Origin of the sequence: Amaricoccus solimangrovi (genome assembly GCF_006385685.1) — a bacterium.
Classification (GTDB): domain Bacteria; phylum Pseudomonadota; class Alphaproteobacteria; order Rhodobacterales; family Rhodobacteraceae; genus Amaricoccus; species Amaricoccus solimangrovi.
This window is the reverse complement of the sequence record NZ_VFRP01000002.1, coordinates 1-110,208: the sequence shown is the minus strand read 5'-3', so window position 1 is coordinate 110,208 and position 110,208 is coordinate 1. Positions and strand designations below refer to the sequence as shown.

General features: G+C 71.2%; 105 protein-coding genes and 2 tRNA genes (1 of these 107 only partly in view). 59 read left to right on the top strand and 48 right to left on the bottom strand.

Annotated features, from left to right (window positions below; genetic code table 11):
• The 3 genes from FJM51_RS02985 to scpA all read right to left on the bottom strand — a co-directional run.
• Positions 1 to 403, bottom strand: partial view of a propionyl-CoA synthetase gene (locus tag FJM51_RS02985; protein ID WP_140452628.1) — the start only. 1,502 nt of this gene lie to the left of the window's left edge; the window shows 403 of its 1,905 coding nt (coding positions 1-403); it begins with the start codon at positions 401 to 403; the stop codon falls past the left edge of the window.
• A 118-nt stretch (positions 404 to 521) separates the two neighbouring features.
• Positions 522 to 2,798 carry an NADP-dependent malic enzyme gene (locus FJM51_RS02980; protein WP_140452627.1) on the bottom strand — a complete coding sequence of 759 codons (2,277 nt, stop codon included), beginning with the start codon at positions 2,796 to 2,798 and terminating at the stop codon, positions 522 to 524.
• Positions 2,799 to 2,866: 68 nt separating this feature from the next.
• Positions 2,867 to 4,999 (bottom strand): methylmalonyl-CoA mutase, encoded by a 2,133-nt coding sequence (gene scpA / locus FJM51_RS02975; RefSeq protein WP_140452626.1) that lies wholly within the window; start codon positions 4,997 to 4,999, stop codon positions 2,867 to 2,869.
• Between the two features lie 90 nt (positions 5,000 to 5,089).
• Between scpA and FJM51_RS02970 the strand changes: the two genes are divergently transcribed.
• Positions 5,090 to 5,500: a DUF4174 domain-containing protein gene (locus FJM51_RS02970; protein WP_140452625.1), complete on the top strand. Its 411-nt coding sequence runs from the start codon at positions 5,090 to 5,092 to the stop codon at positions 5,498 to 5,500.
• Between the two features lie 4 nt (positions 5,501 to 5,504).
• Here the strand turns inward: FJM51_RS02970 and FJM51_RS02965 are convergent, their stop codons facing one another.
• The 6 genes from FJM51_RS02965 to FJM51_RS02945 form a co-directional block, all read right to left on the bottom strand.
• Positions 5,505 to 7,505 (bottom strand): acetyl-CoA carboxylase biotin carboxylase subunit, encoded by a 2,001-nt coding sequence (locus FJM51_RS02965; protein ID WP_140452624.1) that lies wholly within the window; start codon positions 7,503 to 7,505, stop codon positions 5,505 to 5,507.
• A gap of 113 nt (positions 7,506 to 7,618) precedes the next feature.
• The gene (locus tag FJM51_RS02960; protein WP_140452623.1) at positions 7,619 to 7,798 is read right to left on the bottom strand and encodes a hypothetical protein; all 180 of its coding nucleotides are present in this window, start codon (positions 7,796 to 7,798) and stop codon (positions 7,619 to 7,621) included.
• Positions 7,799 to 7,909: 111 nt separating this feature from the next.
• Positions 7,910 to 8,080, bottom strand: a complete 171-nt coding sequence (locus tag FJM51_RS23655; RefSeq protein WP_181164424.1) for a hypothetical protein — start codon at positions 8,078 to 8,080, stop codon at positions 7,910 to 7,912.
• A gap of 69 nt (positions 8,081 to 8,149) precedes the next feature.
• Positions 8,150 to 8,500: a hypothetical protein gene (locus FJM51_RS02955; protein WP_140452622.1), complete on the bottom strand. Its 351-nt coding sequence runs from the start codon at positions 8,498 to 8,500 to the stop codon at positions 8,150 to 8,152.
• 22 nt (positions 8,501 to 8,522) lie between these two features.
• Entirely contained in the window at positions 8,523 to 8,768 is a 246-nt protein-coding gene (locus FJM51_RS02950; RefSeq protein ID WP_140452621.1) for a hypothetical protein, read from the bottom strand.
• 91 nt (positions 8,769 to 8,859) lie between these two features.
• On the bottom strand, positions 8,860 to 10,392 hold the full coding sequence (locus FJM51_RS02945; protein WP_140452620.1) for an acyl-CoA carboxylase subunit beta: 1,533 nt from the start codon (positions 10,390 to 10,392) through the stop codon (positions 8,860 to 8,862).
• A gap of 130 nt (positions 10,393 to 10,522) precedes the next feature.
• On the opposite strand from FJM51_RS02945, the gene FJM51_RS02940 reads away from it, so the two are divergent.
• Positions 10,523 to 11,944 (top strand): helix-turn-helix domain-containing protein, encoded by a 1,422-nt coding sequence (locus FJM51_RS02940; RefSeq protein WP_140452619.1) that lies wholly within the window; start codon positions 10,523 to 10,525, stop codon positions 11,942 to 11,944.
• Between the two features lie 64 nt (positions 11,945 to 12,008).
• On the opposite strand, the gene FJM51_RS02935 is transcribed toward FJM51_RS02940, so the two are convergent.
• Both FJM51_RS02935 and FJM51_RS02930 read right to left on the bottom strand, forming a co-directional pair.
• A complete protein-coding gene (locus FJM51_RS02935) occupies positions 12,009 to 12,647 on the bottom strand; it encodes an outer membrane protein (protein WP_140452618.1) in 639 nt (212 codons plus the stop codon).
• Positions 12,648 to 12,768: 121 nt separating this feature from the next.
• A complete protein-coding gene (locus FJM51_RS02930; protein ID WP_140452617.1) occupies positions 12,769 to 13,149 on the bottom strand; it encodes a RidA family protein in 381 nt (126 codons plus the stop codon).
• Between the two features lie 266 nt (positions 13,150 to 13,415).
• On the opposite strand from FJM51_RS02930, the gene FJM51_RS02925 reads away from it, so the two are divergent.
• The 3 genes from FJM51_RS02925 to FJM51_RS02915 all read left to right on the top strand — a co-directional run bounded on the left by FJM51_RS02925 (position 13,416) and on the right by FJM51_RS02915 (position 15,666).
• A complete protein-coding gene (locus FJM51_RS02925; RefSeq protein WP_140452616.1) occupies positions 13,416 to 13,811 on the top strand; it encodes a c-type cytochrome in 396 nt (131 codons plus the stop codon).
• 95 nt (positions 13,812 to 13,906) lie between these two features.
• Positions 13,907 to 15,301, top strand: a complete 1,395-nt coding sequence (rimO, locus tag FJM51_RS02920) for a 30S ribosomal protein S12 methylthiotransferase RimO (protein WP_140452615.1) — start codon at positions 13,907 to 13,909, stop codon at positions 15,299 to 15,301.
• Between the two features lie 80 nt (positions 15,302 to 15,381).
• Entirely contained in the window at positions 15,382 to 15,666 is a 285-nt protein-coding gene (locus FJM51_RS02915; RefSeq protein WP_140452614.1) for an acylphosphatase, read from the top strand.
• Between the two features lie 39 nt (positions 15,667 to 15,705).
• Here the strand turns inward: FJM51_RS02915 and nagA are convergent, their stop codons facing one another.
• Genes nagA through FJM51_RS02900 form a run of 3 tightly spaced genes read right to left on the bottom strand, consistent with a single transcriptional unit; the run spans position 15,706 to position 18,751 of the window.
• On the bottom strand, positions 15,706 to 16,872 hold the full coding sequence (gene nagA / locus FJM51_RS02910) for an N-acetylglucosamine-6-phosphate deacetylase (protein WP_140452613.1): 1,167 nt from the start codon (positions 16,870 to 16,872) through the stop codon (positions 15,706 to 15,708).
• Positions 16,869 to 17,903 (bottom strand): SIS domain-containing protein, encoded by a 1,035-nt coding sequence (locus FJM51_RS02905; protein ID WP_210240199.1) that lies wholly within the window; start codon positions 17,901 to 17,903, stop codon positions 16,869 to 16,871. The genes nagA and FJM51_RS02905 overlap by 4 nt, the downstream gene beginning before the upstream one ends.
• Positions 17,900 to 18,751 (bottom strand): glucosamine kinase nucleotide-binding domain-containing protein, encoded by an 852-nt coding sequence (locus tag FJM51_RS02900; RefSeq protein WP_140452612.1) that lies wholly within the window; start codon positions 18,749 to 18,751, stop codon positions 17,900 to 17,902. Before FJM51_RS02900 ends, FJM51_RS02905 begins: the two co-directional genes overlap by 4 nt.
• A 228-nt stretch (positions 18,752 to 18,979) precedes the next feature.
• Between FJM51_RS02900 and FJM51_RS02895 the strand changes: the two genes are divergently transcribed.
• From FJM51_RS02895 to FJM51_RS02870, 7 genes are all read left to right on the top strand, one after another.
• Entirely contained in the window at positions 18,980 to 20,269 is a 1,290-nt protein-coding gene (locus tag FJM51_RS02895) for an ABC transporter substrate-binding protein (RefSeq protein ID WP_140452611.1), read from the top strand.
• 61 nt (positions 20,270 to 20,330) lie between these two features.
• The gene (locus FJM51_RS02890) at positions 20,331 to 20,684 is read left to right on the top strand and encodes an antibiotic biosynthesis monooxygenase family protein (RefSeq protein WP_140452610.1); all 354 of its coding nucleotides are present in this window, start codon (positions 20,331 to 20,333) and stop codon (positions 20,682 to 20,684) included.
• Positions 20,685 to 20,690: 6 nt separating this feature from the next.
• Positions 20,691 to 21,335, top strand: coding sequence for a DUF7002 family protein (locus FJM51_RS23650; protein ID WP_181164423.1), 645 nt, complete (start codon positions 20,691 to 20,693; stop codon positions 21,333 to 21,335).
• Entirely contained in the window at positions 21,332 to 22,243 is a 912-nt protein-coding gene (locus FJM51_RS02885; RefSeq protein ID WP_210240198.1) for a carbohydrate ABC transporter permease, read from the top strand. Before FJM51_RS23650 ends, FJM51_RS02885 begins: the two co-directional genes overlap by 4 nt.
• Positions 22,243 to 23,076 carry a carbohydrate ABC transporter permease gene (locus FJM51_RS02880; protein WP_140452609.1) on the top strand — a complete coding sequence of 278 codons (834 nt, stop codon included), beginning with the start codon at positions 22,243 to 22,245 and terminating at the stop codon, positions 23,074 to 23,076. The genes FJM51_RS02885 and FJM51_RS02880 overlap by 1 nt, the downstream gene beginning before the upstream one ends.
• Positions 23,073 to 24,104, top strand: a complete 1,032-nt coding sequence (locus FJM51_RS02875; protein WP_267901356.1) for a Gfo/Idh/MocA family protein — start codon at positions 23,073 to 23,075, stop codon at positions 24,102 to 24,104. The genes FJM51_RS02880 and FJM51_RS02875 overlap by 4 nt, the downstream gene beginning before the upstream one ends.
• A 10-nt stretch (positions 24,105 to 24,114) precedes the next feature.
• A complete protein-coding gene (locus tag FJM51_RS02870; RefSeq protein ID WP_140452608.1) occupies positions 24,115 to 25,113 on the top strand; it encodes an ABC transporter ATP-binding protein in 999 nt (332 codons plus the stop codon).
• A gap of 7 nt (positions 25,114 to 25,120) precedes the next feature.
• Here the strand turns inward: FJM51_RS02870 and FJM51_RS02865 are convergent, their stop codons facing one another.
• Positions 25,121 to 26,611: a carboxypeptidase M32 gene (locus FJM51_RS02865; protein WP_140452607.1), complete on the bottom strand. Its 1,491-nt coding sequence runs from the start codon at positions 26,609 to 26,611 to the stop codon at positions 25,121 to 25,123.
• A 270-nt stretch (positions 26,612 to 26,881) separates the two neighbouring features.
• Here FJM51_RS02865 and FJM51_RS02860 point away from each other — a divergent pair, with 270 nt between their 5' ends.
• The 3 genes from FJM51_RS02860 to FJM51_RS02850 all read left to right on the top strand — a co-directional run bounded on the left by FJM51_RS02860 (position 26,882) and on the right by FJM51_RS02850 (position 29,805).
• Entirely contained in the window at positions 26,882 to 27,958 is a 1,077-nt protein-coding gene (locus FJM51_RS02860; protein WP_140452606.1) for a dipeptidase, read from the top strand.
• A 127-nt stretch (positions 27,959 to 28,085) separates the two neighbouring features.
• Positions 28,086 to 28,286, top strand: coding sequence for a hypothetical protein (locus FJM51_RS02855; RefSeq protein WP_140452605.1), 201 nt, complete (start codon positions 28,086 to 28,088; stop codon positions 28,284 to 28,286).
• Positions 28,276 to 29,805: a GMC oxidoreductase gene (locus FJM51_RS02850; RefSeq protein ID WP_140452604.1), complete on the top strand. Its 1,530-nt coding sequence runs from the start codon at positions 28,276 to 28,278 to the stop codon at positions 29,803 to 29,805. Before FJM51_RS02855 ends, FJM51_RS02850 begins: the two co-directional genes overlap by 11 nt.
• 303 nt (positions 29,806 to 30,108) lie before the next feature.
• Here FJM51_RS02850 and FJM51_RS02845 read toward each other — a convergent pair whose 3' ends face one another.
• The gene (locus FJM51_RS02845; protein WP_140452603.1) at positions 30,109 to 31,317 is read right to left on the bottom strand and encodes a polyhydroxyalkanoate depolymerase; all 1,209 of its coding nucleotides are present in this window, start codon (positions 31,315 to 31,317) and stop codon (positions 30,109 to 30,111) included.
• A gap of 136 nt (positions 31,318 to 31,453) precedes the next feature.
• Here FJM51_RS02845 and FJM51_RS02840 point away from each other — a divergent pair, with 136 nt between their 5' ends.
• The gene (locus FJM51_RS02840) at positions 31,454 to 32,107 is read left to right on the top strand and encodes a glutathione S-transferase (protein WP_140452602.1); all 654 of its coding nucleotides are present in this window, start codon (positions 31,454 to 31,456) and stop codon (positions 32,105 to 32,107) included.
• A gap of 13 nt (positions 32,108 to 32,120) precedes the next feature.
• On the opposite strand, the gene FJM51_RS02835 is transcribed toward FJM51_RS02840, so the two are convergent.
• The 5 genes from FJM51_RS02835 to FJM51_RS02815 form a co-directional block, all read right to left on the bottom strand.
• Complete coding sequence (locus tag FJM51_RS02835) at positions 32,121 to 33,584, bottom strand: exopolysaccharide biosynthesis polyprenyl glycosylphosphotransferase (RefSeq protein ID WP_233712953.1); 1,464 nt, start codon at positions 33,582 to 33,584, stop codon at positions 32,121 to 32,123.
• Between the two features lie 82 nt (positions 33,585 to 33,666).
• A complete protein-coding gene (locus FJM51_RS02830; protein ID WP_140452601.1) occupies positions 33,667 to 33,951 on the bottom strand; it encodes a hypothetical protein in 285 nt (94 codons plus the stop codon).
• Positions 33,952 to 34,119: 168 nt separating this feature from the next.
• Positions 34,120 to 35,181: a potassium channel family protein gene (locus FJM51_RS02825; protein WP_210240197.1), complete on the bottom strand. Its 1,062-nt coding sequence runs from the start codon at positions 35,179 to 35,181 to the stop codon at positions 34,120 to 34,122.
• Between the two features lie 3 nt (positions 35,182 to 35,184).
• Positions 35,185 to 36,237: a YihY/virulence factor BrkB family protein gene (locus FJM51_RS02820; RefSeq protein WP_140452599.1), complete on the bottom strand. Its 1,053-nt coding sequence runs from the start codon at positions 36,235 to 36,237 to the stop codon at positions 35,185 to 35,187.
• A 64-nt stretch (positions 36,238 to 36,301) separates the two neighbouring features.
• A complete protein-coding gene (locus FJM51_RS02815) occupies positions 36,302 to 37,084 on the bottom strand; it encodes a 3-hydroxybutyrate dehydrogenase (protein ID WP_140452598.1) in 783 nt (260 codons plus the stop codon).
• A 181-nt stretch (positions 37,085 to 37,265) separates the two neighbouring features.
• Between FJM51_RS02815 and ligD the strand changes: the two genes are divergently transcribed.
• The 7 genes from ligD to FJM51_RS02780 all read left to right on the top strand — a co-directional run bounded on the left by ligD (position 37,266) and on the right by FJM51_RS02780 (position 45,450).
• Positions 37,266 to 39,791, top strand: a complete 2,526-nt coding sequence (gene ligD, locus FJM51_RS02810; RefSeq protein ID WP_140452597.1) for a DNA ligase D — start codon at positions 37,266 to 37,268, stop codon at positions 39,789 to 39,791.
• A gap of 11 nt (positions 39,792 to 39,802) precedes the next feature.
• Complete coding sequence (gene ku / locus FJM51_RS02805) at positions 39,803 to 40,723, top strand: non-homologous end joining protein Ku (RefSeq protein WP_140452596.1); 921 nt, start codon at positions 39,803 to 39,805, stop codon at positions 40,721 to 40,723.
• Positions 40,720 to 41,808, top strand: coding sequence for a tetratricopeptide repeat protein (locus FJM51_RS02800; protein ID WP_140452595.1), 1,089 nt, complete (start codon positions 40,720 to 40,722; stop codon positions 41,806 to 41,808). The genes ku and FJM51_RS02800 overlap by 4 nt, the downstream gene beginning before the upstream one ends.
• The gene (locus FJM51_RS02795) at positions 41,808 to 42,440 is read left to right on the top strand and encodes an alpha/beta family hydrolase (protein WP_210240196.1); all 633 of its coding nucleotides are present in this window, start codon (positions 41,808 to 41,810) and stop codon (positions 42,438 to 42,440) included. Before FJM51_RS02800 ends, FJM51_RS02795 begins: the two co-directional genes overlap by 1 nt.
• A 327-nt stretch (positions 42,441 to 42,767) precedes the next feature.
• Positions 42,768 to 43,811: a phosphoribosylformylglycinamidine cyclo-ligase gene (gene purM, locus FJM51_RS02790; RefSeq protein WP_140452594.1), complete on the top strand. Its 1,044-nt coding sequence runs from the start codon at positions 42,768 to 42,770 to the stop codon at positions 43,809 to 43,811.
• Between the two features lie 15 nt (positions 43,812 to 43,826).
• Complete coding sequence (purN, locus tag FJM51_RS02785; RefSeq protein WP_140452593.1) at positions 43,827 to 44,450, top strand: phosphoribosylglycinamide formyltransferase; 624 nt, start codon at positions 43,827 to 43,829, stop codon at positions 44,448 to 44,450.
• Positions 44,451 to 44,727: 277 nt separating this feature from the next.
• Positions 44,728 to 45,450 (top strand): copper chaperone PCu(A)C, encoded by a 723-nt coding sequence (locus FJM51_RS02780; RefSeq protein WP_140452592.1) that lies wholly within the window; start codon positions 44,728 to 44,730, stop codon positions 45,448 to 45,450.
• A 70-nt stretch (positions 45,451 to 45,520) separates the two neighbouring features.
• Here the strand turns inward: FJM51_RS02780 and ndk are convergent, their stop codons facing one another.
• On the bottom strand, positions 45,521 to 45,943 hold the full coding sequence (gene ndk, locus FJM51_RS02775; RefSeq protein WP_140452591.1) for a nucleoside-diphosphate kinase: 423 nt from the start codon (positions 45,941 to 45,943) through the stop codon (positions 45,521 to 45,523).
• A 152-nt stretch (positions 45,944 to 46,095) separates the two neighbouring features.
• Between ndk and FJM51_RS02770 the strand changes: the two genes are divergently transcribed.
• The 3 genes from FJM51_RS02770 to FJM51_RS02760 are packed head-to-tail and all read left to right on the top strand — an operon-like array spanning position 46,096 to position 49,204.
• Complete coding sequence (locus tag FJM51_RS02770; RefSeq protein WP_140452590.1) at positions 46,096 to 47,961, top strand: ABC-F family ATP-binding cassette domain-containing protein; 1,866 nt, start codon at positions 46,096 to 46,098, stop codon at positions 47,959 to 47,961.
• The gene (locus FJM51_RS02765) at positions 47,961 to 48,632 is read left to right on the top strand and encodes a MarC family protein (RefSeq protein ID WP_140452589.1); all 672 of its coding nucleotides are present in this window, start codon (positions 47,961 to 47,963) and stop codon (positions 48,630 to 48,632) included. Before FJM51_RS02770 ends, FJM51_RS02765 begins: the two co-directional genes overlap by 1 nt.
• Positions 48,629 to 49,204, top strand: a complete 576-nt coding sequence (locus tag FJM51_RS02760; RefSeq protein WP_140452588.1) for a retropepsin-like aspartic protease family protein — start codon at positions 48,629 to 48,631, stop codon at positions 49,202 to 49,204. The genes FJM51_RS02765 and FJM51_RS02760 overlap by 4 nt, the downstream gene beginning before the upstream one ends.
• A gap of 74 nt (positions 49,205 to 49,278) precedes the next feature.
• On the opposite strand, the gene FJM51_RS02755 is transcribed toward FJM51_RS02760, so the two are convergent.
• Complete coding sequence (locus FJM51_RS02755; protein ID WP_140452587.1) at positions 49,279 to 49,737, bottom strand: DNA polymerase III subunit chi; 459 nt, start codon at positions 49,735 to 49,737, stop codon at positions 49,279 to 49,281.
• Positions 49,738 to 49,740: 3 nt separating this feature from the next.
• The gene (locus FJM51_RS02750) at positions 49,741 to 51,216 is read right to left on the bottom strand and encodes a leucyl aminopeptidase (RefSeq protein WP_140452586.1); all 1,476 of its coding nucleotides are present in this window, start codon (positions 51,214 to 51,216) and stop codon (positions 49,741 to 49,743) included.
• A gap of 95 nt (positions 51,217 to 51,311) precedes the next feature.
• Here FJM51_RS02750 and FJM51_RS02745 point away from each other — a divergent pair, with 95 nt between their 5' ends.
• Genes FJM51_RS02745 through rsmA form a run of 6 tightly spaced genes read left to right on the top strand, consistent with a single transcriptional unit; the run spans position 51,312 to position 58,555 of the window.
• Entirely contained in the window at positions 51,312 to 52,436 is a 1,125-nt protein-coding gene (locus FJM51_RS02745) for an LptF/LptG family permease (RefSeq protein ID WP_181164422.1), read from the top strand.
• Positions 52,433 to 53,530, top strand: a complete 1,098-nt coding sequence (lptG, locus tag FJM51_RS02740) for an LPS export ABC transporter permease LptG (RefSeq protein ID WP_140452584.1) — start codon at positions 52,433 to 52,435, stop codon at positions 53,528 to 53,530. Before FJM51_RS02745 ends, lptG begins: the two co-directional genes overlap by 4 nt.
• A 28-nt stretch (positions 53,531 to 53,558) precedes the next feature.
• Positions 53,559 to 55,760, top strand: coding sequence for an LPS-assembly protein LptD (locus FJM51_RS02735; RefSeq protein WP_181164421.1), 2,202 nt, complete (start codon positions 53,559 to 53,561; stop codon positions 55,758 to 55,760).
• Positions 55,761 to 55,779: 19 nt separating this feature from the next.
• Positions 55,780 to 56,718: a peptidylprolyl isomerase gene (locus tag FJM51_RS02730; RefSeq protein ID WP_140452582.1), complete on the top strand. Its 939-nt coding sequence runs from the start codon at positions 55,780 to 55,782 to the stop codon at positions 56,716 to 56,718.
• On the top strand, positions 56,715 to 57,707 hold the full coding sequence (gene pdxA / locus FJM51_RS02725; protein ID WP_140452581.1) for a 4-hydroxythreonine-4-phosphate dehydrogenase PdxA: 993 nt from the start codon (positions 56,715 to 56,717) through the stop codon (positions 57,705 to 57,707). Before FJM51_RS02730 ends, pdxA begins: the two co-directional genes overlap by 4 nt.
• Entirely contained in the window at positions 57,704 to 58,555 is an 852-nt protein-coding gene (gene rsmA, locus FJM51_RS02720) for a 16S rRNA (adenine(1518)-N(6)/adenine(1519)-N(6))-dimethyltransferase RsmA (protein ID WP_140452580.1), read from the top strand. The genes pdxA and rsmA overlap by 4 nt, the downstream gene beginning before the upstream one ends.
• A 79-nt stretch (positions 58,556 to 58,634) precedes the next feature.
• On the opposite strand, the gene FJM51_RS02715 is transcribed toward rsmA, so the two are convergent.
• The 7 genes from FJM51_RS02715 to FJM51_RS02685 form a co-directional block, all read right to left on the bottom strand.
• Complete coding sequence (locus tag FJM51_RS02715; protein WP_233712952.1) at positions 58,635 to 59,600, bottom strand: DUF4167 domain-containing protein; 966 nt, start codon at positions 59,598 to 59,600, stop codon at positions 58,635 to 58,637.
• 190 nt (positions 59,601 to 59,790) lie between these two features.
• Positions 59,791 to 60,621 carry a peptide chain release factor N(5)-glutamine methyltransferase gene (gene prmC, locus FJM51_RS02710; RefSeq protein WP_140452578.1) on the bottom strand — a complete coding sequence of 277 codons (831 nt, stop codon included), beginning with the start codon at positions 60,619 to 60,621 and terminating at the stop codon, positions 59,791 to 59,793.
• Positions 60,618 to 61,673, bottom strand: coding sequence for a peptide chain release factor 1 (gene prfA / locus FJM51_RS02705; RefSeq protein WP_140452577.1), 1,056 nt, complete (start codon positions 61,671 to 61,673; stop codon positions 60,618 to 60,620). The genes prmC and prfA overlap by 4 nt, the downstream gene beginning before the upstream one ends.
• A 146-nt stretch (positions 61,674 to 61,819) precedes the next feature.
• Positions 61,820 to 62,965 carry a flavodoxin-dependent (E)-4-hydroxy-3-methylbut-2-enyl-diphosphate synthase gene (gene ispG, locus FJM51_RS02700; RefSeq protein WP_140452576.1) on the bottom strand — a complete coding sequence of 382 codons (1,146 nt, stop codon included), beginning with the start codon at positions 62,963 to 62,965 and terminating at the stop codon, positions 61,820 to 61,822.
• Between the two features lie 79 nt (positions 62,966 to 63,044).
• Positions 63,045 to 64,292, bottom strand: coding sequence for a helix-turn-helix domain-containing protein (locus FJM51_RS02695; protein ID WP_140452575.1), 1,248 nt, complete (start codon positions 64,290 to 64,292; stop codon positions 63,045 to 63,047).
• A 219-nt stretch (positions 64,293 to 64,511) separates the two neighbouring features.
• Complete coding sequence (locus tag FJM51_RS02690) at positions 64,512 to 65,027, bottom strand: MarR family winged helix-turn-helix transcriptional regulator (protein ID WP_140452574.1); 516 nt, start codon at positions 65,025 to 65,027, stop codon at positions 64,512 to 64,514.
• A gap of 75 nt (positions 65,028 to 65,102) precedes the next feature.
• The gene (locus FJM51_RS02685) at positions 65,103 to 65,363 is read right to left on the bottom strand and encodes an FAD assembly factor SdhE (protein WP_140452573.1); all 261 of its coding nucleotides are present in this window, start codon (positions 65,361 to 65,363) and stop codon (positions 65,103 to 65,105) included.
• 138 nt (positions 65,364 to 65,501) lie between these two features.
• Here FJM51_RS02685 and FJM51_RS02680 point away from each other — a divergent pair, with 138 nt between their 5' ends.
• Positions 65,502 to 66,704 (top strand): pyridoxal phosphate-dependent aminotransferase, encoded by a 1,203-nt coding sequence (locus tag FJM51_RS02680; RefSeq protein ID WP_140452572.1) that lies wholly within the window; start codon positions 65,502 to 65,504, stop codon positions 66,702 to 66,704.
• A gap of 46 nt (positions 66,705 to 66,750) precedes the next feature.
• Here the strand turns inward: FJM51_RS02680 and FJM51_RS02675 are convergent, their stop codons facing one another.
• Together FJM51_RS02675 and FJM51_RS23645 are read right to left on the bottom strand one after the other, a co-directional pair.
• Entirely contained in the window at positions 66,751 to 67,095 is a 345-nt protein-coding gene (locus tag FJM51_RS02675; RefSeq protein ID WP_140452571.1) for a hypothetical protein, read from the bottom strand.
• On the bottom strand, positions 67,096 to 67,263 hold the full coding sequence (locus FJM51_RS23645) for a hypothetical protein (protein ID WP_181164420.1): 168 nt from the start codon (positions 67,261 to 67,263) through the stop codon (positions 67,096 to 67,098).
• A 153-nt stretch (positions 67,264 to 67,416) separates the two neighbouring features.
• Here FJM51_RS23645 and infC point away from each other — a divergent pair, with 153 nt between their 5' ends.
• From infC to FJM51_RS02660, 3 genes are all read left to right on the top strand, one after another.
• A complete protein-coding gene (gene infC, locus FJM51_RS02670) occupies positions 67,417 to 67,962 on the top strand; it encodes a translation initiation factor IF-3 (protein ID WP_140452570.1) in 546 nt (181 codons plus the stop codon).
• A gap of 139 nt (positions 67,963 to 68,101) precedes the next feature.
• Complete coding sequence (locus FJM51_RS02665; protein ID WP_140452569.1) at positions 68,102 to 69,487, top strand: MATE family efflux transporter; 1,386 nt, start codon at positions 68,102 to 68,104, stop codon at positions 69,485 to 69,487.
• Positions 69,487 to 70,380, top strand: coding sequence for a lysophospholipid acyltransferase family protein (locus FJM51_RS02660; RefSeq protein WP_140452568.1), 894 nt, complete (start codon positions 69,487 to 69,489; stop codon positions 70,378 to 70,380). The genes FJM51_RS02665 and FJM51_RS02660 overlap by 1 nt, the downstream gene beginning before the upstream one ends.
• Here the strand turns inward: FJM51_RS02660 and FJM51_RS02655 are convergent, their stop codons facing one another.
• Both FJM51_RS02655 and FJM51_RS02650 read right to left on the bottom strand, forming a co-directional pair.
• The gene (locus tag FJM51_RS02655) at positions 70,381 to 71,133 is read right to left on the bottom strand and encodes a DUF1223 domain-containing protein (protein ID WP_140452567.1); all 753 of its coding nucleotides are present in this window, start codon (positions 71,131 to 71,133) and stop codon (positions 70,381 to 70,383) included. It lies immediately after the preceding gene.
• Positions 71,134 to 71,290: 157 nt separating this feature from the next.
• The gene (locus FJM51_RS02650) at positions 71,291 to 71,602 is read right to left on the bottom strand and encodes a DUF2934 domain-containing protein (RefSeq protein ID WP_140452566.1); all 312 of its coding nucleotides are present in this window, start codon (positions 71,600 to 71,602) and stop codon (positions 71,291 to 71,293) included.
• Between the two features lie 253 nt (positions 71,603 to 71,855).
• On the opposite strand from FJM51_RS02650, the gene FJM51_RS02645 reads away from it, so the two are divergent.
• The 3 genes from FJM51_RS02645 (at position 71,856) to FJM51_RS02635 (ending at position 77,768) form a co-directional block, all read left to right on the top strand.
• Positions 71,856 to 73,337, top strand: coding sequence for an ATPase domain-containing protein (locus tag FJM51_RS02645; protein WP_140452565.1), 1,482 nt, complete (start codon positions 71,856 to 71,858; stop codon positions 73,335 to 73,337).
• Between the two features lies 1 nt (position 73,338).
• On the top strand, positions 73,339 to 75,429 hold the full coding sequence (locus FJM51_RS02640; protein WP_210240195.1) for a hybrid sensor histidine kinase/response regulator: 2,091 nt from the start codon (positions 73,339 to 73,341) through the stop codon (positions 75,427 to 75,429).
• 101 nt (positions 75,430 to 75,530) lie between these two features.
• Positions 75,531 to 77,768 carry a glycoside hydrolase family 3 N-terminal domain-containing protein gene (locus tag FJM51_RS02635; RefSeq protein WP_210240194.1) on the top strand — a complete coding sequence of 746 codons (2,238 nt, stop codon included), beginning with the start codon at positions 75,531 to 75,533 and terminating at the stop codon, positions 77,766 to 77,768.
• A 13-nt stretch (positions 77,769 to 77,781) separates the two neighbouring features.
• Here FJM51_RS02635 and FJM51_RS23640 read toward each other — a convergent pair whose 3' ends face one another.
• Positions 77,782 to 77,955 carry a hypothetical protein gene (locus FJM51_RS23640; protein ID WP_181164419.1) on the bottom strand — a complete coding sequence of 58 codons (174 nt, stop codon included), beginning with the start codon at positions 77,953 to 77,955 and terminating at the stop codon, positions 77,782 to 77,784.
• 176 nt (positions 77,956 to 78,131) lie between these two features.
• Between FJM51_RS23640 and FJM51_RS02630 the strand changes: the two genes are divergently transcribed.
• Positions 78,132 to 78,512, top strand: a complete 381-nt coding sequence (locus tag FJM51_RS02630; protein ID WP_140452563.1) for a nuclear transport factor 2 family protein — start codon at positions 78,132 to 78,134, stop codon at positions 78,510 to 78,512.
• Between the two features lie 49 nt (positions 78,513 to 78,561).
• Here FJM51_RS02630 and FJM51_RS02625 read toward each other — a convergent pair whose 3' ends face one another.
• The 3 genes from FJM51_RS02625 to FJM51_RS02615 form a co-directional block, all read right to left on the bottom strand.
• Positions 78,562 to 79,308 (bottom strand): TerC family protein, encoded by a 747-nt coding sequence (locus FJM51_RS02625; RefSeq protein ID WP_140452562.1) that lies wholly within the window; start codon positions 79,306 to 79,308, stop codon positions 78,562 to 78,564.
• A 112-nt stretch (positions 79,309 to 79,420) separates the two neighbouring features.
• The gene (locus FJM51_RS02620) at positions 79,421 to 79,765 is read right to left on the bottom strand and encodes a BrnA antitoxin family protein (protein WP_140452561.1); all 345 of its coding nucleotides are present in this window, start codon (positions 79,763 to 79,765) and stop codon (positions 79,421 to 79,423) included.
• Positions 79,766 to 79,833: 68 nt separating this feature from the next.
• Positions 79,834 to 81,159: a glutamate--tRNA ligase gene (locus FJM51_RS02615; protein ID WP_140452560.1), complete on the bottom strand. Its 1,326-nt coding sequence runs from the start codon at positions 81,157 to 81,159 to the stop codon at positions 79,834 to 79,836.
• A gap of 98 nt (positions 81,160 to 81,257) precedes the next feature.
• Between FJM51_RS02615 and FJM51_RS02610 the strand changes: the two genes are divergently transcribed.
• Both FJM51_RS02610 and FJM51_RS02605 read left to right on the top strand, forming a co-directional pair.
• The gene (locus FJM51_RS02610) at positions 81,258 to 81,668 is read left to right on the top strand and encodes a metallopeptidase family protein (RefSeq protein ID WP_140452559.1); all 411 of its coding nucleotides are present in this window, start codon (positions 81,258 to 81,260) and stop codon (positions 81,666 to 81,668) included.
• Positions 81,669 to 81,912: 244 nt separating this feature from the next.
• Complete coding sequence (locus FJM51_RS02605; protein WP_438502746.1) at positions 81,913 to 83,577, top strand: MORN repeat-containing protein; 1,665 nt, start codon at positions 81,913 to 81,915, stop codon at positions 83,575 to 83,577.
• Positions 83,578 to 83,596: 19 nt separating this feature from the next.
• Here FJM51_RS02605 and FJM51_RS02600 read toward each other — a convergent pair whose 3' ends face one another.
• Positions 83,597 to 84,601, bottom strand: coding sequence for an aldo/keto reductase (locus FJM51_RS02600; protein ID WP_140452557.1), 1,005 nt, complete (start codon positions 84,599 to 84,601; stop codon positions 83,597 to 83,599).
• A 188-nt stretch (positions 84,602 to 84,789) separates the two neighbouring features.
• Here FJM51_RS02600 and FJM51_RS02595 point away from each other — a divergent pair, with 188 nt between their 5' ends.
• From FJM51_RS02595 to iolB, 4 genes are all read left to right on the top strand, one after another.
• Positions 84,790 to 85,617, top strand: a complete 828-nt coding sequence (locus FJM51_RS02595; protein WP_140452556.1) for a MurR/RpiR family transcriptional regulator — start codon at positions 84,790 to 84,792, stop codon at positions 85,615 to 85,617.
• Positions 85,618 to 85,726: 109 nt separating this feature from the next.
• Positions 85,727 to 87,658 (top strand): bifunctional 5-dehydro-2-deoxygluconokinase/5-dehydro-2-deoxyphosphogluconate aldolase, encoded by a 1,932-nt coding sequence (locus FJM51_RS02590; RefSeq protein ID WP_140452555.1) that lies wholly within the window; start codon positions 85,727 to 85,729, stop codon positions 87,656 to 87,658.
• Positions 87,655 to 89,484, top strand: coding sequence for a 3D-(3,5/4)-trihydroxycyclohexane-1,2-dione acylhydrolase (decyclizing) (iolD, locus tag FJM51_RS02585; protein WP_140452554.1), 1,830 nt, complete (start codon positions 87,655 to 87,657; stop codon positions 89,482 to 89,484). The genes FJM51_RS02590 and iolD overlap by 4 nt, the downstream gene beginning before the upstream one ends.
• Positions 89,485 to 89,565: 81 nt before the next feature.
• Positions 89,566 to 90,384: a 5-deoxy-glucuronate isomerase gene (gene iolB / locus FJM51_RS02580; RefSeq protein ID WP_140452553.1), complete on the top strand. Its 819-nt coding sequence runs from the start codon at positions 89,566 to 89,568 to the stop codon at positions 90,382 to 90,384.
• Here the strand turns inward: iolB and FJM51_RS02575 are convergent.
• On the bottom strand, positions 90,381 to 91,013 hold the full coding sequence (locus FJM51_RS02575) for a DUF1285 domain-containing protein (protein ID WP_140452552.1): 633 nt from the start codon (positions 91,011 to 91,013) through the stop codon (positions 90,381 to 90,383). The two genes, iolB and FJM51_RS02575, sit on opposite strands and share 4 nt — an antisense overlap.
• Positions 91,014 to 91,172: 159 nt before the next feature.
• Here FJM51_RS02575 and FJM51_RS02570 point away from each other — a divergent pair, with 159 nt between their 5' ends.
• The 4 genes from FJM51_RS02570 to FJM51_RS02555 are packed head-to-tail and all read left to right on the top strand — an operon-like array spanning position 91,173 to position 98,099.
• Entirely contained in the window at positions 91,173 to 92,180 is a 1,008-nt protein-coding gene (locus FJM51_RS02570; protein WP_140452551.1) for an AAA family ATPase, read from the top strand.
• A 23-nt stretch (positions 92,181 to 92,203) separates the two neighbouring features.
• Positions 92,204 to 93,100: a DUF58 domain-containing protein gene (locus FJM51_RS02565; RefSeq protein ID WP_140452914.1), complete on the top strand. Its 897-nt coding sequence runs from the start codon at positions 92,204 to 92,206 to the stop codon at positions 93,098 to 93,100.
• 7 nt (positions 93,101 to 93,107) lie between these two features.
• Positions 93,108 to 96,026, top strand: coding sequence for a DUF4159 domain-containing protein (locus FJM51_RS02560; RefSeq protein WP_140452550.1), 2,919 nt, complete (start codon positions 93,108 to 93,110; stop codon positions 96,024 to 96,026).
• Positions 96,027 to 98,099 carry a hypothetical protein gene (locus tag FJM51_RS02555; protein WP_140452549.1) on the top strand — a complete coding sequence of 691 codons (2,073 nt, stop codon included), beginning with the start codon at positions 96,027 to 96,029 and terminating at the stop codon, positions 98,097 to 98,099.
• A gap of 22 nt (positions 98,100 to 98,121) precedes the next feature.
• On the opposite strand, the gene FJM51_RS02550 is transcribed toward FJM51_RS02555, so the two are convergent.
• Positions 98,122 to 99,102, bottom strand: coding sequence for a quinone oxidoreductase family protein (locus tag FJM51_RS02550; RefSeq protein ID WP_140452548.1), 981 nt, complete (start codon positions 99,100 to 99,102; stop codon positions 98,122 to 98,124).
• 195 nt (positions 99,103 to 99,297) lie between these two features.
• Positions 99,298 to 99,385 (bottom strand) — tRNA-Ser (locus FJM51_RS02545).
• Positions 99,386 to 99,537: 152 nt separating this feature from the next.
• Between FJM51_RS02545 and FJM51_RS23635 the strand changes: the two genes are divergently transcribed.
• The 7 genes from FJM51_RS23635 to FJM51_RS02510 all read left to right on the top strand — a co-directional run bounded on the left by FJM51_RS23635 (position 99,538) and on the right by FJM51_RS02510 (position 105,781).
• A complete protein-coding gene (locus FJM51_RS23635; RefSeq protein WP_181164417.1) occupies positions 99,538 to 100,023 on the top strand; it encodes a hypothetical protein in 486 nt (161 codons plus the stop codon).
• A 266-nt stretch (positions 100,024 to 100,289) separates the two neighbouring features.
• Complete coding sequence (locus FJM51_RS02535) at positions 100,290 to 101,447, top strand: D-alanyl-D-alanine carboxypeptidase family protein (protein ID WP_140452546.1); 1,158 nt, start codon at positions 100,290 to 100,292, stop codon at positions 101,445 to 101,447.
• A gap of 42 nt (positions 101,448 to 101,489) precedes the next feature.
• Positions 101,490 to 102,101, top strand: coding sequence for a dTMP kinase (gene tmk, locus FJM51_RS02530; RefSeq protein WP_140452545.1), 612 nt, complete (start codon positions 101,490 to 101,492; stop codon positions 102,099 to 102,101).
• Entirely contained in the window at positions 102,098 to 103,198 is a 1,101-nt protein-coding gene (locus FJM51_RS02525; RefSeq protein ID WP_140452544.1) for a DNA polymerase III subunit delta', read from the top strand. The genes tmk and FJM51_RS02525 overlap by 4 nt, the downstream gene beginning before the upstream one ends.
• Positions 103,199 to 103,242: 44 nt before the next feature.
• On the top strand, positions 103,243 to 104,034 hold the full coding sequence (locus FJM51_RS02520; RefSeq protein ID WP_140452543.1) for a TatD family hydrolase: 792 nt from the start codon (positions 103,243 to 103,245) through the stop codon (positions 104,032 to 104,034).
• A complete protein-coding gene (locus FJM51_RS02515) occupies positions 104,034 to 104,831 on the top strand; it encodes an MBL fold metallo-hydrolase (RefSeq protein ID WP_140452542.1) in 798 nt (265 codons plus the stop codon). Before FJM51_RS02520 ends, FJM51_RS02515 begins: the two co-directional genes overlap by 1 nt.
• Positions 104,828 to 105,781 (top strand): AEC family transporter, encoded by a 954-nt coding sequence (locus FJM51_RS02510; RefSeq protein WP_306419407.1) that lies wholly within the window; start codon positions 104,828 to 104,830, stop codon positions 105,779 to 105,781. The genes FJM51_RS02515 and FJM51_RS02510 overlap by 4 nt, the downstream gene beginning before the upstream one ends.
• A gap of 21 nt (positions 105,782 to 105,802) precedes the next feature.
• Here FJM51_RS02510 and FJM51_RS02505 read toward each other — a convergent pair whose 3' ends face one another.
• The 3 genes from FJM51_RS02505 to ctaD all read right to left on the bottom strand — a co-directional run bounded on the left by FJM51_RS02505 (position 105,803) and on the right by ctaD (position 108,666).
• A complete protein-coding gene (locus FJM51_RS02505) occupies positions 105,803 to 106,363 on the bottom strand; it encodes a hypothetical protein (RefSeq protein WP_140452541.1) in 561 nt (186 codons plus the stop codon).
• A gap of 82 nt (positions 106,364 to 106,445) precedes the next feature.
• On the bottom strand, positions 106,446 to 106,979 hold the full coding sequence (locus tag FJM51_RS02500) for a DUF2244 domain-containing protein (RefSeq protein ID WP_140452540.1): 534 nt from the start codon (positions 106,977 to 106,979) through the stop codon (positions 106,446 to 106,448).
• Positions 106,980 to 107,025: 46 nt separating this feature from the next.
• Positions 107,026 to 108,666, bottom strand: coding sequence for a cytochrome c oxidase subunit I (gene ctaD / locus FJM51_RS02495; RefSeq protein WP_140452539.1), 1,641 nt, complete (start codon positions 108,664 to 108,666; stop codon positions 107,026 to 107,028).
• 191 nt (positions 108,667 to 108,857) lie between these two features.
• On the opposite strand from ctaD, the gene FJM51_RS02490 reads away from it, so the two are divergent.
• The gene (locus tag FJM51_RS02490) at positions 108,858 to 109,304 is read left to right on the top strand and encodes an MmcB family DNA repair protein (RefSeq protein WP_233712951.1); all 447 of its coding nucleotides are present in this window, start codon (positions 108,858 to 108,860) and stop codon (positions 109,302 to 109,304) included.
• A gap of 3 nt (positions 109,305 to 109,307) precedes the next feature.
• Here the strand turns inward: FJM51_RS02490 and FJM51_RS02485 are convergent, their stop codons facing one another.
• Complete coding sequence (locus FJM51_RS02485; RefSeq protein ID WP_140452538.1) at positions 109,308 to 109,529, bottom strand: DUF6324 family protein; 222 nt, start codon at positions 109,527 to 109,529, stop codon at positions 109,308 to 109,310.
• A gap of 144 nt (positions 109,530 to 109,673) precedes the next feature.
• On the opposite strand from FJM51_RS02485, the gene FJM51_RS02480 reads away from it, so the two are divergent.
• Positions 109,674 to 109,750: transfer RNA gene (locus tag FJM51_RS02480), tRNA-His, on the top strand.
• Between the two features lie 121 nt (positions 109,751 to 109,871).
• On the opposite strand, the gene FJM51_RS24085 is transcribed toward FJM51_RS02480, so the two are convergent.
• The coding region (locus tag FJM51_RS24085; RefSeq protein WP_210240193.1) for a hypothetical protein at positions 109,872 to 110,208 on the bottom strand (337 nt) is incomplete at its 5' end.

The window sequence follows — 110,208 nt, the reverse complement described above, 5'->3', positions numbered from 1 at the left end:
CCGCGCCGATCCGCGCGCAGGCGAGCATCGCGACCAGCGCCTCGGGCACCATCGGCATGTAGATCACGACCCGGTCGCCCTTCGTCACCCCGCGCGCGGCGAGCGCGCCGGCGAGGCGCGAGACCTGGTCGAGCAGTTCGGCGTAGGTGATGCGCGTCTTGGCGCCGGTGACCGGGCTGTCATGGATGATCGCGGCCTGGTCGCCCCGGCCCGCGGCCACGTGCCGGTCGACCGCGTTGTGGCAGACGTTGCAGAGGCCGTCGGCGAACCAGCCGTAGATCGGCGCGCGGCTGTCGTCGAGCGCCCTGGAAGGGGGGCGGATCCAGTCCGCGGCCTCCGCCGCCCTGAGCCAGAATCCCTCCGGATCCGCGCGCCATCCCTCGTAGATCTCCTGGTAGCCCATGGCTTCCCTTCCCTTCCGCTTCTTCTGAGTTGGCTACGATCAACCCTCATCGAAGCTTCCGGCAAAGGAAGACTTACGTCGGGTGGGCGGCCGCCGTCGCGGCCGCCCGCGCCCCGGGTCAGCCGTAGGTATGCACCGGCGCCCCGGCGAGGGCCGCGATGTTCAGGAGGCCCCGCGTCGTGATCGACGGCGTGACGATATGCGCCCGGTTCCCCATTCCCATCAGGATCGGCCCGACCTCGAGCCCGCCGGAGACCATCTTGATGATGTTCCTGACCGCGCTCGCCGCGTCGGTATTGGCGAAGACGAGCACGTTCGCCGCCCCCTCCATCCGCGAATTGGGGAAGATGCGCGCGCGCAGCTCCGGATCGAGCGCGAGATCGGAATGCATCTCGCCCTCGTAGATGAAATCGACCTCGCGCGCGTCGAGGATCTGGAGCGCCTCGCGCATCCGCCGGCCGGAATCGGTGTCGAGATTGCCGAACTGGGAATGCGAGCAGAGCGCGATCTTCGGCTCGACGCCGAAACGGCGGGCGTGGCGGGCGGCCGAGATCACCGTCTCCGCGATCTGCGCCGCGGTCGGCTCCGGATTGACCTGCGTGTCGGCGACGAAGAGCAGCGTCTTCTCCGCGATCATCAGCGACAGCGCCCCCACCGGCGTCAGCGCCGGGGTCGCGAGCACCTGGCGCACGTAGTTGAGGTGCCACAGGAACTGGCCGAAGGTGCCGCAGATCAGGCTGTCCGCCTCGCCGCGCGCCACCATCACCGCGCCGATCGCCGTGGTGTTGGTGCGCATGATCGCGCGGGCGAGATCGGGCGTCACGCCGCGGCGCTGCATGATCTGGTGATAGGTGCGCCAGTATTCGCGATAGCGGGGGTCATCCTCGGGATTGACGAAATCGAAGTCAGTCCCGACCTTGAGCGGCAGCGCCGCGCGTTCGCAGCGCAGCGCCATCACGTCGGGACGGCCGATCAGGATCGGCACGCCGACGCCCTCCTCGCGCATCGCCTGGGCGGCGCGCAGCACGCGCTCGTCCTCGCCCTCGGCGAAGACGATCCGGCGCTCGGCGGTGCGGGCGACCTCGAAGACGCGGCGCATGATGAAGGAGGAGCGGTAGACGGAGGCGTTGAGCCTGGCCTTGTAGGCCTCGATGTCGTCGAGCGGGCGCGTGGCCACGCCGCTCTCCATCGCGGCCTGGGCGACCGCGCCGGCGACGATCGCGAGCAGCCGCGGGTCGAAGGGCTTCGGGATCAGGTAGTCGCGGCCGAAGGAGAGCCGCTCGCCCTGATAGGCCGCCGCCGCCTCGGCGCTCGAGGAGGCGCGGGCGAGCTCGGCGATGCCCTCGACGCAGGCGACCGCCATCGCATCGTTGATCTCGGTCGCGCCGACGTCGAGCGCGCCGCGGAAGATGAACGGGAAGCAGAGGACGTTGTTGACCTGGTTCGGATAGTCCGAGCGCCCGGTCGCCATGATCACGTCCGGATTGGCGGCGCGCGCCTCGGCCGGGTCGATCTCCGGATCGGGGTTGGCGAGCGCGAGCACGATCGGATCCTTCGCCATCGCCCGCACCATGTCGGCCTTCAGCACGCCCTTGCCCGACAGGCCGAGGAAGAGGTCGGCGCCCGGGATCACATCGGCGAGCGTCCGCAGATCCGTCTTCTGCGCGAAGGCCGCCTTCTCGGGGTTCATGTCCACCTCGCGGCCCTCGTGGACGAGGCCGTGGATGTCGCAGAGCCAGACGTTCTCGCGCTTCACGCCGAGCTTCAGCAGCATGTTGAGGCAGGCGATGCCCGCCGCGCCGCCGCCGGTCGAGACGACCTTTACGTCCTCGAAGCGCTTGTTCGCGACCTTGAGCGCGTTCACGGCGGCCGCGCCGACCACGATCGCCGTGCCGTGCTGGTCGTCGTGGAAGACGGGGATGTTCATCTTCTCGCGGCAGAGCCGTTCGACGACGAAGCAGTCCGGCGCCTTGATGTCCTCGAGATTGATCGCGCCGAAGGTCGGCTCCAGCGAGGCGACGATCTCGGCGAGCTTCACCGGGTCGGTCTCGTTCACCTCGATGTCGAAACAGTCGATCGCGGCGAACTTCTTGAAGAGGACCGCCTTGCCCTCCATCACCGGCTTCGCGGCGAGCGCGCCGATGTTGCCGAGCCCGAGCACCGCCGAGCCGTTGGTCACCACCGCGACGAGGTTGCCGCGCGCGGTGTAGCGCACGCTGTCCGCCGGGTTCGCCTTGATCTCGAGACAGGCATCCGCCACGCCGGGGCTGTAGGCGCGGCTCAGATCGCGCTGGTTCGCCATCGGCTTCGTCGCGCGGATCTCGAGCTTACCGGGGGTCGGAAACTCGTGATAATCCAGCGCCGCCGAGCGGCCCTCGCTGCTCCCCTCGCTCATGTGGATGCCTCCCTTCTCCTTGTTGGGCCGGGCCCCCTACGACTTCCGTAGGGGGGCCCTCGCCACGCTCATGCTCTGGCGGCATGGAGAAGGTCAAGGATCTCGCGCGCCGCGCGAGGGATATTCGTCCCGGGCCCGAAAATCGCCGCGACGCCGGCCTGCTTGAGGAAGTCGTAATCCTGCTGCGGAATGACGCCGCCGCAGATCACGAGGATGTCACCGGCGCCCTGTTCGCGCAGCGTCTCGATGAGCTTCGGCGCCAGCGTCTTGTGGCCGGCGGCCTGGGACGAGATGCCGACGATGTGCACGTCGTTGTCGATCGCGTCCCGCGCCGCTTCCTCCGGCGTCTGGAAGAGCGGCCCCACGTCGACGTCGAAGCCGATGTCGGCGAAGGCGGTGGCGATCACCTTCGCACCGCGGTCGTGGCCGTCCTGGCCCATCTTCACGACGAGCATCCGGGGCCGCCGCCCCTCCTCCTCGGCGAATTTCGCGACATCCGCCTGGATCTGCGCGAAACCCTCGTCGCCCTCGTAGGCGGCGCCGTAGACGCCCGCGAGCGTCTTCACCTCGGCGCGGTGGCGCCCGAATACCTTCTCCATCGCGTCCGAGATCTCCCCGACCGTGGCGCGGGTCCGCGCCGCCTCGACCGCGGCGGCGAGCAGGTTGCCCCCCGACCGCGCCGCCTTCTCGAGCGCCGCGAGCGCCGCGTCGCAGGCCGCCTGATCGCGCGTGGCGCGGATCTCGGCGAGCCGGGCGACCTGGGACTCGCGGACCTTGACGTTGTCGACATCGAGGATGTCGATATGGTCGTCCTTCGCCGGCTTGTACTTGTTGACGCCGACGATCACCTCGGCGCCGCGGTCCACCGCCGCCTGCCGCCGCGCCGCCGCCTCCTCGATCCGGAGCTTCGGCATGCCGCTCGCCACCGCCTTCGTCATGCCGCCGAGGCTCTCCACCTCCTCGATCAGTTCCCAGGCCTTCGCCGCGATCTCCGCTGTCAGGCTCTCGACGTAGTAGGAGCCCGCGAGCGGATCGACGACATGGGTGATCCCGGTCTCCTCCTGCAGGATGAGCTGGGTGTTGCGCGCGATCCGGGCCGAGAATTCCGTCGGCAGGGCGATGGCCTCGTCGAGCGCGTTGGTGTGCAGGCTCTGCGTACCCCCGAGCGCCGCCGCCATCGCCTCGTAGGCGGTGCGGATCACGTTGTTGTAGGGATCCTGCTCCTGCAGGCTGACGCCGCTCGTCTGGGAGTGCGTCCGGAGCATCGAGGATGCCGGCTTCTTCGGATCGAACTCCGCCATGATCCTCGCCCAGAGCATCCGGGCGGCGCGCATCTTGGCGATCTCCATGAAGAAGTTCATGCCGATCGCCCAGAAGAACGACAGCCGTCCGGCGAAGACGTCGACGTCCATCCCGCTCGCGATCGCCGCGCGCACGTATTCGCGCCCGTCCGCCAGCGTGAAGGCGAGTTCCTGCACCAGGTTCGCGCCCGCCTCCTGCATGTGATAGCCGGAGATCGAGATCGAGTTGAACTTCGGCATCTCCGCCGCCGTGTAGGCGATGATGTCGGAGACGATCCGCATGCTCGGCTCGGGCGGATAGATATAGGTGTTGCGGACCATGAACTCCTTCAGGATGTCGTTCTGGATGGTCCCCGAGAGTTGCGCCCTCGGCACGCCCTGTTCCTCGCCCGCGACGATGAAGCTCGCGAGGACCGGAATGACCGCGCCGTTCATCGTCATGGAAACGCTGATCTTCCCGAGCGGGATGCCGTCGAAGAGGATCTTCATGTCCTCGACCGAGTCGATCGCCACGCCAGCCTTGCCGACGTCGCCGACGACGCGCGGGTGGTCGCTGTCATAGCCCCGGTGCGTCGCGAGGTCGAAGGCGACCGAGACGCCCTGCTGGCCGGCGGCGAGGTTGCGCCGGTAGAAGGCGTTCGATTCCTCCGCCGTCGAGAAACCCGCGTATTGCCGGATCGTCCAGGGCCGGCCCGCGTACATCGTGGCCCGCGGGCCCCGGGTATAGGGCGCGAGGCCCGGCAGGGTTCCGAGATGGTCGAGCCCGTCGAGATCCTCGGCCGTGTAGAGCGGCTTGACCGCGATCCCCTCGGGCGTCTGCCAGGTCAGGCTCTCGGGCTCCGCGCCCCTGAGTTCGCGCTTCGCGACCTCGCGCCATTCGTCGAGACTTGCCTTGCTCATCACCACGCCCCCGCCGTATCCCTGTTTTCCGCGCGCAAGCTCTCGCATCCCCGCCCGGATCGCCTATCTTGGGTCGAGGAAGACGACAGAATGATACTCCGCCTCCTCCTGATCGCCCTCGTCCTCGCCGCGCCGGCCCCGGCGCAGACCCCCGGCGCGCCCGACGCGCCGGAGCTTTCCGATCTGCTCTGGACCGCGCGCCCGCTCGTCATCTTCGCCGACAGCGACCGCGATCCCCGGTACATCCAGCAGATGCGCGCGATCGAGGGCGGCATGGGCGAACTGACCGAGCGCGAGGTGGTCGTGCTGACCGACACCGAGCCCGAGGCCGAGGGCCCGCTCCGCCGCGACCTCAGGCCGCGCGGCTTCGGCGTCGTGCTGATCGACATCGACGGCAAGGTCGCGCTGCGCCGGCCCGCGCCGATGCAGGTCCGCGAGATCACCGCCCTCATCGACCGCATGCCCTCGCGCCGCGACGAGACCGGCTCGCGCCGGCCGTGAGCCATCACTCGAACTCCATGATGACGTCGTCGACCGCGAGGCTGTCGCCGGGCCGAGCGAGGATCTTCGCGACCTTCGCCTTGCGCTCGGCGCGCAGCACGTTCTCCATCTTCATCGCCTCGACCATCGCGAGCGGCTGGCCGTCGTAGACCTCGTCGCCCTCGGCCACGCTGATCTTCACGACGAGGCCCGGCATCGGGCAGAGCAGCAGTTTCGACGTGTCGGGCGGCGCCTTCTCCGGCATCTGCGCCGCGAGTTCCGCGTGGCGCGGCGACAGGACGGAGACCTTCAGATCCGCGCCCCGGTGCCGGATCCGGAAGCCGCCCGGGATGGTCCGGACCTTGGCGACCAGCGCGTGCCCGCCGACCGTGGCGCGCGCCAGTTGCTCGCCCGGCTGCCAGGTCGAGAAGACCCGGGTGCCCGGCCCGTCGGGGAAGGCCACCAGCGTGTCGAACCCGTCGCGCTCGGTCGAGACCTCGAACCGCTCGCCGCCGAGCTGCACCACCCAGTCGCGCCCGATCCTGCGCCCGTGGTTCTGGATCGCGCCGAGGATCTTCGACGCGCGCTCCTCGTTCAGCACATGCGCGTGCGCGGCGAAGGCGGCGAGCCGGCGCAGCGTCTCGCGGCCGAGCGTCGCCCCCGCGAAACCCTCGGAATATTCCTCGGCGATGAAGGCGGTGGTGAGCGCGCCCGCGACGAAGCGCGGATGGTCCATCACGGCGGAGAGGAACGGCAGGTTGTGCCCGATCCCCTCGACCTCGAACGCGTCGAGCGCGCCGCGCATCGTCTCGATCGCCGCCGCCCGGTCCGGCCCCCAGGAGCAGAGCTTGGCGATCATCGGGTCGTAGTACATCGAGATCTCGCCGCCCTCGAAGACGCCGGTGTCGTTGCGGACCGCGTGGCCCGAGCCCGCCTCCTCGGCCGGCGGGCGGTAGCGGGTGAGCCGGCCGATCGAGGGCAGGAAGTTCCGGTAGGGATCCTCGGCGTAAAGCCGGCTCTCCATCGCCCAGCCGTTCAGCCGCACCTCGTCCTGGCCGAAGGAGAGCGCCTCGCCCGCCGCCACGCGGATCATCTGCTCGACGAGGTCGATGCCGGTGATGAGCTCGGTCACCGGATGCTCGACCTGCAGGCGGGTGTTCATCTCGAGGAAGTAGAAGTTCCGCTCTCCATCGACGATGAACTCCACCGTCCCCGCCGAGCAGTAGTCGACCGCCTTCGCGAGCGCGACCGCCTGCTCGCCCATGGCCTTGCGGGTCGCGGCGTCGAGGAAGGGGCTCGGCGCCTCCTCGATCACCTTCTGGTTCCGCCGCTGGATCGAGCATTCGCGCTCGCCGAGATAGACGCAGTTGCCGTGCCTGTCGCCGAGCACCTGGATCTCGATATGCCGCGGCTGGGTGACGAATTTCTCGATGAAGATCCGGTCGTCGCCGAAGCTCGACGCCGCCTCCGACTTCGAGCGTTCGAACCCCTCGCGCGCCTCCTCGTCGGACCAGGCGATGCGCATGCCCTTGCCGCCGCCGCCGGCGGAGGCCTTGATCATCACCGGATAGCCGATCTCCTTCGCGATCTTCACCGCGTGCTCGGCATCGTCGATCAGGCCCATGTAGCCCGGCACCGTCGAGACCCCGGCCTCGGCGGCGAGCTTCTTCGAGGTGATCTTGTCCCCCATCGCCTCGATCGCGCCGACGGGCGGGCCGATGAAGGCGACGCCGACCCTGGCCAGCGCCTCGGCGAATTCCGCGCGCTCCGACAGGAAGCCGTAGCCCGGATGCACCGCCTGCGCCCCGGTCCGCCGGATCGCGTCGAGGATCTTGTCGATGACGATATAGGACTGGTTCACCGGCGCCGGGCCGATATGCACCGCCTCGTCCGCCATCTCGACATGCAAGGCGCCGGCGTCGGCGTCGGAATAGACCGCGACGGTCTTGATGCCCATCTTGCGCGCGGTCTTGATGACCCGGCAGGCGATCTCGCCCCGGTTCGCGATCAGGATCTTCTCAAACATGGGTCCTCTCAGGGCAGTTGGTCGCGACCGGACGCGCGCGACGCGCCGCCCGGATGGCTCCGGGCGGACGGGTCTCCGCCTCGGCGGTGAAGAAGTTCCGGGACCGCGCGCGGCTAGCGCAGGGCGCCGGCGGCTCCGCCGATCGCCGCGCCGGCCAGCGGCTCGCCCGCGATGACCTGGCCGGCGACGGCGCCGCCGGCCGCGCCGGTGACGGCCCGCTCCGTCCGTGTGGAGCCACAGGCCGCGAGCAGCAGCGTGACCCCGAGAACAGCGACGCATCCCAGACCGCGCATGTCAGTTCCTCCCTGGATTCCCCGGGGACGCCGACGACGCGGCGCGCCCGGCCGTCCGCGCCCGACGCGCGGACCGGGAGAAAACGCGCGGGAAAGCCAAGCGATCCGTGGCTATTCGACCACGTCGCCGGTGCCGTCGTTGATCGCGTTGGAATCCTGAGGATCGTCGCCCGCGGCCTGGGCCGAACTCGCGTCGAGCGGGTCGCCGCCGAGTTCGAATCCGCCGCCGCATCCGGAGAGCACCAGAAGGGCGAAGAGGCCCCCCAAGATCCTGCCAGCCATGTCCCGTCTCCCTGTCCCATGCCCGCGCGCCGGAGCGGGCACCCTGTCTCGGCGCGTCCCGATCCTGACCTATTCATCGTCGAAAATCTCCGGAAACGAGGCGCGCGCGCGCTCGATGTCGACCCGGAGCAGCGCCTCGTAGCTCGCCGGATCGAACGGATCCTCGGCCGGGACCACCTCGCGGCCGAAGAGGAAGTTGATCCGGCCCGCGTCGAGATTGCCGCGCTCGAACGGCTCCTCGCCGAAATGCTCGATCAGCGCGCGCAGGAATTCGCGATCCGCCGCCTTCTCGATCGGCCGGCGGTCGGCGAAACGCTCGCGCGCCTTCAGCGCGGTGGCGCCGTCCTTGCTCGCGCGCCGGATCACGAACTGCAGGTCCGAACTCGGCAGCCGCCCGGGAAAGCCGCGATGCTTCAGCATGGCAGGGCCCCCGGAATGCGCGTCAGTCCTCGCCCAGACCCATCACCGCGATGCCCATCGAGACCGCGCCGAAGGTCATCGCGGTCTGGAAGAACAGAAGGAAGGTCGCGAGCCCGCTCGGATCCCGCGCGACGATCCCGCCCACCCCGGCGAAATCGGTCCAGATCGCGAGAAGCAGCGCCGAGCAGCCGATCACCATCCCGTTCGCGACATGCGTGAGCATGAAGCGGATGAGCCGCGGCAGCGACATCCAGAGCCTGCGTATCATCGCCCCGGCCCCTCCCGGCGGCATGCGGATTCCAACCCATCGCAGTCTACTCCCTAAGGCCGCGGCTTGCGAGCGCCGCGCGCCCTCCGCCTCAGAGCGGAATGTTGTCGTGCTTCTTCCAGGGATTGGCGAGCCGCTTCGTGCGCAGGCTCGCGAAGGCGCGCGCGACGCGGCGGCGCGTCGACTGCGGCATGATCACCTCGTCGATGAAACCCTTCTCCGCCGCGACGAAGGGATTGGCGAAACGCGCCTCGTAATCCTTGGTCCGAGCCGCGATCTTGTCGGGATCGCCGAGTTCCGAGCGGTAGAGGATCTCGACCGCGCCCTTCGCGCCCATCACGGCGATCTCGGCGGTGGGCCAGGCGTAGTTGAAATCGCCGCGCAGATGCTTCGAGCTCATCACGTCGTAGGCGCCGCCATAGGCCTTGCGCGTGATCACCGTCACCTTCGGCACCGTCGCCTCGCCGAAGGCGAAGAGGAGCTTCGCCCCGTGCTTGATGATGCCGCCGTATTCCTGGCCCGTCCCCGGCAGGAAGCCCGGCACGTCGACGAAGGTCAGGATCGGGATCTCGAACGCGTCGCAGAAACGCACGAAGCGCGCGGCCTTGCGCGAGGAATCGATGTCGAGACAGCCCGCGAGCACCATCGGCTGGTTCGCGACCACGCCCACCGTCGAGCCTTCGAGCCGGATGAAGCCGGTCAGGATGTTCTTCGCGAAGTCCGCCTGGATCTCGAAGAAATCGCCCTCGTCGGCCACCTTCGTGATCAGTTCCTTCATGTCGTAGGGCGTGTTCGCATTCGCCGGGACGAGCGTGTCGAGGCTCGTCTCCACCCGGTCGGGCGCGTCGTGGAACGGGCGCACCGGCGGCTTCTCGCGGTTCGAGAGCGGCAGGAAATCGACGAGCCGCCGCACCTCGAGGAGCGCCACGAGGTCGTTCTCGTAGGCGCCGTCCGCGACCGAGGATTTCGACGTATGCGTCTTCGCGCCGCCCAGTTCCTCGGCGGTGACGATCTCGTTCGTGACCGTCTTCACCACGTCCGGCCCGGTCACGAACATGTAGGAGGAGTCGCGCACCATGAAGATGAAGTCGGTCATCGCCGGCGAATACACCGCGCCGCCCGCGCAGGGGCCCATGATGACGGAGATCTGCGGCACCACACCGGAGGCCATGATGTTGCGCTGGAACACGTCGGCGTAGCCCGCGAGCGAGGCGACGCCCTCCTGGATGCGCGCGCCGCCGGAGTCGTTGAGCCCGATCACCGGCGCGCCGTTCTGCATCGCCATGTCCATGATCTTGCAGATCTTCTCGGCATGGGTCTCGGAAAGCGAGCCGCCGAAGACCGTGAAGTCCTGGCTGAAGACATAGACCTGGCGGCCGTTGATCGTGCCCCAGCCGGTGATCACGCCGTCGCCGGGATAGCTCATCTCCGACATGCCGAAATCGACGCAGCGATGCGTCTTGAACATGTCGAACTCCTCGAAGGAGCCCTCGTCGAGCAGCACCTCGACCCGCTCCCGCGCGGTGAGCTTGCCCTTCCCGTGCTGCGACCTGACGCGGTTCTCGCCGCCGCCGAGCCGCGCCTCCGCCCGCCGGACCTCGAGCTCGTCCAGGATATCCTTCATGGCGCCGCCCCCCTAAACTTGGCGTGTTTGGCGGTTTTGTGGCAGATGCGAAGGCACCGGACAAGCGCGCAGCGGCGAATTTGCAAATGAGATTGCAAACCGGCGCCGCGAATTGCAAAGTTGCGAAACCATGGCCCAGCCCCGCAAGCTCTACATCGGCGCGAAGCTGCGCGAGATCCGCGCGCGGCTCGCGCTCACCCAGGCCGAATACGCCGCGAAGCTCGGCGTTTCGGTCTCCTACCTCAACCAGATGGAGAACAACCACCGGCCGGTCTCGGCCCGGGTGGTGCTGTCGCTCGCGCAGGAATTCGGCATCGACGTGACCGAACTCGCGACCGGAACGAGCGAGCGGCTCGTCGCGGACATGCGCGAGGCGCTGGCCGATCCGGTGTTCGGGGACGCGGCGCCGCCGCTCTCCGACCTGCAGCTCGTCGCCGCGAACGCGCCGAACCTCGCCCGCGCCTTCCTCACGCTCCATCGCGCGCACCGCCAGGACCGCGATCGCCTCGCGCGGCTCAACGAGACGCTGGGACGCGAGGACAATCCGCTGACCCCGCTGCCCTGGGAGGAGGTGCGCGACTTCTTCCACTATTGCGACAACTACATCGACGCGATCGACCGCGCCGCCGAGCATTTCGCCGCCCGGCTCGGGGCGGGCGAGCGGCTCGGGGCGGGCGAGCGGCTCGCCGCGATCGAGGGCTGGCTCAGCGCGCGCCACGGCGTGACGCTCGTCCTCGCGGCGGGCGCGCCGCTCCGGCGCTACGACCCGGCGGCGAAGGCGCTGACGCTCGCCGCGCACAGCGGCCGGGCGACGCAGGCCTTCCAGGCGCTGCACCAGATCGCGCTCATCGAGCACAACGACCTGCTGGAGGCGACGCTCGACCTCGCGCGCTTCTCGACCGAGGCGGCGCGGGCGATCTGCAAGACCGGGCTCGCCAACTACTTCGCCGGCGCCGCGCTCCTGCCCTACGGGCGCTTCCTCGCCCGCGCGCAGGAGTTACGCCACGACCTCGAGGCGCTCTCGGGCGAGTTCCAGGCCTCGATCGAACAGGTCGCGCAGCGGCTCTCGACGCTCCAGCGCGTCGGTGCGAAGGGCGTGCCCTTCTATTTCGTCCGCGTCGATCAGGCCGGAACCATCACCAAGCGGCATTCCGCGACGCGGTTGCAGTTCACCCGGTTCGGCGGCGGCTGCCCGCTCTGGAACGTGCACCAGGCCTTCGAGACCCCCGGCCGCTTCCTGCGCCAGCTCGCCGAGACGCCCGACGGCGCGCGCTACGTCTCGCTCGCGCGCGACGTCTCGAAACCGGGCGGCAGCTTCCACGCGCCGGTCCGGCGCTACGCGATCGGCCTCGGCTGCGAGGTGGCGCACGCGGCCTCGCTCGTCTACGCCGACGATCTCGACATCCGCGACGCGGCCGCCTTCCAGCCGATCGGCGTCTCCTGCCGGATCTGCGAGCGCCGCGCCTGCCCGCAGCGCGCCGTCCCGCCGATGGAGCGCGGGGTCGAGGTCGACCCGAACGAGCGCGACCTGCTGCCCTATGTGATCCGATGAAAAAAAGGGCCGGCCCCCGAAGGAGCCGGCCCGGTCTTCCCGTGGGAGGGAAAGCTGGAAACGCTCAGAAGTGGTAGGAGGCGCCGAACAGGACGTCGACCGTGTCGTAACCGCTCTTGAACGAGAAATCCGAATTCTCGACCGTCTGGTCGTTGATCGTGAAATACCGCGTCTCGCCGAAGATCTGGAACTGCGGGGACACGTCGTAGCTGACGCCGCCGATCAGCTGCCAGGCGAAGTCGTAGTCGGCGTCGAGCGTCTGGCCGACGTCCTTCACCTTCTGGTCGGCGATGCCGATGCCCGCGCCGGCGTAGGGGTGGAAGGCGCCGGTCGCGCCGAGGGGCTGGAACTTGTAGAGGGCGTTGACCATCCAGGCGTTGGACTCGGTCGTCCCCTTGTCGTCGCCCGCGACGTCGCGGAACCGGGCGTCGGCGTTGCGATAGACGTATTCGCCCTCGATCGCCAGCGTCGGCGAATATTCGTAGCCGACCGCGGCGCCGAGCGCGTAGCCGGTGTCGAAATCGAACCCGCTCGAGCCGCTGACGTCGTTCGTCTTGTCATTGAGCTGGAAATTGTCGTCCTGCGGGATGGTCCAGCCGCCGAAGCCCTTCAGGTAATATCCCTGGGCGCTCGCCGCGCCGGCCATCAGAGCCACGGCCGCCAGCGCGCCACCCGTCACCACGATCCTGTGCTTGATGCTCATCCGTCGCCTCCGAATCGAACTGTCGTCATCGAGGTATGCACCCCGCGCACCGGCTTGTCAGCGCATGAGATCAATTCACGCGCGAAAACGTGAGAGTCCCGCGGCGCGCGGCCACGGCGCCTCAGTCGCCGCGATAGGCGGTGACCTCGATCTCGACCTTCATCTCGGGCCGGATCAGCGCCGCCACCACGGTGGAATTCGCCGGCCTGACCTCCCCCAGCGCCGCGCGCAGCGCCGGTCCGATCGCGGGATGATCGGCGGGATCGGTGAGGTAGATGACCGTGCGCACCACGTCCTTCATCGCGAAGCCGGCTTCCTCGAGCGCGCCCGCGATCGTGCCGAGCGCGTTCGCCGCCTGCTCGCCCGCGTCCTCGGGCATCGACATCGAGCGGTAGTCGTAGCCCGTGGTCCCGGCGACGAAGCACCAGTCGCCCTGGACCACCGCGCGGCTGTAGGCGAATTCCGCCTCGAAGGGCGATCCGGTCGTGATCAGTCTGCGCATGGCCTTCCTCGCCGCGATGTCCGGGCTCATCCTTCCCGCGCCGCCCGCCGCCGGTCAAGCGCCCGCCGGGCCGGAAAAGCGGCGCATTTCGCGACACCCCGGCCCTTCGGCCCGCGCCTTTCCGGCGGGATGCCGCGCCTCGCGACTTATGGACGGTTGCGGGCCGGGCGCCGCTCCCTATGATCCGGACCGATTCCGCCAGGGCCGACCGATCTCCGGAAGCCGGACGTGGAACGGAACGAAGAACCATCTGGATTGGGTTGGAAATGCGAAACAAGATTCTCGTCGCCCTCACGCTCGCGGCCGGCTGCGTCGCGGTTCCCGCGCTCGCCCAGGACGATCTCGCGGCGCAGGGCGAGAAGGTCTGGAAGCGCTGCGCGGCGTGCCACATGATCGGCGACGGCGCCGAGAATCGCGTCGGGCCCGAGCTCAACGGCCTCATCGGCCGCACCGCCGGCACCGTCGAGGATTTCAAGTATTCCGACGCGATGAAGAAGGCGGGCGAGGACGGGCTCGTCTGGGACAACGACAAGCTCTTCGCCTATCTCGAGAACCCGAAGGCGATGGTGCCGGGCACCAAGATGGCCTTCGCGGGTCTGAAGAAGGAAGAGGACCGCCACGCCGTCGTCGCCTATATCGACACGCACGGCGGCGAGCAGTAACCTCCCCCGCGATCCCCGCGCCGGCTTCCCGCGCCCGGGAGCCGACGCGGGCGGGGTCCGTGCGCGCGGCCTTCAAACCGCGCGCTGAATCGGGTATGGGCGCGGGCATGAGCATCAACCCGCCCGACTTGCGGCCCGACCGGGCGCCGCGTCCCGTCATCACCGAAGCCGCCCGGCCCGGGCAGCCCCGGATCGGCATGGTCAGCCTCGGCTGCCCGAAGGCGCTCGTCGACAGCGAGCGGATCCTGACCCGGCTCCGGGCCGAGGGCTATGCGATCTCGCCCGATTACGAGGGCGCGGACGCGGTGATCGTGAACACCTGCGGCTTCCTCGACTCGGCCAAGGCCGAGAGCCTCGAGGCGATCGGGGAGGCGCTCTCCGAGAACGGCCGGGTCATCGTCACCGGCTGCCTCGGCGCGAACGAGGATTACATCCGGGGGGCGCATCCGACCGTGCTCGCCGTCACCGGGCCGCAGCAGTACGAGCAGGTGCTCGACGCCGTGCACGACGCGGCGCCGCCGGCGCCGAACCCGTTCATCGACCTCCTGCCCGCGACCGGCGTGCACCTGACGCCGCGCCACTACAGTTACCTCAAGATCGCCGAGGGCTGTAACCACAAGTGCAAATTCTGCGTGATTCCCGACATGCGCGGCCGCCTCGTCTCGCGCCCCGCCCACGCGGTGCTGCGCGAGGCGGAGAAACTCGTCGAGGCGGGCGTGCGCGAGCTTCTCGTCATCAGCCAGGACACCTCGGCCTATGGCCTGGACCGCAAGCACGACACGCATCCGTGGAAGGGGGGCGAGGTCCGCTCCCACATCACCGATCTCGCACGCGAACTTGGACGGCTCGGCGCCTGGACGCGGCTCCATTACGTTTATCCCTATCCGCATGTGCGCGACCTCATCCCGCTGATGGCCGAGGGGCTGGTGCTGCCCTATCTCGACATCCCGTTCCAGCACAGCCATCCCGACGTGCTCCGCCGGATGGCGCGGCCGGCGGCGAGCGCGCGGACGCTCGACGAGATCGCGCGCTGGCGCGCCGATTGCCCGGAGATCACGCTGCGCTCGACCTTCATCGTCGGCTATCCCGGCGAGACCGAGGCGGAGTTCCGGCACCTCCTCGACTGGCTCCACGAGGCGCGGCTCGACCGGGTCGGCTGCTTCAAGTACGAGAATGTCGAGGGCGCGCGGGCCAACGCGCTGCCCGATCATGTTCCCGAGGAGGTGAAGCAGGAACGCTGGGAGCGGTTCATGGAAACCGCCCAGGCGATCAGCGCCGGGAAGATGGAGGCGAAGGTCGGCACCCGTGTCGAGGTGATCGTCGACGCGGTCGACGCGGAAGGCGCGACCTGCCGCACCTGGGCGGACGCGCCGGAGATCGACGGCAACCTCTTCATCGACGCGGAATTCGAGGGGCTCGCCCCCGGCGACATCCTGACCGTCGAGGTCGAGGAGGCGGCGGATTACGATCTCTGGGGCCGCCCGGTCTGAGACCGCGGCCCCGCGCCTTTTCCGTTGCCAATTCGCCGCGTCGCGCCACCATTTCCGGCGAGGATCCAAGGGAGATCGAGATGGAGACGAAACCTGTGTCAGTGACCGTGCACGTGATCGGCAAGGTGCAGGGCGTTGGCTTCCGCGCCTGGACCGAGCGGGTGGCGCGCGGGCTGGGGCTGACCGGCTGGGTCGGGAACGACCCCGACGGCTCGGTGCGCGCGGTCTTCACCGGGACGGACGAGGCGGTCAATGCGATGCTGGACCGGCTGAGGGAAGGCCCGCCCGCCGCCCGCGTCGACCGCGTCACGACCGAAGCCGCCGATCCGGCCGATACCGAATACGACTTCCGCGTGATCGCCTGAGCCGGTCACGGGGCGGAGCGCGGGGCCGGCGGAGGCCGGTCAGGGCGAAGCCGCCCCCTCCCGCGGGAGTTCCGCGCCGCCCTGCCAGACCCGGCGCGCGCGGAAATCCGCGTCGAGATGCACCAGATCGGCGGCGCCCCCGGGCGCGAGCCGCCCGCGGCTCCGCGCCCCGATCAGCCCCGCCGGATTGGCCGTCGCCATCGCGAGCGCCCGTTCCGGCGCGACGCCGACGCCGCGGAGGACGCGGAGCGCGCCGGGGATGTCGATATCGGCCCCCGCGAGCGTGCCGTCGGCGAGCGTCAGCCGCCCTTCGCGCCGGAGGATCTTCCGGCCGCGCAGCGTGAATTCGTCGAGACCGGTCCCCGCCACCGCCATCGCGTCGCTGACGAGAAAGACGCGCTCCGTCCCGCCGGCGCGGAGCGCGATCCCGATCACCTCGGGCGCCACGTGGATCCCGTCCGCGATCAGCCCGACCCCGATGCCGGGCGTGCTCAACGCCGCGCCGACCAGCCCGGGCTCGCGATGGCCGAGCGGGCTCATCGCGTTGAAGAGATGCGTGACCGCCCGCGCGCCCGCCGCGAAGGCCGCCCGCGCCGCCGCCGCGCCGGTATCGCTGTGGCCGAGGCTCACCACCGCCCCCGCCCCCGCCAGCGCCGCGATCTGCGTCTCCGTCGCGCTTTCGGGGGCGAGCGTCACCAGAAGCGCGGGAAGGCGCCGCGCCGCCTCGGTGAGCAGCGCGAGATCGGCCTCCTCCATCGGACGGATCAGCGCGGGATCATGCGCGCCGTGCCGCCTCGGGTCGAGATGCGGCCCTTCGAGATGCAGGCCGAGGAAACCCGGCACGCGGCCGGCCGCGGCGATCCCCGCCTCGACCACCGCGCGGGTGATACCGGGGGTATCCGTGATCAGCGTTGGCAGGATCCCGGTCGCGCCGAGCCCCGCGTGGGCGGCGCAGATCGCCGCGATCTCCGCCACGCCGGGATCGGCGCCGAGCATCCGCCCGGCCCCGCCGTTCACCTGAAGATCGACGAAACCCGGCGCGAGGATCCCGCCGCCGAGATCCTCCGCCGCCATCGCGCCAAGGCCCGCCTCCGGGACGAGCGCCGCGATCTCGCCGCCCTCGACGATCAGCGCCATGCCCTCGCAAAAACCGGTCCCGTCGAAGAGACGCGCGCCCCTGAGGGCGAAGGATCCCGCCCCGCTCATAGCGTCGAGGTGACCTTGCGCAGGTTCGGCGGCTCGTCGGGATCGAGCCCCCGCCGCCGGGCCAGCGCCTCGACGAAGACGTAGAAGGAGACGATGAGCGCGAGCGGCGCGAGGCGCCGGTGCAGCCCCCCGACGCCCGGCAGCGTCACCGCCCCGGCCGCGGCGCCGCCGGTCAGGTAGACATCCGCCCCCTGGCCCGCCAGCCGCTCCGCCGTCCCGACCACCTGGGGCAGCGCCTCGTCCTCGACCCCGAGCGCGAGGATCGGAAACCGCGCCCGGACCAGCGCCGCGGGGCCATGCATCACCTCCGCCGCGCTGTAGCTCTCGGCATGGACGCCGCAGGTCTCCTTGAACTTGAGCGCGATCTCGCTCGCGATCGCGAAGCCCGGCCCCCGGCCGAGCACGAAGAGCGAATCGGCCTCCGCGAGCCGGTCGGCGAGCGGCCCCCAGTCGCAGTCGAGCGCGCGGGCGAAGGCCTCCGGCGCCGCCGCCACCGCGCGGGCGAGCGCGCCGTCGCCCTGCCATTCCGCGAGCAGCGCGAGCCCCGCGAGCACCGAGACGACGAAGGTCTTCGTCGCCGCGACGCTCCGCTCCGCCCCGACGCGGAGCGCGAGCGTGTGATCGACCGCGCGCCCGACCGGGGATTCGGCGAAATTCGTGATCGCGAGCGTCAGCGCGCCGCCCGCGGCCGCCGAGCGCATCATCTCGACGATGTCCGCGCTCTGGCCCGATTGCGAGATCCCGATCGCCGCCGCCCGGCCGAGCCGGAGCCGGCGATGATAGATCGAGGCGACCGATGGGCCGACCGAGGCGACGGGCAGGCCCGCGCCGAGCTCGGCCGCGTATTTGAAATAGGTGGCCGCGTGATCCGAGGATCCGCGTGCCACGGTGACGAAGAGATCCGGGTTCCGGTCGGTCAGCGCGGCAGAGGCGGCGCGAAGCTCGCCCCGCGCGCCATCGAGGAAGCGCGCCGCCGCCTCCGGGATCTCGAGGATCTCCGAGCGCATGAAGCTCGCGGCCTCCCCGCTCATGCCACCCCCCGCGCCATCGCGAGCGCCCCGTCGAGCGCGGAGCCCTTCGGCGCCCGGATCCGTTCGCTGTAGCGCCGGGCAAGCTGCTCCTCGAAGAGCCGGCCGACGCCGCCGACGAAGCAGATCGGGAGCGGTTCCTCGGCGGAGAGCAGGTCGATCGCCGCGACGATGTCGCCCCGCGCCTTCGCGATCACGTCGATCGCCGCGGCGTCGCCGAGCGCGGCGGCGGCGAAGATGCGCGGCACCAGGGCCGCGAAATCGCGCGGCGTCGCGCCATGGGCGAAGGTGACCAGCCCTTCCGGCCCCTTCGCCTCGACGACGAGCGCGTCGAGCAGACCGGAGCGCGGGCGCAGCCCGTCATGGGCGAGCAGCGCCGCCTCGAGGATCGCCTGCCCCAGCCGCGCGCCGCCGCCGAGATCGGAGAGCCGGAAGCCCCAGCCGCCGACCTTGCGCACCATCCCCTCGCGCTGGGCCGCGAAGATCGAGCCGGTGCCGAGCACCGCGACGATCCCGTCCTCGGCGCCGAGCGCGCCCTTGACCGCGATCGTGACGTCGCTCTCGAGCCGCACCCGGGCGAAGGGCAGGTCGCGCTCCATCCGCCGCGCGGCGGCCGCGACATTGGCGCCGGCGAGGCCGAGCACGGCGGCGAGATCGCCGAACCCCGCGCCGAGCCCGGTGGCGCGCAGCGCCGCCTCGGCCGCGGCCAGGATGTTGCGCCGCGAGACCTCCGGATCCGTCATGATGTTGGCTGACCCGGCCTCGCCGAGGCCGAGGACCATTCCGCCCTGATCGGCGATGGCGGCGCGGCAGTTCGTGCCGCCGCCATCGACCCCGAGAAACAACTCCATCGCCACTCCCCGCGCGAACGATCCCCTCCCGATTTACCAGACGCGCGCGCGCCGCGCCAAGCAACTGGAATCGTCTGGACAATCGATCGCCGTTCGGCATCATCGCCCTGCCAGGGGAGACGCCATGACATCCGCGCCGCGCGATCCGCGACCTTTTCCCGCTCCGTCCGCCGCCCGGGCGCGCGCGGAACGTCCGGCGGCCAGAGGCCCAGAAACGGAGAGGAAACGATGACTTTCAACGCCTTCGACGGCTCTTTCGCCGTGCCGATCCGGACCCTGGGCGCGCTCGGCCTGCTGGTGGCCGCGGGCTCCGCCGCCTCGGCGGAGGACGTGACGCTGACGATCGAGAGCTGGCGCAACGACGACCTCACGATCTGGCAGGACAAGATCATCCCGGAATTCGAGGCGAGCCACCCGGGGATCAGGCTCAGGTTCAACCCGACCGCCCCGACCGAGTACAACGCCGCGCTCAACGCGAAGCTCGACGCCGGAACGGCGGGCGACCTCATCACCTGCCGCCCCTTCGACGCCTCGCTCCAGCTCTTCGAGAAGGGCCAGATCACCGATCTGACCGCGATGCCGGAGATGGAGAACTTCGGCCCGGTCGCGAAGGCCGGCTGGTCGACCGACGACGGCTCGCAGACCTTCTGCGTGCCGATCGCGAGCGTGATCCACGGCTTCATCTACAACAGGGACGCCTTCGCGGAACTGGGCCTCACCCCGCCGAGGACCGAGGCGGAGTTCTTCGCGGTGCTCGACAAGATCAAGGCCGACGGCACCTACATCCCGATGGCGATGGGCACCAACGACCAGTGGGAAGCCGCGACGATGGGCTACCAGAACATCGGGCCCAACTACTGGCACGGCGAGGAGGGGCGGCTCGCGCTGATCGCGGGCACGCAGAAGCTCACCGACGACGACTGGGTCCAGCCCTTCCGCGAGATCGCGAAGTGGAAACCCTATCTCGGCGACGGTTTCGAGGCGCAGACCTATCCCGACAGCCAGAACCTCTTCACCCTCGGCCGCGCGGCGATCTATCCCGCCGGTTCCTGGGAGATCGCGGGCTTCGGCGAACAGGCGGCCTTCGACCTCGGCGCCTTCCCGCCGCCGCTGCCCGCGGAGGGCGATACCTGCTACATCTCCGACCATGTCGACATCGCGATGGGCATGAACGCCAAGACCGCGCATCCGGAGGCGGCGAAGGCCTTCCTCGCCTGGGTCGCCTCGCCCGAATTCGCGACGATCTATTCGAACGCCCTGCCCGGCTTCTTCTCGCTCGCGACCGCGCCGGTCGAGCTCGACAACGACCTCGCCAAGGAGTTCGTGAGCTGGCGCGAGACCTGCCAGTCGACGATCCGCTCCACCTACCAGATCCTCTCGCGCGGCACGCCCAATCTCGAGAACGAGACCTGGACCGCCTCGGCCAACGTCATCCGGGGCACCGAGACGCCGGAGGAAGCGGCGGCGCGCCTGCAGGAGGGCCTCGCCTCCTGGTACGCCCCGCAGCAGGGCAACTGACCCCCGGGGGGCGCGGGTCCGGGCCGGATCCGCCCCCCTCGCGAGCGACGGGAGGCCGCGCATGATCGCCGTCATCTTCGAAGTCTGGCCCGCGGAGGGTTGCCGCGAGGACTACCTCGCCCTCGCCGCGCGGCTTCGCGCCGATCTCGAGCGGATCGATGGCTTCGTCTCGGTCGAACGCTTCGAGAGCCTGACCAATCCGGGCAAGCTCCTCTCGCTCTCGATCTTCCGTGACGAGGCCGCGCTCGACGCGTGGCGCCGCCTGCCCTCCCACCGCGCCGCGCAGGAGACCGGGCGTCGCGCCTGGTTCGCCGACTACCGCCTGCGCGTCGCCTCGGTCCTGCGCGATTACGGCATGACCGATCGCGCCGAGGCGCCGGCGGACAGCAAGGCGCACCACGCGGCGGCGTCCTGAGCTCCGATGACACCCGATCAACTCGCGCAAAGGCACCCCCATCTGTTCCACGTCACGGGGGTGGAAGCTGTCCCCTCCGTGCTGGAGCGTGGACTGCTTTGCTCTGCGGACATCGTGGATCAGTGGGAGGTGCCGCCGGAAGATCGCGACGCCCTGCTGTCAAGGCGGCGCCCTTCCCCGGTCCCGCTCTCGCATCCCCGGTTCGGCCGGATCGTCATCAATGACAATGCACCGCTTAGCGAGCCCAAGCTGGCCAGGGTGCTGGATGACGGACTCACACCGCCGGAGTGGCTCCGCATGCTCAATCAAAGAGTGTTCTTCTTCACTGACCGGAAGCCTCTGGAAGCGCTGCGAGGCGCCCGGCTGAATGAGAAGCGCCCGAAAAGCGTGATCGTGGTCGACACCCGCGCTCTGGCAGAGGCTTACGGCAGGCAGATGGAAATCGCGCCTATCAATTCGGGTAACACGAACTACGCCGCCGCCAGACGCGGATTATCGACTTTCGCGCCGCTTCCGCAGACCGATTTCAGCGTTTGGCGAACCGGTCGGGGCAGGAAGAATCCGGATCGTATCAGGGAGGTGGCCGTCCGGGGTTCGGTCCGCGATCTGGCGCGATTTGTGGTAGACGTGCAAGAAGGAGCGGCCGCGTGAGGCGGCGTTTCCGCCCCCATATCCTCGTCTTTCTCGCCCCGGCGGTGCTGATCTACACCCTGGTGATGATCCTGCCGCTGATCGGCACGCTGAACCTCTCGCTCTTCAACCGCGTCGAGGGCGCGGAAAGCTTTGTCGGGCTCGGGAACTTCCGGACGCTGTTCGGGGATCCGCGCTGGTCGGCGAGCTTCTGGAACGCGCTCGGCAACAATACGTGGTTCTTCCTGATCCACATGCTCGTGCAGAACCCGATCGGCATCGCGCTCGCGGCGCTCCTCTCGACGCCGGGGCGCCGCTTCGCCTCCGCCTACCGGACCGCGATCTTCGTGCCGACGATCCTCTCCTTCGTCATCGTCGGCTTCGCCTGGAAGCTCATCCTGTCGCCGATCTGGGGCATCGCGCCGACGATGCTGGCATCCGTCGGGCTGAAGTCGCTCTTCGCGCCATGGCTCGGACAGGAAGCCTCGGCGCTCACCACGCTCGCGCTGATCTCGGTCTGGCAGTTCGTCGGCATCCCGATGATGCTGATCTACGCGGCGCTGCTCTCGATCCCGGAGGAACTCATCGAGGCGGCGGAACTCGACGGGATCACCGGCTTCGCGCAGTTCCGGAAGATCAAGCTGCCGCTGATCCTGCCCGCGGTCGGTATCGTCTCGATCCTGACCTTCGTCGGCAATTTCAACGCCTTTGACCTCATCTATGTCACCCAGGGCGCGCTCGCGGGGCCGAATTTCGCGACCGACATCCTCGGCACCTTCCTTTACCGCACCTTCTTCGGGTTCCAGCTCCAGCTCGGCGACCCGCATATGGGTGCCACGATCGCGAGCGTGATGTTCCTCATCATCCTCGGCGGCGTCTGCCTCTATCTCTTCGGCGTCCAGACGCGGCTTCGCCGCTACCAGTTCTGATGGCGCGCCGGGGGAGGCTCCGCGCGTTCGGCGCCCACGCCGCCCTGCTGACCTACACGGCGATCGCGCTCTTCCCGGTCTTCGTGATCGTCATCAACGCGTTCAAGTCGCGCAAGGCGATCTTCGGCGCGCCGCTCGCGCCGCCCACGCCCGAGACCTTCGACCTCGCGGGCTTCCGCGCGGTCCTGACCCAGGGCGATTTCGTGCTCTATTTCCAGAACAGCCTGATCGTCACACTGGTCTCGCTCGCCCTCGTGCTGCTCTTCGGCGCGATGTCGGCCTTCGCGCTTTCGGAGTACCGCTTCCGGGGCAACACCCTCCTCGGCCTCTATCTCGCGCTCGGGATCATGATCCCGATCCGGCTCGGCACGGTCGCGATCCTCGAACTCATGGTCGCCACCCACCTCGTCGACACGCGGACCGCGCTCATCCTCGTCTATACCGCGCAGGGTCTGCCGCTCTCGATCTTCATTCTCGCGGAATTCATGCGCCAGATCTCGGACGACCTGAAGAACGCCGGCCGGATCGATGGGCTTTCCGAATACGCGATCTTCTTCCGCCTCGTGCTGCCGCTCACCCGGCCCGCGATGGCGACGGTGGCGGTCTTCACGATGATCCCGATCTGGAACGACCTCTGGTTCCCGCTGATCCTCGCCCCCTCGGAGGCGACGAAGACGGTGACCCTCGGCGCGCAGGTCTTCATCGGCCAGTTCGTCACCAACTGGAACGCGGTGCTCGCCGCGCTCAGCCTCGCGATCCTGCCGGTGCTGATCCTCTACCTCATCTTCTCGCGCCAGCTCATCCGCGGCATCACCTCGGGAGCCGTCAAGTGACCCGTCCGCTCAGAACCCTCGTCGTCGGCCTCGGCAACATGGGGCGGTCGCACGCGCTGGCGTATCACGCCAGTCCCGCCTTCGAGATCGTCGGCCTCGTGAACCGCTCCGCGCCCGATCTGCCGGCGGCGCTGCGGTCCTACCCGCTCGGGTCCGACTACGACGCGGCGCTGGCCGAACTCAGACCAGACCTCGTCTGCGTCGCGACCTATACCGATTCACACGCCACCTGCGCGCTGAAGGCGCTTCAGGCCGGGGCGCATGTCTTCGTCGAGAAGCCGCTGGCCGAGACGATGGAGGAGGCGCGCCTTCTCGCGGGCGCCGTCGAGGAGAGCGGGCGCAAGCTCGTGGTCGGCTACATCCTGCGGCATCACCCGAGCTGGCAGCGGCTGATCGCCGAGGCGCGCGCGCTCGGTGGGCCTTACGTGTTCCGGCTGAACCTCAACCAGCAATCCTCCGGCCCGACCTGGGAGACGCACAAGGCGCTGATGCGAACCACCTCGCCCATCGTCGATTGCGGCGTGCATTACGTCGACGTGATGTGCCAGATCACCGACGCGGCGCCGGTCGAGGTGCGCGGCATGGGGCTGCGCCTCAGCCCGGAGATCGCGGAGAGCATGTACAACTACGGCCATTTCCAGGTGATCTTCGCCGATGGCTCGCTCGGCTGGTACGAGGCCGGCTGGGGGCCGATGATGTCGGACACCGCCTTCTTCGTGAAGGACGTGGTATCGCCCGCGGGCGCCGTCTCGATCCGGATGCCCGAGAGCGCGCGCTCCGACGACATCGAGACGCATACGCGGACCGCGACGCTGCGGCTCCACCGCGTCGGCCAGCCGGACGAGGATCTGTCGATGGCCGACGAGCCCGACCACCAGGCCCTCTGCGACCGCGAGGCCGCCTTCGTCGCGCGGGCGATCGCGACCGACGCCGATCTTTCACGCCATCTCCGCGACGCCCTCGCCTCGCTCGCCGTCTGCCTCGCCGCGGACCGGAGCGTGCGCGAAGGTGTCCCGGTCAGGCTCTGAGGGTCCACGCATGGGTTCGCTGACGCTGCGCGGCATCTCGAAATCCTTCGGCGCGACCGAGGTACTCCGCGACATCGACCTCGAGGTGCACGACGGCGGCTTCACGGTCTTCGTCGGCCCCTCGGGCTGCGGCAAGTCGACGCTCCTTCGCATCGTCGCGGGGCTCGAGGAGCCGAGCGCGGGCGACGTGCTGATCGAGGGCGAGCGCGTCAACGACCGCGCCCCGGCCGATCGCGAGATCGCGATGGTGTTCCAGTCCTACGCGCTCTATCCGCACCTCACCGTGCGTGACAACATGGCGCTCGGTCTGAGACAGGCGCGCACGCCGAAGGCGACGATCGAGGCGCGCGTGGCGGAGGCGGCGCGGATGCTCTCGCTCGAACCGCTGCTCGGGCGCCGCCCGGCGGAGCTTTCGGGCGGGCAGCGGCAGCGGGTCGCGATCGGGCGCGCGGTGGTGCGCACGCCGAAGCTCTTCCTCTTCGACGAGCCGCTCTCGAACCTCGACGCGGCGCTCCGCGTCAATACCCGCGTCGAGATCGCGCGGCTCCGGCGCGAGCTTCGCGCCACGATGATCTACGTCACCCACGACCAGACCGAGGCGATGACCCTCGCGGACCAGATCGTGGTGCTGAACGCAGGCCGCATCGAGCAGATCGGCGCGCCGATGGAGCTCTACCGCGATCCGGCGAACATCTTCGTCGCGGGCTTCATCGGCTCGCCCCGGATGAACTTCCTCGACGGCGCCCGGCTCGGGCTTCAGGCGGCGACGCTCGGCATCCGCCCCGAACACCTGCGCCTCGACCGCGTGGCCGGCGAGTTCGAGGGCCGCGTCAGCCATGTCGAGCATCTCGGCGGCGAGACCAACATCTTCGTCCAGGCCGGCGCGCATGGCCTGCTGACCGCGCGGCGCTTCGACGAGGAGAGCTTCGCGCTCGACGAAAGGGTCTGGCTCACGCCCGACCCGGCCCGGCGCCTCCTCTTCGACGCCGAGGGCCGGCGGCTCCGGTGAGCCGGGCTCAGAGCGTGTAGAGCGCGCCGTACTTGCGCCCGAGATAGTCGAGCAGCGCCGCCTCGCTCGGCGCCCGGCCGCAGGCCTCGGCGATGAGTTTCGCGGGCGGAAGCAGGCGTCCCTTGCGGTGGATGTTGGCGCGCAGCCACTCCACCACCGGCCAGACGTCGCCCGAGGCGAGCATCCGGTCGAGACCGGGCAGCGCCGCGCGCAGCGCCACGTTGAGCTCGGCCGCGTAGACATTCCCGAGCGCGTAGGTCGGGAAATAGCCGAAGAGCCCCGCCGACCAGTGCACGTCCTGCAGCGCGCCCAGCCGGGGCTCCGGCACCTCGACGCCGAAATCGGCGAGGAAACGCGCGTTCCAGGCCGCCTCCAGATCCGCCACGTCGAGCGTGCCCGCGATCAGCTCGCGCTCGAGATCGTAGCGCAGCATGATGTGGAGATTGTAATGCACCTCGTCGGCCTCGGTCCGGATGAACCCCGGCTCGACGAGATTGACCGCCGCGTAGAATGTCTCCGGCATGTCGACGCCCGTGGCGCCGAACTGCGCGCCGAAGGCCGGGCACAGCCATTCGCAGAAGGCCCGGCCGCGGCCGAGCTGGTTCTCGAACAGCCGCGACTGGGATTCGTGCACCGCCATCGAGGCGGACATTCCCACCGGCAGCAGCGCCTGCGCCGGATCGAGTCCCTGCTCGTAGACCGCGTGGCCAAGCTCGTGGATCGTCGCATAGGCGCATTCGCGCGGGTCGTATTCGTTCACCCGCGTCGTGATGCGCACATCCCCGCCCGAACCCGAGGACGAGGGATGCACCGCGAGATCGAGCCGCCCGGCCTGCCCGTCGAAGCCGAAGACGTCGCAGAGCCGGCGCGACAGCGCGAGCTGCCCGGCCCGGGCGAAGGCGCCGGTGAAGCGCGGCATCCGCCAGCCCGAACCCGCGATCCGCTCGGCGAGCAGCGTGAGCTTCGGGCGCATCCGCCCGAACATGCCCGAGAGCTCGGCCTCGGTCATGCCGGGCTCGTATTCGGCGAGCAGCGCCTCGTAGGGGGTCTCGCTCCCCTCGACGAGGCAGCGCGCCTGTTCCCGCTTCAGCGAGACCACGCGTTCGAGCACGGGCGCGAAATCCGCGAAACTGTTTGATTCCCGCGCCGTCTGCCAGACCGTCTGGGCCAGGGCGGAGGCGCGCGCCAGTTCCGCCGCGAGTTCCGCCGGCACCCGCGTCGCCCGGCGCGAGATCCGCCCGGCCTCCGCGACGTTCACCGCCTGGGCCGGATCGAGATCCGCGCCCTCCAAAAGGCCGACGAGTTCCGCGAGACGGGGCGCGGTCGCGAGCGCGTGGGCGGCGCGGGCCACGGCCGCGCACTGCTCGGCGCGCTGCGCGCTGCCCTTCGGCGGCATCTGCGTTTCCTGATCCCAGTTCAGCAACCCTGCCACCTGGTCGAGCGCGCCGAGGCCACGCAGGTGATCGGCGAACTCGGCGTAAAGGGTGGCAGTGTTCAAGGGTATCTCTCCGCCTCGTTCCGCGTCTGCGAACTGGCCGCGGCCCGCGCGCCGGTTCCGGCCCGCTTCCCGGGGGGCCTCGACCTCTTTAGTGCCCGATTCCCCGCCCCGCAACCGGCGGCGGCCTCACGCGGGTACGGGATGCCGCGCCCGGCGCCGCGCGCTCTCGCGGCCGCGGAAATTCTGTGCCAACGTCCGCGCGTCGCGCGCCCGGTCCCGAGCAACCGACCGATCGTCCCGCGCGCGCCCCGCGCCCTGCCTGGAACCGCCATGACCGACCTGCCCGCCACCCCCCCGATCTTCGACGGCCACAACGACCTCCTGCTCCGGCTCTGGCGCGCGGCGCCGGAGGATCGCGACCGGCTCTGGCTCCGGGGGAACGGCCGGGGCCATCTCGACCTGCCGCGGATGCGCGCGGGCGGCTTCGCCGGCGGGTTCTTCGCGATCTACATCCCCTCGCCGATGCCGGGCGGGCTCGACATCGACGCGATGATGGACAACCCGCCCTACGATCTCGCCCTGCCCGACCCGGTGCCGGTCCAGACGGCGCAGCCGATCGCCCTCGCGATGGCCGGGATCCTGCGGCGGATGGAGCGGGTCTCGGACGGCGCCTTCCGCGTCTGCCTCACGGCGGGCGAGGTCGAGCGCTGCCTCGCCGGAGGCGTGATCGCCGCGATCACGCATATGGAGGGCGCCGAGGCGATCGGCCCCGATCTCGACGCGCTCCATGTCTTTCACGCCGCCGGCCTCCGCTCGCTCGGCCCGGTCTGGAGCCGGCCGACGATCTTCGGCCACGGCGTTCCCTTCCGCTTCCCGGGCGACCCGGATACCGGCGACGGGCTGACCCCGCTCGGCCGCGACCTCGTCCGCCTCTGCGGCGAGCTGCGCGTGCTGGTCGACCTCTCGCATCTCAATGCGAAGGGATTCGACGACGTGGCGGCGCTGTCGGACGCGCCGCTCGTCGCCACCCATTCCTGCGCCCACGCGGTCTCGCCCTCGACGCGCAACCTCACCGACCGCCAGCTCGACATGATCCGCGAGCGCGACGGCATGGTCGGGCTCAATTTCGCCACCTGCTTCCTGCGCCCCGACGGCCGGCGCGGCGCCGATATCGGCTGGGAGCCGATCCTGCGCCACCTCGACCACCTGATCGGCCGGCTCGGCGAGGACAAGGTGGGCTTCGGCTCGGATTTCGATGGCGCGATGGTGCCCGACGGCATCCGCGACGTGGCGGGCCTGCCCGCGCTCCGCGCCGCCCTCGCCGGCCATGGCTACGACGCGGCGCTGATCGAACGGCTCTGCCACGGCAACTGGATCCGCGTGCTCCGGGCCACACTCGGCGCCTGACCGCGCACCCGCCGGCGCGGGGGGCTGGCGGCGGACCCCGGCCCGCGGTAACCAGTTCCGGACGCGGCTCTTGACCGGGCGCCGGCCGGCGGGCTGAGATCGGCGGAGCGGAAGGATGAGAAGACACATGCTCGAACGACGCGAATTCCTCAAAGGCACCCTCGGGGCGCTCGCCACCTTCGCGCTCGGCCTGCCCGCGGCGCGGCTCCTCGCGGCGGAACCGGCCTCGGCGCTGGCCGCCAGCCAGATCGGCCCGGGGCTGCATCTCGTCGACGGCTGGATCCTGACCACGGCCGACCTGCGCGCCATCGCCGCCCATGAGGTTTGACGCGAAGGCCGCGGACCGCGGCGGCTTCGAGGAGGTCTACGACGTCTGCGTGATCGGCGGCGGCCCGGCGGGCATCACCGCCGCCCGCGTGCTCGCCCGCTCCGGCGCGCGGATCGCGCTGATGGAGGCCGGCGGGCTCGAGATCGAGGTCGAGTCGCAGGACCCCTATGTCGGCGAGAACGTCGGGCTCGACTATTTCCCGCTCGACACCTCGCGCCTGCGCTTCTTCGGCGGCACCTCGAACCACTGGGCCGGCTGGTGCCGCGCGCTCGAACCGGTCGATTTCGTGCCGAAACGCTACAACCCGCTGAGCGGCTGGCCGATCACCAAGCTCGACCTCGATCCCTACCGCGCAGAGGCCGACCAGATCCTCGACGTCCCGAACGAATCGGAGGCGCCGAACCTGCCCTTCGCGCAGAAGGAATACCGCTTCCACCGCTTCCAGTTCCGCTGGAGCCCGCCGACCCGCTTCGCCGAGAAATATCTCGACGAACTCACCGCCTCCGACCGGATCGACCTCTGGCTCAACGCCAATCTCGTCGCGATGCCGATGGACGAGGCCGGGACTAAGGTGCTCGGCGCCACCTTCAGGTCCTACGCGCCGGACGATCCCGGCTTCACGGTCAAGGCGCGCTACTACGTGCTCGCGACCGGCGGGATCGAGAACGCCCGGCTGCTGCTCGCGCTCGACCAGCAGTTCCCGGAGGGGATCGGCAACCGCGCCGACATGGTCGGCCGCTTCTTCTGCGACCACCCGCATTTCGTGATCTCCGACGTCGTGCTGCGCGCGCCGAGCCAGGAGCGCGAATATTTCATGCCGACCGAGGAATTCCTCTACGAGAACGAGATCCTGAACTTCGGCCTGCGGCTGGAGCCGGAATACTACCCTCCCGAGACCGGCCTGACCGACGCGCTGATCCGTGGCGCCGGCTGCGGCCGCGACTTCGGCGAGCGGCTGGCGGAGAAGGTGCTGGGGCGCGAGCTTGCCAACTGCGACCTCGGCGGGGTCGGCGCCTGGTGGGAGACGCGGGGCGCGCCCCGGCCGGAACCGCTCGCGATCACGCGGATCGCCTTCGAACAGGCGCTGAACCCCGACAGCCGCGTCCGCCTCGGGACCGAGCGCGACGCCTTCGGCCTGCGCCGCCCGATGCTCGACTGGCACATGTCCGAACGCGACATCCACACGATGCGCACCGCGGCCATGGCCTATGGCGCGCATATCGCCGAGCAGGACATCGGACGGCTGAAACTGCGCGACTGGCTCACGGCGGAGCCGGCGGAGATCCCCGGCACCGACAAGGACGAGGTCGGCGGCAAGCATCACATGGGCACGACCCGGATGTCCGCCGACCCGCGCGACGGCGTCGTCGACGCCGACTGCCGGGTGCACGGGACCGACAACCTCTATGTCGGTGGCTCCAGCGTCTTCTCGACCCCGGGGCATTCGAACCCGACCTATACGCTGACCCAGCTCGCGCTTCGTCTCGGGGATCACCTGACCGGGCGCCTCTCCGCCTGAGCCGCCCGGCCCGGAGCAGGCCCTCCGGGCGGTGGCGCCGCGTCCGGCGTTCCGCGCGTGGCAGCGTGGCGTCCGCGGCGCGTTTCCGGACCTTCGCCCGTGGCGGGCGGCACCCGCCGGCTCTTCGCCCCGCCGGGTGGTCCGCCGACGCTCGCTTCCTCCCATGTTTCATATGGGCATGAAATCTATCGGGCAGTCCGCGCAGGAGCCGTCAGGCTCCGGAGCGAGGGGCCCCGCCAACAGGCGGGGAGAAAAAGGACTCGCGGCCAAAGGGCCGCTCCGCCGCGTCCCGGAGGGACGCGCCTATTCCATCGACAGGATGTGGTTGCGCACCACGGGATAGATCTCCCGTTCCCAGCGCCCACCGTTGAAGAGCCCGTAATGGCCCACGTTGGCCTGCAGGTGATGCCGCTTCAGATGCGGCCGCAGCGAGGAGCAGAGGTCATGCGCCGCGCTGGTCTGGCCGAGGGCGCAGATGTCGTCCCGCCCGCCCTCGGCGGTCAGCAGCGCGGTCTTGCGGATCGCGCCCGGATCGACCTTGCGCCCCCGGTAGGTGAAGTCGCCGGTCGCGAGCTCCGCCTTCTGGAAGATCCGGTCGATCGTCTCGAGATAGAATTCCTCGGTCAGGTCCAGCACCGCGAAATACTCGTCGTAGAAATCCTTGATCTTGCGCGCCTCCTCCGCCTCGCCCCGCGCGAGGTGCTCGTGGAGCCTGCGGTGCTGCTCCCGGTGGCGCTCGATGTTCATCATCACGAAGGAGGTCAGCTGGACGAAGCCAGGATAGACCCGCCGTCCCGCGCCGGCGTAGCGGCCGGGCACCGTCCCGATCACGTTGCGCTCGAACCAGCCGAGCGGCTTCTCGTTCGCGAGGTCGTTCACCGTCGTCGGGCTCTCGCGCACGTCGATCGGCCCGCCCATCAGCGTCATGGTGAGCGGCGTCGACGGATGATCCTCCTCCGACATCACCGCGACCGCGGCGAGGCCCTGCACGCAGGGCTGGCAGACGGCGAGGATATGGGCGCGCCCGCCGATCTCCTCGAGGAAGCGGATCACATAGGCGATGTAATCCTCGACGCCGAATCGCCCCGCCCCGACCGGCACGTCGCGCGCATTGGTCCAGTCGGTGATGTAGACGTCGTGATCGCTCAGGAGCGTCCGGGCCGTGCCCGCGAGCAGCGTCGCGAAATGGCCCGAGAGCGGCGCCAGCACCAGCACCTTCGGCTGCGGCGCGTCGACGTCCTTGGCGAAGTGGAGGAGCTTGCCGAAGGGCAGGTCGAGGACCACCTCCTCGGTCACCGGAACCTCGCGATTGCCGACCGTCACCGGCCGGATGTGAAAGTCCGGACGGGTCTGCGTCAGCCGGAAGCGCTGGATCAGTTCCAGCGTCGCGTCGAGCCGGCGCATCGGCGCGCAGGCGCCGCCGCCCCAGGCCAGCATCGAGCGGAACCATGTCGCCGCGTACCTGAGCTGCCCGATCAGATCATCCTGCATCTGGTATGTCTGGTAGAGCATCCGACACTCCTCGCTGACGGGCGCCGGCCCGGGGCGGTTCACGGGGTCGTCGGCGCGTGACAGTGAAAAAGCTAGTGCAATCGCTTCGGCGATGCGAGATGTTTGTTGCATTGCAACGACGATCCGGGAGCCGCTGATGTCCGACGCCATCCTGACGATATCCTCGAAGAACTACTCCTCCTGGTCGCTGCGGGGCTGGCTGCTGTGCAAGATGGCGGGTCTCGACTTCACCGAACAGCCGGTCGACCTCAGCCACGCCGCCTCGCGGCAGGAGCTTCTGCTGCTCTCCCCGTCGGTGCTGGTGCCCCGCCTCTCGCATGACGGGGTCGAGATCTGGGACACGCTCGCAATCGCGGAATATCTCAACGAGGTCTTTCCGGAGGCGCATCTGTGGCCACGCGACCGCTTCCGCCGCGCCCATTGCCGCGCGGTCTCGGGCGAGATCCATTCCGGCTTCTACAACCTGCGCTCGGCGCTGCCGATGAACCTCAAGGCGCGGCACGAGAAGTTCAAGGTCTTCTCCGGGGCGCGGCCCGACGTCGAGCGGATCCGGACGATCTGGACGGAATGCCTCGAATCCCATGGCGGGCCGTTCCTCTTCGGCCGCCCGACCGTCGCCGATGCGATGTACGCGCCGGTCTGCGCGCGCTTCCGCACCTACGCGGTCGACCTGCCCCCGGCGCTCCAGGCCTATTGCGAGACGATCTTCGACTGGCCGCTGATGCAGGAATGGACCGAGGGCGCGATGGCCGAGCCCGACGAGATCATCGAGCTCGAGGTCGAGTTCTGAGCCCGATCCGGCCTCAATAGGCGCCGCGCTGGTTCAGGAGCCGGAACGGCGTCAGCAGCAGGATCCGGAGGTCGAAGCCGAGCGACCAGTTCTCGATGTAGTAGAGATCGTGCTCGAAGCGCCGGCGCAGCTTCTCCGGGTCGTCGACCTCGCCGCGCCAGCCCTCGATCTGCGCCCAGCCGGTCATGCCCGGCCGCATCCGGTGGCGCGCCGCGTAGCCGTCGACGATCTCGGCGAAGGCGATCTGCTGGCTCGTCAGCGCCACGACCGCGTGGGGCCGCGGCCCGACGAGCGAGAGCTCGCCCCGCAGCACGTTGAAGAGCTGCGGCAGTTCGTCGATCGAGTATTTGCGAATGAACCGGCCGACGCGCGTCACGCGCGGGTCGTCGCGCGTCACGATCCGGCGCGCCGCGGGGTCGCAGGCCTCCGCGTACATCGAGCGGAACTTCCAGACCGGAATGGGGCGGTGGTTGAACCCGTGGCGGGGCTGGCGGAACAGCGCGGGCCCCCGGCTCTCCAGCCGGATCGCGAGCGCGACGAGCGCCATCGGAACCGCGAGGAGCAGGAGGGCGAGGCTCGCGCCGAGGAGATCGACCGCGCGCTTCAGGATCGCCCCCCGGTCCCCGAGCGGGCGCGCGCCGAGCGCGCGCAACCCGTCGCCCGCGCCCCGGCGGAACTCCATGTCCGCGCTGTAGGTCGAGAGCCGGATATCGAGCGGCAGCACGGAGAGCGGCGCCAGGATCTCCCGGATCCGCGCGGTGGCGGCGAGCGGCAGCGCGATGATCAGCATGTCGATCTCGGCCGCGCGGGCGAAGGCGAGCAGTTCGCGCGTGGTGCCGAGCCGGGGGATCCCCGCGATCACCGGGGCCGCGCGGCCATCGGCGCGGTCGTCGAAGAGCCCGCAGACGCGGATGTCGTTGTCGGGATTGGCGGCGAGGCCCGCGATCAGCCGCTCCGCCTCGGGCCCGCCGCCGACGATGACCGCGCGCCGTTCGGTCAGGCCGAAATCCCGGACCCAGCCGCTCAGCACCGCCGAGAGCGCGCGGGCCGGCGCGCCGAGAAGCGGCGGGAGCGCGAGCAGCGCCCAGGGCCGCGCCGGGCCGAGGCCGAAGGCGCGGCCCGCGCCCCAGGCGAGAAGCGCGGCGAGCCAGAGAAGCCCAAGGCCGCGCCCGAACCGGCGCAGCGCCGCGAGCCGGTAGCCCCGCGCCGCCCGGACGAGACAGACGACGGCCAGCCCCTGCCCGGCGGCGCCGAACGCGTCGCCCGGGGCGAACGCGCCGGGTCGCTCCAGCAGGACGGCGATCGAGAGGGCGAGCGTGACCGCCGCGAAATCGAGACCGGCGGCGATCAGCGCCGGTTCCGCGGGGGAGAGCGAGGCGCGCCGGAGCGTCCGGGCGACGCCGCGCGCCGCCGCGCTCATCGCCGCTTCCTCCGCGGCGCCCTCGGGCCGCGCATTTCCGAAATCGACGTCCTTCATGCGCCTGAGCCTCCACCCCGTTCGGGGCGGGACTATCGGCGCCGGGCGTTAAGGGGAGATTTCCTCGCCGGGCCCGATGGCCTCAGCAGTGGCCGACCGCCTTGGCGAAGACGCTCGTCTCGGCGTCGTCCTCGGCTTCCTCGAAGAGCGCGTCGAGTTCCGCGTTGCTGATGAACTCGGCCCCGGCCAGCGCGACCGCGACCACGTGCTCGCGCAGGATCAGCGCGGTCTCCCGCTCCTTGCCGTCGATGAGCGTCAGCCAGTCGCCGGCCTCCCGGACGGCGCCCTGGAATTCGCCCAGGGTGGTGATCACGCGCAGCCGCTTGCCGCTCCACGCGGTCAGGATCTTGGAAAGGGGGTCCGTCATGCTCGATTCCTTCCGCCGCCGGCCGCCTTCCCGTTGTTCCGAAGGGGTCTCACGCCCATGAGAATCGGATCGGCCCGCCCCGTGCAATCTGGGCATCCCGGGGCGCGCCGGCAAGGCCGGCGGCGGAACTTGACGATTTCTTGCACACGGCGCCCGGGACCGCCCGCCTCAGCCATCCCCGGGCGGCACCTCCCGCGCCGGCCTCGGCCGGGGCACGATCTCGATGATCTGGTCTCCCTCGCGCAGGAGCGCGGCGCCCTCGGTCCAGAAGCCGAAGGTCTCCTCGCCCCGCGTCACCCGAAGCCCGAGCCCGGTCCGGATCGCCGAGAGGGGCTGGCCGATCTCCCCGGCCGCCACCGCGCGCTCGCGCATCAGCACGTCGCCGCCGATCGCGGCGAGATCGGCCATGTATTCGGCGATATGCGGGCCATGGGCGGAACCCGCGAGCAGCAGGCCCGCGAGGCTCGCGGGGTTGATCACGGTGTTCGCCCCCGCCTGCCGGGCGAGCGGCTCGTTGTCCTCGGCCCGGACCACGACGCTGATCGGCAGGCGCGGCGCGAGGCCGCGCGCCGTCAGCACGATCAGGATCGAGGTATCGTCGCGCCCGGCGGTGACCGCGAGGCATTTGGCGCGGTCGATCCGCACCGCCTCGAGCGTGGTGTTGCGCGTCCCGTCCCCCTCGAGCACCGCGACGCCATGCTCGGCCGCGGCCGCCGCCGCCGCGGGGGAGGAATCGATCACCACGATGTGCTGGGGCGGGACGCCGCTCCGCAGCAGTTCCGTCACCGCCTCCGCGCCGCTGATGCCGAAGCCTACGACGACGATGTGATCGTGGAGATGCGACTGGATCCGGCCCATGCGCCATTGCTCCCAGACATTGCGAAACAGGAGTTCATAGGCCGTCCCGAGGAAGATCAGCCAGACGAAAAGCCGGATCGGCGTCACGAGGAAGGTGTCGAAGAGCCGCGCCCGGTCGGTGACGGGCACGATGTCGCCATAGCCGACCGTGGTGACGGTGATCATCGTGAAATAGAGCACGTCGACGAAGGAGATCTCCCCGTCGATATTGTCCTGGAGCCCCGCGCGGTCGAACCAGTAGAGCGCGAGCGTGAGCAGGATGAGCCCGAGGACGATCCCGCCCCGCAGCAGCACGCGGCGCCACTCCGGCCCGTCGCGGCGCCTCAGACGCGGCCGGACGCTCACCATCGGCCGCGCCTGGCCGCCGCGCATGGCTCAGGCGACGTGATCGGCGACGTAGGCGCCGCGCCGTCCCATCGGCCGGGGCGGTCCGGTCGTCGTGTCATGCTCGGTCTCAAGCTCCATCTCCGCGTTCAGCTTGGCCCCGAGCAGCACGACGAAGGCCGAGAGATAGAGCCAGAACAGGAGCGCGATGATCGCGCCGAGCGAGCCGTATGTCTCGTTGAAATTGCCGAAGCGGGAGATGTAGGTCGAGAGCAGATAGGAGGCGAGCACCCAGGTGATCGTCGCGATCACGGCGCCCGGCGTGATCCAGCGCTTGCGCGCCGGCGCCCGGTGCGGACCCATCCGGTAGACGACGCCGATCACGAAGACGACCGCGACGCCCAGCACCAGCAGCGGCAGCACGCGCGCGAGCCAGGCGCCGAGCGCGCCGATGCCGAGCTGGTCGAGATGGAGGAAGGTCATCACCGCCGGCAGCGCCACGACGACGACGAGCGCGAGGATCGCGAGCGCGATCACGATGACCGTCAGGAAGAGCGAACTCGCGTATTGCCAGACGATGTTGCGGGTGTCGCGCTCGCGATAGACGATGTTGAGCCCCTCCATCAGCGCGGCGACCCCGGCGCGCGAACTCCAGAGCGCGAAGAAGATCGCGATCAGCGAGGCGAGGCCGAGACTGCCGGTGCCCGCGGCGAGCAGCCGGTCGACCTGCCCCTCGAGCAGCGAATAGGCGTCGCCGGGCAGGATGGGGCGCACGCGCTCCAGATTCTGCGCCACCGCGTCGGGATCGGCGAAGATCCCGTAGATGCCGATGAGCGCGGCGAAGGACGGCGCGACCGCGACCATGCCGAAGAAGCCGACCCCCGCCGCGATGATGGAGAGGTGATCCTCCGCGATGCCGTTCCAGACCCGGAGCAGCACCTGTTTCCACGAACGTTTCGTCAGATCGGTCGGGCGGCGCGCCTCCCGGCCCTCGTCGCCCGAGGGCCGTGTCGACGCGCCCGCGTGGCTCTCGCGATCCTCTTCCCGCCAGGCGTCCGGAGCCTCGTCGGTCTCCTCGGCCCGCTCCCGCGCATCCTCGGCCATGGCATCCCTCCTTCGTCTCCGGGCGGATCCGGCGGAGGGAGTTCACCGGACCCGGGGCGCGCCGTCACTGCATGAACCAGCCGTGGCTGACGACGACGGACTGGCCCGTCATCACGCAGTTCCTCGCCGCCGCGAGGAAGAGCACCGCGTCGGCCACGTCGTCGGTCGTCGTGAACTCGCCGTCCACCGTCTCCTTCAGCATGATGTTCCTGACCACTTCCTCCTCGGAAATGCCGAACTCCCGCGCTTGTTCCGGAATCTGCTTCTCGACGAGCGGCGTCCGCACGAAGCCGGGGCAGACGACATTCGCGCTGACGTTGTATTCCGCCCCCTCCTTCGCCAGCACCTTGGCGAGGCCGAGCAGCCCGTGCTTCGCCGCCACATAGGGCGCCTTGAGCTTCGAGGCCTCCTTGGAATGGACCGAGCCCATGTAGATCACCCGGCCGTATTTCGCCTCGTACATGTGGCGCAGGCAGGCCCGCGTGGTGAGGAAGGCGCCGTCGAGATGGATCGCCAGCATCTTCTTCCAGTCGGCGTAGGTGAACTCGATGAGCGGGGCGACGATCTGGATCCCCGCGTTCGAGACGAGAATGTCGATCTTGCCATATTTCTTCGCGACTTCCGCCACCGCCGCGTCGACCTCGGCCTCGTCGGTGACGTTCATCGCCACCGCCATCGCCTCGCCACCCTTGCCGCGGATCTCCTCGGCGGTCCTCTCGGCGGCCTCGACGTTGAGGTCGGCGATCACCGGAATCGCGCCCTCGGCGGCGAATCTGAGCGCGATCTCCTTGCCGATGCCGCTCGCCGCCCCGGTGACGATCGCCACCCTGCCATCGAAACGAGCCATTCGCGGGTCTCCTTGATCCTGATCCAAATTTCCCGGCGCGGGCCACGGGGCCGCCCGGTCAGCGGGAAGTCGCCGGTCCGCCGTATCAGCTACGGGCGCGGCGCCGAAATCAAGGCCCGATGCCGCGAGCGCGCGCCCGGCCGCGATTGCGCGCGGCCCGGCGCTGTCCTAGCCTTCCTCCATGTCAGACGCGCGAACGCCCCGTCGCGGATCCGGACGCGACCCCTCGCCGGGGTCCGGGGACGGCGACGCGCTCGAGACCTATCGCCGCAAGCGCGACTTCGGCCGCACCGCGGAACCCGCGGGCGGCGCCGCGCCGGCGGCGGGGCATCGCTTCGTCGTGCACAAGCATCACGCGAGCTCCGCCCATTACGATCTCCGGCTCGAACTCGACGGCGTGCTGCTGAGCTGGGCGGTGCCGAAGGGCCCCTCGCTCGATCCGGCCGACCGCAGGCTCGCGATCCGGGTCGAGGATCATCCGCTCGACTACGCCGATTTCGAGGGCGTGATCCCGGAAGGCTCCTATGGCGCGGGCCCGACCCTCGTCTGGGACGCGGGCGAATGGGCGCCCGCCGGCGACGCGCGGGCCGATCTCGACAAGGGGGCGCTCAAGTTCCGCCTCGCGGGCGAGAAGCTCCGGGGCGGCTGGATGCTCGCCCGGATGAAGCCGAAACGGGGCGAGCGCCGGATCCCCTGGCTCCTGATCAAGGAGAAGGATTTCGCCGCCGCCCCCGGCTCCGACATCCTGGCCGAGCGGCCGGAGAGCGTGAAATCGGGCCGCCGGATCGAGGATCTCATCGCCCCCGCTCCCCCGCCCGCCCCGGCGAAGGCCCCGCCGCCCCGGCGGCTTCGCCCCGGCGCCTCGAAGGGCGCGCGCAAGGCGGCGATGCCCGCGACGCTCCCGCCCCAGCTCGCGACCCTCGCCGATGCGCCGCCCGACGGACGCGACTGGCTGCACGAGATGAAGTTCGACGGCTACCGGACCATGGCCTTCGTCGAGGAGGGCGCGGCGCGGCTCGTCACCCGGGGCGGGCTCGACTGGACCCGGCGCTACGGCGATCTCGGCGCCGCCTTCGCCGCGCTCCCCTGCCGCGCGGCGGTGATCGACGGCGAGGTGGTCGCGCTCGACGAGAAGGGCGTCAGCCGCTTCGCCCTCCTGCAGAGCGCGCTCTCCGACGGCCCCGGGGGCCGGCTCACCTTCTTCGCCTTCGACCTGCTCCATCTCGATGGCTGGGACCTGACCGAGGTCCGGCTCGAACGCCGCAAGGCGCTGCTCGCCGCGCTGCTCGGGCCGGCCCCGCCCGCGGCGATCCGGCTGAGCGACCACGTCGCGGGCGACGGCCCCGCCTTCTTCGCCCGGGCGGGCGAGATGGGGCTCGAGGGCGTCGTCTCGAAACGCGCCGACGCGCCCTACCGGCCCGGACGCTCGCGAAGCTGGCTCAAGGCCAAGGCGCCGCGCACGGGCGATTTCACGATCGCGGGCTATACCGCCTCGCCGCGGGCGGGCGGGCTCGGCGCGCTGGCGCTCGGCGAATGGGACGGCGACGAGCTCCACTATCGCGGCAAGGTCGGCACCGGCTTCGACGAGGCGGCGATGGCCGACCTCCTCGCCCGACTCGAGCCGCTCCGCGCCGGCGCCCCGCCGCTGCCGGAGGCGCCGCGCGAGGTGATCCCGGTGCGCCCGGTCCTGACCGCGCGGATCCGCTACGCGAGCCGGACCGGGAACAATTGGGTGCGCCACGCCGTTTTCCTCGGCCTGCGCGGCGCCGCCACGGGCAGGAAGGCCAGCGCGCCCGCGCGGGGTACGAAGGAGCGCATGATCACCGAGGCCGATCTCGCCACGATCTCGATCACCAATCCCGACCGGCGGCTCTTCGGCCGTTCCGGCCCGACCAAGCTCGACGTCGCGCTCTACTACGCGCGGATCGGCGAGGCGATGCTGCCGCATCTCCTGCGCCGCCCGGTCTCGCTGGTGCGCTGCCCCTCCGGCAAGTCGGAGGACTGCTTCTTCCAGCGCCACCCGTTCACCGGCATGCCGAAGGCGCTCGGCAAGGTCGCGATCGGCGATTCCGACGGCGAGTCGAAGATTTACCTGACCATCGACGACGCGGCGGGCTATCTCGCGCTCGCGCAATTCGGCGTGGTGGAGTTCCACTGCTGGGGCGCGCGCAAGGACGACGTCGAGCATCCGGACCGCGTGATCCTCGACCTCGACCCCGGCGCGGGGATCGGCTGGCGCGAGATCGTTCACGCGGCGACCCATGTCGGCGCGGAACTGCGCGCGATGGGCCTCGTCCCCTTCGTCAAGACCTCCGGCGGCAAGGGGGTGCATGTCGTCGTCCCGGTCACGCGCAGGCTCGGCTGGAAGGCGACGCACGCCGCCAGCGCCGCGATCGCGGAGGCGATCGCGAAGACCGCGCCGGAGACCTTCGTCACGGTCATGGGCGAGAGGAACCGCCGCAACCGGATCTTCATCGACTTCCACCGCAACGCCCGCGCGGCGACCGCGGTCGCGCCCTATTCGCTCAGGGCGCGCGGCCCGCTGCCGGCCTCGGCGCCGCTCGACTGGGCGGATCTCGAGACCGTCGAGGGGCCGGAGGATCTGAACCACGCCACGCTGCCCGGCCTCGTCGCGGCGGCGGGCGATCCGTGGGCGACTATCGAGGATGAGGCGCGCGACCTGCCGGAGGGCGCGCGCGACCGCTGAGGGAGAGGCGCATGGCACCCAGAGCCACATGGAAGGGATACCTGAAGCTCAGTCTCGTCAGCTGTCCGGTCCGGCTCTACCCCGCGACCACGACGGCGAACCGCGTGAGCTTCAACCAGCTGCACAAGGACACGCACAACCGGATCAACGTCAAGCCGGTCGATCCGGAACTCGGCCTCGTCGAACGTTCCGACCTGGTGCGGGGCTACGAATACGAGGACAGGAAATACGTGATCATCGAGGACGCCGACCTCGAAGCCGTCCAGATCGAGTCGAACCACACGATGAACATCGAGGCCTTCGTCGACGCCGCCGAGGTCGATCCGATCTGGGAGGACACGCCCTATTACCTCGCCCCCGACGGCGCGATGGCCGAGGAGACCTTCATCGTGCTGCGCGAGGCGCTGCGCGACGCGGGCAAACTCGCCATCGCCCGGCTCGTGCTCTCGAGCCGGGAGCGCGTGGTGACGATCGGCGCGCGCGAGAAGGGCATGTTCGTCCAGACGCTGCGCAACCCGACCGAGGTGCGCGCGACCTCGGCCTATTTCGACGCGATCCCCGACCAGAAGCCCGATCCGGAGATGCTTGGGCTCGCCGAGGCGCTGATCGCGCAAAAGACGACGAAATTCGACCCGGCCGACTATCCCGACCGCTACGAGCAGGCGCTGATGGCGATGATCAGGGAGAAGCTGAAGGGTCACAAGCCCATCGTCGCCGCCGCGCCGGAGCGGGGCAACGTGGTGAACCTGATGGACGCGCTGAAGGCGAGCCTGTCGCAGGCCAAGCCCCCGGCGAAGAGCCGGGCCAAGGCGAAACCGGCCGCGGCGGAGGAAGAGGCCGCGCCGGCGAAGCCGCGCCGGGCGGCGGCGGGCGGGCGGAACTCCCGCGCCTCGCCCCGCGCCGCCGCGACGAAGGCCAAGGCGAAATCGTGAGCGGCGCCGGAGCGGGCGGGCCGGAGCCGCTCGCGCTCGGCCTCGTCGGCGCGCTCGAGTCGCTGCCCCGCCGCCTCGCCTCCCGCGCGCTCGCCGCGCGCGGCGGCACGCTGCACCGGGGCATCGTCCGGCGCGCCCGCGTCGTGGTCTTCGGCCGCTCCCTGCTCCGCCGCCTCGGCCCCGACGAGATCGCGGCTGAGGTCGCGCGCGCCGGCGACCGGCGGTGCCTCGGCGAGAACGGCTTCCTGCGCCTCGTCGCCGATGTCGCGCCGGAGCAGGAGCGCGCGATCACCCGCGCCGAGATCCTCGCCCGCTCCGGCCTCGCCGGACGCGACCTCGACCTGCTCTCGCTCTTCGACGCCTTCGCGGCCGAGGCGGAGCCCTATGCCTTCCGCGACGTGATCCTCGCGCGCAAATACGCCGGGCTGATCGCCGGCGGCGCCGACTGGGCCATGATCGCGCGCTCGGTCCACCGGCACGGGCCGGCGGTCTCGCTCACTGCGAAGTCGCTGGAACTCGGCCCCGACCGTGCGATCTACCTCCGTCACGGGACCGGGCTGAGCGAAATCGACGGCCAGCTCCTGCTCGGCCTCGACGGGCCGGGTCCCGAGGCCGACGCGCTCTTCGCCGAGGCGGAGGCGCGGGAGGCGGCGGGCGACCACGCCGCCGCCGCCGCGCTCTACGCCCGCTGCCTCGCCGCCGATCCCTCCGACAGCGACGCGGCCTTCAACCGCGCGAACTGCCTGCGCGCGGCCGGGCGCCCGCGGGAGGCCGAGCAGGCGCTGCTCCGCGCCCTCTCGATCGACCCGGATTTCGTCGAGGCCTGGTTCAACCTCGCCGGGCTCATGTCCGCGCGCGGCCGGGTGGCGCGGGCGCGCGACTATCTCGCACGCGCCATCGCGATCGATCCGGGCTACGCCGACGCGGTCTACAACCTCGCCTCGCTCGAATTCGACGCGGGCGAGTTCGCCGCCGCCCGGACCTGGTGGGAACGCTATCTCGAGCTCGACTCCAGTTCCGAATGGGCGCGGCGCGCGGCGCGCGGCATCGCCTTCCTCGGCGCGCGCGGGGGCGCGGCGGGCTGATGCCGGATTTCCTCCTCGACGGACCGCCCGGCGCGCCCACGCTCCTGCTCGCCCATGGCGCGGGGGCGGCGATGGACTCGCCCGCGATGACGGCGCTGGCCGCCGCGCTCGCGGGCGCGGGGCTGCGCGTCGCCCGGTTCGAATTCGACTACATGGCCAGCCGGCGCCGGGGCACCGGCCGCAAGCCCCCGCCCCGCGCGGAAAAGGTCATCCCCGAATACCGCGCCGCGGTCGCGGATCTCGCGGCCGAGGGGCCGGTCCTGATCGGCGGCAAGTCGATGGGCGGGCGCGTCGCCAGCATGATCGCGGACGAGCTCCGCGCCGAAGGCCGCGTCGCCGGGCTCGTCTGCCTCGGCTATCCGTTCCATCCGCCGGCGAAGCCCGAGCAGAGGCGGACCGCGCATCTCGAACATCTCGCGACCCCCGCCCTCATTTTCCAGGGCACGCGCGATCCCTTCGGCACGCGGGCCGAGGTGGCGGGCTATCGCCTGTCGGAGCGGATCGAACTCGTCTGGCTCGAGGATGGCGACCATGACCTGAGGCCGCGCAAATCGGTCTCCGGCCTCACCGCCGCCGATCACCTCGCGACCGTGGCCGCGCGAACCGCCGCCTTCGCCGCCGCGCGGGCCTGACGCGGATCGCGACCTTCAACGTCAACGGCCTCGCGCGGCGCCTGGAAAACCTGCTCGACGGGCTCGCGGCCATCCGGCCCGACCTCGTCCGCCCCGCGGGAACTCAAGGCCGCGCATGACCGCTTCCCGCGCGAGGCCCTGGCCGAGACGGGCTGTGCCGCGCTCTGGCGACTACACCATCGCGTCGGAGCCGCGCGGCATCCATCCGACCCGCTTCCACGACGGCGCCACGCCGATCCCGCCCGCGCCGCGCCGGTTGAGGACCGGTTTTCATCCGCCCCGAACCGCGGTAGAGCGAGCCCGACGCGCGAAACGGGGGAGAGCGACGTGAGCGAAGGGCCGAAGGGGCTGACCTATGCCGACGCCGGCGTGGACATCGACGCGGGCAACGCGCTCGTCGAGCGGATCAAGCCGGCGGCGAAGCGGACCGGCCGCGCCGGGGTGATGGCCGGGCTCGGCGGTTTCGGCGCGCTCTTCGACCTCAAGGCCGCCGGCTACGACGATCCGATCCTCGTCGCCGCGACCGATGGCGTGGGCACCAAGCTCCGCGTCGCGATCGAGAGCGGCGCGCTCGGCACGGTCGGGATCGACCTCGTCGCGATGTGCGTGAACGATCTGGTCTGCCAGGGCGCCGAACCGCTGTTCTTCCTCGACTATTTCGCCACCGGCAAGCTCGACCCCGCCGAGGCCGCGACCGTGATCGAGGGCATCGCCGAGGGCTGCGTCCAGGCCGGCGCCGCGCTCGTCGGCGGCGAGACCGCCGAGATGCCCGGCATGTACGCGGAGAAGGATTTCGACCTGGCGGGATTCGCGGTCGGCGCGATGTCGCGCGAGGCGAGCCTGCCCAGCGGTGTCGCCCCGGGCGACGTGCTGCTCGGCCTCGCCTCCTCTGGCGTGCATTCCAACGGCTACAGCCTCGTGCGCCGGGTGGTGGAACGCGCGGGCCTCGCCTGGGACGCGCCCTGCCCCTTCGGCCCCGGCACGCTCGCCGAGGCGCTGCTCGCGCCGACCCGGATCTACGTGAAGCCCGCGCTCGCCGCGATCCGCGCCGGCGGCGTCCACGCGCTCGCCCATATCACCGGCGGCGGCCTCACCGAGAACCTGCCCCGCGTCCTGCCCGAGGGGATCGGCGCGGAGATCGACCTCGACGCCTGGACGCCGCCCCCCGTCTTCGGCTGGCTCCGCGACACCGCCGCGATCTCCGAGCCGGAGATGCTCAAGACCTTCAACTGCGGCGTCGGGCTCATCGTCGTCGTCGCGCCCGACCGCGCCGAGGCGGTGACCGCCGCGCTCGCCGGGGCGGGCGAGACCGTCACCCGCGTCGGCACCCTCGCCGAGGGCGCGGGCGTGCGCTACGCCGGCGCGCTCTGAGCGGAAGCCGCCCCGATGCGCAAGACCCGGGTCGCGATCCTCATCTCCGGCGGCGGCTCCAACATGGTCGCGCTGACGCGCTCCATGCTCGGGGATCCCGGCCATCCGGCCGAGCCGGTGCTCGTCCTCTCGAACGACCCGGCCGCGAAGGGGCTCGAACACGCCGCGGCCCTCGGCGTTCCGACGGCGGCGGTGGACCACCGCCCCTTCCGGGGCGACCGCGCCGCCTTCGAGGCCGAGATGGCGAAGCCGATCCGCGAGTCGGGCGCCGAGCTCATCTGCCTCGCGGGCTTCATGCGCGTGCTCACGACCGGCTTCATCGAGAGCTGGCGCGGGCGGATGCTGAACATCCACCCCTCGATCCTGCCGCTCTTCACCGGGCTCCACACCCATGCCCGCGCGCTCGAGGCCGGGATGGCCGTGCATGGCTGCACCGTGCACGAGGTCACGCCCGAGCTCGACGCCGGGCCGATCCTCGGCCAGGCGGTGATCCCGGTCCTGCCGGACGACACGCCTGAGACGCTCGCCGGCCGGCTGCTGCCGGTCGAGCACCAACTCTACCCCGCCGTGCTGCGCCGCTTCGTCGCCGGGGACCGGCGGAAGCTCGCGATCCTCGCCGCGGGCGACGCCCCCGGCTGAGACGGCGCTTCACCCGCGGGCGCGCTTGGGCTATCAGCGCGGCATGACCGCGCCGCTCCACCGCCTGCCCGGCCTCGCCCCGTCGCCCGATCGCGCGCGCCCGCCGCGCGCGAAGGGCGGCGTCCGCGGGCGGCCTGGTCTAATCCGCGCTTGCCGGAACGATGGAACCGCTGGAATCATTGATCCCGGCACGCGCCCGGCCGCCGTCGGGCCTCACGCGGGCAAGCACAACCGGAAGAAGGCCCGAGCCGCTCGGGCAAGCAAAGGACCAAGGACCATGAAGGCGAAGCTTCTGCTGGTGGCGCTCGCCACCGCCGCCACCACAGCCCTGCCCGCGCTGGCGGAGGATTTCACCGCCGGCACGCTGACGGTCGTCCATCCCTACATCATCGCCACGCCGAAAACGGCCAAGACCGCCGCCGGCTATTTCAGCGTCACCAATTCCGGGACCGAGGCCGACAAGCTGCTCCGGATCGAATCCGATCCGCATGCGATGCTGCACGACACGGTGACCGACGCGGGGGGCGTCGCGAAGATGACCGATGTCGACGGCCTGGAGATCAAGCCCGACGAGACCGTGACGCTGCGCCCGCGCGGCATGCACGTGATGTTCATGGGCCTCTCCGAGCCCTTCCTGATCGGCGACAAGTTCGATGCCACACTGGTCTTCGAGAAGGCCGGCCCCGTCCAGGTGGTCTTCGACGTCCAGGGCCGCGCCGGCACCGCGCCGGCCGGCACGGGTCTGGGCGCCGGCACGGGGATGGGCGCCGGCACGGGGATGGGCACCGGCACCGGGATGGGCACCGGACTGGGCGCGGGCACCGGGACGGGCACGGGGATGGGCGCGGGCTCCGGCTCCCCCGCGAACCAGGGAACCCAGCAGGGGAACACCGCGCGCGAGGAGCGGTCGCATCAGGGTGCGATGCCGGGCAATGTGGAGCCGGGCAGCCGGGCGCTGCGCCAGATGATGAACCAGAACCCGATGCCGGGGATGGACTGACCCCCGGAAACGAGAACACCGGACGCCTCGGCGCCCGGTGTTGCCATCCGGTGACGGAACGGATCGCCCGTCAGCCGACCAGTTCGAGGCCGGAGAAGAAGTAGGCGATCTCCTGCGCCGCGGTCTCGGGACCGTCGGAGCCGTGGATCGAGTTCTCGCCGATCGAGAGGGCGAATTCCTTGCGGATCGTGCCCGGCGCCGCGTCGGCGGGGTTGGTCGCGCCCATGACCTCGCGGTTCTTCAGGACGGCGTCCTCCGCCTCCAGAACCTGGGCGACGATCGGGCCCGAGCTCATGAATTCGGTCAGCTCGCCGAAGAACGGGCGGTCCTTGTGGACGCCGTAGAAGGTCTGCGCCTGCGCCAGCGTCAGATGGATGCGCTTCTGCGCAATGATGCGCAGCCCCGCCGCTTCCAGCTTCGCATTGATCGCGCCGGTCAGGTTGCGCCGGGTGGCGTCCGGCTTGATGATCGAAAAGGTCCGTTGAAGAGCCATGAGCTTCCCTCATTTTATCGACGCGCCAGTTAGCACGCGCGCGGTTTTGGTGGAAGCGAAAACGGGCGCGGGCGGAATCGTTTCAATCCGCGCATGTCCGACCCGCGCGGCGCTCGGTTGACAAGATCGGGCGCGCGGGCCAAATCAGCCCGATGCTCGCGCTCAAGAACATTTCCTTCACGCTCGAAGGCAAGAAGCTCTTCGACGACACCTCGGCCCTGATCCCGGCCGGGCACAAGGTGGGATTCGTCGGCCGTAACGGTACCGGAAAGACCACGCTTTTCAAGCTGATCCGGGGCGAGCTGTCGCTCGACGGCGGCGAGATCGAGGTGCCGCGCCGCGCCCGCATCGGCGGCGTGGCGCAGGAGGCGCCGGCGACGCGCGACAGCCTCGTCGACACCGTGCTGATGGCCGATACCGAACGCGCGGGCCTGCTCGCCGAGGCGGCCACCGCGACCGACCCGGCGCGCATCGGCGAGATCCACGCGCGGCTGACCGACATCGACGCGCATTCGGCCGAGGCGCGCGCCGCCTCGATCCTGAGCGGCCTCGGCTTCGACGGCGAGGCGCAGGCCCGGCCCTGCGCCGATTTCTCCGGCGGCTGGCGGATGCGCGTGGCGCTCGCCGCCGTGCTCTTCTCCCGGCCCGACGTGCTGCTCCTCGACGAGCCGACGAACTATCTCGACCTCGAAGGCGCGATCTGGCTCGAAACCTTCCTCAAGACCTATCCGCATACCGTGCTGGTGATCAGCCACGACCGCGACCTGCTCAACCGCTCGGTCGGCGCGATCCTGCATCTGCACCGGCGCAAGCTCACGCTCTACCAGGGTAATTACGACACGTTCGACGACACCCGCCGCGCCCGGCTGGAACAGCAGGCGGCGGAGAAGAAGAAGCAGGACGCGGCGCGCGCGCACATGCAGTCCTTCGTCGACCGCTTCCGCGCCAAGGCCTCGAAGGCGCGCCAGGCGCAGAGCCGGATGAAGGCGCTCGAACGGATGAAGCCGATCGCCGCGGTGGTCGAGGACAATGTGACCGGCTTCAACTTCCCGACGCCGGAGGAACTCTCGCCCCCGATCATCCGGCTCGAGGACGTCGCGATCGGCTATGGCGAGCGCGCGGTGCTCGCGGGGCTCGACCTCCGGATCGACCAGGACGACCGGATCGCGCTCCTCGGCGCCAACGGGCAGGGAAAATCCACGCTTTCCAAGCTGCTGGCCGACCGTCTGAAGCCGATGCGCGGGCGCAAGTACGCCTCCTCGAAACTCCGCGTCGGCTATTTCGCCCAGCATCAGGTCGATGAGCTCAACCTCGACGAGACGCCGCTCCAGCACATCGCCGCGCTCCGCCCCGAGGAGCCGCCGGCGAAGCAGCGCGCCCGGCTCGCCGCGGGCGGGATCGGCCCCGACATCGCGACGACCGAGGTCGGGCGGCTCTCGGGCGGGCAGAAGGCGCGGCTCTCGCTCCTGATCGCCACGATCGACGCGCCGCACATGATCATCCTCGACGAGCCGACGAACCACCTCGACATCGAGAGCCGCGAGGCGCTGGTGCAGGCGCTGACCGAATACGGCGGCGCGGTGATCCTCGTGAGCCACGATCCCCATCTGGTCGAACTCGTCGCCGACCGGCTCTGGCTCGTCAAGGACGGCCGGGTCCGCCCGTTCGAGGACGACATGGAAGCCTATCGCCGGCTCCTTCTCTCCGAACGCGGCGGCGCGAGCGTGAGGCGGGAGGAGAAGAAGGAGGAGAAGCCGCGCGCGCCGAACCGGAGGGCCGCGAACGCGCCGCTTCGCGCCGAGGTGGCGAAATGCGAGGAGCGGGTGAAAAAGCTCGAGGAGATGCGCGAGAAGATTGACAGCCGTCTCGCCAATCCGATCCTCTATGCGCGCAGCGACGCGGGCGAGATGGCCCAGCTTCAGAAGAAGCGGGCCGAGGTGCTCGAAGGGCTCGAACGGGCCGAGGCGCTCTGGCTCGACGCGCTCGAAAGGCTGGAGGCAGCGGGGGAGAACGCCTGATGACGACGGAGCAGCTGGTCACGACCTTCGTCACGCTCTTCGTCGTCATCGATCCGATCGGCCTCGCCCCCGTCTTCGTCTCGCTCACCCGCGGCATGGCGCCGGAGAGGCGCGACGCGGTCGGGCTTCGCGCCACGCTCGTGGCCTTCGGCCTGCTCGCGGTCTTCGGCGTGGCGGGCAAGCCGATCCTCTCCGCGATCGGCATCGGCCTGCCCGCCTTCCGGATCTCGGGCGGGCTGCTCCTGTTCCTGATCGCCGTCGACATGCTCTTCGAGAAGCGCAGCGAGCGGCGCGAGAAGCACGTGGCCGAGGCGACCGCCGACAATCCCCGCCCGCCCGCCGCCCCCGAGGACGACGCGCCCGATCCTTCGGTCTTCCCGCTCGCGACCCCGCTCATCGCCGGACCCGGCGCGCTCGCGACGATGATCCTGCTCGGCGGACGGGAACAGGGCGATCTGCTCGGCACCGCGGCGCTGCTCGGCGTCATGATCGCCGTGCTCGTCCTCACCTACGCCTTCTTCCGCGCCGGCGGCCTGATCGCGCGCGCGCTCGGCCACAACGGCGTCGTCGTCGTCACCCGGCTCTTCGGCATCCTGCTCGCGGCGCTCGCCGTCCAGTTCGTGCTCGAAGGGCTCCACACGCTCGGCGTGATGCCCGCCCCGCCGTCATGAGCGGCGACGAGATCGCCCGCGCGATCTATCTCGGACTGCTGCTGCTCTTCCTGCTCGGCGTCTTCGGCCTCGGCGGCCGCGCCAGCCTCAGGGGGCTGCGCGACATGCTGCTCTGGGCGATGATCTTCCTGATGGCGATCCTCGCCTATTCCCAGCGCGAGACGCTGCGCGACAACCTCTTCCCGGCCACGACCCGGTTCGAAGGCGGCGCGATCGAGCTTCGCCGGCAGGCCGACGGGCATTTCTACGCCGCGCTGAAGGTCAATGGCGCGCCGGTGACCTTCATGATCGACACCGGCGCGACGCGGATCGTGCTCTCGCGGCCAGACGCGGAGGCGGCGGGGATCGACGTGGCGGGGCTCGACTATCTCGCGCGCGCGCAGACCGCGAACGGCCTCGCCCGGCTCGCCCCGGTCCGGCTGCGCCGGATCAGCCTTGGCGAAACCGGGGTCTCGAACGTGAAGGCGAATGTCAGCGCCGGCGGGCTCGGGATCTCGCTGCTCGGCATGGATTTCCTCGACCGCTTCTCGAAGATCGAGATCGAGGGCGACCGGATGCGGCTCGTTCCCTGAGGGGCGAATAAGCATATGCATATCCGCGCGCTTCGGCGGCCCGCCGGTGAATATGCATATGCTTATCCGCGGCGTCAGGTCGTCGCCTTCTGGGTCCAGCGGCCCTTTTCCTGCGCCCAGTACTTCGCCGGGATCCCCGCCTCGCGGACCGCGCGCCAGTCGCGCCGGGCGGCCTCGACGGCGGCGGGGTCGGCGCCGTCGAAGATCAGGCAGGCGCGGGTGAAGCCCGCGATCTCCGCCGCGCCGGCGCGCGCGCCGTCGACGAGCATCAGCACGTCGGCCCGGTTCGGATTCTCCGCGCCGAGCGTCAGATAGACCGGTTGGAGCGCCGCGTGCGGGCTTCGCGCGGTGCCATGCGGCAGGAAGGCGTCGTCGCGCCAGGTCCAGAGCCGCTCGTCGAGCGCGGCGAGCCCGGCCTCGGACCCGCAGCGCACCAGCGCGCGCCAGCCGCGCGCCAGCGTCTTCTCGAGCAGGTCCGGCAGGCTCTGTTCCAGCGACGAATGCGTCAGGTGGTAGAACAGCGCCTCCGCCATCGCTCAGTGCTCGTAGCGGTCCCGGATCAGCCGGTCGAGCGCGCGCACGCCCCAGCCGGTCGAGCCCTTCGGCGCGAAGTCGGTCTCCTTGTTCACATAGGCCACGCCCGCGATGTCGAGATGCGCCCAGGGCGTGCCCGGCACGATGAAGCGCTGCAGGAACTGCGCGGCGGTGACGGCGCCGGCGGGGCGGCCGCCCACGTTGGCGATGTCGGCGATCCGGCTCTTCAGCGCCTTGTCGTAGCCGGGGGCGAGCGGCATGCGCCAGGCCCCCTCGCCCTCGACCCCGGCGGCGGCGAGGAAGGCGCCGGCGAAGGCGTCGTCGTTCGAGAACACGCCCGCCTTCTCGTGGCCGAGCGCGATGATGATCGCCCCGGTCAGCGTCGCGAGGTTGATGACGCCGGTCGGCTTGAAGCGCTGCTGCGCGTACCAGAGCACGTCGGCGAGCACGAGCCGGCCCTCGGCGTCGGTATTGATGATCTCGATCGTGTCGCCCTTCATCGACTTCACGACGTCCCCGGGCCGGGTCGCCTTGCCGTCGGGCATGTTCTCGACGAGGCCGACGAGGCCCACGACATTGGCCTTCGCCTTGCGCGTCGCGAGCGTCTTCATCACGCCGGAGACGACGCCCGCGCCGCCCATGTCCATCGTCATCTCCTCCATGCCGGCGGAGGGCTTGATCGAGATGCCGCCGGTGTCGAAGACGACGCCCTTGCCGACGAGGGCGAAGGGCGCCTCGTCCTCGCCGCCCTTCCACTGCATGACGACGACCTTGGTCGGGCTCTCCGACCCCTGCCCGACCGCGAGCAGCGTGCGCATGCCGAGTTCCTCGAGCTCCGGCTCCTCCAGGACCTCGACCTCGACGCCGAGCTCGCGCAGTTCGGTCAGCCGGTTCGCGAATTCGGTGGTGGTGAGCACGTTCGCCGGTTCCCAGGTCAGGTCGCGGGTGAAGAACACGCCCGCGATCTGCGCGGCATAGGGCGCGAAGGCGGCCTCGACGGCGGCGGGATCCTTGACGTGGAAGGTGACCGCGCCGTTCGGCGCCGGCGCGTCCTCCTCGACCTTGCGGTACGTGTCGAAGGCATAGGCGCGCAGCCCGAGGCCGAGCGCGATCTCGGGCGCGGTCGCGAGCGGCCCGGCGAGCACATGCAGCGGAACGGAGGCGTTGAAGGCGGCGATCGCGGCGCCGGCGACGCGCGCCTCGGCCTGCGTGGCCTTTTTCGGCAGTTTCACCACCAGCAGGGATTCGGCCGCGAGCCCGGCCGGGAAGGCCAGCGCATGGGCCGAGCCGGTCTTGGCCTTGCCGAAGGCCGCGCCGGCGATCAGCCGGGAGACCGCGCCCTTCGCGAGCCGGTCCACCTTGCGCGCGAGCGGCGGAAGCGTTCCGGTCTCGTCGGCGAATATGACCATCCGGCCGTCGATCTTCGCGATATCGGCCTGATCGACATCGACGAAAGCGGTTTGCAGTGGCGTGGTCACGGCGGTCTCCGTAAGCTGCGGTCTCGAAACGCAAGGACTAGCGGCTTTCCCCGGGCTTGACCAGCCGAGGGCCGCGCGCCGGGAACGAGGATCCCTTGAAGCGACTGGACAGCTATATCCTGGCCCAACTCCTCGGGGCGCTCGGATTCTTCGTGCTCGTCTTCACCGGCGTCGTCTGGCTCACCCAGGCGGTCCGGCTGATCGACACGGTGATCGCGAGCGGCCAGGGCGCGGCGATCTTTCTCACCTTCTCGGCGCTGGTGATGCCGCAGGTGCTCGTGATCGTGCTGCCGCTCTCGGCGATCGGGGCGGCGCTCTATGCGATCAACCGGCTCTATGGCGAGAGCGAGCTCGTGGTGATGATGGCCGCGGGGCTCGGCCCGCTCGGCCTCATCCGGCCGGTGGCGATCTTCGGCGCGATCATGGGCGCGGCGATGGCCGCCGTGCTGCTCTTCCTCGTGCCCGCCGCCGGGACCGCGCTCGCCGACCGCACCCAGGCGATCCGCTCCGACCTCGCGCAGGCGCTGATCGTCGAGCGGCAGTTCATCCATCCGATGCCGGGCATCACCCTCTTCATCTCCGACACCAGCCGGCAGGGCGAGATGGCGGGGATCTTCCTCAACGACCAGCGCGAATTCGCCCGGCCCGTGACCTATTCCGCCGAGCACGCGATCCTCGTGCGCGAGGGGATGGAGGCGCGGCTCGTGATGCGCGACGGGGTCGCGATCACGCTCGACGCGCGCAGCCAGCAGATCAACACCGTGAAATTCGACCAGTTCGTCTTCGACCTCAGCGACCTGCTGAGGGAGCAGAGCACGCGGATCCCGCGGCCTTCCGAATACTGGGTGCTCGACCTGCTCCGGCCGAGCGCGGAGATGCTCGCCTCCGGGCGCTACAGCGCCGGCGATTTCGTCGCGGAAGGGCATTACAAGCTCACCCTGCCGATCCTCGCGGTGATCTATCCGCTGATCGCGCTCGTCACCATCCTCGCGGGCGGCTACCGGCGCAGCGGGTTCGGCCGGCGGGTGATCGTCGCGGTCGGCGTGGCGCTGATCCTGCAGATCCTGACCTTCGCGACGCGCTCGCAGGTGCAGGAGCGGCCGATGGCCTGGCCGCTCATGTATCTGCCGATCCTGCTCGGCTTCGCCTATGTCGCGATCCTGACGCGGCGGCTGTCGCGGCCGCGGCGCCGCTCGCGCCGGGCGGAGGCGCCGGCATGACGCTCTGGCGCTACGTCCTTCGCCGCTTCCTGCGCGCGATCCTCGCGGTCTTCCTGATCATCGCGATCCTGATCCTGCTCTTCGGCGCGGTCGAGAACCTGCGCCGCTTCACCGACGCGGGCGCCTCGGCCGGCGACGTGATGCGGATCACGCTGCTCGAGGCGCCGGAGACGCTCTACCAGGTGTTCCCGCTGGTGCTGATGCTCGGCAGCCTGCTGACCTTCCTCGGCCTCGCGCGGACGAGCGAGCTCGTCGTGATGCGCGCCGCCGGGATCTCGGCGCTGCGCCTGATCCGGGTGCCGATCGCCGCGGCCGTGGTGATCGGCATCGTCTTCGTCGCGGCGGTCAATCCCTTCGTCGCCGCGACGATCAAGCGCGGCCTCGTGCTCGAGGACGATTTCCGGGCCGGCGGCGGCAGCCAGATCTCCTTCTCCGCCGATGGCGTCTGGCTGCGCCAGGCGGACGAGCCGGGCGGCCAGACGGTGATCCAGGCGGCGCGCACCAACGCGGACGGCACGATCCTGAGCCGGGTCCGGATGTACCGGTTCGACGGCGAGGGCACGATCTATTCGCGCATCGACGCGCTCGCCGCGCGGCTCGTCCCCGGGCAATGGGTGCTCGAACAGGCGACGCGCTGGGACAAGGACGCCGACGGCCGCTTCGACCGGGTGGTGACGGGGGAGCGGATCGTGCTGCCCTCCACGCTGACCTCGGCGCAGATCCTCGACAGTTTCTCGCCGCCGGAGGTGGTGGGATTCTGGCATCTCGGCACCTTCATCGCGACGATGGAGGAATCGGGTTTCTCGGGGCTGCGCCACCGGCTCTTCCTGCAGAGCGAACTCGCGAAACCCGCGCTCTTCGCGGCGATGGTGCTGATCGGGGCGGCCTTCGCGCTCAGGCCGGCGCGGTTCGGACAGACGGGGATCATGATCCTGCTCGCCGTGCTCGCGGGCTTCGCGCTCTACTTCCTGAAGAACTTCGCGGAATCGCTCGGCGCGGACGGGCAGATCCCGATCCTCGCCGCCGCCTGGACGCCCCCGATCGCGGCGATCCTGCTGTCGCTGGGCTTGCTGTTGCACCTCGAAGATGGCTAAGCAGGCGGCGAGGCAGCGGGGACGGCGCGTGAGGCGAGGCGGATCAATCTTTGCGCTGGCGCTGACGCTGCTCGGGCTCGGCGCCTCCGGAGCGGGGGCGCAGGACGGGAGGGCGTCGGACGGGGGCGCGCCGGACGACCTGCCCGCGACGCTGATCGCCGACAGCGTCAGCTACGACCGCGAGACCAGGCGGCTGACCGCGACCGGCGATGTCGAGGTGCTCTATCAGGGCCGGGTGCTCCGGGCGCGGGCGATCACCTATGACCAGGCGGCGGACCGGATCGAGGCGACGGGTCCGATCTCGCTCACCGATCCCGCGACCGGCGTGCTGCTCGCGGGCGGGGCGGCGCTGACCCCCGATCTCAGGGACGGGCTGATCGAGAGCGCGCAGGTCCTGATCGGCGAGAAGCTCCAGATCGCCGCGGCCGAGGCGCGCCGCAGCGAGGGGCGGTTCACGACGCTCTACCGCACGGTGGCGAGTTCCTGCGAGATCTGCGCCGGGAGCCACACGCCGACCTGGTCGATCCGCGCCTCGCGCGTCACGCGCGACGAGGTGGCCCAGCGGATCTATTTCGAGAATGCGACGCTGCAGCTCCTCGGCTGGCCGGTCGCCTGGCTGCCCCGGATGAGCGTGCCCGATCCCGGCGTCAACCGCGCGAGCGGGGTGCTGGTGCCGATGGCGCAGCATTCCAACATCTACGGTTTCGGCGTGAAGGTGCCCTATTTCCGGGTGCTCGGCCCCACGTCGGACGCGACGCTGACGCCGTTCCTGACCACCACGGGCGCGAAGCTTCTCGAGGGGGAGTACCGGCGGCGCTTCGACAGCGGCGGGTTCGACTTCAACGGCGTCTTCGCGCTCGACGACGGGCTGGACGGCGAGTTCGGCCGCGGCGCCGCCTTCGCGACCGGGGCCTTCGCGCTGCCCGACTTCGGGCTCGGCGCCGGCTTCACCACCGATTTCAACCTCGCGGTGGCGAGCGACGACGCCTTCCTGCAGCAGTTCGACTATTCCGACGCCGACCTGCTCACGAGTTACGCGCGGATCACGCGCACGCGGACGAGCGACTATTTCGAGCTCGGCTCCGTCGCCTTCCAGAGCCTGCGCGAGGATCAGGCGAGCACGACGCTGCCGATCGTGCCGCTCGATTTCGTCTATCGCGAGCTCCTCGCGCCGCGCGGCCTCGGCGGCCAGCTCGCGCTCGAGGCGCAGGGGCTCGGGATCCTGCGCGCGGACGGGCAGGACACGCTCCGCCTCGGCGGAGACGTCGACTGGCGCCGGGGCTGGACCCTGCCATGGGGGATCCTCGCGAGCGCGGGCGCGCTCGGCGATTTCGACGTCTACCGGGTCTGGGACGACCCGACGCTGCCCGATTCCGCCGTCGTCCGGGCCGAGCCCAACGTCAATGTCGAGCTGCGCTGGCCCTTCGCGCGCGCGGTCGCGACGCCGGCGGGCGTGGTGAGCCATGTGATCGAGCCGATCGCGCAGGTGATCTATTCCGACACGATCGGCGAGTCGGACGTGCCCAACAACGACTCGACCCTCGTCGAATTCGACACGACCAACCTCTTCTCGATCGACCGCTTCCCCGGCGAGGACCGGGTCGAGACCGGGCTCCGCGCGAACCTCGGCATCGGCTATACCCGCTACGACCCCGCGGGCTGGTCGCTCGGCGCGACGGTCGGCCAGGTGATCCGCGCCGAGCCGGACGACGAATTCTACGAGAGCACCGGGCTCGCCGGGAAATGGTCCGACGTGGTCGCGGCGCTCCGGCTCGACATCGGCGAGGCGCTGAGCCTCGTGGACCGGGCGCTGTTCGACACCGACCTGACCTTCAGCCGCAACGAATTCACCATGGCCTATGTCGGCGCGACCGCGGGGGTCCGCGCCTCCTACGTCTTTCTCGCCGAGAGCGACAATCCCTATTACGGCCCGCAGCCGGAGACGAACGAATTCGGGATCGACGCGCGCTACCGCGTGCTGCCGAACTGGGAGGTGCGCGGGCTCTGGCGCTACGACGTGACCGCGCGCGACAACCTGCGCGCGGGCGGCGGCGTCATCTATGGCAACGACTGCGCGCAGTTCGACCTTTCGGTCTCGCGCCGCTACACGTCATCCACTAATGTGCCGCCCTCCACCTCGATCGGCTTCAGCGTGCGGCTCGCCGGACTCGGAGGGGGGAGCGAAGGCGATTGGCCGGCGGCGCGCGTCTGCGCCGCGCAGCCGAGTTGAATGACCCCGGGAGGGTGACGTGCGGTTCAAAGGGACGATATTCGCGGCGATGCTGATCGGCGCCGGGCTGGGCCTCAGCGGGGGGGCGCGGGCCGCGGACAATCCCTACGCGCCCGCGCTGACGGTCAACGAGGGCGTCATCACCAATTACGACATCGAGCAGCGCATGCGCCTGCTCGACGCGCTCGGCGCGACCGGGGATCTGCGGAAGCTCGCGATCGAGCAGCTGACCGAGGACCGCGTCAAGGTGCAGGCCGCGAAGGCGATGGGGATCGAGCTTCGCGAGGGCGCGATCGACAACGGCCTCGACGAATTCGCGCGCCAGCGCGGGCTGAAGCCCGAGGACGTGACCCAGGTTCTCGACGCGCGCCAGATCGACCGGCAGACGATGAACGACTTCGTCGAATCCGGGCTGATGTGGCGCGAGGTTCTGGTGCAGCGCTTCCGCTCGCGCGCCTCCCCGAGCGAGGAGGAGATCGACCAGGCGCTGGCGCTCCAGGCGCGGCAGCCGAAGGAGATGGTGACGCTCGCGGAGCTCGCCATTCCCTTCGCCGAGCGGGGCGAGCCGGAAACCCTCGCCCTCGCCGACCGGCTCTACCGCCAGCTCTCCCGCGGCGGGGATTTCGGCGCCGCCGCGCGGGAATACAGCCGCTCGGCGACCGCGCCCGAGGGCGGAAGGCTGCCGGCGATGGAGATCGACCAGGTGCCGCCCGCCGTCCGCAACCAGGTGGCGCTGATGCGCCCCGGCCAGGTCACCCGGCCGACGCCGGTGGCGGGCGGGCTCGCGCTCATCAAGCTCATCTCCGTCCATGACGCGCCGCCGGGGCCGCCGCCCGATCCGAAGGATCCGGAGGTGCGCGACGCCGTGCGCCAGAAGCTCTTCTCCGACCGGATCAACAGCTTCGGCCAGGGCTTCCTGCAGGAACTGCTCAGCGACGCGCTGATCTCCCGGCGATGATCCCCCCGATCGCACTGACGCAGGGCGATCCGGCCGGGATCGGACCCGAGATCGCGCTCAAGGCCTGGACCCGCCTCGCGGGCGAGGTCGCCTTCTTCGTGCTCGGCGACGCCGACCACATGACCGAGGTCGGCCGCGGCCTCGGCGTGCCGGTCCGCCCGATCGCGGATCCCGCCGAGGCGGGCGCGCGGATGGCCGAGGGGCTGCCGGTGCTGCCCCATCCGATGCCGCGCCCGACCCCGCCGGGCCGGCCCGATCCCGCGAACGCCCCGGCGGTGGTCGAGATCATCGCCCGCGCCGTCGCGCTCGCCCGATCCGGCGCCGCGCTCGCGGTCTGCACCAATCCGATCAACAAGAAGGCGCTCCAGGACGGCGCGGGCTTCGCCTTCCCCGGCCATACCGAGTTTCTCGCGAGCCTCTGCGGCGCGCCGCTGCCGGTGATGATGCTGGCCGCGCCCGCGCTCCGCGTCGTGCCGGTGACGATCCACATCCCGATCGCCGAGGTGCCGCGCGCGCTGACCGCCGATCTGCTGGAGCGGACGCTGCGGGTGACCTGGGACGGGCTGCGGCGCGATTTCGGCGTCGCGCGCCCCCGGATCGCCGTCGCCGGGCTCAACCCCCACGCGGGCGAGGGCGGGGCGATGGGCCGCGAGGAGATCGCGCTGATCACCCCGGTGCTCGACCGGCTCCGCGCCGAGGGAATGGATCTGTCCGGGCCACGCTCGGCCGACACGCTCTTTCACGCCGCGGCGCGGGCGAATTACGACGTGGCGGTCTGCATGTATCACGACCAGGCGCTGATCCCCCTGAAGACGCTCGATTTCGACGGGGGCGTGAATGTGACGCTCGGCCTCGATTTCGTCCGGAGCTCGCCCGACCACGGCACCGCCTACGACATCGCAGGCCAGAACCGCGCCAATCCGTCGAGCCTGATCGCCGCGCTCCGCCTCGCGCGCGAGATGGGGCTGGCGCGGGCGCGCGCGGCATGACCGGCGGGCTCGACGCGCTGCCGCCGCTGCGCGAGGTGATCGCCGCGCACGGGCTCTCGGCGCGCAAGGCGCTGGGGCAGAACTTCCTGCTCGACCTGAACCTCACCGGCAAGATCGCGCGCCAGGCGGGCGATCTCCCGGCCTGCGACGTGCTCGAGATCGGGCCGGGGCCGGGCGGGCTCACCCGCGCGCTGCTCGCGGAGGGGGCGCGCCACGTCGTGGCGGTGGAGCGCGATCCGCGCTGCCTGCCCGCGCTCGCGGAGATCGCCGCCGCCTGCCCCGGCCGGCTCACCGTGCTCGCGGGCGACGCGCTCGCGATCGATCCGGGCGCGCATCTGACGCCGCCGGTCCGGATCGTCGCCAACCTTCCCTACAACGTCGGGACCGAGCTTCTGGTGCGCTGGCTGACGCCCGCGGTCTGGCCGCCGTTCTGGCAGAGCCTCACGCTCATGTTCCAGCGCGAGGTGGCCGAGCGCATCGTCGCGGCGCCGGGATCGAAAGCCTACGGGCGGCTCTCGATCCTCGCGCAGTGGCGGACGGTGCCCCGGATCACCTTCGACCTGCCGCCGCGCGCCTTCACGCCGCCGCCGAAGGTCACGAGCGCGGTGGTGCATCTCGCGCGGCTCGAAGAGCCGCGGTTCCCGGCCGACGCGGCGACGCTCAGCCGCGTCGTGGCGCTCGCCTTCGGGCAGCGGCGCAAGATGCTGCGCGCGAGCCTGAAGCCGCTCGGGCCCGATGTGGAGGATCTGCTGCTTTCGGTGGGCATCCCGCCGACCGAACGCGCCGAGCAGGTATCGCTCGAAGCCTTCTGCGCGCTGGCGCGCGCCGTCGCCGCCGCCGGACGCTGACGCCGGACGCTGACGCCGGAACGGGAAACGCCGCCGGATCGCTCCGGCGGCGTCTCGATTCCGCGACCGTGGCCCGCGGCTACATCTGCTCGGCGGGCTGCGCCTCGGGCGCGTCGTCCGAGGGGGCGGGGGTCTCGGCCTCGGCGGCGGCCTTCGACTTCCGGCTCGGCTTCTCCTCGCCTTCCGCCTTCGGCTTGCGCCGGGTGCGGGGCCGCTTCGCCGGCGCGGCCTCGGCCGCGGGTTCCGCGGCCGGCTGTCCGGCCGGCGCCGCGTCCGCGGGCGCGGCGGCCTCGGCCGGGGCGACCGGTTCGGGCTCCGCGGCGGGTTCCGGCCGGGCCGGCGCCTCGGCGGCGGGAGCGGGCTTCGCCTCCTCCCCCTGGCCCGTCTCGGCGGAGGGCGCGCCCTGTCCGGCGCGGGACGGCGAGGCGTCGCGCGGATCGCCGCCGATGCCCTCGGGCTGCTGGTAGTCGGCCGCCGGCGCGCTCAGACGCGGCTGCGGGTCGCCGTTCTCGGGGGTCGGGATCGGCCCGAACTCCGCCTCTTCCGGCTCGAACGTCTGCAGGCCGAAGCCCGACACCGGGCGCGGCTGCCGCGGGGGCTGCCCGCCGCCCTGGCGCTGATCGCCCTGGCGCTGGTCGCGCTGCTGGCGCTCGCCACCGCCCTCGCCGCCCGAGGCCTGCTGCGCGCGTTCGGACCCCTGGTCCTCGCCGCGCTGCTGCGATCCCTCGTCGCGATCCTGGCCGTAGCGCTGCTCGTTCTGCTGGCGCTGCGCCTCGCCGAGGAGGCGGGAATAGTGCTCGGAATGCTGCAGGTAGTTCTCGGCCACGACGCGGTCGCCCGACACCTGCGCGTCACGCGCCAGCGCCTGATACTTGTCGATGATCTGCTGCGGCGTCCCGCGCACCTTGCCGTCGGGTCCCGCGCTTTCGAAGACGCGGTTCACGATGTTGCCCATCGGGCGGCGCTGGTTGTTCTGGCCATTGTTTCCAGGCTTGTTCCTGGATCGCGACTTGTTCGAAGATCTCATGCTCTGGAATTCCGCCATTTTCGGCTTCTCTACGGGCTCCGCGCGACACCGCGCGAAGCGGCGAACGCCGGACACCGATTGGTCATCATGTCACCAAATCCCCGCCGCGGTTCCGGGAGGCTAGTCCGACACACACAGTCGACGGGATCCTGGCCAGTCTATACGGGCGCGTTTCCAAATGACAAGCGGAAATGCCCGATTTCCGCTTCTACCCGATCGTCAGCACCCGCTCCCTGCCGTCGAGATCGCGGGCGAAGCCCAGATCGCGGAAGCCCCGGGCGCGGAAGAGCGCGGCGATCGCCGCTCCCTGCCCCGCGCCGAATTCGAGCAGCGCCCTTCCTTCGGGCGCGAGCAGCCGCGGCAGGTCGGCCGCGATCCGTTCATAGGCCTCGAGCCCGCTCGGCCCGGCGCTGAGCGCCGCGCGCGGCTCCCACTCCCGGACCTCGGGCGCGAGGGCGGAGACATCCGCCTCCGGTATATAGGGCGGGTTCGAGACGATTACATCGAAGGGGCCCGAAATTCCCGCGGCCCAGTCGGTCCGGTGGAAGGCGGCGCGCTCGGCGACGCCGTGGCGCGCCGCGTTCTCGCGCGCGACCCGGAGCGCCGCCTCGCTGAGATCGGTGCCGATCCCGGTCGCGTCACGCCATTCGGCGAGCAGCGTGACGAGCAGGATCCCCGATCCGGCGCCGAGATCGAGCAGATGCCGCCCCGGCCGCCCTTCGAGCGCGCGCGCGATCAGCGTCTCGGTCTCCGGCCGGGGGTCGAGCACGTCGCGGGTCACGCGGAACTCGCGGCCCCAGAAGGCGCGGCGGCCGAGGATCTGGGAGACCGGCCGGCGCAGCGCCCGTTCCGCGAGGAGCGCGTCGAAGCGATCCGCCGCCGCCGCGGGCACGGGATCGCCCAGCACCAGCGTCAGCCGGTCGGAGGCGACACCGAGCGCCTCGGCGAGCAGGAGGCGCGCGTCGCGCGCGGGATCGGCGACGCCCGCGGCCGCGAGCCGCGCGACCGCCCCGGCCAGAAGCGCCCGCGCCCCGCTCACGCGTCGAGCTCGGCGAGGCGGCTCGCCTGGTCGGCGGCGATCAGCGCGGCGATCACCTCGTCGAGGTCGCCCTGCATCACCTGGTCAAGCTTGTAGAGCGTGAGGCCGATCCGGTGGTCGGTCAGCCGCCCCTGCGGGAAGTTGTAGGTCCGGATCCGCTCCGACCGGTCGCCGGAGCCGACCTGGCCGCGCCGGCTCGCGGCGCGGGCCGCGTCGAGCTTCTGGCGCTCCAGGTCGTAGAGGCGCGCGCGCAGCACCTGCATCGCCCGCGCGCGGTTCTGATGCTGCGACTTCTCCGAGCTCGTCACCACGATGCCGGTGGGCAGGTGGGTGATCCGCACGGCGGAATCGGTCGTGTTCACATGCTGGCCGCCGGCGCCGGAGGCGCGCATCGTGTCGATCCGGATGTCCGCGGCCGGAATGTCGATGTCGACCTCCTCCGCCTCCGGCAGCACGGCGACGGTGGCGGCGGAGGTGTGGATGCGCCCGCCGCTCTCGGTCACCGGCACGCGCTGCACGCGGTGGACGCCGGATTCGAACTTCAGCTGCGAGAAGACGCCGGGGCCCGAGACCTCGGCCACGAGCTCCCTGACTCCGCCGAGCTCGGTCGGCGTCTCCTCCACCACGTCGAAGCGCCAGCCGCGCGCCTCCGCGAGGCGCTGGTACATGCGGGCGAGATCGGAGGCGAAGAGCGCGGCCTCGTCGCCGCCGGTGCCGGCGCGGATCTCGAGGATCGCGGAACGGTCGTCGGCCGCGTCGCGCGGCAGCAGCGCGAGGCGCATCGCATGCTCGGCCTCGGGGAGCGCCGCCCGGATCCGCGCGAGTTCCTCCTCGGCCAGCGCCTTCATCTCGGGATCGGCGAGCATCCGCTCCGCCTCCTCGCGGTCCGCGAGCAGGCCCCGATAGGCCTCGATCCCGGCCACCACCGGCCGGAGCGCCGCGTATTCGCGCGAGAGCGGCGCGAGTTCCGCCGGCGCGGCCCCCTCGGCGAGCTTGGCCTCGAGAAATTCGAAGCGGGCGCGGATCTGGTCGAGTTTGTCGAGCGGGATCATGTCACATCGGTCCTGTCCGGCGCGTCCTGCGCGAGACCGGGGGAATGCGCAAGGGGAAACGGGCGCGGGAGGGGGTGGCGGACCGAGGTCCGCCCTACGGCGTCGCGTGAGGAATGCGCCTCATCACCCTGAAAGAGTAGGGCAGATTATTCCGCCGCCTGCCCCGCCGCCTCGGCCTCGGCGGCGCGTTCGGCCTCGATCTCGGCGGCGCGCTTCTCGACGAGTTCGACGATGTGATCGACCATGCCCTCGTTGCCGAGCTTGTGGTGCTGACGGCCCGCCATGTAGACCATGCCCGAACCCGCGCCACCGCCGGTGAAGCCGAGGTCGGTCATCAGGGCCTCGCCGGGGCCGTTCACCACGCAGCCGATGATCGAGAGCGACATCGGCGTCTTGATGTGTTCGAGCCGCTTTTCAAGCACTTCCACCGTCTTGATCACGTCGAACCCCTGCCGCGCGCAGGAGGGGCAGGAGATGATGTTGACGCCGCGATGCCGCAGGCCGAGCGACTTCAGGATCTCGAACCCGACCTTCACCTCCTCGACCGGATCGGCCGAGAGCGAGACGCGGAGCGTGTCGCCGATCCCCATCCAGAGGAGGTTGCCGAGCCCGATCGCGGATTTGACCGTGCCCGACATGAGCCCGCCCGCCTCGGTGATGCCGAGATGGATCGGCGCGTCGGTCGCCTCCGCGAGGCCCTGATAGGCGGCGGCGGCGAGGAAGACGTCCGAGGCCTTCACGCTGATCTTGAATTCGTGGAAGTCGTTGTCCTCGAGGATCCGGATATGGTCGAGCCCGCTCTCGATCATCGCCTCCGGACAGGGTTCGCCGTATTTCTCGAGCAGATGCCGCTCGAGGCTGCCGGCGTTCACGCCGATCCGCATCGAGCAGCCGTGGTCGCGCGCGGCCTTGATCACCTCGCGCACGCGCTCGGGGCTGCCGATGTTGCCGGGGTTGATCCGGAGGCAGGCGGCGCCCGCCTCGGCGGCCTCGATACCGCGGCGGTAGTGGAAATGGATGTCGGCGACGATCGGCACCGGGCTCTCGCGCACGATCTCGCGGAGCGCGCGGGAGGAGTCCTCGTCCGGCACCGAGACGCGGACGATGTCCGCGCCCGCCTCGGCGCAGCGCAGCACCTGCTCGACGGTCGCCTTGACGTCGTGGGTCAGCGTGTTGGTCATCGTCTGCACGCTGATCGGCGCGCCGCCGCCGACCGGAACGGGTCCGACATGGATGCGGCGCGATTGGCGCCGCTCGATATTGCGCCAGGGGCGGATGTGATTCTGCGTCATGGGGTCCGGGTCCGTGATCCGGTCCGGAACATAGGCCGACGGCGGCCGGAAGTCACCCCGGCCCCGCCGGGGCCGCGCCTCACTGGATCGCGACCGTCGGCACGAGGGCGGTATCCGTGTCGAGGCTCTGGGAAACCACCTCGGGCACCTGCTCGACGACCGGATAGAGTTCCGTGAGCGCGGAGGCGACCAGCGGCACGTCGCGCGCGGCGCGGGTTCCGCTGCCGAGGGGGCCCCGCAGCGTGTCGCCGACGCGCACATAGACCGATCCCGAATTGCCGGCCCAGATCTTCGGATCCGTCAGCCCCTCGGGCGGGGAATAGGACTCGCCCTTCTCCAGGATCCGCTCGAAGACGATCGTGCCGCTTGCGAGATAGACGCGGATCCAGGCGGCGCGTTCGGCGACGATGGTGAGCTTCTCGCCTGGTCCGGCGACGGCTGGCGTCGCCGCCGCTCCCGAGCCCGCGACATTGGCCGCGACGGCGGCGGCGATGAGCGCGGCGGTGTCGCCCGGTTCGGCGGCGGCGATCCCGGCGGGGACCGCCGCGGGCGCCATCGCGGCGACGGTATCGAGCACGGGCGGCCCGGCCCGTTCGGGCACCGGGCCGCGGCTCTCGGGATCGATCGCGGCGATCGGCCCGTCGCGCGGTGTCAGGATCGGCACCGAGGCCTCCTGGTCGCGGTAGAGATCGGCGAGCGCGGTCGCGGTCACGGGGCGCGCGAGATCGCCGGGATCGGGTTCCGCCCCCGCGCTCGCGGCCGGCGCGGCGAGATCATCGACCTCCGCGACCGCGACCGGCGATTCCTCGACCGGCGCGAACTGCACGCGCTGGATGTTGCGCACCACGGTCCAGCCGCCGTAGCCGAGCCCGCCGACGAGCGCGGCGAGCGCGAGCACCGAGCCGATGGCCGAGAGCGGCGGAAGCGGAAGCGCGAACCCCGCGCCCCGCCGCGGCGCCAGCGGGAAGTCCGGGCGGAAGGCGCCGATCACCGGGGCCTTGCCGGCGCGGCCGGCCTTCGGGACCGCGCCGAAGGTCGCCGCGGAAAAGCCGAGCTGGGCGCAGAAGAGGCGGTAGACCTGTTCCGGTTCGAGGCCGAGATAGCGCGCGTAGGAGCGGACATAGCCCGGGATCACGCCGCGGTTCGCGAAGGCGTCGAGATCCATCTCCTCGATCGCGGCGATATGGGCGGCCTTGACGCGGAGATCGCGCTGCACATCGAGCAGCGAGCGGCCGAGCGTCACCCGCTCGCCTCTGAGCAGATCGCCCACCGGGTAATCGAAACCCTCGGGCACCCCTTCGACGGGGTCCTTCATCGTCGTCGTCATGGATCCGCCTCAAGACCCCGAAATCACACTCTTCCGCCTGCTCGACGATTGCGAATCAATGCCCGCGGCTCGCCTTCTTTTTTCAAATAGATACCATCTTTCTAGGCGCTTGGGCAGCGTCGCGCACAAGCGCGTCCGGAAGGGTGGCAGAAAAGGCGCGCTTCCCGCCGGGGCGGCGCGCCGCCTCCGCCGCGCGGAACGCCGCGCGGCCCGCGCGGCTCAGTAGATGTAGCGGATCTGATCGCTCCAGTAGCGTTCCATCCGCCTCAGGCTCGTGTTCATCTCCGGCAGGCGCGCGCCGCCCAGCACGTCGCGGCTCAGGATCCCGTCGGCGTGGCGCTGGAAGAGCTGGGCGATGATCTCGCGGATCGCCCGGCCCTTCTCGGTCAGCCGCACCCGGACCGCGCGCCGGTCGACGCCGCATTTCTGGTGATGCATGTAGCCGTATTCGACGAGCTTCTTGAGATTGTAGGAGACGTTCGAGCCCTGGTAGTAGCCGCGCGTCTTCAGTTCGCCCGCCGTCACCTCGTTGTCGCCGATGTTGAAGAGCAGCAGCGCCTGGACCGAATTGATGTCGATCACGCCGAGGCGTTCGAACTCGTCCTTGACCACGTCGAGCAGCAGGCGGTGCAGACGCTCCACGAGGGCGAGCGTCTCGAGATAGGAGGCGAGGAAGCCCGGGTCCCCGTTCGGCGCCGCCGTCCCGGCCGCGGCCATCCTTGCCTGAACACTCATGCTGTCTCTCCGCTGTCACCTGATGCGAAGAAACTCCGGCAATTTCTTGTACAAGGCGTTAACGCCCGCGCGCCCTCAGCCGAGGCCGTGGAAGGCGCGGATCTCGCGCAGCGCGGCGAGATGGCCTTCCGGCAAACCCTCTCCCCGGCTGACCCAGAGATAGAGGTCCTGGTCGTTCTCCTCGAGCAGCGCCTCGTAGCGGTCGAGCGCCTCGGGGGCGAGGCCGCCGAGCCGGGCGTCGGCGTAGGGGCCGAGGATCAGGTCCATCTCCTTGGTGCCGCGGCGCCAGCTCCGCATCCTGAGGCGCCGCAGCCGGTTCTCGCCCGTTTCCGTCATGTCTTCCTCCAGAACGACCGCCGCCGGGCATAGCGCGCGCCGCCGCCCGCGCCAAGGCCGCGCCCGCTTTCGCCCTTGCGAAACGGAGAGGCGCGGCACTAGATCGGCGCCGGACCCGCGAACGACCGGAGCATCCCCATGTCCTTCCTTTCCTCGGCGCTCGGGCGGATCAAGCCCTCGGCGACCATCGCCATTTCGACCCAGGCGCGCGAGCTGAAAGACGCCGGCCGCGACATCATCAGCCTCTCCGCGGGCGAGCCGGATTTCGTGACGCCCGACAACATCCGCGCCGCGGCCAAGGCCGCGATCGACCGGGGCGAGACGCGCTATACCTCGCCCGAGGGGATCATCGAACTGCGCCGCGCGATCTGCGCGAAGTTCGGGGCCGAGAACAATCTCGACTACGCGCCCGATCAGGTCGTGGTCTCGACCGGCGGCAAGCAGGTGCTCTACAACGCGCTGATGGCCACGGTGAACCCCGGCGACGAGGTGATCGTGCCCGCGCCCTACTGGGTGAGCTATCCCGACATGGTGATGCTCGCCGGCGGCACGCCGGTGATCGTCGTGGGCGAGATGGCGACCGGCTACAAGATCACGCCCGAGGCGCTCGAGGCGGCGATCACGCCCCGGACCAAGTGGTTCATCTTCAACTCGCCCTCGAACCCGACCGGCGCGGGCTATTCGCGCGACGAGCTCAAGGGGCTGACCGACGTGCTGACGCGGCACCCGCATGTCTGGGTCATGTCCGACGACATGTACGAGCACATCAGCTACGCGCCCTTCGAGTTCTGTACTCCGGCCGAGGTCGAGCCCGCCCTCCACGAGCGCACGCTGACGGTGAACGGCGTCTCCAAGGCCTATGCGATGACGGGCTGGCGCATCGGCTACGCCGCCGGGCCGAAGCCGCTCATCAGGGCGATGGTGACGATCCAGAGCCAGTCGACCTCGAACGCCTGCTCGATCAGCCAGTGGGCCGCGGTCGAGGCGCTGGAGGGGCCGCAGGACTACATCTCGACCTCGCGCGAGGCCTTCCGGCGGCGGCGCGACCTCGTGGTCGGTCTGCTGAACGAATGCCCCGGCATCGTCTGCCCGACGCCCGAGGGCGCCTTCTACGTCTATCCCTCGATCGCGGGCGTGATCGGGAAGAAGACGCCGGCTGGCAAGGTGATCGCAACCGACGCGGATTTCGCGAGCGCGCTTCTCGACGCGGAGGGGGTCGCGGTCGTCTTCGGCGCGGCCTTCGGCCTCAGCCCGAACTTCCGGATCAGCTACGCCGCCTCCGACGAGGAACTGACGGAAGCCTGCGGCCGGATCCGCCGCTTCTGCGAATCGCTCGTCTGAGCGCCTCCGCCGGCCCGGGCGACGGGCCGGCGCGGCGCGCCCCGCCTCAGTTCGCGGGCGGGGCGGCGGGTTCGGGTGTCTCGGGAGCGTCGTCGCCGGTGACCGCGTCGGTCACGTCGCGGGCCACGTCGCCGATCGCCTTCGCCGCGTCGTCCGCTGTCTCGCCGAGCGTCCCGAGCCCCTGCCCGACGCCTTCCTTCGCCGCCCCGGCCGCGTCCCTCACCGCCTCGCCCGCCGAGGTCGCGGCGTCGCCGGCGGAAGTCGCGGCGTCGCGCGTGGCCTCCGGCCCCGCCGGAGCGGCCGCGGGCTCCTCCTGATGGGCGCGGATGTAGTAGAAGCCGAGCGCGGCGATCACGACGAAGAGGATGACGGTGGCACGTCCCATTGGCATTCACTTTCCTGAAGTCACTCCGGCGTCCGGGTCCTGGCCCGGCGGCGGCCACGAGGCAAGGTCCGAACTGTCGCATGCCGGTTCCGGGTCGTCCCGCCGCGCGCGGCGCCGGGCGAATCGGGTCAGGGCCAGCGCGAGAAAGACGAAAAGGATCAGAAGATGGGTCACCGCCGCCTCCGGCCGGCCCGCGCGCCGATTCAAAATCGGCGCGGAAACGGGCAGGCATCTTCACTTATTGCTCAACTTGCACTATCTTGACCGAGGAACCGGGGCGCTGCTCCGGTTTTTTATCAGAGCAACGATCAAAAGGATGTAACGGCCATAGCCCGCAGACCCCATAATGCGCCCCCGACGCGCGACACCGGCCCCCGTGTCAACGAGCGCATCCGCGCGCCCGAGATCCGCCTGATCGGCGCCGAGGGCGAGAACGTCGGGGTGATCACCCCGGAAAAGGCGCTGGTACTCGCGGAAGAAGCTGGGCTCGACCTCGTCGAGATCTCGCCCAATGCCACCCCGCCGGTGTGCAAGATCATGGATTTCGGAAAGTACAAGTACGAAACCCAGAAAAAGGAATCCGAGGCGCGCAAGAAGCAGCACGTCATCGAGATCAAGGAAATCAAGTTCCGCCCGAACACCGACACGCATGACTACGACGTCAAGATGCGTTCGGTCTTCAAGTTCCTCGAGGGCGGCGACAAGGTGAAGGTGACGCTGCGATTCCGGGGGCGCGAGATGGCGCATCTGGAGCTTGGGCGCAAGCTGCTCGAGCGCGTGGCGGAGGACGTGACCGAACACGGCAAGGTCGAGGCGATTCCGCGTCTCGAGGGCCGGCAGATGGTCATGATGATCAACCCGACCCGACACTGACCCTGCCCCTCCGGGATGGGGCGCTCCCGTCCGCGACAATCCGGCGCCCGGGGGCGCCGGCTTCCGCCGCGGGGGCGCCGACCTGGAGAGAGACAATGCCGTGCCTGCCCCGCGCCGGCTCCGAATCGGAGCCGGCCAGATGACGATCCTCGACGACCGGGCGCCGCTCGCCGCGCCGCGCGCATCCCTCGCCGCGCGCCTGCCGCGGCACTGGAGCGCCCTCTTCCACCTCTCCTGGCCCGTGGTGCTGAGCCGCGCCGGCCTCGTCGTGCTCTCGCTCGCGGCCATCGTGCTCGCCGGGCGCCATGACACGCTCGACCTCGCGCATCTCTCGCTCGGCTACGCGGTGTTCTTCCCGCTGGTCACGACCGGCGTCGGCGCGCTCGTCGGCATCATCTCGCAGACGGCGCGGGAGAAGGGCGCCGGCGCGGCGGATCTGACGCCGATCTTCCGCCGCGGCCTGCGCTGGGCCGTGCTGGTCGGGGGCGCGCTCACGCTGCTGCTGCTCCTCTCGGAGAAGGCGCTCCTTCTGATCGGCCACGAGCCGGCGATGGCCGCTGCGGCGGGCCGCGTCGCGGTGATCCTCGCGCCCGGCGCGCTCTTCCAGACCGTCTTCGTCGCGGCGGGTTTCTATCTCGAGGGCACCGGGCGGATGAAGCCCGGGCTCGTCGCGATGATCGCCGCCAATCTGGTGAACCTCCTCCTCTGCTGGCTGCTGATCGGCGGCCGGTCCGGCCTGCCCGCGCTCGGCGCCGAGGGCGCGGCGATCGCGGGCACGGCCGCGCGCTTCGTCATGGCGGCGGGGCTCCTCGGCTGGATGGCGCGGCTGCCGGAATTCCGCGCCGCGCGGGATCCGGGCGGCCTCTGGGGGCCGGGCGGCTGGGCGGCCGGCGCCGAGATGCGCCGGATCGGCCTCGCGGGCGGGGCGGCCTATTGTTTCGAGACCTTCGCCTTCGCCACGATGGCGCAGGCCGCGGGCCTGCTCGGCGCCTCGGCGCTCGCCGCCTACACGATCGCGCATAACGTCGAGACGATCGTCTTCATGATGGCCCTCGGCATCTCGGTCGCGACGGCGGTCCGCGTCGGGCAGACCGCCGGCGCGGGCGACGTGGCGGAGGCGCGCGCCGCCGGAGTCGCGGGCGTCTCGGCCTCGATGGGCCTCATCGGCCTCGTCGGCCTCGGCCTCTACGCGATCGCCCCCTCCGTCGTCGGCTTCTTCTCGAACGATCCGAGCCTGATCGCGCGGGGCGCCCCCTTGATCGGGATCCTCGCCGTGTCGATGATCTTCGACGCGGGCCAGGTGGTGCTGGGCCAGTCGACCCGCGCGCTCGGGGACAGCTGGGGAACGACCCTGATCTTCTTCATCGCCTTCTGGTGCGTGATGATCCCGCTCGGGCTCGTCCTCGCCTTCCACGCCGGCCTCGCCGAGGCGGGACTCTTCATCGGCACGGCGGCGGGCTGCCTGACGGCGGCGGTGCTGCTCTCGCTCCGGCTCCGGGTGCTGCTCGCGCGGCGGGGCGCCTGATGGCGAAGGCGAAGTCCCGGACCGCGAGCTGGCTCGCCTATCTGCCGCAGGCGGCGCTGCTCGGCCTCTTCCGCGCGCTGCCGGCGGGGCCGAGGGGGGCGCTTGCCTCCCGCGTCGGGCGTTTCGCGGTCAACCGGGTGCCGAGGCTCCGGAACCGCGTCGAGAACAACCTCCGGCTCATCTTCCCGGAGAAGGACGCGGCCTGGCGCGCCGGGGTGCGCCAGGAGGTCGGCGACAATTTCGGCCGCACGATCATCGAGACGATGACGATCCGCGATTTCCAGCGGCGCGCGCCCTGGACCGAGCCCGAGGGGCCGGGCTGGCAGGTGATGCTCGACACGCTCGCGACCGGCAAGGGCGTGTTCCTCGTCTCCGGCCATTTCGGCCAGTGGGAGGCGGTGCGCGGCCTGCTGCTCTCGCGCGGGATGGAGACGGGCGGCATCTTCCGCCCGATCAAGAACCCCTTCCTCAACGCCGATTACACCGCCTGCCTCGAGGCGGGCGGCAGGCCGATGGTCGACCGCGACGCCGCCGGCCTGCGCGAGATGATCCGCCATGTCCGGAAGGGCGGGATGATGTCGATCCTGATGGACCAGTACACCAAGCGCGGCGCCGAGATCGACTTCCTCGGCCATCCCGCGCCGAGCGGCACGATGATCGCGGAACTCGCGGTCAAATACGACCTGCCGATGATCCCGGCCTATGCGACGCGGCGCGCGGACGGCTCGATCCGGATCGAGTTCGAGGCGCCGCTCGCGCGCGGGACGGCGCTCGAGATGACGCAGGCGGCGGCCGACAGTCTCGCCGCGCGGGTGCGTGCGACGCCGGGCCAGTGGTTCTGGCTGCACCGGCGCTGGGTGAAGGAATTTCCCGGGGAGAACGCGGGGGCCTGATCAGTCCACCCTGGCGGCGGCGAGGATGCCGCCGAGGCCATGGCGCTGCACCAGCACGGCGAGCGGGCCTTGGGGGACGGGGCCGAAATCGAACTCCAGCTCGCTCTCCCCGTCCCATTGCGCGAGCGTGTTCCACTGGGTCACGACATTGGTGTAGCGCACCGTCTGGCCGGCGTTCTGGCCGGCGGTGATCTCGACCTCGGCGCTCGGCATGTAGGCGAAGAGATTGACGTCGGCCTGCCCCACCTCGCCCGCGGCGGGGGCGAGCGTGACGCGGAGCGAATCCTCCTCCCCGCGCTCGACGCCGAGGCGGACGGTGGGGGCGAGGCCGCGATGCGCGTCGATCCGGTCGGTGACCGTCTTCGCGTCGCGCCCGATCAGCATGTCCTCGCCCTGGATGATCATCTGCGGCGTGAAGAGCGTGCGCTGCCGCATCACGCGGGCATAGGCCTTCTGCCGCAGGTCGAACTCGGGCTTGCCGAAGATGTCCGCCCAGCCGAGATAGTCCCAGTAGGTGACATGCATGGCGAGCGCGATCACGTCGCGATCCTTCGCGATCTCGCCGAAGAGCGCGTCGGCGGGGGGACAGGTGACGCAGCCCTGGCTCGTGTAGAATTCGACCACGACCGGAACCCGGCCCGCGTCGTCGAGCGGCGGCACGCTCGCCTCCGCGCTCTGCTGGGCGCGCGCGGAGCAGGGCACGAGGCCGGGCGCGGCGATCAGGAGCGTCAGGAGGCAGGCGAGAAGGCGCATCGATTTCCCCGGGGTCAGCCTCCCGTACCTAAGGCGAACCGAACCGGCGAGACCAGTCAAGCCTTCGCGATCTTTCCGCGACGTTGCCGAGGCGCAACGAAACCGCCCCGCCGCGGGGGCGGAGCGGGCGGTACCCCGGGGCGCGTGAGGGCGCCGGCTACATCGGCGCGCGGTCGAACTGCGAGGGGCTCGCCTCGGTCTCGAGCGGGAGATCCTCGTCCGGCGGCGCCCCGGTCCCCGCTTCGGGGAAGACGTCCGGCGCGCCGGAGGTTCCCGCGAGCCGGCCCTCCGTCGCCTCGACCACGTCGCGCTCCGGCGCAGCGGCGGCGGCGACGCGTTCCTCGGCCTCGACTTCCAGCCGCGCCTCGTCCCAGTGGCGCCCGTGCGCGCCCTCGGGACGTCCCTCGCGCTCCCAGATCTCATGGGCGCGGGCGCGTATGCGATCCTCGATCGCCCGTTCGTCTGTCATCTCCGGCTCTCCCTGCTCGCGGCGGCGCCGGTGGTCTCCGGCCCGCCCGGGACAAACGCCCGCGCGCCTTCGGGGTTGCCGCGCCCGATCGGGATTCCCGTCGCCCGGAATAGGTGCCACACTCCCGCCCCGGCGCCGGAAAGGAGCGCCGGCCGCGCGTCCGGACGCGAGACGACGGGCGGAAGGGAGCATGGCGACGGATCGCCCGCCGGGCTATCGCGTTGCAGGAACGACGGAAACGGAAGGGAGCATCATGGCTGACGGCGAGATGGCGGGGACGGGTATCGCGGGGCTCGACCAGATCATGAACGGAGGTCTTGCCAAGGGGCATCTCTACCTGATCGACGGCGAGCCCGGCAGCGGCAAGACCACCGTCGCGCTGAGCTTCATCCTCGAAGGCGCGCGGCGCGGCGAGACCGGGCTCTACATCACCCTTTCCGAGACCGAGGCGGAACTGCGGCTCAGCGCGCGCTCGCATGGCTGGGAGATCGGCCCGCTCGTGACGGTGCGCGAACTGGTGCCGCCCGAGGCGCTGCTCGCGGCCGGGCCGGCGCAGTCGCTGCTCTACCCCTCCGATTTCGAGCTCGGCGAGACGACGCGGATGATCTTCGAGCTCTTCGAGGAGATCCGGCCGCAACGCGTCGTGCTCGACAGCCTGTCCGAGATCCGGCTGCTGGCGCAGAACTCGCTGCGCTACCGCCGGCAGATCATGGCGATGAAGCAGTATTTCGCGCGGAGCGACGCCACCGTGCTGCTGCTCGACGATCTCGTGACCGAGCGGGGCGACAGGACGGTCCACAGCCTCGTGCACGGCGTGGTGAACCTCGCCCAGATCACGCCGGAATACGGCCCCGAGCGGCGGCGGGCGCGCGTCCTCAAGTACCGGGGCAACGCCTATGCCGGCGGCTATCACGACATGCGGATCCGGACCGGCGCGGTCGAGGTCTATCCCCGCCTCGTCGCCCAGCACCACACGCGCGACTTCGACCGGGAGGCGACCTCGAGCGGCATCCCCGAATTCGACAGGCTGCTCGCGGGCGGGATCGAGCGCGGGTCGAGCACGCTGGTCCTCGGCCCGAGCGGCGCGGGCAAGACGCTCGTCGGGCTCCAGTTCCTGCTCGCGGCGATCGGCCGGGGCGAGCGGGCGGCGATGCTGAGCTTCGACGAGGAATTCGGCCTGCTCGTCCGCCGGCTGCTGCTGCTCGGCATCGATCTCGAGGCGGAGATGAAGCGGGGTCTGCTTAGGATCGACCATCTCGACACCGCCGAGATCACGCCGGGCGAATTCGCCCAGCTCGTGCGGCGGCGCGTCGCGGATTGGGGGGCGCAGGCGGTGCTGATCGACAGCCTGAACGGCTATCAGGCCTCGATGCCCGACGAGGCGGCGCAGCTCGCGCACATGCACGAACTGCTGCAGTATCTGAACCGCCAGGGGGTCACCACTTTCCTGACCATCGCCCAGCATGGCCTGGTGGGCGACATGAAATCGCCGGTCGACATCACTTATCTGGCGGACACGGTCATCCTCCTGCGCTACTTCGAGGCCATGGGACGGATGCGCCGCGCGCTCTCGGTGATCAAGAAGCGCATGGGCGGCCACGAGCACACGATCCGGGAGTACCGGATCACCGAGGCCGGGCTTGTCCTCGGCGAGCCGCTGGAGGAATTCCAGGGGGTTCTTCGCGGTGTTCCGGTCTTCGTCGGGCAGGACCTGACGCGCCTGATGGGAGGCTGACTTGCCACGTTCCGTGATCGACCCGCACGCCCTGATCCTGACCGCGAGCCGTCCGGATAGCGAGATCGCCGCGTCGCTCCTGGCCGAGATCGGCATCAATTCGAGATCCGCCGCCGATGTCGGCCAGTTCGCGCGCATGCTGGCCGACAACGTGCTCTTCACCGTGGTGGCCGAGGAGGCGCTGCGGGGGTCGGATCTGCGCGCGATCTCGCTCTGGACCCAGCATCAGCCGAGCTGGTCGGACCTGAACTTCCTGTTCCTCACCCATCACGGCGGCGGCACCGAGCGCAATCCGCTCGCCGCGCAACTCTCCGACGCGCTCGGCAACGTCACCTTCATCGAACGCCCGTTCCACCCGACCACCTTCTTCAGCGTCGCGCGCACCGCGCTGAAGGCGCGGCACCGCCAGTACGAGGGCCGCTCGGCGATGGAGGCGGTCGCGGAGGCGGGCGAACGGCTCGCGACCGCGCTCATCGCCGGCAAGCTCTCGGCCTGGGAGCTCGACCTCGACACGATGGCGCTCGTCGCCTCGGCGGACCTGCGCGCGGTCTTCGGCCGCGGGCCGGCGGTTCCGTTCGGCTACGCCGAACTGCTCGCGAGCATCCATCCCGACGACCGCGGCCGGGTCGCCGAGGCGATCGGCCGCGCGGGCGGCGGCGAGGATCTCGCGGTGGAATACCGCACGCTCTGGCCCGACGGGGGCGAGCACTGGGCCGAGACCCGCGCCCGGCTCGTCCGGACCCGGGGCCGGCGCAAGCTCGTCGGCGTCTGTTCCAACGTGACCGAGCGCAAGACGGCCGAACGGGCGCTCCGCAGCGAGAACGAGACGCTCGAGGCCCGCGTCGCCGTCCGCACCGCCGAGCTCGAACAGGCGCACCGGATGGCGCTCGAGCAGATCGCGCAGCGCGAGGCGGCGGAGCGCAAGCTGGTGCAGTCGCAGAAGATGGAGATGATCGGCCAGCTGACCGGCGGCGTCGCGCATGATTTCAACAACCTGCTGATGGCGGTGCTCGGCAATCTCGACGTGCTGCGCCGGCATCTCGGGCACGATCCGAAGGCCGCGCGGCTCATAGAGGGCGCGCTGCAGGGCGCGCAGCGCGGCGCGTCGCTGACCCAGCGCCTGCTCGCCTTCGCCCGCCGCCAGGAACTCTCGATCGCCGTCGCCGATCTCGCGGAGCTGGTGCGGGGCATGACCTCGCTGATCGAGCGCACGATCGGCCCGATGGTCGAGCTTCGGGTCGACCTGCCCGAGGCCCCCGCGCGGGCGCTGGTCGATTCGAACCAGGTGGAACTCGCGCTCCTCAACCTCGTCGTGAACGCGCGCGACGCGATGCCGGGCGGCGGCGCGCTGACGCTGACGCTCGACACCCTTCCCGCGCCCGAGGGGGGCGACGATTTCGTCCGCCTCGCCGTCGCCGATACCGGCATCGGAATGGACCGCGCCACGCTCGAACGCGCGACCGAGCCGTTCTTCACCACCAAGGGCGTCGGCAAGGGGACCGGGCTCGGCCTCTCGATGATCCAGGGCCTCTCCGAGCAGCTCGGCGGCCGGCTGCGCCTCTCGAGCGTCGAGGGCGAGGGAACGCTGGTCGAACTGCTCTTCCCGGCCGTGACGGCGCAGACCGCCCCGGCCCCGCTCCGCCCCGAACCCGAGCCGGACGCGCGGGCGGAGCCCCTCGCCGCGGCGGCGGAGGAAGAGGCCGCGGGCCGGCTGCGCATCCTGCTCGTCGACGACGACAGCCTGATCTCGATGAGCACGGCCGACATGCTGGAGGATCTCGGCCACGACGTGCTGGAGGCGAATTCCGGCGAGGCCGCGCTGCGCTATCTCGACGCGGGCGAGGCGATCGACCTGATGATCACTGATTTCGCGATGCCGCGCATGAACGGCGCCCAGCTCGCGCAGGCCGCGCGCGAATTGCGCCCCGACCTGCCGATCCTGCTCGCCACCGGCTACGCCGAACTGCCGCCCGGCGCGGAGATCGACCTGCCCCGCCTCGGCAAGCCCTACGACCAGCGCCAGCTCGAAGCGCAGATCGAGGCGCTCAGGATCGGACCGAGGGAGGTCTGCCCGGCGGCCCGCGGCCGCTGAGGCCGCGCGCGGCCCGCATCCCCCTTGGCTCCGGCTCCGAAGCCGATCATCTTCCCGCCATGCTCTCGCCTGCGCGGAGGATGGTGATGGGAGGATCGGGGATGAGCCGGCGGGATGTGCTGGGCGGCGGCGTGGCGCTCGGGCTGGTCGCGGCCCTGCACCGGTCCGCGCGGGCCGAGGCGCGGGTGGCGGATCTCGTCGCGCGGATGACGCCCGAGGAGAAGGCCGGGCAGCTCACGGTCGTCAACGACCCGTTCCGCTGGCGGCCCGGCGGCGTGAATCCCGGCGATTTCGACCGCGACCAGGCCCGGATCGCGGCGGAGATCCGCGCGGGGCGGCTCGGCGCGCTCTTCAACGGCGTCGGCGCGGAGGGCGCGGCGGGGGTGCAGCGCATCGCGGTCGAGGAAAGCCGGCTCGGCGTTCCGCTGCTCTTCGCCGCCGACATCCTGCACGGGCTGCGCACCGTCTTTCCCGTCCCGCTCGCCGAGGCGGCGAGCTTCGATCCCGGCCTCGCCGAGCGGACCGCGCGGGCGGCGGCGCGCGAGGGCGGCGCCTCGGGGATCCACCAGACCTACGCGCCGATGGTCGACATCGGGCGCGACCAGCGCTGGGGCCGCGTGGTCGAGGGCGCGGGCGAGGACGTGCTGCTCGGGCGCCTCTTCGCCGCCGCGCGGGTCCGGGGCTTCCAGGGCGACAGCCTCGCCGATCCCCTGTCGCTTCTCGCGACGCCGAAGCATTTCGCCGCCTATGGCGCGGCGGAGGGCGGGCTCGACTACAATTCCGCCGATCTCTCCGACCGGACGCTGCGCGAGGTCTACCTTCCGCCCTTCCGCGCGGCGCTCGGGGCGGGCGCGCTCTCGGTCATGTCGGCCTTCAACACGATCGACGGGGTGCCCGCGACGGGCAATCCCTATCTCCTGACCGGGATCCTGCGCCGGGAATGGGGTTTCGCGGGGTTCGTCGTCGCGGATTACACCGCCGATCAGGAGCTGATCGCGCATGGTTTCGCCGCCGACGGGCGCGACGCGGCGCGGATCGCGATGCTCGCGGGCGTCGACATGGTGATGATGAGCGATCTCTACGTCAGGCACCTGCCCGGCCTCGTCGCCGAGGGCGCGGTGCCGATGGCCCGGCTCGACGAGGCGGTGAGCCGCGTACTCTCGGTCAAGGCCGCGCTCGGGCTCTTCGAGACCCCCTACCGGGGGAGCGATCCGGCGGTGGAGGCCCGCGAGATCGGCGCGGCGGGCATCCGCGCCCTCGCGCGCGAGGCGGGGCGGCGCTCCGCCGTGCTGCTGAGAAACAGCGGCGTCCTGCCGCTCCGCCGCGATGTCCGGATCGCGCTGGTGGGCCCGCTCGCCGCCGAGAGCGTGAACGCGGCCGGTCCCTGGTCGCTCTTCGCCGATCATGCCCGGGTGGTGACGATCGAACAGGGGCTGCGCGCGGCGCTCTCTGATCCGGGGCTCCTGAGCGTCGCGCGCGGAACGGAGGTCGAGGCGGAGATCCCCGGCGGGATCGCCGGGGCGCTCGCCGCGGCCGAGGCGGCGGAGGTCGTAGTGCTCGTCGCGGGCGAGAGCGCCTTCATGTCGGCCGAGGCGCAGTCGCGCGCCACGATCGACGTGCCCGCGCCCCAGCGCGCGCTGGCGGAGGCGCTGGCCGCGACCGGCAAGCCGCTGATCGTTCTCCTCAAATGCGGACGGGCGCTCGAGCTTTCCGGCGCCATCGCCGAGGCCGAGGCGATCCTCGTGACCTGGTTCCTCGGCTCGGAGGAAGGGAACGCGGTGGCGGATCTGCTGTTCGGAGACGCCGCGCCCTCGGGCCGGCTGCCGGTCAGTTTCCCGATCCGCTCGGGCCAGGAGCCCTATTACTACGCCCATCTCTCGACGGGCCGGCCGGAGAGCCCGGAGAGCGCCGCCTACAAGGCGCGCTACCGCGAGGCGCCGAACCGCGCGCTCCATCCGTTCGGCCACGGGCTCGGCTACGGCGTCATCCGCTATTCGGAACCGCGCCTCTCCGCTGGGACGCTCGGCTGGGAGAGCGCGCTGACCGCCCGCGCGACCCTCACGAACACCGGCGCGCGCGCGGTGGAGGAACTCGCCCAGCTCTATGTCCGCGACCGGGTGGCGCGCGTGGCGCGCCCGGTCCGGCTTCTCGCGGGGTTCGAGCGGGTGAGCGTTCCCGCGGGCGGCGCGGCTGAGGTCGCCTTCACGCTCCGCCGGACCGATCTCGGCTATCTCGATCCCGAGGGGCGCCAGACGGTGGAGCCGGGCGAATTCGACCTCTGGATCGCGCCGGACGCCGAAAGCGGCCTCCCCGCGCGGTTCACCCTCGCGCCCGGCTAGGACGGCGCGAGGCTCAGAAATGCCGGAGGTTGTCGAAGGCGTTCCGCGGGAAGCCGAGCCGTCGCAGATCCTCGGCCGCCGGGCGCCGATGGGCCCCCACCGCCGAGGCCACGCGCGCGGCGGTCGCCACGGTCGCGAGGACATCTCCCAGGGCGCGCAAGGCGCCGGCGATCGTTCCGGTCAGCATTCCATTCACTCCATTCACGATTTCACCGCGCCAACCTATGCCGAAGCCCGCGCGCCGGTCAGGGGCGCCGGCACATTTCCGCCATGCGGGCGCGGCATGGCACGGCCGGTTTGTCCCCGCCTGACGCGGCGATTGGAGTATGATGCGGCGGGCGGTGATATGGGGAGGGGTTGGCGATGGCGGAGCAAGACGCGATCCGGGCGGCGCTCGACGCCCTGGCCGACGCGTTCAACGCGCATGACATCGACGCGATCATGGATTTCTTCGCGGAGGATTGCGCGCTCGATCTTCCGCGCGGCCCGGAGCCGCACGGAAGCCGCTACATCGGCCGCGACGAGGTGCGGCGCGGGTTGATGACGCGGTTCGAGACCACGCCGGACGTGCATTACGGCGAGATCGAGAATTTCGTCGCCGGGGACACCGGCATCTCCAGATGGCTCCTGACCGGCACGACGCCGGCCGGGGAGAAGGTCCGGGTCAGGGGGTGCGACTTCTACACCTTCCGCGCGGGGAAGGTGATCCGGAAGGATTCCTACTGGAAGATCGTCGCCCGCTGACCCGCCCGGAAGGCGGAACCGGCGCCCGGGACGGGCGCCGGCCGCGCGGTCAGTGCTTCGCCGCGGCGCGCTGGCGGGCCAGCGTGTTGAGGAACTCGACCAGCGCCGAGAAGGCCATGGCCGAGTAGATGTAGCCCTTCGGCACGTGGAAGCCGAAGCCGTCGGCGATCAGCGTGGTGCCGATCATCAGCAGGAAGGCGAGCGCCAGCATCACGATGGTCGGGTTCTTCTCGATGAAATTCGCGAGCGGCGTCGCGGCGAGCAGCATCGCGGTGATGGCGACGATGACGGCGATGTACATGATCGCGAGCTCGTCGGTCATGCCGACCGCGGTGATGATCGAATCGACCGAGAAGACGAGGTCGAGCAGCAGGATCTGGAAGATCGCGCCGCCGAGCGTCACGCTGACCGTCCGGCCGACCGCGTCCTCGGTCTTGTCGGCCGGGTCGACCGCGTGGTGGATCTCCTTCGTCGCCTTCCAGATCAGGAAGAGGCCGCCCGCGATCAGGATCAGGTCGCGCCACGAGAAGGCATGGCCGAAGGCGGTGAAGAGCGGCGCCGTCATCGCGACGATGTAGGAGATCGTGGCGAGCAGGAGCAGGCGCATGATCAGCGCCGCCGAGATGCCGAGCCGGCGCGCCCGCACCCGATGCTCCGGCGGCAGCTTGTTCGTCAGGATCGAGATGAAGATGAGGTTGTCGATCCCGAGCACGATTTCCATCACGACGAGGGTGACCAGCGCCGCCCACCCCTCGGGACTCGAGAGGAAGGCGAAATGGGCGAGGAAATCGGGCATCGACGGGGTTCCGGTCCTTGTTGCGGTGCATGGCGCGACGGCGCCTCCGCCGATGTAGGCACGGAATCGGCGCGCGGGACACCCCGCCCCGCGGCGGATCGTCGCGGCGGCCTCAGACCGGGGCGCCGCGCCAGTCGAAATGTTCGGGCACATCGATCTCGCGCGACTGGACGCCCAGCATGTAGATCCGCAGCACCGCGTTGATCCGGGCCGCGAAATCGGGACCGAGCGCCTCGAACCAGCCGAGCACCTCCGGGTCGAGGGCGAGGGTCATGCGCGTCTTCGCCGGCCCGGCGGGAAGATCCCAGCCGAGCGCGTTCCAGGCCCCGGGCAGGCCGCGCTCCTTCAGCCGCCGCTCGGCGTTCCAGATCTCGAGCGCCTCGATGTCGCGCCGGATTTCCGCGTCCGGTTTCTCGGGGGCGCCCTTCGCGCGGCGCGCGCGTCCTCGCTCGGTCATGGCCGGCGGTCCTCCTCTTCTCGGAAAGCCCGCAGCCTAGCCCGGCCGCGGTTAACCGATGGTGACGCTCAGCCGTCCGCGGGCGGGGTGACGCGCAGGAGCGGCATCAGCCGCGCCATTTCCGGCCCGTGGTCGAGCCCGGTCAGCCAGCGCCGCAGCGGCTGGAACAGCGCCCTGCCCCCGCGCCCGGTCGCGGCCTTCACCGCGCCGGTCCAGGCCGCCCAGGTTCCGCCGTCCCAGGGGCGTTCGGGCAGGAGCGCGCGGGCCTCGGCGAGGAAGGCGGCTTCCTCCGCCGGCGGCGGCGCGGCCGGGCCTTCGCGGCAGATCCGCCACCAGCCGGAGAGTTCGGCGCGGGTCGCGACATTGCCCCGGACCGCCTCCCAGAAGGCGCCGCGCTCCGCCTCCGGCACGCCCAGCGCCGCGAGATCGCCCGAGACGGCGGCGAGATCGAGGCTCCGCAGCGTCCGCGCGCCGAGGGCCACGAGTTCCGCCGGGTCGAATTTCGTCGGCGCGGCGCCGAACCGCGCGAGGTCGAAGCCCGCGGCGATCTCCGCGAGGCTCGCCCTCGGCTCGACCGGATCGGAGGAGCCGAGTCGGGCGAGCAGCGAGAGGAGCGCGAGCGGCTCGGTCCCGGCCGCGCGCAGGTCGCGCAGCGCGAGGCTGCCGAGCCGTTTCGAGAGCGCCTCCCCCTCGGGACCGGTCAGCAGCGAATGATGCGCGAAACAGGGCGGCGTGCCGCCCAGCGCCGCGATGATCTGGATCTGGGCGGCGGTATTGGTGACGTGATCGGCGCCCCGGGTCACGTCGGTGATCCCCATCTCGAGATCGTCGACCGCGCTCGCGAAGGTGTAGAGCACCTGGCCGTCGCCCCGGATCAGCACCGGGTCCGAGACGCTGCCCGCGTCGATCGAAACCGGGCCGAGGATGCCGTCCGCCCATTCCACCCGCTCCCGGTCGAGCCGGAAGCGCCAGTGCCCGCCGCGCTCGGCGCGCAGTCGGTCCTTCTCGGCGGGCGCGAGCGCGAGGGCGGCGCGATCGTAGACCGGCGGGCGTCCGGCGGCGCGCGCGATCCGGCGCTTCACCTCCAGCTCCTCCGGCGTCTCGAAGGCCTCGTAGAGCCGGCCCGAGGCGCGGAGCCGCTCGGCCGCCACCGCGTAGCGGTCGAGCCGGTCGGACTGCCGCTCGATCCGCGCCCAGTCGAGGCCGAGCCAGCGCAGATCCTCCTCGATCGCCGCCGCGTATTCGGGCCGCGACCGCTCGCGGTCGGTGTCGTCGAGGCGGAGCAGGAAGGTTCCCCCCGCCCGCGCGGCGATCAGCGCGTTGAAGAGCGCGGTGCGCAGATTGCCGACATGAAGATAGCCGGTCGGCGACGGCGCGAAGCGGGTGACGGTCATGGGCGGCCTCCTTGGCGCGCTCCCTTACCCCGGCGTGGCGCGAAACGCCATTTGCCTCTTCCGCCGGGCGGCGCTACGGCGGGGGGAAGGAGGCGCCGATGACGACCGATCCCCTCTCCGCCGAGGCGCCCGGCCTCGCCGAGTTCGAAGAGCTGGCCCGCCGCGCGCTCGCCGCCCTGCCGCGCGAGGTCCGCGCCGCCTGCGCCGATCTCGCGATCCGCGTCGCCGATTTCGCCGAGGAGGCGGTGCTGCGCGAGATGGGGATCGAGGATCCGTTCGATCTCACCGGCCTCTACGACGGCGTGCCGCTGACCGAGAGATCCGTCTTCGACCAGCCGACGCGGCCCGACACCGTCTGGCTGTTCCGCCGCCCGATCCTCGAGGAATGGATCGAGCGCGGCGACGTGGCGCTCGACCATCTCGTCGCCCATGTGCTGGTGCACGAACTCGCCCATCATCTCGGCTGGTCCGACGACGACATCCGCGCCGTGGACGACTGGACGCTCTAGGCCCGCGCGGCCGGTCCGCCCGAGGAGTTGTGAGCGCGAAGCCCATTGTCGCGCGCGCGCCCCCCTCCTAGACTGCGCCCCAAGCCGGCGGGAGAACCCGCGAGCCGAGGCGACAGAGAGCAGAACGACGGCGCGCCCGCGCCGCCCCGCGCGCGGGCGGAGGAACGCGGCGCGTCCCCCCGGGAGAAGCGCAACAGTGACGAGACACGCCGGCATCCTCGCCGCCGCCGCCCTCGCGGTCCAGATGTCGGGGCCCGCGCTGGCCCAGACCCGCGAGCTGACGAAGGAATACGACAACGGCGGGATCTATACCGGCACCTTCCTCGACGGGCGCCAGCACGGGCATGGCACCTACAAGCTGCCTTCCGGCTACGAATACAGCGGCGAATGGGTCGATGGCCGGATCGAGGGTCAGGGCACCGCGCATTTCCCGAACGGCGCGGTCTATGTCGGCGAGTTCCGCGACGGTCGGCCCGATGGCCGGGGCAGGATCACCTATGCCGATGGCGGCACCTACGAGGGGGAGTGGAAGGCCGGACAGATCTCGGGCCAGGGCGTGGCGGCCTATGCCAACGGCGTGCGCTACGAGGGCGAGTTCGCGGACGGGCTCCAGTCCGGCACCGGCGTCTCGACCGAGCCCGGCGGCACGGTCTACGCGGGCGGCTGGGTCGCGGGCGAGAAATCCGGCGAGGGCAGGATCACCTATCCCGACGGCTCGGTCTACGAGGGGGCGATGGCGAAGGGGCGGCCCGAGGGCAAGGGCGGGCTCACGATGGCCGACGGCACGACCTATGTGGGCGACTGGGTCGCCGGCCGGATCGAGGGCGAGGGCGTGCTGACCCAGCCGGACGGCGCGCGCTACGAGGGCGCCTTCGTCGACGGCGCGCGCGAGGGGCTCGGCCGCGCGACCTCGGCCAATGGCGATCTCTACGTCGGCGGCTTCGTGGCCGACCATCGCCAGGGCGCGGGCACGCTGACGACGAAGGACGGGCTGCGCTACACCGGCGACTGGGCCGACGACCGGTTCGAGGGTCAGGGCAAGGCCGCCTATCCCGGCGGCATGGTCTACGAGGGCGCCTTCGTCGCGGGTCAGCGGCAGGGCAAGGGCAAGCTCACCTATCCCAACGGCGCGAGTCTCGAGGGCCAGTGGCGCGCGGGCGCGCTGAGCGGCCCGGGGACGGCGGTCTATCCCGACGGGCAGACCTATGCCGGCACCTTCGCCGACGGCAAGCGCGAGGGCCAGGGCAAGCTCACCTATCCCGACGGCTCCAGCCTCGAAGGCCAGTGGTCGGACGGCGCGCTCTCCGGCCGCGGGATCGAGCGTCACGCGGACGGCACCGTCTACGAGGGCGATTTCGCCGCCGGCGTCTGGCAGGGCAAGGGCAAGGTCGTCTATCGCGACGGCTCCTCCTACGACGGCGACTGGGTGGACGGGGTGAAGTCCGGCGAGGGCGTGGAGCGGCACGCCGACGGCACGCTCTACGAGGGCGCCTTCGCCAACGACCGCCGCCAGGGCCAGGGCAAGGTCACCTATCCCGACGGCGCGACCTACGAGGGCGGCTGGGTCGCGGGCGTCATTTCCGGCGCCGGCGTCGCCTCCTACGCCGACGGCGGCCGCTACGAGGGCGCGTTCCGCGACGGGCTGCGCGACGGCCAGGGCAGGATGACGACGAAGAACGGCGCGGTGTTCGAGGGGACCTGGAAGGCGGGGCAGCTCGATGGGCCGGGCAAGGCCACCTACGCCAATGGCGACGTCTACGAGGGGAATTTCGAGAACGGCAAGCGCGTCGGCCAGGGCCGCATGACCTTCGCGAACGGCGAGGTCTACGAGGGGCTCTGGGTCGACGGCCAGCCCGCGGCCGGGGCGCCCGCCGAGGCTCCCCCCGCCTCTCCCCCGGCCGCGGACTGAGCGCGCGCGGCCCGCCGCGTCAGCAGTACATCTCCGGCCCGACCCAGCCTTCCCGCGGATAGCGGTCGCCATGGGCCCAGCCCGCCGGCAGCGTGGTCTCGATCCGCGCCAGATCCGCCTCCGAAAGGGTGAGCTTCGCCCCGGCGACGAGTTCGCGCAGATGGGCGACCGAGCGCGTGCCGGGGATCGCGAGGCTCTCGGGCGCGCGCGCCAGCACCCAGGCGATCGCGAGCGCCGCGGCGCTCGTCCCCATCCCGGCGGCGAGCGCCTGGAAGCGGGCCACCTCGACGAGATTGGCCGCGTAGTTCGGCTCGGCGAAGCGGGGCGCCGTCGAGAGGAAGCCCGAGGCGTCGATCGCCGCCCGGCTCGGCGGATGATCGGTCAGGAGCCCCCGCCCGACCGGCGAGAAGGCGACGAGCGCGGTCCCGAGCGCGGCGCAGCTCCGGATGAGGCCGAGTTCCGGCAGGCGCGTCGAGAGCGAATATTCCGACTGGACCGCGGCCACCGGATGCACCGCCGCCGCCCGGCGCAGCGACGAGGGCGCGATCTCGGAAAAGCCGAAGGCGCGGATCTTGCCGGCGCGCACGAAGCCCGCGAGCGTCTCCGTCACCTCCTCGATCGGGAGCGACGGGTCGCGGCGGTGCACGTAGTAGAGATCGACCGTCTCGAGCCCGAGCCGCCTCAGGCTGCCGTCGAGTTCCGCCTCCAGATGCGCGCGCGAATTGTCGAAGCACCGCGCCCCGGTCGCGGGATCGCGCGTGATCCCGCCCTTGGTCGCGATCCGGAAGAGGTCGCGGCCGGCCTTGCCCTGCTTCGCGAGGAAGCTCCCGATCATGCGTTCGGACAGCCCCATGCCGTAGATGTTCGACGTGTCGAGATGATCGACGCCGAGATCGAGCGCCGCGGCGAGCACGCCATGCGCCTCCGCCTCCGTCGCCTCGCCATAGACGCCCGCGAAGGACATCGCCCCGATCCCCACCGCCGAGACCAGCGGGCCGCCGGCGCCGAGCCTGCGTCGCAACATCGCCTTCTCCTCTTCCCTGGCCCGGGCCGCATAGCCCGCGGGGCGCCCGTTGTCGAGGCGGGCGCGCTCCGGGGATCCCGCGCGCCGGGCGTTGCCGCTTGACAGCGGCGCCCGGTCGGCATGGAATGTATATTCCAAAAACGCACCGCCAGAGACGCGGGCGAACCAGAACAGGGAAGCGCCAGGCCATGGTCCCAGAGCTGAACGAATCCGCCCCGGCGACGCTGGAGGAACTGTTCCGGCGGCTCTCCGAACGGGCGGAGACCATGCCGAAGCGGCTGCGCCAATGCGCCGACTTCATCGCCCAGTATCCCGACCGGGTCGCCGTCTCCACCGTCGCGGAACTCGCGGCGGCGGCGGAGGTGCAGCCTTCCGCGATGATGCGCTTCTGCCAGGAGCTCGGCTTCACCGGATTCAGCCAGTTGCAGCGGCTCTTTCGCGAGGAATACGCGCGCAACTGGCCCGATTATGCGACGCGTCTCACCAACCTGCGCGAGCTTGGCGCCGAGAGCCCGGCCGCGATGCTGGCGGAATTCGTCGAGGCGGGCCGCGCCTCGATCGAGAAGCTGATGACGACCGTCTCGCCGGAGATGCTGGAACGGGCCGTGGCCGTGCTCGGGACGGCGCCGCTCATCCATATCGTCGGGTTCCGCCGCGCCTTTCCCGTCGCCTGCTATTTCGACTACGCCTTCGAGAAGATGCGGGTGCCGAGTTTCCTGCACACGGGCGTGGGCAAGCTCAACACCGCCCATGCGCTGCGCGAGGGCGAGGCGGTGCTCGCGATCACCTTCGCCCCCTACAGCGCCGAGACCGTCGCCTTCGCCGAGAGCGCGGGCAAGGAAGGCCTTTCGGTCGTCGCGATCACCGACTCTCTCTCGAGCCCGCTCCAGCGGCTGGAGGCGATCCCGCTGCTGGTCTCCGAACTCGACGTCGGCGCCTTCCGCGCGCTCTCGGCGACCTTCGCGCTCGCGATCGCGCTCGCGGTCGCGGTCGGCGCCCGGCGGGAAAACGGCTGACCGCGTCGATTTCCGGTTTCCAAAACAGAACAAATATTCTATTTATTCTGACAGATCGAACATTCTGATTCGGAGACTCGCGGCGGCGAGCGAAGGGGGGAGTTCAGGCATGCCAAGCCTCGACGTGATCACGATCGGCCGGTCCTCGGTCGATCTCTACGGCGCCCAGATCGGCGGGCGGCTGGAGGACATGGCCTCCTTCCAGAAGTACATCGGCGGCTCGCCCACCAACATCGCGGCGGGAACCGCGCGGCTCGGCCTGAAATCCGGCCTCATCACCCGCGTCGGCGACGAGCACATGGGCCGCTTCATCCGCGAGACCCTCGCGGCCGAGGGGGTGGACACGCGCGGCGTCGTCACCGATCCCGAGCGGCTGACCGCGCTGGTGCTGCTCGGCATCCGCGACCAGCACCAGTTCCCGCTGATCTTCTACCGCGAGAACTGCGCCGACATGGCGCTCTGCGAGGAGGACATCGACCCGGCGCTGATCGCCGACACCCGCGCGGTGGTCGCGACCGGCACCCATCTCAGCCATCCCCGGACCGAGGCCGCGGTGCTGAAGGCGCTCAACCTCGCCCGCGAGAACGGCGCGCGGACCGCGCTCGACATCGACTACCGCCCGAACCTCTGGGGACTCGCCGGCCACGAGGCGGGCGAGGAGCGCTTCATCGAGAGCGCCGAGGTCACCCAGAAGCTCCAGTCCACGCTCCATCTCTTCGACCTGATCGTGGGCACCGAGGAGGAATTCCACATCGCCGGCGGCTCGACCGACACGATCGCGGCGCTCCGCGCCGTGCGCGCGGTCTCCAAGGCCACGCTGGTCTGCAAGCGCGGCGCGGCGGGCGCGGTCGCCTTCGAGGGCGAGATCCCCGATAGCCTCGACGACGGCCAGACCGGTCCGGGCTTCCCGATCGAGGTCTTCAACGTGCTCGGCGCGGGCGACGGCTTCTTCTCGGGGCTGCTCAAGGGCTGGCTCACAGATTGCGACTGGCCAACCGCGCTCAAATACGCGAACGCCTGCGGCGCCTTCGCGGTCTCGCGCCACGGCTGCACGCCCGCCTATCCGTCCTGGGCCGAACTCCGGTTCTTCCTCGACCGCGGCATCAAGGAAAAGGCGCTGCGCAAGGACGCGGAGCTCGAACAGGTGCACTGGGCGACCAACCGGCTCCACGACTGGCCGGAGATGCATGTCTTCGCCTTCGACCACCGGATGCAGATCGAGGCGGTCTGCGACGAACTCGGCGTCGATCACGCGAGGATCGACGACTTCAAGCTGCTCTGCCTCCAGGCGGCGAAGAAGGTCGCGGACGGCCGTCCCGGCTACGGCATCCTCTGCGACGGCCGCGTCGGCCGCTCCGCGCTCTACGCCGCCGCGGGCTCCGGCCTCTGGATCGGCCGGCCGGTCGAATATCCCGGCAGCCGTCCGCTCCGGCTCGAGGACGCGGTCGAGCCCGACTACGGCTCCGCGCTCGCGGAATGGCCGCTCGAACACGTGGTCAAGGTGCTCTGCTTCTATCATCCCGACGACACGGCCGAGATGAAGGCGGAGCAGGAGGCGACCGTCTCGCGCCTCTTCCGCGCCTGCCGCGCGAACCGGCTGGAATTCCTGCTCGAGATCATTCCGTCCAGGGTCGCGCCCGTCACCGACACGACCTCGGCCGAGATCATCCAGCGCTTCTACGACATCGGCGTCTATCCCGACTGGTGGAAGCTCGAGCCGATGAAGACCGACACGGCCTGGAAGAACGCCTGCGACGCGATCACCCGCAACGATCCGAACACGCGCGGCATCGTCGTGCTCGGGCTCGAGGCGCCGACCGAGGAACTGGCGGCGAGCTTCGCGGTCGCGGCCCGGCACGAGCTCGTGAAGGGCTTCGCGGTCGGCCGCACCATCTTCGCGGAGGCCGCCCGCGGCTGGCTCGGCGGCGAGCTCACCGACGACGAGGCCGTGGCCAACATGGCCGGGAAATACGAACGCCTCTGCCGGCTCTGGGACGAGGCGCGGGGCAACGGAAACGCGCGCAAGGGAGCGGCGGCATGAAGACCATTCGTTTGACGGCGGCCCAGGCCCTGGTCCGCTACTGCTCCACCCAGCTCAACGAGGACGGCGTGCCCTTCCTCGCCGGCTGCTGGGCGATCTTCGGCCATGGCAACGTCGCGGGCATGGGCGAGGCGCTCTACGCCGCGGGCGACGATTTCCCGACCTGGCGCGCGCATAACGAGCAGGGCATGGCCAACGCCGCCATCGCCTATGCCAAGGCCTCGAACCGGAAGCGGGCGATGGCCGTCACCACCTCGATCGGCCCGGGCGCGCTCAACCTCGCGACCTCCTGCGCGCTCGCGCATGTGAACCGGCTGCCGGTGCTCTTCGTGCCTGGTGACGTCTTCGCGAACCGCGCGCCCGATCCGGTGCTGCAGCAGCTCGAGGATTTCAACGACGGCTCGATGTCCGTCAACGACGCCTTCAAGCCGATCAGCCGCTATTTCGACCGGATCCAGCGGCCCGAACAGCTCCTGACCGCGCTGCCCCGCGCCTTCGCGGTGATGACCGACCCGGCGGAATGCGGCCCGGTCACGCTCGCCTTCTGCCAGGACGTCCAGGCCGAGGCCTACGACTATCCGGTGGAATTCTTCGCGCCCCGCGAATGGCACCGCCGCCGGCCCCGGCCGGGCCTGCGCGAGGTCAAGGTCGCGGCCGATGCGATCCGGGGGGCGCGACGTCCGCTCATCATCGCCGGCGGCGGCGTGCTCTACGCCGGCGCGACCGAGACGCTGCGCGACTTCGCGGAGAAGCACAACATCCCCGTGGGCGAGACCCAGGCGGGCAAGTCCTCGCTGCCCTGGGATCATCCGCTCAACCTCGGCTCGATCGGCGTGACCGGCTCGGCCGCGACGAACGCCATCGCCGCCGAGGCCGATGTGCTGATCGGCGTCGGCACCCGCTTCCAGGACTTCACCACCGGCTCCTGGTCGCTGTTCCAGAACCCGAACCGGCGGATCGTCTCGATCAACGTCGCGCCCTTCGACACGCACAAGCACAATTCGCTGCCGCTGGTCGCGGATGCGAAGCTCGCGCTCGAGGAGATCGACGAGCTCCTCGCCGATCACAAGGCGCCCGATTTCGACGCCTCGCTGAAATCCGACTGGATCGCCGCGGTCGACAAGGTGACGGCGGCGCCGAAGGACGGCAACGCGCTTCCGACCGACATGCAGGTGATCGGCGCGGTCCAGCGCGGGCTCGACGAGAACGGCGTCGTGGTCTGCGCGGCGGGCGGGCTGCCGGGCGAGTTGCACAAGCTCTGGAAGACGGCGCGGCCGAACGGCTACCACCTCGAATACGGCTTCTCCACCATGGGCTACGAGATCGCGGGCGGTCTCGGCGTCAAGATGGCGCTGCCCGATCGCGAGGTCGTCGTGATGGTCGGCGACGGCAGCTACATGATGCTGAACTCCGAACTCGCGACCTCGGTGATGCTGGGCCAGAAGATCATCGTCGTGCTGCTCGACAACCGCGGCTATGGCTGCATCAACCGCCTCCAGATCGCCTGCGGCGGCGCGCCCTTCAACAACCTGATCGACGACACCCGCCACGCCGTGCCGTCGAACATCGACTTCGCCGCGCACGCCGCCTCGATGGGCGCGACCTCGGAGAAGGTCGACTCGATCGGCGGGCTCGAAGAGGCGATGACGCGCGCCCGCGCCTCGGATACCTCCTACGTGATCCTGATCGACACCGACCCGATGCCGACCACCGAGGCCGGCGGCCACTGGTGGGACGTCGCGGTGCCCGAGGTCTCGGGCCGCGCCGAGGTCGTCGAGGCGCGCAAGGGCTACGAGGCGAAGCGCGAGTTGCAGCGGGTGGATTGATCGCCCGCGCTCCGCTATCCCCTTGCGAACCGCGCGGGCGCCCGCGCGGTTCGTCCACCTTCATGGACAGGGATCGTTCCGATGACTTCCAGACTGCTGCGCAAACCTTCCGGCACCACCGGCAAGGTCCATGATATCACGCCCGAGACCGCCGGCTGGGGCCATGTCGGCTTCGGCCTCTACCGCCTCGCCCCGGGCGAGACCGTGGCCGAGCAGACCGGCGGGACCGAGGTGATCCTCGTGCTCGTCGAGGGCAAGGCGAGGATCGGCGCGGGCGACGAGGATTTCGGCGAACTCGGCGAGCGCCTCTCGGTCTGGGAGCGCACCCCGCCCTGGAGCGTCTACGTCCCGAACGGCGCCGCGTGGTCCGCCACCGCCACCACCGATTGCACCCTCGCGGTCTGCGCCGCGCCGGGCAAGGGCGGCCACGCGGCCCGGGTGATCGGCCCGGGGGACGTGGACGCCGCGACCCGCGGCAAGGGCGCGAACACGCGGCATGTCTTCTCGATCGCGATGGAGAACCAGGATTTCGCGGACAGCCTGCTGGTGACCGAGGTCTTCACGCCGCAGGGCAACTGGTCCTCCTACCCGCCGCACCGGCATGACGAGGACGATTTCCCGCGCATGACCTATCTCGAGGAGACCTACTATCACCGGCTGAACCCGGCGGCGGGTTTCGGGCTGCAGCGGGTCTTCACCGAGGACGGCTCGCTCGACGAGACGATGGCGGTGGCCGATCACGACGTGGTGCTGGTGCCGAAGGGCCACCACCCCTGCGGCGCGCCCTACGGCTTCGACATGTACTATCTCAACGTGATGGCCGGCCCGCTCCGCAAGTGGCGCTTCGCGAACCACCCGGATTTCGACTGGATCTACCAGCGCGACCTGAAGGCGGACTAGCCGCGCGAGGCCCCCGCCGGGGAGGCTTCGGAGAGATCGAGATCCCCGGCGGGCTGGAACGGGAAGAAGGCGCCGCCGGACCAGAGGCCGAACTGCGCGACGCCCTCGACCGTTTCCTCGACGCAGAGATCCACCAGCCGGTAGAAGCTCTTGCGGTCGATCAGCGCCTCGAGGTTCGAGCGGACCAGCACATAGGGCGCGGGCTCGCCCGTCCCGGGATCGCGGCTGAGCCGGATCGGCCGGTCCGGCCCGGCCGTCGTCTCGTCGCCCGTCAGCGTGGTGAAGGTCAGCGTCTGTCCCTCGCCCGCGCCGAGGGCGGTGAAATCGACCGCGAGGAAGGGCGCGTCGTCGACGGTGATGCCGACCTTCTCGACCGGCGTCACGAGATAGTAGCGATCCCCTTCCCGCTTCAGGATGATCGAGAACAGCCGGACCAGCGCCGGCCGACCGATCGGCGTGCCGAGGTAGAACCACGTGCCATCGCGCGCGATCCGCATGTCGAGATCGCCGCAGAAGGGCGGGTTCCACAGATGCACCGGCGGCAGGCCCTTCCGGCCCGCCGCGCGGGCGGCGGTGGCGATCGTGTCGGCGCTCGGCGCCTTGTCCGGTTTGTGATCCTGATTGACCATTGTCGCGGTGGCGAGTGACGATATTCTCGTTCAGAGTGTGATTGTCCGGCCGCGGCCGGATCGCTTGGGTCCGTCGAACGGACAATAGAACCGGGGGGAGAGGCGGACAACACCGGTGCGCGGCTTTTCGCGCGGAAAGGCGGAGCAATGAGTGCTGACATGAGTGACCCGGATGGCCTTGTCGCCGAAATCGAGGCGGTGGGGCCGCGGCTCGCCCGCGCCCGGGAGATGGTGGGGCGCCGAATCATCGGTCAGGACGCCGCCGTCGAGCAGGTGCTGATCGCGATCCTCTGCGGCGGCCACGCGCTGCTCGTGGGGGTTCCGGGCCTCGCCAAGACCCGGCTCGTCGAGACGCTCGGCATCGTGCTCGGGCTCGACGCGCACCGCATCCAGTTCACCCCCGACCTGATGCCCGCCGACATCCTCGGCGCCGAGGTGCTGGAGACCGGCGCCGACGGTACCCGCGCGTTCCGCTTCATCGACGGGCCGATCTTCTGCCAGCTGCTGATGGGCGACGAGATCAACCGCGCGAGCCCGCGCACGCAATCCGCGCTCCTGCAGGCGATGCAGGAGAAGGAGGTCTCGGTCGCCGGACAGCGGCGCGGCCTGCCCGCGCCCTTCCACGTGCTCGCGACGCAGAACCCGATCGAGCAGGAGGGCACCTATCCGCTGCCCGAGGCGCAGCTCGACCGCTTCCTGCTCCAGGTCGATCTCGACTATCCGGACCGCGAGGCGGAACGCCGCGTGATCCTCGCCACGACCGGGATCGACGATGCGACGGCCGAGCCGGTCTTCGACGCGCCCTCGCTCATCGCCGCGCAGCGGCTGGTGCGCCGGCTGCCGGTCGGGGACGCGGTGGTGGACCGGGTGCTCGATCTCGTGCGCGCGGCGCGGCCCGGCACGGCGGACGCGCATCCGCTGGTGACGAGCCAGGTGAGCTGGGGCCCCGGCCCCCGCGCGGCCCAGGCGCTGATGCTCGCGGTCCGCGCCCGCGCGCTGCTCCAGGGCCGGCTCGTGCCCGACCTCGCCGACGTCGCGGCGCTCGCGCGGCCGGTGCTCATCCACCGGATGGCGCTCGGCTTCGCGGCGCGCGCGGAGGGCCGCACGCTCGACGAACTCATCGCCCGGCTCGTCGCCGACGTGACGCGGATGGAGGCGGCGGCGTGAGCCAGCCCCTCCTCCGGGGGAGGATGAAGCCGCAGGGTCCGGTCGGCCTGCGGCGCGACGCGGAGAAGGTGGCGGGCGCGCTGCCGCCGCTCCTCGCGGAGGCGGAGGTGCTGGCCGCGACGGTGGCGATGGGCGTGCACGGGCGCCGGCGCGCGGGGCATGGCGAGAATTTCTGGCAGTACCGGCAGGCGGTGCCGGGCGACGCGCGCTCGATGGTCGACTGGCGCCGCTCCGGCCGTTCGGACCAGCAGTTCATCCGCGAGATGGAATGGGAGGCGGCGCAGACCGTCTCCTTCTGGGTCGACGACGCGCTCTCGATGGACTACCGCGGCTCGGACGACGCGCTGGCGCGCTCCAAGGCGGAGCGCGGGCGGCTGCTCGCGCTGGCGCTCTCGGTGCTGCTCATCTCGGGCGGCGAGCGGGTGGCGCTGATGGGCACGGCGGCGCAGCAGCCGCGCGGCGGGCGGACCCAACTCAACAAGATGGCGCTCGCCCTCGCCGGCGCGGAGCGCGAGGACCGGCCCGATTACGGCGCCCCGCCCCCCGACCGGCTGCCGCGGGGCGGCCGCGCGATCTTCTTCTCCGATTTCCTCGGGGATCTCGACGCCTACCTGCCCGCGCTCGGCCACGCCGCCGACCAGGGCGTGCGCGGCTGTTTCGTCCAGGTGCTGGACGAGACCGAGGAGACCTTCCCCTTCGACGGCCGCGTCGTCTTCGAGAGCATGGGCGGCGAGACCGAATTCGAGACCCAGCGCGCCCGCGCGCTGCGCGAGGCCTATGTCCGGCGCCTGGCCGAGCAGCGGGCGCGGATCGACGATCTGGCCCGCGGCCTCGGCTGGCGCGTGCTGCGGCATCTGACCAGCCAGCCGCCGCGCACCGCGCTGCTCTGGCTCTACATGGCGGTCGGAGAAAGGATCTGAGCGGAAGATGATCGGATCGCTCGCCTTCGCCGCGCCCTGGCTTCTCGCCGGGCTCCTCGCGCTGCCGGTCCTCTGGTGGCTGCTCCGGGCCGTGCCGCCCGCGCCGGGCCGGCGCGCCTTCCCGGGCGTCAGGCTGCTTCTCGGGCTCGAGGATCCCGAGAAGATGCCGGAGCGCACGCCCTGGTGGCTGCTCGCGCTGCGCATGCTCGCCCTCGCCGCCGCGATCCTCGCCTTCGCGGGGCCGGTGCTGAACCCGCGGCCGCGGGCGGGCGAGGGGCCGCTCGTCGTGCTCTTCGACGGCGGATGGGGCGACGCGCCGGACTGGGCGGGGCGGATGGCGCGCGCGGGCGCCGCGCTCGATGAGGCGGCGCGGGCCGGGCGGCCGGCCGCGGTCCTCTCGATGGCGCAGCCGGTGCCGCCGGGCGAGACGCCGCCCTTCCGCGCCGCCGGCGACTGGACCGAGCGGCTCGCCGGGTTCGCACCGCGGGGCTGGGGGCCGGACAGGAACGCCTGGGCGGAGTGGTTCCGCGCGGCGGAGGGGGATTTCGAGACCTTGTGGATCACCGATGGCGTCTCCGACGGCGCCGAGGCGGCGCTCGGCGCCGCGCTCATCCGCCACGGGGCGGTGACGATGGTGGCGCCGCCCGACGCGGCGCTGGCCCTGACCCCGCCCCGGCTCGAAGCCGGCGCGCTCACCGTCACCGCGCTCCGCGCCGGCGCGGGCGCGGCGCGGCCGGTCGGGGTGGCCGCGATCGGACCCGATCCGAACGGGGTCGAGCGCACGCTCGGCACCGGATCGGGCGCCTTCGCGGAGGGCGCGGATACCGCGGAGATCGCGCTCGACCTGCCGGCGGAACTGCGCAACCGCGTCGCCCGGATCGCACTGACCGAGCGGCGCTCGGCGGCGGGCGTCGCGCTCGCCGACGATTCCGTGCGCCGGCGCAAGGTCGGGCTGATGTCGGGCGCCGCGCCCGGCGAGGCGCAGGATCTCGCCGATCCGCTCCACTACCTGCGCCAGGCGCTCAGCCCCTTCGCCGAGGTGATCGAGGCGCCGCTCGCCGAGACGCTGAACGCCGCGCCCGACGTGCTGATCCTCGCCGATGTCGGCGCGCTCAATCCGGCGGAGGAACAGGAGCTCGGCGACTGGGTGAAGCGCGGCGGCCTGCTCATCCGCTTCGCCGGTCCCCGGCTCGCGCAATCGGGCGTCGGCCAGGCGGAGGAGGATCCGCTGCTGCCGGTCCGGCTGCGCGCCGGCGGGCGCTCGGTCGGCGGCGCGATGTCCTGGGGCGCGCCGCGCAGGCTCCGCCCCTTCCCGGAGGCGAGCCCCTTCGCGGGCCTCCCCGTGCCCGACGAGGTGCGGATCTCGTCGCAGGTGATGGCCCAGCCCGATCCGGACCTGCCCAACCGGGTGCTGGCGACGCTGGAGGACGGCACGCCGCTCGTCACCGGCCACGCGCTCGGCGACGGCCGCGTCGTGCTCTTCCACGTCACCGCCAACGCCGACTGGTCCAACCTGCCGCTCTCCGGCCTCTTCGTGCGCATGCTGGAGCGGCTGACGCAAAGCGCGGGCGGCCTCGCCACCTCGGCCGAGGCGGTGGCGGGCTCGGTCTGGACCCCGTCGCAGGTGCTGAACGGCTTCGGCGACCTGGAGCCGCCGAGCCTCGTCGCCGGCGTTCCCGGAGAGCGGCTGATCGCCGAGCGCCCCAGCCGCGCGATGCCCCCCGGGATCTATGCGAGCGCCGACCGGCGGGTGGCGGTCAACGTGATGCGCGCGGGCGACAGGCTCGCGCCGCTCACCGGGCTGCCGGCGGGCATCCGGATCGAGACGATCGCGCAGCCGCCGGAGATCCGCCTCGGCCCCTGGCTCCTCGCCGCCGCGCTCCTGCTGCTCACGCTCGACGTGCTCGCGACGCTGCGCGTCTCCGGACGGCTCGGCCGGCTCCGCGCGCGGGGCGGGGCGGCGGCCGCGGCCGCGCTGCTCGCCGCCGCGCTCACGCTCCCCGGCCAGGGCGCGCGGGCCGAGGGCGGGATCCCTGCCTATCCCGGCCGGCCGGACCGGATCGAGCGGGCGCAGGGTTACGGCGCCCCGGGCTACGGCGACGGCTATGGCGGGGGCTACCGCGATCCGGGCTTCGGCCCGCGCCCGGCGCCCGGACCGGGCGCGAGCGCGGACGACAAGGCGCGCTACGCGGCGACCGAAACGGTGCTGGCCTATGTCCGCTCCGGCGACGGCCGCGTCGACGAGATCAGCGCGGCGGGGCTGCGCGGCATCAGCGAGGCGCTCTACGAGCGCACCGCGATCGAGCCGGCGGAGCCGGTCGGCGTCGATCTCGAGGCCGACGAGATCGCGATGTACCCGCTGCTCTACTGGCCGATCACCGAGGGCCAGCCCAGCCTCTCGGACGCCGCCTATTCGCGCCTCAACGATTATCTCCGCTTCGGCGGCATGATCCTCTTCGACACGCGCGACGCCGATCTCGGCGCCTCGATGGGCGCCACGACGCCGAACGGCCGGGTGCTCCGGCGCATCGCGACCCGGCTCGACATCCCGCCGCTCGAACCGATGCCCGAGGACCACGTGCTGACGCGCACCTTCTACCTCCTGCGGGACTTCCCGGGCCGCTGGGCCAACAATCCGGTCTGGGTCGAGTCCTCGCCCGAGGCGGAACAGGTCGAGGGCATGCCGTTCCGCAACCTCAACGACGGCGTGACGCCGGTGGTGATCGGCGGCAACGACTGGGCCGCGGCCTGGGCGATCCGGCCCGACGGCTCGGCGATGTTTCCGGTAGGCCGCGGCGTCGCGGGCGAGAGGCAGCGCGAGATGGCGCTCAGATTCGGGATCAATCTCGTCATGTATGTCATGACCGGCAATTACAAATCCGATCAGGTCCATGTTCCGGCCCTGCTCGACCGGCTGGGGCAGTAGATGTTCGAGGCGGTGAGTTTCGACCCCACGCTGCCCCCGCCGGTCCTGCTGGCGCTCGCGGCGCTGGCCCTGCTCGCGCTGGCGCTCGCGCTCTGGCGCGGCCTCGTCGGCTGGTGGCTGCGCGCGCTCGCCGCGCTGGTGCTCCTCTTCGCGCTCGCTGGCCCGTCGCTCCGGCGCGAGGACCGGACGCCGGTGCCCAACATCGCGCTCGTCGTGCTCGACGACAGCGCGAGCAACGCGCTCGACGACCGCCGCGAACAGCTTTCCGCCGCGCTCGACGGGCTGAGGGAGGAGCTGCGCCGTCTCGACGAGACCCGCCCGCTCGAGGTGCGCGAGATCCGTGTGACCGACAAGGGCGCGGACGGCACGAAGCTCCTGACCGCGCTCGGCGACGCGATGGCCGAACTGCCCGCCGACCGGATCGCCGGCGCGATCCTCGTCACCGACGGCCAGATCCACGATCCCGAGGCGCTGACCGCCTTCCCCGCGCCGGTCCAGGTGCTGCTGACCGGCCACGCGACGGACTGGGACCGCCGGGTGGTGGTCGAGACCGCGCCCGCCTTCGCCATCGTCGACGAGGCGGTGAGCCTGACGCTCCGCGTCGAGGATCTCGGCGCCGCCCCGGCGGAGGGCGGGACCGCGACGCTCTCGCTCGCGCTCGACGGCGACGCGCCCCGGGACTTCCAGGTGCCGCTCAATCAGAGCGTGACGCTGCCGGTGACGCTGAAGCGCGGCGGCCTCAACACGCTCCGCGTCGCGACCCCGGCGCGCGCGGGCGAACTCACCGACCGCAACAATTCCCGCATCGTCTCGATCAACGGCGTCCGCGACCGGCTGCGCGTCCTCCTCGTCTCGGGCGAGCCCTATCCCGGGGAACGCACCTGGCGGAACCTGCTGAAATCCGACGCCTCGGTCGACCTGGTGCATTTCACGATCCTGCGCCCGCCCGACAAGCAGGATTTCGTACCGGTCTTCGAACTCTCGCTGATCGCCTTCCCGACGCAGGAACTCTTCATGGAGAAGGTCGACGAATTCGACCTGATCATCTTCGACCGCTACAAGCGCCGTGGGATCCTGCCCAACACCTATTTCGACAACATCGTGCGCTACGTCCGCGACGGCGGCGCGCTCCTGATCGCGAGCGGCGCGGATTTCGCGGGCGCGGAAAGCCTCTACCGCTCGCCGCTGCGCGACGTGCTGCCGGTCGAGCCCACGGGGCGGGTGATCGACGGCGGCTTCACGCCCCGGATCCCGCTCGTCGGCGAGCGGCACCCGGTCACCGCGGGGCTCGGGGACCACGCGCCCCATCCCGCCGCTCCCGACGGGACGCCGGGCTGGGGCCGCTGGTTCCGCGCGGTCGAGGTGAAGGCGAGGGGCCCGGTGATCATGGAAGGGCCGGAGAACACGCCGCTCCTCGTGCTCCAGCGCGAGGGCGAGGGCCGGGTCGCCGTGCTGACCTCGGACGAGGCCTGGCTCTGGAGCCGGGGCTACGAGGGCGGCGGGCCGCAGATGGAACTGCTGCGCCGGCTCGCGCACTGGCTGATGAAGGAGCCGGAACTCGAGGAGGAGGTGCTGCTCGGCAGCGGCGACGAGGGCGCGGTGATCGTGACCCGGCGCACGCTCGGCGACACGATCCCGGAGGTGATCGCGACGAGCCCTTCCGGCGTCGAGAGCGCCGTCCCGATGACCGAAGTCACGCCGGGCCGCTGGCAGGGGCGGATCGAGAACGCCGAGAACGGCGCCTGGCGGCTGGCGAACGGCGATCTCGCGACCACCGCCGTCGTCGGCCCCGCCGCGCCGAGCGAGTTCCGCGATCCGGTCTCGACCGGCGACATCCTCGGCCCGCTCGCCTCCGGGACGCGGGGCGGCGTCAAGCGGCTCGAGGACGGGCTGCCCCGGACGCGGATGGTGCGCGAGGGGCGCGTGGCGGACGGGCGCGGCTGGATCGGCCTCGCCGACCGGCGGGCCTATCAGCTGCGCGACATCCGCCAGGTGGAACTGGCACCGGGCTGGGCGATGCTGCTGCTCTCGGCGGGACTCGTCTTCGCGGCCTGGCGGCTGGAGGGGCGGTAGCACCCCCGGCGGTGGCGCGCGGTCAGTCGACGATCAGCACCGTCGCCCCCGCCGTCTCGCGCGCCTCGAGCGCGCGATGCGCGGCGGCCACCTCCGAGAGCGGCAGCCGGTGGCGCACCCCGGCGGTGATCTCGCCCGCGGCGACCGCGGCGAAGAGATCCGCCGCCCGGGCGCGCAGCTCCGCGGGCTCGGCGATGTAGTGGAACAGCACCGGCCGGCAGGCGCTGAGCGATCCCCGGGCGAGATCGGAGAGCGCGAAACCCTCGATCATCCCCGAGGACTGGCCGAAGTTCACGAAGGTCCCCCGCGTCCGGAGACAGGCGAGCGAGCCCCGCCAGGTGTCGCGCCCCACCCCGTCATAGACCACGTGCACGCCGAGGCCGCGGGTCAGTTCGCGCACCTTCGGCATGAAATCCCCGGCGCGGTAGTCGATCACATGCGCGTAGCCATGCGCCAGCGCGAGCGCCACCTTCTCCGGCCCGCCCGCGGTGCCGATCGCCGCCACGCCGCGGGCCCCGAGCCACTGGCCGAGGATGAGCCCGACCCCGCCCGCCGCCGCCTGCACGAGCACGCTCATCCCCTTCTCCACCCGGAAGGTCGAGAAGATCAGGTAATGCGCCGTCAGCCCCTTCAGCATCAGGCTCGCCGCCTGCTCGTCGCTCACGCCCTCGGGAATCGGCACCAGCCGGTTCGCCGGAATGACGCGCGCGCTCGCATAGGCGCCGAGCGGATGGGTATAGGCGACGCGCTGCCCGGGCTCCACCTCGCCCACCCCGTGCCCGATCGCCTCGACCACGCCCGCGCCCTCGGAGCCGGGGATCAGGTCGCGCTCGACCGCCCAGGGGTAGAGCCCGCCCCGGTGATAGACGTCGAGGAAATTGAGGCCGACGGCGGTCTGGCGCACCAGGACCTCGCCGGGCCCGGGCCTCGGCGTCTCGATCGCGCGGCGCTCGAACTTCTCCGGCCCGCCCGGCTCGGTCACCACCATCGCATAATCGCTCATCGCTCTCTCCGTCGGAGCGGCGGACTCAAGGCGCCCCCATCGGCCCCCGCCGCCATGCCGATGAAGGAACCCGGCTCCGGCGCGCAGGGCAAGGGGGACGTTGCTCGCGGGACGCGCGCGGGGCCGGACACGGCCTCGCCGGCGCGCGATCCTCAGGGCGCGGCCCGGGAGGCTACCGAAGCGAATCGATCGGGCTGGCGGAAGCGGTGAGATTCGAACTCACGAACGGTTGCCCGTCGCCGGTTTTCAAGACCGGTGCAATCGACCACTCTGCCACGCTTCCGGACGCCCGTCTTAGCCGGGGCGCGTGGCGGCGTCCAGCGGCCGGATCCGCGCGGCGGGGTTTCCCTCGCGGCCGCCGGGGACTAAATCAGCGGCGGGATCAACGGCCGGCGCGCCGCCTCCGCCGGGGGCGCGCCGCGGGGAGGGCAAGGGATGGCTCGCGCGGCGAAGGCATGGTTCCGCGGCATCGCGCTCGCGCTTCTCGCGGGATGCGCGGCCGCGCCCCGGGCCGATCAGGGCGGACTCCGGGCCGGGCCGGCGCGGGGCGGCGGATTCGAGCGGGCCGGAGCCGCCACCGCCCCCGCCCCCGGGGCGGCGGGGGCCGAGGCCTTCGCCCTCTCCTTCGACGACGCGCTCGCGCCCGGGATCTACCAGAGGGACCTGCTCGGCCGCCGCGATCGTCCCAAGGGCACCCAGGGCCTCTGGGCGACCGTCCCGGACCTGCGGCGCGCGGAGCGGGCGCGGCTCGTCAACCTCGCCACAGGCGCGACCGTCGACGTGGCCCTCTTCCGCGGGTCCGTGCCCGCCGGCGAGGCGCGGATCTCGAACGCCGCCGCCGCGCTGCTCGGGATCGGCGCGGAGCCGGCGCGGCTGCGCGTCACCGCGCTGCGGCGCGAGCCGGTCCTCGTGGCGCCCTGATCCCCGCGCCGGCGCCGCCCGCCAGAGGCCCGGCGCCCGCCACGCGCCGCGCGCGCGAGACCGGCCACCGGCGGAACGCCCGACGCGGCGCCGCCCGCCCGGAGGGCCACCTTCCACCGCCCGGTGTTGCGCGGCTGCCAGTATCGGGCGGTGCCCCGCACGCATAGCGTGTGCGTTTTTGACAGGCCCCGGCGCATCTTCTAACCTTCCCGGGCCCGGGCCGCCGTCCGGAACGGGCGGGCTGGCCAGACCGGGAGAAACCGCACATGCCGCTGAAGACGCTCGCGCTGACGCTCCTCATCGGCCTCCTGCTGCCCCCCGCGGCCGGTTTCGCCTACGAGACCGGCGCGCGGACCGCCGTCGTCGTCGACGACGCGACCGGCGCCGTGCTGCTCTCGAAGAACGCCGAGACACCGGAGCCCCCGGCCTCGATGTCGAAGCTCATGACCGTCTACATGCTCTTCGAGGCGCTCCGCGACGGGCGGGTCACGATGGAGACGACCTTTCCGGTCAGCGCCCGCGCCCATGCGATGGGCGGCTCGCGCATGTTCGTCGAGATCGGCGAGCAGGTTCCCGTCAAGGCGCTGATCCAGGGCATCATCGTGCAGTCGGGCAACGACGCCTGCGTCGTGGTCGCCGAGGGGCTCGCGGGGAGCGAGGAGGAATTCGCCGCGCAGATGACGCGGCGCGCGCATGACCTCGGCCTCTCCTCGGTCGAGATGAAGAACGCCTCCGGCTGGCCGGCCGAGGGCCATGTGATCAGCGGCGCGGATCTGGTCGCCCTCGCCCGGCTGCTGATCCACGAATTTCCCGAATACTACCGCTTCTTCTCCGAGACCGAATTCACCTGGAACGGCATCACCCAGCCGAACCGCAACCCGCTGCTCACCATGGGGATCGGCGCGGACGGGCTGAAGACCGGCCATACCAGCGAGGCGGGTTTCGGCCTCGTCGGCTCCGCGGTCCGGGACGGGCAGCGCATCGTCTTCATGATGTCGGGGCTCGACAGCATGGCCGCGCGGGCGAGCGAGACCTCGGCCCTGGTGCGCTGGGCCTTCGGCGCCTTCGACACGGTGAGATACTTCTCCGCCGGCGACGCGGTGACGGAGATCCCGGTCTGGCTCGGCGACGCCGCGACGGTGCCGGTCGTGGCCCCGCGCGACATCTCGCTGCTCGTGCCCCGCGCCGACCGCGCGGCGATGACGGCGAAGGTGGTCTACGACGGCCCCGTCGAGGCGCCGGTCGCGAAGGGGAGCAAGGTCGCGACGCTCCTCGTCGCCGTGCCGGGCCGCGAAACGGCGCGATTCGACCTCGTCGCCGGCGCGGATGTCGCCCGCGGCGGGCTGATGACGCGGATCGGGGCCGCCGCCCGGTTGACGCGGGACCGCGCGATGGGGATGTTGCCGCACCGGAGCGGCGACTAGGCGCCGCCCTGAGGCCGCCCCGGGGCGGGAGCGCGGCGGAGCATGGCAGGCGGACGGTTCATCACTTTCGAGGGGATCGACGGATCGGGCAAGACGACCCAGATCCGCGCCCTCGCCGCGCGGCTGCGCGAGCGGGGCGAGGCCGTGGTCGAGACCCGCGAGCCCGGCGGCGCGCCCGGCGCCGAGGAGATCCGCCGGCTGCTCGTCGAGGGCGCGCCGGGACGCTGGTCGCCCGAGACCGAGATCCTGCTCTTCACCGCCGCGCGGCGCGACCATCTCGAGCGGGTGATCGCGCCCGCGCTCGGCCGGGGCGAGACGGTGCTCTGCGACCGCTATGTCGATTCGACCCGCGCCTATCAGGGCGTCGCCCGCGCCGATCTGCGCTCGACCGTCGACGCGCTGCACGACCGGATGATCCGGCGCGAGGCGGATCTGACGCTGATCCTCGACCTCGATCCCGGCGAGGCGGTGGCGCGCGAGCGCGCGCGCGGCGGCGCGGAGGACCGGTTCGAGCGGTTCGGCCCGGAATTCCAGGTCCGGCTCCGCGCCGCCTTCCTCGGGCTCGCGGCGGAATTCCCGGCGCGCTGCCACGTCGTGCCGGCCGGGGAGGCCCCGCCCCGCGTCGCCGCCCGCATCGCGGAGATCGTCGGATGAGCGAGGCGGAATCCGACCGGCTGGAGGGCGCGCCGCATCCGAGGATGACCGCGCGGCTTCATGGCCAGACGGAGGCGGAGGCGCGTTTCGTCGAGGCGCTGCGCTCCGGGCGCCCGCCGCATGGCTGGATGATCACCGGGCCGCGGGGCATCGGCAAGGCGACGCTCGCCTGGCGGATCGCGCGGACCCTGATCGCGGGGGGCGCGGTCCCGGAGGACGGGACGCTCGACATGGATCCCGCCCATCCGGTCTTCCGCCAGGTCGCCGCGCTCGCCGCGCCCCGGCTCTTTCTCTGCCGCCGCCCCTGGGACGAGAAGGCGAAGCGGCTCCGCGCCCAGATCACCGTCGACGAGGTCCGCGCGCTCAAGGCCTTCTTCCAGATGTCCGCCGCCGAGGGCGGTTGGCGCGTCGCGATCGTGGACGCGGCCGACGAGATGAATACCGGCGCCGCGAACGCGCTCCTGAAGGTGCTGGAGGAGCCGCCCGAACGCTCCGCGCTGCTGCTCGTCTGCCATCAGCCGGGCCTGCTGCCGCCGACGATCCGGAGCCGCTGCCGCGTGCTGCGCTGCGCGCCGCTCGGCGCCGAGGATCTCTCTCGCGCGCTCGCGGAGGCCGGGCTCGCGCCGCCGCCCGGGGAGGCCGCCGCGCTCGGCGCGCTCGCGGGGGGCTCGGTCGGCGCGGCGGCCGGGCTGATCGCGGGTGACGGGCTCGCGGTCTACGCCGAGCTTCTCGCGCTGCTCGCCCGCGCGCCCGGCATGGACCGGCGGCGGCTCGGCGCGCTCGCGGAAAGCTGCGCCGCGCGCGACGCGGGCGAGCGCTACCGGATGGTGCTCGACCTCATCGGCCTCGCACTGTCGCGGCTCGCGCTCGCGGGCGCGGGCGGCGCGGTCGCGCCGGTCTCGGAGACCGAGGCCGCGGTCTGGGAACGGCTCGCGCCCGGCCCCGGCCCCGCCCGGCTCTGGGCCGCGACCGCCGCCGAACTCCTCGCCCGCGCCGCCCATGCGCGCGCCGTGCATCTTGACCCGGCGCAGGTGATCCTTGATACCTGCCTGCGTATCGACACGGCGGCGACGGAGGCCCGGGTTCCGGCGCACTGAGTCCCCGGTATCGCGCGCGCCCGCGCCCTGTTCAGAAGTCGCTCATGTCCATGCCCGCCTCCCTCGTCGACAGCCATTGCCATCTCGATTTCCCCGATCTGGTCGCGGAACTCGACGCGGTCGTCGCGCGGGCGAGGGCGGCGGGGGTGACGCGGATGGTCACGATCTGCACGCGGCTGCGGAGCGAGCCTTCGGTGCGCGCGATCGCCGAGGCGCATGAGGGCGTCTTCTACGCCGCCGGCACGCATCCGATGCACGCGCATGAGGAGCCGCTCGCGATGGTCGAGGCGCTGGTGGCGCTCGCGGCGCATCCGAAATTCGTCGGCGTCGGCGAGACCGGGCTCGACTACCACTACACCGCCGAGAGCGCGGGCGTTCAGGACGAGAGCCTGCGGATCCATATCGAGGCGTCGCGCCGGACGGGCCTGCCGCTCATCATCCATTCCCGCGACGCGGACGCGGACATGGCCCGGATCCTGAGCGAGGAACACGCCGCCGGCGCCTTCCCCTGCGTGATGCACTGCTTCACCTCCGGCGCGGCGCTGGCGGAGACCGCGCTCGGCCTCGGCTTCTATCTCTCGATCTCCGGCATCGCGACCTTCCGGAGCGCGAAGGCGCTCCGCGAGATCTTCGCCGCCGCGCCGCGCGACCGGCTGCTGGTGGAGACCGACAGCCCCTATCTCGCGCCCTTGCCCCATCGCGGCAAGCGCAACGAGCCCGCCTTCGTCGCGGAGACGGCGCGGGCGATGGCGCCGGTGCTGGGGATGGAGCCGGACGAGGTCGCCGCGCTCACCTCGGCCAATTTCGACCGGCTCTTCACCCGGGCGGCCGGCTGATGGCGCGGCTTCGGGTCACGATCCTCGGCTGCGGCTCCTCGGGCGGCGTGCCGCGCCTCGGCGAGCTCTGGGGCGCCTGCGACCCGAAGGAGCCGCGGAACCGCCGCCGCCGCTGCTCGATCCTCGTCGAACGGATGGACGGCGAGGCGGCGACGCGCGTGCTCATCGACACCTCGCCCGATCTGCGCGCGCAGTTGCTCGACGCGGGCGTGGGGCTGCTCGACGCCGTCGCCTATACCCATCCGCATGCCGACCACGTGCACGGAATCGACGACCTGCGGATGATCGTCTTCAACCGGCAGTCGCGCCTGCCTGTCTGGGCGGACCAGCCGACCTCGGAGTCGCTGCTGACCCGCTTCGGCTACGCCTTCGTCCAGCCGCCGGGCAGCCTCTATCCGCCGATCCTCGACCTGCGGCGGATCGAGGGCGCCTTCACCGTCGACGGCGCCGGCGGGCCGATCGAGTTCCGGCCCTTCACGGTCCGGCACGGCCGGATCGACGCGCTCGGCTTCCGGATCGGCCATTTCGCCTATCTGCCCGACGTCTCGGAGATCCCGGAGGAGACTTGGCCCGCGCTCGCCGGGCTCGACATGCTGGTGATCGACGCGCTGCGCTACACGCCGCATCCGACCCACGCGCATCTCGAACGCACGCTTCAGTGGATCGAGCGCGCGCGGCCGAGGGCGGCGGTGCTCACCAACATGCATATCGACCTCGACTACGCGACACTGGCCGCGGAAGTGCCGCCGGGCGTCACCCCCGCCCATGACGGTATGGTGCTGGACCTGGCGCCTTGATCGCCACCATCCTCAACGTCGTCCTGCCGGTCTTCATCGTGATGGGCGCGGGTTTCGCCGCCGCCCGGACACGGCTCTTTCCCGCGCCGGCGGTCGACGGGCTCATGGTCTTCACCCAGCTCGTCGGCGTGCCCTGCGTGCTCTTCACCGCGATCGTCGATCTCGACCTCGGCGCGGCCTTCGACCCGAAGCTGCTGCTCTCCTTCTACACCGGCGCGATCACCAGTTTCGCGATCGGCGTCGTCCTGATGCGGCGCGTCTTCCGCCGCCGGCCGGGGGAAGCCGTCGCCATCGCCTTCGGCGCGCTCTTCTCGAATTCGGTGCTGCTCGGCCTGCCGATCCTCAGCCGCGCCTATGGCGAGGGGCCGCTGGGGCCGAATTTCGCCATCATCTCGGTCCACGCGCCGATCTGCTATCTCGTCGGCATCACCACGATGGAGATGGCCCGCGCCGATGGCCAGAGCCTCGCCGCGACCGCGCGCGCGATCGGCCGCGCGATGTTCCGCAACGCGCTGATGATCGGGCTCGGGCTCGGCTTCCTCGTCAACATCGGTCATCTGCCCTATCCCGAGGCGCTGCGAAGCTCGGTCGAGATGATCGCGCGCTCGGCGCTGCCGGTCGCGCTCTTCGGCCTCGGCGGCGTGCTGTCGCGCTACCATCTGCGCGCCTCGCTCGGCGAGGCCGGGACGATCTCGGGCCTGTCGCTGATCCTGCACCCGCTGATCGCGCTCACCCTCTCGCATTACGTCTTCGACCTGCCGCCCGATTTCGTGCGCGCCTGCGTGGTGACCGCCTCGATGGCACCCGGCGTCAACGCCTTCCTCTTCGCGAGCCTCTACCGCCGCGGTCAGGCCGAGGCGGCGAGCACGGTGCTGCTCGCCACGCTCCTCACCATCTTCACCGCCTCGGCCTGGCTCGTCCTGCTCGACACGCTGCTGCCTCCGGGCTGACCGGGGCCGAGCGGGCGGGCCTCAGTAGTCGCCGAGCCCCTCGAAATCCATCGCCTCGAGCAGGGTCTTCTTCTCCTCGGCCGAGGCGTCGCCGGAGACGCTGACGAGCACGCGGTTGTTGACGAGGCCGCGAAGCTCGCCGTCGGTCTCGCTGAATTCGACGCGCTTGATCCGCATCGGCTTCGCGCCGGTGAGCTGGGCGAGCCCGCCCATCATCGCGCCGAGGCTCGTCACCATCGGCGAGTCGGCGAGCAGCGTGATCTGCGCCTCCGCGCCTCCGTTGGCATAGGAGGCCGAGACCGTGGTGCCGCCGCCGAGCATCGCCATGCCGACGCCCTCGTCCTCCGGCGCCTGGTCCTCGCGGGTCCAGCCGGCCGGCGCGGGCGGCAGGAACTTCGCCAGCGCCTCGGCCTTCTGGCTCCCGAGGAGCTTCGTCGCATAGGAGAGATCCTCGTCCGCCGCCTTCACGTCGCCTTCCCTGTAGGCCTTGAGCGCGCTCTCGAGCGTATCGGTGAATTCGTCCGCCCGAACGGGCAGCGCCGCGCAGAGGAGCAGCATGGGGACGAGGGCGAGACGGGACATCACGGGAAATTCCTCCTTCGGGTCGCGGGGAGCGCGGGAGCCGCTCCGTGCCCCGGTTTATAGGCCGGCGGCCGGGGCCGCGTCAGCGAAAATCGGCGGCCCGCGCGCGGGCGAGGACGCGGGCCAGCTCGGCATGCAGGCTCTCGCGCTCCTCCGGGCTCAGGAAGGCGCCGAGCTCTATCTCCCGCCCGCCGCCGGAAAGGGTGAGATAGCGTTCCACCGGCCCGTCGTCGCGGAGCGCGAGCCGGACCCAGTGCGGATTGGCCTGCCAGCGCCGTATCCCGCCGCGCGGCTCCCGCCGCTCCACGGCGACGAGATCGGGCCAGACCCGGATCCGCTCGGTCAGCCGTCCGTCGGCGTAGCTGCGCCGGATCGCGAAATAGAGCGCCGCGAACGCGGCGAGCGAGAACGGGATCACGCCGAGCGCGAGGCGGGTGCCGAGCAGCGGGACGATCGGCGCCGCGAGCCCGACGGCGACGATGCCGAGCACCCAGGCGAAGCCGCGCCGGCTGAGCGAGCGGTTCGGCCAGAGCGTGAGGTCGAGCAGCGGCGGATCCTTGCGCGCGAACGGATCGGGGGCGCGCGTCGAACCGCCCGCCCCCGTCGTATCGGCCATGTCACCGACCTTTTTTCACCGCCCCCCGCGCGGGGGCCGCCGCGCCTCAATGGGCGCGGTGATCCCACATCTCGGGCGTCGGCAGGGTTTCGAACGTGTGCTCCGGCGGCGGGTTCGACAGCGTCCATTCGAGCGTCGCATCCGGCTGCGGCCCCCAGTAGGCCGGATCGGTCACCCGCGCGCCGTGACGCAGCGTGTAGTAGATCACGCCGAAGAAGAACAGGAACGAGATCCCGGAGATGAAGGCGCCGATCGAGGAGACGAAGTTCCACTGCGCGAACTGCTCGGGATAGTCCATGTAGCGCCGCGGCATGCCCTGGCGCCCCAGGAAGTGCTGCGGGAAGAAGGTCAGGTTGGCGCCGATGAACATCAGCCAGAAGTGGACCTTGCCCGCCCATTCCGGATACTGCCGGCCGGTCATCTTGCCGATCCAGTAGTAGATGCCGGCGAAGATGCAGAAGACCGCGCCGAGGCTCATCACGTAGTGGAAATGCGCCACCACGTAGTAGGTGTCGTGATAGGCCCGGTCGATCGCCGCCTGCGAGAGCACCACGCCGGTGACGCCGCCCACGGTGAAGAGGAACAGGAAGCCCATCGCCCAGAGCATCGGCGTCCGGAACTCGATCGAGCCGCCCCACATCGTCGCGATCCAGGAGAAGATCTTGATGCCGGTCGGCACCGCGATCACCATGGTGGCGAGCATGAAGTAGCTCTGCTGCGTCGGCGACAGGCCGACGGTGTACATGTGGTGCGCCCAGACGACGAAGCCGAGCGCGCCGATCGCGATCATCGCATAGACCATCGGCAGGTAGCCGAAGATCGGCTTCCGCGCGAAGGTCGAGATCACGTGGGAGATGATCCCGAAGCCCGGCACGATGATGATGTAGACCTCCGGATGGCCGAAGAACCACAGGATGTGCTGGTAGAGGATCGGGTCGCCGCCGCCGTCGGGGGCGAAGAAGGTCGTGCCGAAGTTGCGGTCGGTCAGCAGCATCGTGATCGCGCCGGCGAGCACCGGGAGCGCGAGCAGGATCATGAAGGCGGTCACGACCACCGACCACGGGAAGAGCGGCACCTTGTGCAGCGTCATGCCCGGGGCGCGCATGTTGAGGAATGTGGTGATGATGTTGATCGCGCCGAGGATCGACGAGGCGCCCGAGAGGTGCACCGCGAAGATCGCGAGATCCATCGACATGCCGGATTCATGCGTCGAGAGCGGCGGATAGAGCACCCAGCCCACGCCCGCGCCGTTGAGCCCGTCGCCGCCCGGCGTGAAGAGCGACACGACCGCGAGCGAGGTGCCGGCCACGTAGAGCCAGTAGCTGAGGTTGTTCATCCGCGGGAAGGCCATGTCGGGCGCGCCGATCATGAGCGGCATGAAGTAGTTGCCGAACCCGCCGAAGAGCGCCGGGATGACGACGAAGAACATCATCAGGATGCCGTGACCGGTCACGAGCACGTTCCAGATATGCCCGTTCGGCACGCCGTCGAGATTCATGAACTGCACGCCCGGCTCCATGAGCTCGAGCCGCATGTACATCGTGAAGGCGACCGAGACGAGGCCGACGATCGCCGCGGTCACGAGGTAAAGGATCCCGATGTCCTTGTGATTCGTGGACATGAACCAACGGGTGAAGAACCCCGGCCTCGGGTGATCGGCGTGGCTGTGGACGGCGGCGTCTGCCATGAAATTCCTCCTGTCAGCCCGACGGTTCCGGTCACGTCGGTGCTACGGCTGCCATGATCTGTAACCGTCGCGTGAGCGCGCCTCAAGCCCCCAAAGGTCGCAACGGGGCCGCGCGGTTGACCCGGGCGCGGGCGCGCGCCAGTCTCGCCGCCATGACCGCCGCCGACCGTCCCGGGGAGAGCCTGCCCGCCATGCCCGGCCAGCGCCTCGCGCGCGGGGTCTGCCGCCATCTGCGCGGGCTCGATTTCGCGAGCCTCGTCGAGTTCATCCCGGCGCCGGGGCTCCGCGTCGACGTGATGGGCCTCGGACCGCGGGGCGAGATCTGGATCGTCGAGTGCAAGTCGAGCCGGGCCGACTTCACCTCCGATCGCAAGTGGACCGGCTATCTCGAGTGGTGCGACCGTTTCTTCTGGGCGGTGGACCTCGACTTCCCGTCCGAGATCCTGCCCGCCGAGGCCGGGCTGATCGTGGCCGACGCCTTCGACGCCGAGATCCAGCGCTGGCCGGAGACCCGCCCGCTCGCGGGCGCGCGGCGCCGGGCGCTGATCCAGCGCTTCGGCCGGGTCGCGGCCGGCCGGCTCGGCGCGCTCCTCGATCCCGGGCCGGCCGGCGCGCCGCCCCGCCCCGATCTCGCCTGAGCCTCAGCGGCGCTTGCCGCCCTTCTCCTTCCCGGCCGCGCCCTTCATCGCCCGCGCCCTGGCCGCGGAGGCGCGCAGCTCCTCGGCGATCTCCTCCGCCTCGTCGGGATCGAAATCGAGCGGCAGCTCGACCGTCTCGGTGGCGATGTAGAGCCGGACCATGCCGAGGCTGGTCGGCCCGATCTGCAGGTTCGCCGCCACGTCGCTCTCGCTGTCGATGCCCATCTCTCTCCGGCCCTCCCGCCGCCCGCCGCTTCATGTCCAGGGGCGCCATTCTGGGTCCGCGCGCGCGCCGCCGCAAGGGTGCGCGAAAGTGTCGCGAGCCCCTTGCATTCCCCCGAGCCCCGCTGTAACTGCTCGCCTCACGGTGCCGGCGTAGCTCAGTTGGTTAGAGCGCCTGATTGTGGATCAGGAGGTCCCCCGTTCAAGCCGGGGCGCTGGTACCAAAAAATCAAAGACTTAGCAGCCTCCTCGCCCTCCCCCGAACCTGCGGGGACAAATTGGGGACAAGACGAGGAGGTGGAGCCGGGACAACGGGGACAAGTGTTCCTGTCCCCGCCGTGTCGATCAGCGAAACCTTCCGGGCTTCCTCAGCGCCACCTTCGCAGAGGCGCTACGCCCGCCATCGGCGGAATGCGCTGTGCGCCAGTCGCTGACGAGCTTCCTCGCCTTGGCTACTCCTTCCCCCCGGGCAATCGCTCGGGCCGCCTGACGGGCCGCTGAGAGGCGCTGCGGGTCAGCGTTCAGCCATGCGTCATAGGCCCGCTGCTCGGCGGGGTCGGTCATGCCGCAGGCTTCGGCGGCGGCGGCCCGCATTCCCTCGATTGCCTGGGACACACGGGCCGAGGCGTCCTCAGGGGAAACCCCAAGGTCAGCCGCGAGCTTCCCGATGGAGGCAACCGAG

Excerpts from the sequence above, each read along its gene's own strand:
- FJM51_RS02665 (WP_140452569.1), top strand. The coding sequence starts at position 68,102 with ATGACGATCCTCGACGACCGGGCGCCGCTCGCCGCGCCGCGCGCATCC.
- FJM51_RS02870 (WP_140452608.1), top strand. The coding sequence starts at position 24,115 with ATGGGTTCGCTGACGCTGCGCGGCATCTCGAAATCCTTCGGCGCGACC.
- FJM51_RS02940 (WP_140452619.1), top strand. The coding sequence starts at position 10,523 with ATGGCCCAGCCCCGCAAGCTCTACATCGGCGCGAAGCTGCGCGAGATC.
- scpA (WP_140452626.1), bottom strand. The coding sequence starts at position 4,999 with ATGAGCAAGGCAAGTCTCGACGAATGGCGCGAGGTCGCGAAGCGCGAA.
- FJM51_RS02915 (WP_140452614.1), top strand. The coding sequence starts at position 15,382 with ATGGAGACGAAACCTGTGTCAGTGACCGTGCACGTGATCGGCAAGGTG.
- FJM51_RS02620 (WP_140452561.1), bottom strand. The coding sequence starts at position 79,765 with ATGACCGAGCGAGGACGCGCGCGCCGCGCGAAGGGCGCCCCCGAGAAA.
- FJM51_RS02550 (WP_140452548.1), bottom strand. The coding sequence starts at position 99,102 with ATGAGCGATTATGCGATGGTGGTGACCGAGCCGGGCGGGCCGGAGAAG.
- FJM51_RS02630 (WP_140452563.1), top strand. The coding sequence starts at position 78,132 with ATGGCGGAGCAAGACGCGATCCGGGCGGCGCTCGACGCCCTGGCCGAC.
- FJM51_RS02855 (WP_140452605.1), top strand. The coding sequence starts at position 28,086 with ATGCTCGAACGACGCGAATTCCTCAAAGGCACCCTCGGGGCGCTCGCC.
- tmk (WP_140452545.1), top strand. The coding sequence starts at position 101,490 with ATGGCAGGCGGACGGTTCATCACTTTCGAGGGGATCGACGGATCGGGC.
- lptG (WP_140452584.1), top strand. The coding sequence starts at position 52,433 with ATGACGCTCTGGCGCTACGTCCTTCGCCGCTTCCTGCGCGCGATCCTC.
- FJM51_RS02860 (WP_140452606.1), top strand. The coding sequence starts at position 26,882 with ATGACCGACCTGCCCGCCACCCCCCCGATCTTCGACGGCCACAACGAC.
- FJM51_RS02945 (WP_140452620.1), bottom strand. The coding sequence starts at position 10,392 with ATGAAGGATATCCTGGACGAGCTCGAGGTCCGGCGGGCGGAGGCGCGG.
- FJM51_RS23640 (WP_181164419.1), bottom strand. The coding sequence starts at position 77,955 with ATGCTGACCGGAACGATCGCCGGCGCCTTGCGCGCCCTGGGAGATGTC.
- FJM51_RS02520 (WP_140452543.1), top strand. The coding sequence starts at position 103,243 with ATGTCCATGCCCGCCTCCCTCGTCGACAGCCATTGCCATCTCGATTTC.
- FJM51_RS23635 (WP_181164417.1), top strand. The coding sequence starts at position 99,538 with ATGGCTCGCGCGGCGAAGGCATGGTTCCGCGGCATCGCGCTCGCGCTT.
- FJM51_RS02830 (WP_140452601.1), bottom strand. The coding sequence starts at position 33,951 with ATGACGGACCCCCTTTCCAAGATCCTGACCGCGTGGAGCGGCAAGCGG.
- FJM51_RS02555 (WP_140452549.1), top strand. The coding sequence starts at position 96,027 with ATGTTCGAGGCGGTGAGTTTCGACCCCACGCTGCCCCCGCCGGTCCTG.
- FJM51_RS02610 (WP_140452559.1), top strand. The coding sequence starts at position 81,258 with ATGACGACCGATCCCCTCTCCGCCGAGGCGCCCGGCCTCGCCGAGTTC.
- FJM51_RS02825 (WP_210240197.1), bottom strand. The coding sequence starts at position 35,181 with ATGCGCGGCGGCCAGGCGCGGCCGATGGTGAGCGTCCGGCCGCGTCTG.
- ispG (WP_140452576.1), bottom strand. The coding sequence starts at position 62,965 with ATGACGCAGAATCACATCCGCCCCTGGCGCAATATCGAGCGGCGCCAA.
- ku (WP_140452596.1), top strand. The coding sequence starts at position 39,803 with ATGGCACCCAGAGCCACATGGAAGGGATACCTGAAGCTCAGTCTCGTC.
- FJM51_RS02525 (WP_140452544.1), top strand. The coding sequence starts at position 102,098 with ATGAGCGAGGCGGAATCCGACCGGCTGGAGGGCGCGCCGCATCCGAGG.
- FJM51_RS02850 (WP_140452604.1), top strand. The coding sequence starts at position 28,276 with ATGAGGTTTGACGCGAAGGCCGCGGACCGCGGCGGCTTCGAGGAGGTC.
- pdxA (WP_140452581.1), top strand. The coding sequence starts at position 56,715 with ATGATCCCCCCGATCGCACTGACGCAGGGCGATCCGGCCGGGATCGGA.
- FJM51_RS02905 (WP_210240199.1), bottom strand. The coding sequence starts at position 17,903 with ATGAGCGGGGAGGCCGCGAGCTTCATGCGCTCGGAGATCCTCGAGATC.
- rsmA (WP_140452580.1), top strand. The coding sequence starts at position 57,704 with ATGACCGGCGGGCTCGACGCGCTGCCGCCGCTGCGCGAGGTGATCGCC.
- purN (WP_140452593.1), top strand. The coding sequence starts at position 43,827 with ATGCGCAAGACCCGGGTCGCGATCCTCATCTCCGGCGGCGGCTCCAAC.
- FJM51_RS02970 (WP_140452625.1), top strand. The coding sequence starts at position 5,090 with ATGATACTCCGCCTCCTCCTGATCGCCCTCGTCCTCGCCGCGCCGGCC.
- FJM51_RS02690 (WP_140452574.1), bottom strand. The coding sequence starts at position 65,027 with ATGAGTGTTCAGGCAAGGATGGCCGCGGCCGGGACGGCGGCGCCGAAC.
- nagA (WP_140452613.1), bottom strand. The coding sequence starts at position 16,872 with ATGAGCGGGGCGGGATCCTTCGCCCTCAGGGGCGCGCGTCTCTTCGAC.
- FJM51_RS02505 (WP_140452541.1), bottom strand. The coding sequence starts at position 106,363 with ATGTCCCGTCTCGCCCTCGTCCCCATGCTGCTCCTCTGCGCGGCGCTG.
- FJM51_RS02770 (WP_140452590.1), top strand. The coding sequence starts at position 46,096 with ATGCTCGCGCTCAAGAACATTTCCTTCACGCTCGAAGGCAAGAAGCTC.
- ligD (WP_140452597.1), top strand. The coding sequence starts at position 37,266 with ATGTCAGACGCGCGAACGCCCCGTCGCGGATCCGGACGCGACCCCTCG.
- iolB (WP_140452553.1), top strand. The coding sequence starts at position 89,566 with ATGACTTCCAGACTGCTGCGCAAACCTTCCGGCACCACCGGCAAGGTC.
- FJM51_RS02840 (WP_140452602.1), top strand. The coding sequence starts at position 31,454 with ATGTCCGACGCCATCCTGACGATATCCTCGAAGAACTACTCCTCCTGG.
- FJM51_RS02635 (WP_210240194.1), top strand. The coding sequence starts at position 75,531 with ATGAGCCGGCGGGATGTGCTGGGCGGCGGCGTGGCGCTCGGGCTGGTC.
- FJM51_RS02575 (WP_140452552.1), bottom strand. The coding sequence starts at position 91,013 with ATGGTCAATCAGGATCACAAACCGGACAAGGCGCCGAGCGCCGACACG.
- FJM51_RS02900 (WP_140452612.1), bottom strand. The coding sequence starts at position 18,751 with ATGGAGTTGTTTCTCGGGGTCGATGGCGGCGGCACGAACTGCCGCGCC.
- FJM51_RS02880 (WP_140452609.1), top strand. The coding sequence starts at position 22,243 with ATGGCGCGCCGGGGGAGGCTCCGCGCGTTCGGCGCCCACGCCGCCCTG.
- FJM51_RS02570 (WP_140452551.1), top strand. The coding sequence starts at position 91,173 with ATGAGTGACCCGGATGGCCTTGTCGCCGAAATCGAGGCGGTGGGGCCG.
- FJM51_RS02835 (WP_233712953.1), bottom strand. The coding sequence starts at position 33,584 with ATGAAGGACGTCGATTTCGGAAATGCGCGGCCCGAGGGCGCCGCGGAG.
- FJM51_RS02615 (WP_140452560.1), bottom strand. The coding sequence starts at position 81,159 with ATGACCGTCACCCGCTTCGCGCCGTCGCCGACCGGCTATCTTCATGTC.
- FJM51_RS02765 (WP_140452589.1), top strand. The coding sequence starts at position 47,961 with ATGACGACGGAGCAGCTGGTCACGACCTTCGTCACGCTCTTCGTCGTC.
- FJM51_RS23650 (WP_181164423.1), top strand. The coding sequence starts at position 20,691 with ATGACACCCGATCAACTCGCGCAAAGGCACCCCCATCTGTTCCACGTC.
- FJM51_RS02815 (WP_140452598.1), bottom strand. The coding sequence starts at position 37,084 with ATGGCTCGTTTCGATGGCAGGGTGGCGATCGTCACCGGGGCGGCGAGC.
- FJM51_RS02660 (WP_140452568.1), top strand. The coding sequence starts at position 69,487 with ATGGCGAAGGCGAAGTCCCGGACCGCGAGCTGGCTCGCCTATCTGCCG.
- ctaD (WP_140452539.1), bottom strand. The coding sequence starts at position 108,666 with ATGGCAGACGCCGCCGTCCACAGCCACGCCGATCACCCGAGGCCGGGG.
- FJM51_RS02955 (WP_140452622.1), bottom strand. The coding sequence starts at position 8,500 with ATGCTGAAGCATCGCGGCTTTCCCGGGCGGCTGCCGAGTTCGGACCTG.
- FJM51_RS02625 (WP_140452562.1), bottom strand. The coding sequence starts at position 79,308 with ATGCCCGATTTCCTCGCCCATTTCGCCTTCCTCTCGAGTCCCGAGGGG.
- FJM51_RS02795 (WP_210240196.1), top strand. The coding sequence starts at position 41,808 with ATGCCGGATTTCCTCCTCGACGGACCGCCCGGCGCGCCCACGCTCCTG.
- FJM51_RS02485 (WP_140452538.1), bottom strand. The coding sequence starts at position 109,529 with ATGGGCATCGACAGCGAGAGCGACGTGGCGGCGAACCTGCAGATCGGG.
- FJM51_RS02675 (WP_140452571.1), bottom strand. The coding sequence starts at position 67,095 with ATGCCAATGGGACGTGCCACCGTCATCCTCTTCGTCGTGATCGCCGCG.
- FJM51_RS02535 (WP_140452546.1), top strand. The coding sequence starts at position 100,290 with ATGCCGCTGAAGACGCTCGCGCTGACGCTCCTCATCGGCCTCCTGCTG.
- FJM51_RS02680 (WP_140452572.1), top strand. The coding sequence starts at position 65,502 with ATGTCCTTCCTTTCCTCGGCGCTCGGGCGGATCAAGCCCTCGGCGACC.
- FJM51_RS02925 (WP_140452616.1), top strand. The coding sequence starts at position 13,416 with ATGCGAAACAAGATTCTCGTCGCCCTCACGCTCGCGGCCGGCTGCGTC.
- FJM51_RS02650 (WP_140452566.1), bottom strand. The coding sequence starts at position 71,602 with ATGACAGACGAACGGGCGATCGAGGATCGCATACGCGCCCGCGCCCAT.
- FJM51_RS02605 (WP_438502746.1), top strand. The coding sequence starts at position 81,913 with ATGTCGGGGCCCGCGCTGGCCCAGACCCGCGAGCTGACGAAGGAATAC.
- FJM51_RS02565 (WP_140452914.1), top strand. The coding sequence starts at position 92,204 with ATGAAGCCGCAGGGTCCGGTCGGCCTGCGGCGCGACGCGGAGAAGGTG.
- FJM51_RS23655 (WP_181164424.1), bottom strand. The coding sequence starts at position 8,080 with ATGGCTGGCAGGATCTTGGGGGGCCTCTTCGCCCTTCTGGTGCTCTCC.
- FJM51_RS02890 (WP_140452610.1), top strand. The coding sequence starts at position 20,331 with ATGATCGCCGTCATCTTCGAAGTCTGGCCCGCGGAGGGTTGCCGCGAG.
- FJM51_RS02595 (WP_140452556.1), top strand. The coding sequence starts at position 84,790 with ATGGTCCCAGAGCTGAACGAATCCGCCCCGGCGACGCTGGAGGAACTG.
- FJM51_RS02780 (WP_140452592.1), top strand. The coding sequence starts at position 44,728 with ATGAAGGCGAAGCTTCTGCTGGTGGCGCTCGCCACCGCCGCCACCACA.
- FJM51_RS02895 (WP_140452611.1), top strand. The coding sequence starts at position 18,980 with ATGACTTTCAACGCCTTCGACGGCTCTTTCGCCGTGCCGATCCGGACC.
- iolD (WP_140452554.1), top strand. The coding sequence starts at position 87,655 with ATGAAGACCATTCGTTTGACGGCGGCCCAGGCCCTGGTCCGCTACTGC.
- FJM51_RS02845 (WP_140452603.1), bottom strand. The coding sequence starts at position 31,317 with ATGCTCTACCAGACATACCAGATGCAGGATGATCTGATCGGGCAGCTC.
- ndk (WP_140452591.1), bottom strand. The coding sequence starts at position 45,943 with ATGGCTCTTCAACGGACCTTTTCGATCATCAAGCCGGACGCCACCCGG.
- FJM51_RS02515 (WP_140452542.1), top strand. The coding sequence starts at position 104,034 with ATGGCGCGGCTTCGGGTCACGATCCTCGGCTGCGGCTCCTCGGGCGGC.
- FJM51_RS02715 (WP_233712952.1), bottom strand. The coding sequence starts at position 59,600 with ATGGCGGAATTCCAGAGCATGAGATCTTCGAACAAGTCGCGATCCAGG.
- FJM51_RS02965 (WP_140452624.1), bottom strand. The coding sequence starts at position 7,505 with ATGTTTGAGAAGATCCTGATCGCGAACCGGGGCGAGATCGCCTGCCGG.
- FJM51_RS02685 (WP_140452573.1), bottom strand. The coding sequence starts at position 65,363 with ATGACGGAAACGGGCGAGAACCGGCTGCGGCGCCTCAGGATGCGGAGC.
- FJM51_RS02820 (WP_140452599.1), bottom strand. The coding sequence starts at position 36,237 with ATGGCCGAGGATGCGCGGGAGCGGGCCGAGGAGACCGACGAGGCTCCG.
- FJM51_RS02960 (WP_140452623.1), bottom strand. The coding sequence starts at position 7,798 with ATGCGCGGTCTGGGATGCGTCGCTGTTCTCGGGGTCACGCTGCTGCTC.
- FJM51_RS02930 (WP_140452617.1), bottom strand. The coding sequence starts at position 13,149 with ATGCGCAGACTGATCACGACCGGATCGCCCTTCGAGGCGGAATTCGCC.
- FJM51_RS02490 (WP_233712951.1), top strand. The coding sequence starts at position 108,858 with ATGCCCGGCCAGCGCCTCGCGCGCGGGGTCTGCCGCCATCTGCGCGGG.
- rimO (WP_140452615.1), top strand. The coding sequence starts at position 13,907 with ATGGGCGCGGGCATGAGCATCAACCCGCCCGACTTGCGGCCCGACCGG.
- FJM51_RS02655 (WP_140452567.1), bottom strand. The coding sequence starts at position 71,133 with ATGCGCCTTCTCGCCTGCCTCCTGACGCTCCTGATCGCCGCGCCCGGC.
- FJM51_RS02760 (WP_140452588.1), top strand. The coding sequence starts at position 48,629 with ATGAGCGGCGACGAGATCGCCCGCGCGATCTATCTCGGACTGCTGCTG.
- FJM51_RS02950 (WP_140452621.1), bottom strand. The coding sequence starts at position 8,768 with ATGATACGCAGGCTCTGGATGTCGCTGCCGCGGCTCATCCGCTTCATG.
- FJM51_RS02560 (WP_140452550.1), top strand. The coding sequence starts at position 93,108 with ATGATCGGATCGCTCGCCTTCGCCGCGCCCTGGCTTCTCGCCGGGCTC.
- FJM51_RS02935 (WP_140452618.1), bottom strand. The coding sequence starts at position 12,647 with ATGAGCATCAAGCACAGGATCGTGGTGACGGGTGGCGCGCTGGCGGCC.
- FJM51_RS02645 (WP_140452565.1), top strand. The coding sequence starts at position 71,856 with ATGGCTGACGGCGAGATGGCGGGGACGGGTATCGCGGGGCTCGACCAG.
- FJM51_RS02980 (WP_140452627.1), bottom strand. The coding sequence starts at position 2,798 with ATGAGCGAGGGGAGCAGCGAGGGCCGCTCGGCGGCGCTGGATTATCAC.
- FJM51_RS02600 (WP_140452557.1), bottom strand. The coding sequence starts at position 84,601 with ATGTTGCGACGCAGGCTCGGCGCCGGCGGCCCGCTGGTCTCGGCGGTG.
- FJM51_RS02755 (WP_140452587.1), bottom strand. The coding sequence starts at position 49,737 with ATGGCGGAGGCGCTGTTCTACCACCTGACGCATTCGTCGCTGGAACAG.
- FJM51_RS02500 (WP_140452540.1), bottom strand. The coding sequence starts at position 106,979 with ATGGCCGATACGACGGGGGCGGGCGGTTCGACGCGCGCCCCCGATCCG.
- prfA (WP_140452577.1), bottom strand. The coding sequence starts at position 61,673 with ATGATCCCGCTCGACAAACTCGACCAGATCCGCGCCCGCTTCGAATTT.
- FJM51_RS02590 (WP_140452555.1), top strand. The coding sequence starts at position 85,727 with ATGCCAAGCCTCGACGTGATCACGATCGGCCGGTCCTCGGTCGATCTC.
- FJM51_RS02695 (WP_140452575.1), bottom strand. The coding sequence starts at position 64,292 with ATGACGACGACGATGAAGGACCCCGTCGAAGGGGTGCCCGAGGGTTTC.